Origin of the sequence: Sodalis ligni (assembly GCF_016865525.2) — a bacterium.
Classification (GTDB): Bacteria; Pseudomonadota; Gammaproteobacteria; order Enterobacterales; family Enterobacteriaceae; genus Acerihabitans; species Acerihabitans ligni.
In genome coordinates, this window is record NZ_CP075169.1 from 3,920,942 (window position 1) to 4,036,284 (window position 115,343).

The window sequence follows — 115,343 nt, forward strand, 5'->3', positions numbered from 1 at the left end:
AGGTAATGCTTACGCCAAAGAGCTTGGGCAATTTATTCTGATCTGCGTAAATAAGAGGTTCAATTTCTCCCGTTTCTTTGTTCTGCTGAAAACAACTCCATGTCAAACCAAACATCCCCTGCTCCTGATTTTGATGAATTACATAAGTCTTGTTGCCAACAGTTTACGCAAATATTATGCTGAACTCAAAATAAGGCCTGGATTAGGGAGAAAATAATATGTTAAAAAAAACGACTAGCGAATTTTATATATTTTATAGACGAAAAAAAACCGGTCAGTTTCCCGATCGGTTTTCTCAAAAAAAACATTAATACCCGCATTCACACTCTGAGTTTAGGGCATTGGATAATATATTATTCTAACCATTCAGTATGGAATACACCTTCTTTATCGGTGCGCTTATAAGTATGCGCGCCGAAATAGTCACGCTGTGCCTGGATCAAATTGGCCGGCAAGACGGCGGAACGGTAGCTGTCGTAATAAGCAATGGCTGCAGACAGTGTCGGCGTCGGAATACCGTGCTGAACGGCAAACGCCACCACATCGCGCAGTGCCTGCTGATATTCATCGGCAATTTTCTTAAAGTACGGCGCGAGCAGCAGGTTGGCGATATCGGCATTCTCAGTATAGGCATCAGTGATTTTTTGCAGGAACTGCGCGCGAATAATGCAGCCGGCGCGGAAAATTTTCGCTATTTCGCCATAATGCAGGTTCCAGTTGTTCTCTTCCGAGGCGGCCTTTAACTGAGAAAACCTTGCGCGTAGGAAACGATTTTTCCCAGATAAAGCGCACGGCGCACCTTCTCGGTAAATTCCGCTTTATCACCGGTAAAGGCTTCGTCCTTCGGGCCGGTGAGTATCTTCGCCGCGGCGACACGCTGTGATTTCAGCGAAGAGAGGTAACGGGCAAACACTGATTCGGTAATAAGACTGAGCGGTTCTCCCAAGTCCAACGAACTCTGGCTAGTCCATTTACCGGTGCCTTTATTGGCGGCTTCGTCCAGAATCACATCCACCAGATACTTACCCTCTTCATCCTTCTTGGTAAAAATATCTTTAGTGATATCGATCAGGTAGCTATTGAGCTCGCCTTTGTTCCAGTCGCTAAACGTCGCGGCCAGCTGCTCATTAGTCAGATGCAGGGCATTCTTCAATAACGCATAGGCTTCTGAAATCAGCTGCATATCGCCATATTCGATACCGTTATGCACCATTTTGACGTAATGGCCGGCGCCATCAGGACCGATATAGGCCACGCAGGCTTCGCCTTCGGCCCGCGCGGCGATTTTTTCCAGAATCGGCGCCACCAGATCATAAGCGGCTTTTTGCCCGCCCGGCATAATCGATGGACCTTTCAGCGCACCCTCTTCGCCGCCGGAAACACCGGTACCGATAAAGTTGAACCCTTCGGCGGACAATTCCTTGTTGCGGCGAATGGTATCGCGGTAGAACGTATTGCCGCCATCAATCAGGATGTCCCCTTTGTCCAGATACGGTTTCAGCGATTCGATGGTTTTATCGGTGCCTTCGCCGGCTTTGACCATTAGCAGTATGCGGCGGGGTTTTCCAGGAATTGACAAACTCCTCCAGGGTGTAATAGGGCACCAGCTTCTTGCCTGGATTTTCCGCAACCACTTCTTCAGTCTTCTCACGGGAACGGTTGAAGATTGAAACACTATAACCACGGCTCTCGATGTTCAGCGCCAGATTGCGCCCCATTACCGCCATACCGACTACGCCGATCTGTTGTGTGGACATTAAGCAACTCCTGTCTGATAGATACGAGCCCTGCCAGGACATGCACAGGCTGGGCTTTATTGTGGCAAATATGTTAACTCAGGATAGCGCACGGGGTAGTAATTGATGTAAGAGATAGCATCCCCGTCAATGTCACTCTTTAGTTATTGTAACCAGGTCACAGTCGATATTGAGGCCCTTATCTAACGTCATCCGGATAGCATCACGTTTAAAATTTTTAATTTCAAAGGCATGGCTTCCTCCGTTAGAATTTTGCGGTCTGTGCCTGCCCAGCCGCATCATCGAGTGTCACCACAACGCCATCCGCATCAGGGCAAGTCTTACTCACCGAACGAATCACCAAATGGTCTGGCCGCCAATGAAATTTTATGACTGTGGGACGATTAGCCCCAGGATGTCCAGTCAATGTTTGGGCATCAATAAAGTCAAATCGCCCCCATGTATCGCCTAGACTCGCCTCGGCGGTAAGATATTCATATCCTAAACCGGCATAAAGCTCATCCCTCCAATCCGGATAAATGGCAATAAATTGATTAAAAGTCCATCAATTTCTTCAGGCGTAAATGCTCGCATTTTTCATAAATATAGGCATGAACATTATTAGCCAATATAAAATCATACGGCAATTTTTATAGGCATTCCCAATACCTTGGTGGTTAAGTAGTGCCAGGGCGGGTAGTTGAACTACTTTTGCCCTTTATCATAGCGAAGGAGTTGCACCGGATCGGCCACCACGAGATATTTCACCGTAAATGGTTTAATTCGCAATTTATCGCGCAGGTCCATTTCTGAAATATAAAAATAGTTTTGAAAGGACACCTTGTGAGAGGGAATCGAGCTGATCGCCTGACAATGTGAAACTCGAACTCAAGACTGCGAATTGATCGCCATTACGCGTCAATGAAGTTAGCACATCGACCAATTCTTGGTAATGATCAATATTATCAAGCTTAAGACTATAATTTTGTCCGGTAATATTGCATTAATAGCAGTTGGTATTTTAGGCCCAGTACGATAGAGATTATTTATTAAGATAAAACACTTAATACCACTATAACTCCGGCTATAATAGGTCCTTTTTGTTCAAAAACAATTAAATCATTTAAGCCAATCATGGTGATTATAAAATCCACATGGCAAAAGGAAGCATATGTTGTATGCCCGGAGATTGAGTGCGGGTAAATAAGAAAAACTAATCACGAGATTAGCCAAAGCAAACAAGCTAATCAAACTTTTTTCCGATAAGGAAAGATTAAAGCGTACAAAATACTTAGCAATACCACAGGCAATATATAATAACCAATACCAGTTAGTGTGTTTTCAGTGAAACCAAAATGGCGCTTGATAAGCAGAATAAGCAACGCTGTAATCTGTGCGTATTATGCGCTTAATCAAACCGGACTGGAAAGCATAAGAAAATAAAACGGTAGTAATAGCGCTCGTGGTAAATGTTAAAGCAATATTACGCACTTGCGTTAAAACTTTAATTCCGGCAACGTTCTTAGTTTTCAGGCGATCATAAAAAACCAATACCGGTAAGGTTATATAAAGCGATACTATTGTATATGCATACCAACGTCTAAATAAAAAGCTGCCCATAACAAGAATCCAAGCCATAATGATTTTCTGACTGAAAAATTCACTGAAAAGATGCATTTATCACCAGTAAAACGGAACCTAGCAACGGTAGCAGGCCGATAATATCGGGATATCCACGTAAAGTCGGTCGCCAAAATGGTACAAATAGTGTCGCTAGGATCAAAGTAAAAATAAAAACTCTTTGGCTATTATCATAGAGTTGTTTCAAAAATAGAGATATTAAAAGCCAAGCAGACTAAGATAAACCATTGTCAGGCCAGAAATATAGGCAAACCGGCCCGGACCTAGAATCAGATAAAATGGAAATAAAAAGATATGGATGAAGGGTTATAGTCAGCGTTTCTAATCTCGTGCTCGTTATTGACAAACCACCTGAAAAAGTTTTTGTAATCAAATTTCCATAATTTTGCCATTGATTCCAATAATTTCTAAAATCCCACACATATATAGTTTTTCACCAGAAATATAAACCCAAGTATTAAGGGCAATAAAAAACAACCAAAATAAAAATCAGTACGTTCATTTTAAGTCATATTTCTTCATAATAAAACCTATTTAAGGATTTTTCGATAAAATATTTTGGCCTATGTTTTACTTCTAAATAAACTTTTCCGATATATTCACCAATGACACCAATAGACAGCATTTGAATTCCCCTAAAAAGATCGCTATCATCATTGATGACCAACCTTCTACCGTGCTGCCTAGCAATTTTTCAACTATAGCATAAACTGCAGCTACGCAGGAGAGTAAAGAGATTATAAATCCTGTTAATGCAATCACTCGTAATGGCGTAATCGATAGTGACGTGATTCCCTCAAGTGCCAAAGCCAGCATCTTTGAAAGCGGATATTTCGAGTCACCGGCATTACGGCTCTTACGCGTATAATATACTTTTACCGATTTAAAACCTACAAGTGGTATCAAACCTCGAATATAAAGATTTTCCTCTTTGTAGCTCAATAGTGATTTCAATGCTAGTGCACTTAGCAAACGAAAATCGGCATGATTTTCAATCTGATTGACACCTAGAATGCGCATGAGCTTATAAAATAAGTAGCGGTAACCCGTTTAAATACGGTATCTGTAGCGCGATTTTCTCGGACACCATAAACGATGTCATTTCCTGCTAAATAGGTATCAACCATTTTATCGATAACCGTAATATCATCTTGTAGATCGGCATCGATGCTAACAACTATATCCGTTTCTGCATGTTCAAGCCCCGCCCATAAGGCACGTTGATGCCCACGATTTTGCGACAACTTCAGACCGCGTATATTGTCATAATCTCTGTTTGCATCGCAGATCATCTGCCAGGTTTTATCACGGCTGCCATCGTCGACAAAAAGCAAGCAACTCGTGTCAGAAATTTTCTTAGCTTGCCTTAAGCGTTCCAATGTTTCTGATAACTGTCTTAAACACATAGGAAACATTTCCTGCTCGTTGTAGCAGGGTACAACGATCGTTAAAGCAGGCCGGAGGGCATGCAACGAAGCTTCAGCCATAGTTTCACTATTTTTTCCCATTTTTTAAAACCCATTTTTTATTAACGAAGAACCCGGCTACCCTATTAACCACCAGACATTTGCTAGGTTATATCCCATATAGAGTACCCAATTGACAGTCTAGAGCAACGAAAAAATTAACTTTATTGTTAGTAGACAATGGCAAAATTATTAAAAGAATTATCTCAAAATATTAATGCCGGTAAGCGTATTAGCATTCGCTTATCTATTAATATTATAGCCGAAACAGTGGGTTAATGGTAATCTCCCCGTTTTCAACGGAAATTTTAAGTAGAATTATGCCACCAATGCGAGCTTCCGCATGGGCGTTATGCCACCTAGCCCCTATGGGGACGTTCATGGTTATAGGTCCAAAGCCACCGCGTTGCGAAATCCTGTACTTCGGCAATATAACTAAACACATTTTGATTTAGCCAGTCATAACGCATCGTGTGGTTAAATCGCTCTATATAGGCATTTTGCTGGGGCTTGCCCGGCTGGATATAGAGCAAGGTTATTAGATGTTTTATCGTCCGTTTTTGCAGTTGGATACTCAGGTATTCTGGACCGTTGTCGCATCGTATACAGGCTAGTTTACCGCACTATTCGATGAGCTGTTCAAGTGAACGAACAACGCGTTCTGACGTCAGGGAAAAATCAACATCCAGGACCAGTCCTTCTCGATTAAAATCGTCTATCACATTGAAAGTGCGAAAGCTTCTGACACCACTTAATTGATCATGCATAAAATCCATTGACCAAGTAAGGTTGGCCTTGTCAGGCATAACTAACGGGGCTGGATGAGGCTGAATAATCCTTTGTTTTGGCTTGATACGCAAATTCAATTTGAGTTCGCAATAAATCCGATAAATGCGTTTATGATTCCAATGAAAGCCTTTGACGTTACGCAGAAATAAAAAACATAGGCCAAATCCCCAACTACGGTGCCGCGCCGTTAAATCGGTTAGCCAATTGGCTATTTACATATTTTCATCACGCAATTTAGCGCAATAACGGTAGCCACTTTCGCTGAGGCCAAAAATGGAACAGGCCAGGCGGATTGAGATACCTTTCACGCTGACTGCGTGCCGCGCCCTCTCGCGTCGCCGGGATGGCGTTACCACTTTTTTTTGCATGGCCTCCTGGATGATCTCGGATTTTAAACGCTCTTCGGCATACATCTTTTTGAGCCGTCGATTTTCATCTTCCAGTACTTTCAGGCGGGCCATCATCGAGGCATCCATACCGCCAAAGCGTGCGCGCCACTTATAAAAACCGGCATTGCTCATGCCATGTTCGCGGCAAAGCTCTGAAACCGGTGTGCCTGCCTCGGCTTGCTTCAAAATGGCCATGATCTGGCTGTCGCTAGAACGTGATTTTTTTCATCCGAATCTCCTCGATTCATGTTACGAGAAAATTCTACTTATGAGTACTGTGGATTCAGACGGTCACTGCAACATAGCGTCCAGCGCTTCGGCCGGGGTTTTGAATCCCAACGTTTTCCTTGGACGTCCGTTCAGTTTGGCAGCGACATCGTTCAGCTCATGCTGCGAGTAGCCTGCCAAGCTTGTTCCCTTTGGAAAGTATTGCCGTAGCAGGCCATTCGTGTTTTCGTTGGTACCGCGCTGCCATGGACAACCTGGGTCACAGAAATATACGGACATGTGCGTATCCATACTAAAGCGCTTGTGTGCAGATAGCTCTTGACCACGGTCCCATGTCAGGCTCTTGTGCAATTGCGAGGGAAGTTGACGCATTTGTTCGGTGAGTGATTGGACTACACTTTCAGCCCGTTTATTTTTTACCTTGCAAAGGACTGTAAATCGCGTACTCCTGTCGACGACAGTGGCAATTGCGCTGTTATTTGCGCCAGCAATGAGATCGCCTTCCCAGTGCCCTGGAAGAGCCCGATCTTCGATTTCTGCGGGTCGGGCGCGAATCGAAATGGCATCGGGAATGCCTCCTGCAACGGCCGCATGATGAGACCTGGCATGGCGAAACATCCGTTTGGTTCGTAGATGCTTTTTCAATTCTTCGCTTAGTACGCCACGGGCTTGAATAAACAGCGACCGGTAAATTGTTTCGTGCGAAACACACATGATTTTTCCATCAGGAGATTGCCGTTTGAGCCATCCCGCTATTTGCTCCGGTGACCAGTCGGCCTCTAGCCGCTCGATCACTACGCTCCTGAGCCCGGGCTGAATGGTCAACAAAAAGGGCTTTGGCCGACGACTGCGTTTCAGGAAGGTTTTCTCTGCCTCGCAAGCCCGATATTTGTCCGGCTCACCATTGCGGTTTACTTCTCTCAAAACCGTCGACGCCGAACGACCCAATTGGCGGCCCAGGGCCCGATAGCTCATCCCGCATGCAAGCCCACGTGAAATCGACTCGCGCTCAAGCATCGACAGGGTCCCGGGACGGCGAGTCCTTCGCCGAGGTACCATGCCACCATGGTATAGAAGATATGAGTAAACCGTCGCGGGTGGTTTGGCAATATCTCGGGCAATGACGCTCATCGAAGTCCCCTTTCGCCATAGTTGCCAGATCCGGGACTTTCTTTCCGCAGTCATGGCACCGTGAATACTTACCATTTCACACCTCCATCAATCGAATATCAATAGGGTGTTGCAGTGACCGTCTGAATCCACAACCCCAGTTTTGTGGGGGATTACCTAATGACAAGCCAGTATGGTGAAAATATTTTGTTAAGGAAAATTAAAGTTTTAATAACGCTTTAATAAATAATTCTATTCTTAATGATTTCATTGATTTTTTTGATATAGCCCAACCTATCACGTCCGATAGAAACGAGGATAAATCAATCTCTTCGAGTCAAAGTGTTATCGGCCAAGACATAAAGCCCATACGAAGCCGGAAGATCGCATCCAGGAAGCATATCTGAATGTCTTTGGAGTACTTCATTTTAGAAAATGCCTAATAGGCCAGGATAACTGTTCCGCAGTAACGCCGACTCAAAATTTAAACGCAAATCGTTAACCCAATAGCACAAAATTTAACCGGCCTCAACCACTGTGGTTTGCACTTTGGCTGCATGCCAAAATGAGACGAACCACCAAGGCGTCCTGTTGCTGGCCGGGGGATTTATATGAAATCGTTTTTTGTTCGGATTTCGATCTGAGTGCTCAAAAGCAGCCCCCGCCGCAACACCCACATTACGACCCTAATTTAGGCCTTCTCCTAGTGTTTTTTTCTTGTCTCCCAATCCATTTAAGAAGACTATAACCGATAAGCATTTACCGCCGAACTCGGTTTGATGGGTGCTCGTCAGTTAATTGATGGCTCAATCGTTGATTGTTAACTAGTTTACTGGTAGCTGTAGAGCCAGGGGCGGTAGCGTATCTGTGAATCAGGACGTTACAGTGTTCCTGAAGTATCGCTGAAAAAATGATTGAAGTTCAAGCTGAGCAACGTTAAGACGGATGGAAAAATTAACGTGAAAATTCTGGTCACAGGTGGCGCAGGTTTTATTGGATCTGCCGTCATTCGCCATATCATCAACAATACGCAAGACACAGTGGTTAATGTCGATAAATTAACCTACGCCGGTAACCTTGAGTCACTGTCTGAGATCGAAAACAGTGACCGCTACGCGTTTGAACATGCAGATATCTGCGACGCACGGGCTATGGCGCATATTTTCACCAAGCATCAACCTCACGCAGTCATGCATCTGGCCGCTGAAAGTCATGTGGACCGTTCAATCACCGGCCCCTCTGCCTTTATCGAAACCAATATCATGGGGACATATGTTCTGCTGGAAGCGGCGCGGGAATACTGGTCAAAACTGAATGAAACGCGTAAAAGCGCTTTCCGCTTTCATCATGTTTCCACCGATGAGGTATACGGAGACTTACCGCACCCCGGCGAAGTACCTCCCGGCGCGGAACTACCGCTGTTCACCGAACTGACTCCCTATGCACCCAGCAGTCCCTATTCTTCTTCGAAAGCGTCCAGCGACCTTTTGGTGCGCGCATGGCGTCGCACCTATGGTTTGCCTTGCGTTGTGACTAACTGTTCCAACAATTATGGTCCTTATCACTTCCCGGAAAAACTGATCCCATTGATGATTTTGAATGCCCTCGCCGGTAAACCGTTACCGGTTTACGGCAATGGGGAGCAGATCCGGGATTGGTTATATGTAGAAGATCATGCCCGTGCCCTTTATAAAGTAGTGACGGAGGGTAAGAACGGCGAGACCTATAATATAGGTGGCCACAATGAGCGAAAGAATATCGATGTTGTGAAAACCATTTGCACCATTCTGGATGACGTAATCGTAAACAAACCTGAGGGTATCGAAAGCTTCTCACAGTTAATCACTTACGTGGTCGACCGCCCTGGACACGATCTACGTTATGCTATCGATGCGACAAAAATCAAAAATGATCTGGGCTGGGTTCCACAGGAAACGTTCGAATCAGGTATAGCGAAGACAGTGCATTGGTATTTGAATAATAAAGAATGGTGGCAGCGTGTTATGGATGGCTCATATGCAGGCGAGCGTCTGGGTTTGAGCAAATAAATTAAGGAAAAATGATGAAAGGCATTGTATTAGCGGGTGGTTCCGGTACGCGTCTTTACCCACTCACTCAGGGCGTCTCAAAACAGCTGTTGCCTGTTTATGACAAGCCGATGATTTTCTATCCGATTTCCGTGCTGATGCTGGCAGGTATCCGTGACATTCTGGTTATCACCACCCCACAGGATATGCCAGGTTTCAAGCGTCTGCTTGGCGACGGCTCGCAGTTCGGCATCCGTCTTTCATATGAAGTGCAGCCGTCACCTGATGGCCTTGCCCAGGCATTTATTATTGGTGAAAAATTCATCAATGGTGAACCTTGTGCTCTCGTTCTGGGCGATAATATCTATTTCGGGCAAAGCTTTGGCGATAAACTCAAGACGGCATCGCTACTTACCCACGGCGCCATGGTATTCGGCTATCAGGTCCAAGATCCGGAACGTTTCGGCGTAGTGGAGTTTGATAAAAATAACACAGCTATTTCCATTGAAGAAAAACCCCTTAAACCAAAATCCAGCTGGGCGGTTACCGGCCTCTATTTCTACGATAACCGCGTAGTGGAAATGGCAAAGCAGGTAAAACCCTCTCCACGCGGTGAACTCGAAATTACTACGTTGAACCAGATGTACCTTGACCGAGGTGAATTGCAGGTTGAACTACTTGGTCGCGGCTTTGCATGGTTAGATACAGGAACCCATGAAAGTCTGATAGAAGCGTCACAATTTATCCATACCATTGAAAAACGCCAGGGTATGAAGGTGGCTTGCCTTGAAGAAATTGCCTTCCGCAGAGGCTGGATGAGCAAAGAGCAGGTCGGAGAGCAGGCGAAAAAATTGTCAAAGACAGATTACGGTCGTTATTTACGCATTATGATCAACGAATAAATTTACATCCATTTCAAGTTATTCAATAATTATGCCGAACATGCTTATATAAGCTGATTCAAGAGCCCGGCCTTTGTTCTTTAACGCCGGGTATTAAGCATAACACGTGTAACCAAACCCGAACCTTATTGTTATAGCTTTATGGCGATAGCCATTATTGTTTAAATAGGTCTACATTATACAGTATTGTTTAAGAGATAACTTTTAATGTCTTTTGCAAATGATGAGCCAGTTGCAATCCTGATGGGAACATATCAAGGTGAGCGTTATATTGACGAGCAGCTTAATTCATTCAAATCACAAAGTTACGGGAATTGGACACTATATGTATCTGATGATGGTTCAATTGATGAAACACTTTGTAAGATACAAGAGTTCTCCACAACATCGAAATCCTCGGTAAAATTTTTGATGGCCCCACAAAGGTTTTGTCTGCAACTTTCTTTCTTTACTGATGCGACCTGATATTGACGCTCAGTACTACTGCTTCTCCGACCAAGATGATGTGTGGTATAACAACAAAATTGAACGTGCAATTCAATGGATGCATACTCAGCCTTCAGAGAAACCCGCTTTATATTGTACCAGGACACACCTCATTGATAGTGCATGCCAAAGTTTAGGTTTTTCTCCGCTTTTAAACGTAGTCCTGGCTTTAGTAATGCTCTTGTACAAAGTATTGGTGGAGGCAATACAATATTTATCAATAGGGCTGCTAGAGAAATAGCAGTAAGAGCTGGACTTGTAGATGTTGTTAGTCACGACTGGTGGCTTTATATCTTAATTTCAGGCGTGGGGGTACTATTTTTACGATCCACAACCAACTTTATATTATCGGCAGCACCAAGAAAATCTCATTGGAACAAATTATGGATTTCAAGCAAGACTAAGCAGATTGACGCAAATATTTGAGGGTCGTTACCGGGAATGGAACGCCTCTCATCTTATTGCTTTGAAAAGAATTTCGATTTTTAACGCCTGAGAACCAAAAAATTAGAATGGTTTGAAAAATCCATAATTCATCAATAATCGCAAGAGTTTATTATTTTTCAAGCTTAAATTATATAGGCAAAGCAGAATCGATACTTTTGCAATATTTCTGTCAGTTCTCTTTAAAAAGTTTGAATATACTTTTCTATTACAATGAGTAGATAATTGTCAAAAGATTTTAACAAGGTGTTTTTAATGCAACGTTTTCCAATTAGTCCAATTAGCATGCTTGCAAGTATATGGCGCAATAGGTATTTAATAAAACGACAACCGTACGCGAAATTCAAGGGCGATATCGGGGTTCGTTAATGGGGATTGTCTGGTCTCTTTTAAATCCCTTTTATGCTGACGGTGTATACATTTGTATTCAGTGAAATATTCAAAGCAAGATGGCATGGCGGCAGCGCCTCAAAAGGCGAATTTGCGCTAGTTCTTTTGCGGGCTTGATTGTATTTAACCTTTTGCAGAATGCCTAAATAAAGCGCCAGAAATTATCATCGGCAATGCAAATTATGTTAAGAAGGTTGTTTATCCGCTGGAGATTTTACCCGTCGTCTTATTAGGATCCGCATTTTTAATGCAGTAATAAGTTTATGCGTGTGGCTTGCGGCTTATTTTATTTTCTTTGGAATACCTCATCTAACCGTATTTTATTTTCCATTAATACTTGTTCCATTAATGATCATTAGCCTTGGAATTAGTTGGTTCCTTGCCTCTTTGGGAGTCTTCCTTCGTGATATCAGTCAATTCATCGGATTATTCACGACGGCGTTGATGTTCTTAAGCCCTGTTTTTTATTCTGCAGAAATTCTACCCGAAAACTTTAGAAATTTGATGTATTTTAACCCATTGACAGCAGTTATCGAGCAAACGCGAAATACACTTTATTGGGGTAAACATCCCGATTTTGAAGTCTTAGGATTTTACTGGTTAGCCGCTTTTATTATAGCGTGGTTAGGCTTCATCTGGTTCCAAAAGACGCGCAAGGGGTTCGCAGATGTGCTCTAATTATGCGATTCAGGTGCAAGGCCTGAGCAAGTGTTATCAAATTTACGATCGTCCGTCTGATCGCTTAAAACAGTCGATATATACTGGCATTAGAAAACTTGTTGGTAAAAAGGGAAAGGCATTATTTCGTGAATTTTGGGCTTTAAAAGACATTAACTTCAATGTTGAAAAAGGCGAATCAATAGGCATCATCGGTCAAAATGGTTCAGGCAAATCAACGCTGCTGCAATTGATTTGTGGAACATTAAGCCCCACTACCGGAACGGTGGAAACGAACGGTAGAATCGCGGCTTTACTTGAGCTAGGTTCTGGCTTTAATCCGGAATTTACCGGCCGTGAAAATGTTTATATGAATGGTGCGGTCTTGGGATTATCCGAGGCGGAAATCAATGAAAAATTTGATGAAATCCTTATCTTTGCAGATATTGGCGACTTTATCGATCAGCCCACGAAAACATATTCAAGCGGGATGCTGGTGAGATTAGCATTTGCGGTTCAGGTCTGTATTGAACCGGATATACTTATCGTTGACGAGGCACTGGCCGTTGGTGATGCCCTGTTTCAAAAGCGTTGTTTCGAAAGAATGGACAGGCTTCGTACCAATGGTACGACGTTATTGTTTGTTTCACATGATCAAGAATCCGTGCGCACAATGACTAATAAAGCCATCTTTCTTGAGCATGGTGTCACTAAATTTATAGGGTCTTCCGCTGATGCTTTACTTGAATATCGTAAATCATTACATGAGGTAGAATCGAAAAGATTAAATGAGGCCGCTCAGCACCTGAAGAATAAAGCGCAGCAAGCACGTAATATTCTCCAAGCCGAAGCTGCAACAGTACTTTCATTAGAAAGGTCGGTTGAGAACTCAGTTGAAAAACTGAATTTTCAGAACGCCTCAAATCATTTTCATTCGGCGATCTTGACGCTGAAGTCTTGGATGTATTTATTTTAGATGCTCATGGTGAACCTTGTTCTCATTTCGATCCCCGTGATAAAATTACGGTTGTTGTTCGCTGCCACTCCCATGCCGACTTAACGAGGCTGAATGTTGGGTTGAGAATTCGAAATAAAGAAGGTGTAAAGTTTACTCTTGGGGCACACTCAATCAAGACATGGCTATTCTTAATCAAATCAAAAATGATGGTGAGATTTTCTGGAAACGCCACTTTGAAACAGATGAGATATTCCAAGTTAAATTTGATTTTATTTGCGGCTTAGGCCCTAACCTTTATGAAATCCAAGTGTCGATTTCCGAGGAAGGTAAACCTTACTATGCGGAGCAACGCATGATCCATTGGATTGATGAAGCAGCCTTTTTACCGTCACGAGTGATCCCCAAACCTATCACTTCGGCGGCATAGTTGATTTGCGGATGGTCAGCCAGTTACAGGAAATTAATCCATGAATGTTAAGTTCAAAGAAATTTTTACCTTAATGGGATAATCAAAATTTTCTGTATAAGTAATAGCGATAAATTAGAAAAAATGGTTTGGGTATTATGCCGTTAAACGTTGAGCTTAAGAGCCAGTAAGTCCAAAAATGATGCGTTTATGGACCGAATTCTGCGGAAAACGGAAATAAAATTTCAATCAGCAAAATTTCACTCGGCTACCAGTCTCTCGACTTACTTTAACAAGTTCCGTATAAAATGAAATTAATATGAAAAACATTGAAAATGCTTACGAAACGGCAGAAGAAATATTGAATTGTTGCGGCGGCACAAAGTTTCTCGATATTGGCTGCGGTAATGGCCAATTAGTCCAGGAACTGTTAATCCGCGGGATGGATGCTCAAGGTATTGATATCTCGGCCTCTAGGCTGGATGAATGCAATAAAACGATGCCAGGCCGTTTTCATCTATCCTCGGCAACAACTTTACCTTTGCCGATAAATCATTCGATACCACTATTGCCACTTATAGCTTAGAACTTCTGGCGGCAAATGATTTGCTACCGGCAATTCAAGAGATTCTTCGTGTTACGCTACGGTCAGTTTACCTGAAAATTGCCACTACCCGTTACGAAGATGACGTCAGCGTCGCAGGAGAGGCTCTGGATAGAAATGGTTGGGAAAAATCTTTTTGCCGCCGGATTTCGCAAACACCCTTCCTATTATCTAATAAATAATTATGAGGCATTGGCCCGGGAAGGCGAAGAAGTCACTATTCTCCTTGAATGCATATCTCCAGAAGCGTTGGTTCACTATCCGCTGGACGCATTGAAGGAAGAGCGTGATTTGCATATGGATATGACCCGCGAAGCAGGAGAGCGCTCAGATGCGCATATTGCACGTTACCAATGGGCTGCAAGCTTCGTGCGGCCTGGGGATACTGTGCTAGACGCAGCTTGTGGCCTGGGCTACGGTAGTTATTTAATCCAATGCGGTACCATGGCGGTGAAAACATTAGGCATTGACGGTAGCGATTACGCGATCGACTATAGTAAGCGTAATTTTTCCACAATGGTCAATGGACTCGATTTCACTGCCGGTATGCTTCCTGATGCATTAGGAAATATTTCTGATCATTCTGTCGATGTGGTTATTTCCTTTGAAACCCTTGAACATGTTCCGGACCCTGAAGCGGTATTGGCAGAATTTTATCGGATCCTTACGCCGGCGGGTCGGATTATTGTCAGTGTTCCTAATGATTGGAGTGATGAAAGCGAGAAGACCCAAACCCATTTCATTTGCATGTGTATACATTGGATAAATTGCGCGACCAAATCAAAACCCAGTATGATCTTGAGGCGTTAGTTGTACAATCAGCCACGCACCACAAAATGGCCCGGGCAGCAAGGAATGGATTCCTGCCAAACGAAGACTGTACAATATTGCAACGGATGTTTCTGCTCTCGAAGCACCTAATGCCGAGTGGTGGCTCGCGGTTGGGATGAAATCAGCGTTGAACGCTGCTGTAGTTCCTTATCGCGAAACTCAGTTTAAAACGTTCCCTCAGCCAGAATGGAATGTAACGGCATTTGCAAGAGACTATAAAACCCTGGCTAATACGTGCAATGGTCGATATTGGTTATCGCCAGAAAAATCAAGCAGGACTCATTTCGTTTTGTGAAAAGGTTTATATTCAAAATCAGGATAATAGCGCTGACACCGGTGCCGCTCTTTGCGTATTGGGCTATCAGCTACTGAACATAAGGAACAGCGCGCCTTTTGAAGATATTGAACGTTTAGCTCAACGAGTCAGTGCATATGTTGGCGCCAACCCGACTACCCCTCATGCCGTCCGCTGGGTTGTCTCATTGCATTTCATCGTGGGCAAATTATGGCTAAAAGCAGGTGCGCATGACAGAGCCAAAAGTGCATTTGATCAGTGTGTTTTGATTGATCCCATCATTTTAGCCCTCTACTGGCAAATCGTATAGTTGAAGCATATTTACTATTGGGGTTCTAGCATTAAATGCTGATAACAAACCGCAGGCTAAGCGATATTGGAATGACGGTGTTCTTACAGCATATAAAGCGCTCTCTGCTGATTGGGCATTAAGCCTTGGCGATCTCAATGACCCAGTTGAATTTGGATTGCCTGAATTATCCTCAATACTCGATTACGCTAGCAATTGTGCGTATGCATTGGTAAATATTGATAGTTTTTCAGATAAGCCATGGTGGTGGTTGCAATTACGCAGGAGTCCACATGAGCAGGCGATAACTCTCGCGAGAAAAATGCGCGATCTTCATACATTGGGAGAAGAAGTTAATCGGCTGAATCAAGTAGCAGTTAATAAAGATCTGATTATCGCAGAGCTTAACGAATCACTAAAACTCAAAGAGCAGGTTTTCTCGGAAGAACCACTTAAGCATAAATATGAAATTATTTCCAAACTTAATGAGTCTTTTAAATTTAAAGAACGTGCACTATTAAAGCAAGCCGAATTAGACAAGAATCAAGCTTTAGAGCAGCTAAATAAGGAATTCAAGAATAAAGAGCAAGCTTTATTGGAACAAGCAACTTTAAAAGAGAAAGAAACTGTGACAAGGCTACAAGCATCGCTCAAAATTAAAGAACAATCTATTCTAAAGCAAGCGGCAGTAAATAAAAAAGAAGCGATAATTCAACTCAGTGAATCCTTAGAAATTAAAGAGCAAGCTATTGCCGAGCAAGCAGTAATGATCGCCAATCTTAACGCACAACTCAATTCCAGAGTAATGCGTTTGAGAAATATTATTGTACAGCAGCCATGGAGTATAAAAAAGATTCTGCATATCACGTACCTTACACTTTTTCTTATGACGCCGATACGTTTGAGGCGTCATCTTTCACCCTTGAAAGCACGTTTGTACGGATTTCTTTCAAATCGGAAACAAGGGACTGATAGTATTTCAGACATTGCCGTATCGAATGCTTACCAAGTTAGCGTCCCAGAGGCGAAAACTAACGCACCGAAAGTTGTCCATGTTATTGCAAATTTCATGACAGGCGGGGCTTTTCCCCTGGCGGGGGATTTAATTGAGTACTTGGGGGAGGAATATAAAAAATCCATTATTACCAGTTTTATTTCAGAATACCCAGCATATGTAGGTATGGATATAGAAGAACAATCTTGTTTATATGATAAGGCACCATTTATTGAATACTTTAAACGCATTAAGCCTGATTTTATTCATGTCCATTATTGGGGAAGTGTCGATGAACCGTGGTATGCTAAAGCTATTGAGTCGGCTAGAATTCTTAATATTCCGATTATTGAAAATATCAATACCCCGGTAGCCCCGCATATATCAGCTGTAGTTAAAAAATATGTTTACGTCAGTAATTATGTACGTCATGTTTTCGGCCATGACGGCCCTGCACACGTTACGGTTTATCCGGGATCGGATTTTACCCGATTTACGCGTAACGAAAAGGAAGAGGTCCCTACAGATTGTGTCGGTATGGTATACCGACTGGAAAAGGATAAGTTGAATGAAGACGCAATCAAACCGTTTATCCTTATAGCTCAAAACGGCCAGAAACCAAAATCCTGATTGTTGGGGAGGATCACTACTTGCCTCATTCCAGCAGGCCGTAAAAGAGGCTGGCGTTGAAAAGAATTTCGAATTTACCGGCTATGTTGATTATGACACTCTCCTGATTATTACCGCCGGATGTCTTTATTTATTGCACCCGTTTGGCAAGAAAGCTTTGGTCAAGTCAGTCCTTTTGCCATGAACATGCGAGTGCCGGTCATAGGCTATGACGTTGGAGCAATTAGTGAAATTGTTAATTCAAAGGAAATGTTGGCGCCCGCGGGTGATGCTGAAAAACTGGCGGATATAGCAATAGAGCTATTGAATAACAATGATTTGCGCTCTGAAATGGGGAGAGATCACCAGCTTCGCGCTGTGGGTAATTTCTCTGTACAGGCGATGATAAGCGCTTACGATCTTTTATATGCCGAAATGGCTAAAAAACAATACAACAACATATGAAAATTGTATTCTTTGTGCATTGTTTCTTTCCTGAGCATTTCTACGGAACTGAGACTTATACCCTGGGTTTAGCAAATCACTATCGTTCTTGGGGCCACGATGTCGCGGTTGTGTCCGCTGTTTTTCAGGGAGAAGAGAAGCAGCCCTCGCTGATTAATCGTTATACTTACCAGGATATTCCTGTTATCGCGATTGATAAAAATGCTATTCCGCATTCACGAATCAAGGAAACCTATTATCAACAGGAGATGCTTGAAGTTCTCGAGGAGATTCTGCACGAGCTCAAGCCGGACGTTGTGCATGTCACCCATTTAATTAACCACACTTCAGCATTGCTGGAAGTAGTGGGAAAACTAAATATTCCGACCTATGCAACATTTACTGATTTTTTTGGTTTTTGTTTTAATAATAAGCTGGAAGCTGCAAACGGCGGCTTATGCGCCGGTCCCTCTGCAAGTCGTGCAAATTGTGTAGCATGTTATCTCAAGGAATCTGCCCTGGGTGGCCATGCTAGCGGCTGGATGAATAGGGCCGCTACCCCTGCTGTAGCGAATATTTTGGCGAAGGGCTTGGTATCGTTGCATAAAGTCGGGTTGCTCAAAAATGGACATATTAAAGGGCTTGTTGAAGATCTTGTTCGCCGTCCTGATACCCTGTCTTATTTATACAATTCTTTTTATAAGGGGGCTGTTGCGCCCACAGCCTTTCTTAAGAAAGCATATGAAGGCAATGAAATACACGTCCCAATGCGAAAAATTTGGTTTGGCATCGATATCGATCGTAGCCCAAAACCCGAACGTGAAAGCACACATATTCCAATTATCGGTTATATTGGTCAAATAGCCCCTCATAAGGGGACGGATCTTTTAATTGAAGCGTTTAAACGGCTGCCTGTAAATTCGGCTAAATTGAAGATATATGGACCGACGGATCAATCTATAAGCTATATGGATACGCTGCGAAAAATGAGCGAGGGCGTAGCCAATATAGAGTTTATGGGAACGTTCAAACAGTCGCTGACGGCAGATAAATTCCGCGATATGGATTTATTTGTTATACCTTCGAGGTGGTATGAGAACAGCCCTCTTGTATTATTAAATTCTCTTGCGACCCATACACCTGTGGTGGTTTCTGATGTAGAGGGATGACAGAGTTTTTAACAGAGGGTGTGAATGGCTATAGCTTTAAACGTGGCAATGCCAGTGATTTGGCGATAAAACTTGCCCATATTCTGAAGACGCCTGGTTTACTGCATCAGTTGTCTATTTCAACAGAGTATCTCAGAACAACGGAAGTCATGGCTAAAGAAACCTTTGAGCTTTACCAAAATAATTAATTTATATGTCTTTTACATAGCATTAATTTTTCATCCGATAAACATGTTTCGGTTGGTTCAACATCAGAGATTTTACCGGAGTAAAATGAAACTTGTGGTTTTGGCGGTGGTGGATTTATTGGTTCCGCCATATGCGATCGCTTATTAAAAGATGGCCATCAACTTCGAATATTTGAACGACCAAGAGTACCTCCCTATCGTGAGTTTAATAATGATGAGAGCGTTCATTGGGTGACCGGTGATTTTGAAGCACTCATGACCTTAATGATGCCATTAAAGGTATGGACGGTGTATTGCATCTGGTTTCAACAACGTTGCCAAAAGCTCAAATGACGATCCAATTTATGATGTGCAAACAAATCTCGTATCAAGTCTGCATATGCTGAATGCAATGGTTAGCCAGAATGTCCCCCGAATTATTTTTATTTCATCGGGCGGTACGGTATATGGGAATCCACAATATATTCCTATCGATGAACAGCATCCGACCGATCCGGTGGTCTCTTATGGTATCACTAAACTTGCAATCGAAAAATATTTGCACATGTACAGCAATTTACATGGTTTGAAAGTCATTACCCTGCGTGTGGCAAATCCATATGGCGAACGCCAACGTGTAGAAACAGCCCAAGGAGCGATTGGTGTATTTCTGCATAATGCTCTTAAAGGACTTCCTATTGAAATCTGGGGAGACGGCACCGTACAGCGTGATTATATCCATGTCAGCGATGTTGCCGAGGCCTTTGCCAAAGCCGTAACCTATGACGGTGATAAGGAGTGCTTTAACATCAGTTCAGGTATTGGTACAAGTCTCAATGACTTAATTGACATGCTGAGAGGTTTTTTGCCGGAACCTATTCAGGTAAACTATCAACCAGGACGGCCTTTTGACATTGCTGTTAGTGTGCTTAGCAATGATCTCGCACGCAAGGAGTTAGGCTGGCAACCTAAAGTCAGCATGCAGGCAGGAATGACTCGAGCTGCTAACTGGATGAGACAGTCCCTGGAAAATCAAGCCACTTAAGTCGCTGAGTAATCTAAATGCGTGTTCTACTAACCGCTCATCAGTTTTTTCCGGCTTACAAAGCGGGTACAGAAATCCTGACACTGTCTGTAGCGAAAGAATTAAGCAGGCATGGACATGAAGTGCGAGTTTTCACCGGACATCTTGGCGATGAATCACTGGAAGAAAGCGACCGTTACGATGAATATGAATATGAGGGCATTCATGTTTATCGCTTCCACCATGCTTATACTCCTATGGCTGGGCAAACCTCATTGATTGAGGTCGGTTACAAGAATGAACTAGCCTTGCGGTTTTTTCGCGAGATTGTAGAAGAGTTTAAACCCGACCTTGTGCATTATTTCCATTTGAACCGCTTGGGGATTGGGTTAATAAATTATCTCGCTGATCAGGCTGTTCCTCAATACTTTACTCCCACAGATTTTTGGATGATTTGCCCGACGGCGCAATTGATGCTTGGTGAAGGGGAGTTTTGTGAAGGTCCTGATGCTGAGGCCGGCAATTGTATCAAGCATTTCGCCGATAACTCTATCGGAGGATTTGCCGGTGGGCTGGTTAATCATATACCTACCTGGATAGTTAAGCAATTGGCTCGCATCACCAAGAATAACCCCATTATTCAATATCCCATGAGCCAGGAAGTCAGAGCATTATCTACTCGTGTCAGTCAGACTGTATTGGCAATGAACAAACTGGATGGTATTATTGCACCCAATGCATTCATGAAACAGTTATTTATTCGATATGGAGTAAATCTAGACCTTATCTCTGAGAGTCCTTTTGGCATCGATTTAAACTTTGATGACAAAACTGCTAGAGTGATAAATTACCAATCGCCCCTTAACGTAGGGTATATTGGGACGCTCGCACCGCATAAAGGTTGTCATGTAGTCATCGAAGCCTTTAATAAATTACCTGCTGGTCTGGCCATTCTATATATTTATGGCGACTCCACCGAATTTCCGGATTATTACCATAAATTGATTTCTTTGGCCGATAATAATAAAGACATTCATTTTTGTGGAACTTTCCCAAACGCTCAAATAAACAGCGTAATGTCAGCGTTGGACGTTTTAGTTGTACCCTCTATTTGGTATGAAAATACACCTTTAGTGCTTTATTCAGCTCAAGCTGCTAAATGTCCGGTAATTGCCTCTGACTTGCCCGGTATATCGATCGTGATCAAAAATGGTATAAATGGATTTTTATTTGAGCCAGGAAATATCAACGCCTTATCAGAACATCTTAAGTCAATATCTTCAAATAGAGAGTTGATTAAAACTTTAGGAGATTCATGTAAAGACCCTCTTTCAATTAAAGAATATGTCAATTACCTGCTTGATCGCTGGGGCCAATCGAAATGAACACAATTGAAGAGATTCTTTGATAGTCCAGCGGTCACAAATTGCATTATACTATCACAGTTATTGGAACAGTCATTCTAATGAATAACTTCTAGAATGGCCACTATTTGCTACATATTTCCGGGGAAAGAATTGGATGAAAGTGCTCAATACAAAATTAATGGCGTTAAGATCATTGAACCACAAGTGTTTGGTGATGCGCGCGGTTTCTTTCTGGAAACCTTTGAAAACGCCGTTACCAATCAATGTTGGGTATCGATTTGGAATTTGTTCAAGATAACCACTCACGTTCAACAAAAATGTTCTGCGTGGCCTGCATTTCCAAAAGGTCAATCCTCAAGGAAAGTTGTTAAGAGTCGTCCGTGGCGAAGTGTTTGATGTAGCTGTCGATATCCGCCGCGATTCCCCCACCTTCGGCCAGTGGGAAGGCGTGTTACTTTCTGAAGAAAATAAAAAACAGTTCTGGATTCCGCCAGGACTGGCCCATGGTTTCGTCGTAATTTCCGACATTGCTGATTTCGAATATAAATGTACTGATTATTATAACCCGCAGCACGAAGAATGCCTGCTGTGGAATGATGCTACGATAGCCATTAACTGGCCGGTAACTCAGCCCTTGTTATCCGACAAAGACAAGTTGGGCAAATCATTCAAGGACCTCTATTGATGAAAGTGCTACTGACCGGTGCTAACGGGCAGCTAGGCCGCTGTTTTCAGGACCGTATTCCAGCAGGCTGGCAGGTTATGGCCACTGACGCAGATACTCTGGATATTACCGATGCGCATCAAGTTGACCAGGCGGTGGCGAATTGCCGTCCTGAACTTATTATCAATGCTGCAGCCTATACCGCTGTAGATAAAGCAGAGTCTGATGGGGCTAGAGCTGCGCTGATCAATGCCCAAGGGCCGGAAAATCTAGCTTATGCCGCTAGTAGGGCTCATGCGCGCTTCATTCATGTATCAACGGATTACGTCTTTGACGGAACGTCGCCAATACCCTATGTGGAAACCGATGCTCCGCATCCGCTCGGCGTCTATGGTTCTACCAAGCTCGAAGGTGAAATTGCCGTAATGAGGGCCTATCCAAAATCTATTATTATCCGCACTGCCTGGGTTTTCAGCGAGTATGGCAATAACTTCGTCAAGACAATGTTACGGTTGGCAAAGGAGCGGGATACGCTAAATATTGTTGAAGATCAGCGCGGCTGCCCAACGTACGCAGGTGATTTGGCCCAAGCAATTATAGCCATTGCGGCAGTAAAAGATGCCCGCGGAATTTACCATTTTGTGGAAACCGTGAGGTCTCATGGAAAGAGTTTACCGAAGAAATTATCTCTACCGCAGCACGTTTGGATTTGCTTGACTCATTACCGGTGGTGAAGGGTATCAGCACAGATCAATATCCAACAGCAGCTCAGCGCCCCAAATATTCGACGTTGTCATGCGCAAAGATAGCGCAATATGGTATCAGTCCATCAGATTGGGCTAAGGCGTTAAATCACTGTATGACAGAAATTATCTGACTATATATGTGCAAAGGACTTACCCCTTCCCCATCATCCTGCCAATTTCTACTATCAACACAAAACACCATACCTTATAGCGTAAGGGGTCGGGCATCTCGCCTTGTTGATTGATAACCGTTATGAAATGCTCTTTTCACCCATTTCCCGACGTGAATTTGATCATGATAAAGCGGCACACCCGAGCGGAACAGCAACAGCATATTGATGCATGGAAACTCAGCGGATTAACTAAACAGGATTATTGTGAACAGCAGGGTATTACTCTCAGTAATTTTTATTATTGGATGAAAAATCATAATAATAATACCGATACTGCGCCTGCCGCATCGGCATTTATTCCGGCCCGACGTATTTCCGTTGACGTTAATCGTCCCGAGGCGGTGACGCTGAATCTGCCTAACGGCTGCTCTGTCAGCTGTTTGCCCGCTCAGTTGAGGAGCGTGATGCAGGCACTGTCACTGTGTTAACCCCCCAACATATCTGGCTGGCGCGCGAGCCGGTGGATATGCGCCGTGGTATTGATACGCTGACGCAATATATCACCGATAATTTGCACCAGCCCTGGCAGGCGGGCGCCGCCTTTGTGTTTTGCAATAAGGCCCACTCGCGCATGAAGGTCTTGCGTTGGGACAAGCACGGTGTCTGGCTTTGTCTCAGACGTCTTCACCAGGGCCATTTTATCTGGCCGAAACAGGGTGATGTCGCCTGGATGCTGTCGCCGGAACAGTTCGACTGGCTGATGAAAGGGGTGGACTGGCAGCGCGTCGACGGCCTGGATTTAACTCAATGGAGATAAAGATAAAATTGAATTAATGCATTGATTTTAAATGACAATAATACCGTGTTTTGATAAAATACGTGCATGGATATCGACGCTCTGCTGGCCTCACAAAACCCCGATGAACTGCGCGCCCTGGCGTTAAAACTGCTGTCTGAAAATCAGGCACAGCAAGAAGTTACGGTAAAACTGCGTGCAGAACTGCAGCAGCGGACGACCTATATCCAGCAACTGGAAGAGGCGCTGAAAAATGCCCGCCAGTGGCGCTTCGGGCGTAAAAGCGAAGCCTTCCAGGGCGAACAGCGCGGGCTGTTCGATGAAGATATCGAGGCCGATGCCGCCGATATCGAACAGCAGTTGGCCACCCTGTTGCCCGAACCGAAAGCACAAAAACCGGCGCAGCCCAAACGCCGGCCGCTGCCGCCCGAACTGCCGCGCCAGGATATCCACCTGGCACCGACATCCGATAGCTGCCCGGACTGCGGCCATGCTCTGCGCTTCATCCGTGATGAAATCAGCGAACGGCTGGAATATGTGCCGGCGCGTTTTATCGTGCACCGCCATATCCGCCCGCAGTTCAGCTGTGAGCACTGCGACACCGTGGTCAGCGCGGCGCTCCCACCACAGCTGATAGAAAAAGGCCAGCCGGGTCCCGGTCTGCTGGCGCAGGTGGTGTGCGCCAAAAGCCTTGATCATCTGCCGCTCTACCGCCAGCAGGTCATCTATCAACGCAGCGGCGTCGATATCCCGCGCAGCACGCTGGCGGGCTGGTTCGGCGCGGTGGGCGCGGCGCTCAAACCGCTGGCCGACCGGCTCCATCACGACCTGTTGCAACAACCGGTACTGCAGGCCGACGAAACCCCGCTGTCTATCCTCGACCCCGGCAAGGGTAAAACCCAGCGGGGTTACCTCTGGGCCTATATCACCGCGCACAGCGCCGACCGGGCCATCGTACTCTATGACTGCCAGCCGGGGCGCAGCGGCCAATACGCCCGCGACGTGCTTAAAGGCTGGTCCGGCACCCTGGTGGTGGACGGTTATGCCGGTTACCAGGCGTTGTTCGACAGCGGTCAGGCCCTTGACGCGGGCTGTTGGGCGCACGCCCGGCGTAAGTTCTTCGAGCTCTATACCGCCAATAAAAGCCCGGTGGCCAAACGGGCCCTCGACAGCATCCGTGAGTTGTACAAACTCGAGCGTAAAATCAAACCGCGACCGCCGGATAAAAAGCGCCAATGGCGACGGCGCTATGCCCGACCCCGGCTGGAGGTCTTCCACCGGTGGCTCGTGTTGCAACAGCCACAGGCGGCGCCCAACTCAGCGCTGCGCAAAGCGCTGGACTACACCCTGAAACGCTGGCCGGCCTTACTGCGCTATCTGGATGACGGCCGGGTCCCCATCGATAATAACCGCACGGAAAATGTGATACGTCCGGTGGCCGTGGGCAGAAAAAATTGGCTTTTTGCCGGGTCGCTGCGCGCCGGGCAACGCATGGCGGCTATCCTGAGCCTGCTGGAAACCGCGAAACTGAACGGTCTTGACCCGTATATCTGGCTGCGGGATGTATTAACCCGCTTGCCTTCCTGGCCCAACAGTCAGATAAACGAACTGTTGCCCTACGCCGAAAATAGCTTCACGTAATCCGGGCGGGTTATCCGCGGCATCCTGCCGGCCCGCCACTCGTTGATGAAAGAGCACCACAAACGGGATCTGTCTGGGTGATGAAAAAGGGCCGGGCCCGACAGCCCGGCCAACAATATTAGCCTGCAAAAACAACCCGCTAATAATGCGTAACAGAGAAACAAAGTGAGGCTGTATCATGGCAGAGCATGCCTCAATGGTTCCATAACGGTTCCCTACATTGCCAAATCAATATTGTGGGGCACGGGAAACAGTATCGTCAGGACAATATCGAACGGCAAGGTGAGTTCGCCACTCGCTTACCTTATAGCGACAAAAAAGGACTGGATTTTTATCCGGTCCCTTTTGGATCACCATGCCGAAGCGAGACAAGGCTATACTAAATAATCAGTCTTTATAACCGTTCGGATTACTCTTCTGCCAATTCCAGGTATCGCGCATCATACAATCCAGATCCCGGGTCACCGCCCAGCCCAGCTCCCGTTTCGCCAATCCCGGATCGGCCCAAAACGCCGGCATATCGCCCTCGCGCCTTGGTGCGATAACGTAAGGGATGGTTTTGCCGGAGGCCTGCTCGAAGGCTTTTACCATCTGCAGCACAGACGTCCCCACCCCGCCGCCGAGATTATAGGCTTTAAAGCCTTTAAGGTTGGCAAGATGATCCATGGCTTTAAGATGGCCGTCAGCCAGATCCATCACGTGGATATAGTCCCGCAGGCAGGTGCCGTCCTCGGTGGGATAATCGCCGCCGAAAATTTGCAGCTGGTCCCTGCGCCCCACCGCCACCTGGGCGATAAACGGCAGCAGGTTATTGGGGATCCCATTAGGGTCTTCGCCGATACGGCCGGACTCATGGGCGCCCACCGGGTTAAAATAGCGCAACGCGATGATGGAGAATTGCGGCTCGGCTTTGGCGAAATCCGCCAGCACCTGCTCCACCATCACCTTGGAGGTACCATAAGGACTGGTGGTCCCCCCGATGGGCGAGGTTTCCACATAGGGTACCTTCGCATTGACGCCATACACGGTGGCGGAAGAGCTGAAAATAAAACGATGCACGCCGGCGCGGCGCATCTCTTCCAGCAGCACCAGGGTGCCGCTGACGTTATTTTGATAATATTCCAGCGGCTTATGGGCGGATTCCCCCACCGCCTTCAGGCCGGCAAAATGAATCACCGCCGTAATATCATGATCATCGAAAATACGCTGCAGACAATCCGGATCCCGCACATCGCCCTGATAAAAATAATATCTTTGTCCGTTAATTCGGACACCCGATCAAGGGAGACATCAGACGCGTTGCACAGATTATCCAGCACCACTACCTCATCGCCGCGCTCCAGCAGCGATAAAACCGTATGCGAACCGATATACCCGGCCCCGCCGGTGACAAGAATCGCCATAAGAACTCCTGAAGTTATTTAGCGCAACCCTATTTTCTTCAACAGAAGGCTATGCTACAGAAGGCTTTTGATCTTCTCACGGAAATCTTTGCCAAATTTTTCATTTCTCAGGCCATAGGTCACAAATGCCTGCATATAGCCCAGTTTACGACCGCAGTTAAAGCTTTTACCGGTGAGATACAGCGCATCCACCGGCTGGTGGTTCACCAGCGACGCGATGGCATCCGTGAGCTGGATACGGCCCCAGGCGCCCGGCTCGGTTTTTTCCAGCAACGGCCAGATATCCGCCGACAGAACATAACGCCCCACCGCCGCCAGATCGGAATCGATATTGGTCAGATCCTGGGGTTTTTCAATAAACGACTGAATCAACGCGCTGTCGCCGGGCTTGGAGACATCCTCATCACAGCTTATTACCGAATACTCCGGCAGATGCTCCCGCGGCATAGACTGCACCAATACCTGGCTGTGGCCGGTTTCATGGTAACTCTTCACCATGGCCGCCAGGTTTTCGCTGCGATTGTTATAGGTGGAATCATCCAGCAGAATATCCGGCAGTACCACCACGAACGGCGAATTACCCAGCATCGGTTTGGCGCACAGAATGGCATGCCCCAGTCCCAGCGGTTCGCCCTGGCGCACGTTCATGATGGTCAGGCCCTTCGGACAAATCGACTGCACTTCTTTGAGCAGGGTATTTTTTACCCGCGCTTCCAACAGGGCTTCCAGTTCGTACGAGGTATCAAAATGGTTTTCAATGGCATTTTTAGAGGCATGGGTCACCAATACAATCTCTTTAATGCCGGCGGCCGCGCACTCTTCTACCAGGTATTGAATCATCGGCTTATCGACGATGGGCAGCATTTCCTTCGGTATGGCTTTGGTGGCCGGCAGAAGATGCATGCCCAGGCCGGCAACGGGGATCACAGCTTTTAAAATTTTCATTCAGTAAGCACCAAATTGGTTAAAAAAAGACATGTATTTATAATACCTAGTTACAATGATAGCACCGAGGCAGATGTTATGATTACTCACTTCTTAACAATGTCAGCAAGGCTGCTGTTTTTTCGTGCATAAGCGTGGGATTGGCCCTGCTTTCGACGTTTAAACGGGCTGCAGGCTCGGTGTTTGAGTTGTTCAGGCAGAAACGGCAGTGTTGAACCGCTAAATTAATAAGCCCCATCGCGCTTCAAAACAACGTTGATTGTTTTGAATAAAATGGCTATATCATTCCACAAAGACCAATTCTTGACATACCATGCATCAAAATAGACACGTACATCATAATCAACATCATTACGGCCGCTCACCTGCCATAAACCTGTCATACCAGGCTTCGCCATAAGATAGTAATCAGCATCGCCAGCATAACGTTCCAGCTCTTTCTCAATGACAGGTCTTGGCCCAACCAGACTCATCTCGCCCCTAAAAACATTCCAAAGCTGAGGCAATTCATCAAGGCTGGTTTTTCTTATAAATTGACCAACTTTTGTAATACGTGGATCATTTTAAGTTTAAAATCTTTGTCCCATTCTTTCCTAGCTTCTTCATCATTTTGTAAAAGATGAGCAAGCACTTCCTGTGAATTTAGAACCATTGAGCGGAATTTTAGGCATTTGAATTTTTCCCGTTTAACCCTACCCGCTCATGGCCATAAATAGGACTGCCACCGTCCTTTGATACCTGATAAAGAATAAATATTATTACAGGCGATAAAAACAGCATGATCATTCCGGACCCAAAATATCAAACGCACGTTTTAGAAACCGTGAAGAGCGTTTTGCAAGGTTATTACTGACCCTAAGTATCATGACTTCATGACTGAAAATGAATGACATATCGGTACCGTACAAGGGTACGCCCGTAACGTTGGGATGACGGACACTGATCGGCAATCATGCTTAGCCAGATTTTTAACCAAAATCACGATAAGCATGCTGTTCGAATTCCACCGCAACGATAAATTGAGTGTTATCTGTATCAACCAGTGACCATAATTCTGATTCATTATTGATAACCTGCTTGTCAAGCAGGGTAGATTTGTCATGATTTTCCACTGCATAAAAGGCGATGACATCAAACCCTAAAATCTCTTCACTCTGTAAAGCTGCATAAGCGTCACAGGCGTTTTACCGGAACCAATTATAATAGTCTGTTTCTTCCAAATTCCAGCCCGATTTAAGGTACGCTTGACAATGGCACGACCGAGCGGGACCAATATGCTCGCTAAAACCCAAGTTAAAACCAAACATAGCGAGACAATTCCCACTTCGAAAAAGCCACGATAGCAAGATCTATAACAGAAAATATGATAATTGTTCTCAGCACTTCTTTTAATTCGAACCAAAATGGTTTTCTATATGTATAATGCCTGAGACGCGTCCAAAACCATGACACACAGACTACCGAAAGTATAATATGTGAATAATACCTAGCATGCATTTCCGACTTGGGAACAAAGGCATAAAGATCATCTGTCGTTAACTCTAATATGGATAAGGCCAAAACTAAAGAAATGCAAAGGAAAAATAAGTCAGAAAAGGCCAACGTTATCTTTCCCAAAATGCATGAAAAGAACTGTTTTTTACTCATATGATGCTCTTTATCATAAATAAATTTAGGCGCAACTGTCATAATATGAACCCACCATATGTTTTAAGCCATCACAAAATGTAAATCCATTATGACATTGACTTATCGTTATCGCGTCAATTATTTGGTCATCAGCGCATTCTTTCGGAAAATTCTATATCGTAAAAGAAATTTTTAACCATAAGCGTTTCGAATGCGGACCATTAACATTAAACAATGTTTAGTGACTTAATAAACTTCCCTGTATCTTAGCCAATATGACATTTTTATGCTTTGTTTTTATTCAGCTCTTGTAAAACAGTTATGCTATTAAGATAAATTGCATTCCTGCCCTGATCCTAAAACTAGGCCAAGCCATCATCTTTGATTACCTCTCAATAATGCTAATATGTCTGACGTTTTTCCTGCATCAATAAAAGATTATTCTTACTTTCAACATTTAAGCGCACCACCGGTTCTGTATTAGAACTACGGAGATTAAAACGCCAATCCTGAAATTCAAGACTTATCCCATCAGTATGATCTATCACAAGGGCTTCGGCAGAATAACATTCTAAAACCCGCTTAATGGCAGATTTTGGATCGCTCAGCGAGCTATTAATTTCTCCGGATGCGGGATATGCAGCCATCCTATCGTTCACCAACTGCCCTAATTTTTATTTTTAACGCTTAATAATTCAGCTACCAGTAGCCAAGGTATCATGCCGCTATCACAATAAGCAAAATCGCGGAAATAATGATGGGCGCTCATTTCGCCACCATAGATGGCATCTTCTTTACGCATCCGTTCTTTTATAAAGGCATGGCCCGTTTTAGACATAACCGGGGTACCGCCCTCTGTAGTGACGATATCCACGGTGTTCCAACTCAAGCGAGGATCATGAATAATTTTAGAGCCGGGATTTTTTTCCAGGAACGCCTGAGCCAAGAGCCCAACAATGTAATAACCCTCAATAAAATTGCCGCTTTCATCAAATAAAAAGCAGCGGTCGAAATCACCGTCAAAAGCAATGCCGAAATCCGCGTTTTGCGCAATGACCGCATCGGTAGTATCTTGCCGACATTCAGGTAGTAGAGGATTCGGGATACCGTTGGGGAAATTACCGTCAGGCTGATGATGCACCTTGATAAATTCAACCGGTGCTCCGGCAGCTTTAAACCGTTGTTCGATTGCGTCTATGACATGCCCCGCCGCCCCATTGCCAGAATTGATCACTAGTCGCATAGGATGAGTAAAATTCTTAAAGTCAATGTAACCCAACAAATGATCTATATAGTGATCTAGTATAGAAATTGTTTTATAATCGCCTCGTTTGGCTGGATCTATTGATGGGAATTTATTCGCTTCTGCCAGCAGTTGGATATCCCGCAGGCCGGTATCACCACTAATGGGTCTCGAACCTTCACGAACCAATTTCATTCCGTTATAATTAAGCGGATTGTGACTGGCAGTGACTTCTATTCCACCATCGACTCCCAAATAAAAAGTCGCAAAATAAATCTCCTCGGTACCACTAACGCCGATATCCAAGACATCAGTGCCGGCATCACGTAACCCGTTGGCTAATGACATTTTTAACGCCTCACTGGTTAGGCGTACATCACCACCCACAACCATAGTTTTTGGCTTAAGAAATTCACCGTAGGCTCGGCCAATCCGATAGGCAATATCTTCGTTGAGTTCTTCACCCAGTTTCCCGCGTATATCATAAGCTTTGAAACAAGTAAGCGTTGTCATCGTCTCGTTTCCCTCTGATTTTAAAAAAGGCCGTAATGATCTTTTATTCGAATAATATCGTCCTCGCCAAGATAGGAACCGGACTGGACTTCCAGTAATTCCAGCGGAATTTTGCCCGGATTCTCTAACATATGTACCGAACCAATAGGGATGAACGTGGATTGATTTTCAGTAATCAGATAGGTCGTATCGTCAAGCGTAACTTTGGCAGTACCTGACAGAACCACCCAATGCTCCGCACGATGGTGATGCATCTGCAGCGAGAACATACCGCCTGGTTTTACCGTTATGCGATTGACGTTAAACCGCTCTTCATTAACGACGACATCACAACGTCCCCAGGGACGATACGATTCACGGTGGCGACGAAATTCGCTACGGGTATTTTTCTTGAGATATTCGACGACCTTTTTAACATCCTGCACCTGAGATTTATCAATCACCAGCACAGCATCTTTGGTATTTACAATCACCAGATTATCTACGCCTACCGCAGCCACCAGTTTTTCATCTGTATTGATATAACAATTGGTGGTGTTATGCAGAAAAATATCGCCGGTAAGAGCATTATGGTTCGTGTCTTTATCATTTACTTCCCATAAAGCTGACCAAGAACCAACGTCGTTCCAGCCGGCATCCAGTGGAACCACAATCGCTTCTGCAGTTTTTTCCATCACGGCATAATCAACAGACTCATCCGGGCAAATAATAAAGGCAGCTTTTTTAACACGAATAAAATCCTGCGCGACATCCGGTTCCGGCGTTTCAATAGCTTTCTCACATGCGGAGAGGATATCAGGCCGAAATTTTCCCAGCTCGCTGAGGTATTCCGAGGCCAGAAACATAAACATACCGCTATTCCAATAGTATTCCCCACTGGAAACATAACCCAATGCCGTTGGAGCATCTGGTTTTTCTACAAATCGATGGACTTTATATACATTTTCACCGCCGCCATTTAGCGTCTCGCCTCGTTGTATATAACCGTAGCCGGTTTCCGGTCCAGTGGGCACTATGCCGAAGGTCACCAGCTTTCCAGAGGAAGCAAAAGGCAACGCCTGTGTAATGGCCTGATGAAATGCAGGGGTGTCATCGATGACATGATCAGCAGCCAATACCAATAGAATTGGATCATCGCCATTGGCAATGGCACTTAATGCGGCAAGGGCAATAGCAGGCGCGGTATTGCGGCCTATGGGCTCTAAAATAATATTATGGGAAAGCTGATTGATTTGACGCAATTGTTCCGCTACAAGAAAACGATGTTCTTCATTACAAAGAACTAACGGTTCTCTTATATCTAGTCCCCCCAGGCGAGATACGGTTTCTTGCAACATTGAAAGTTTGCCATACAGGCGCAGGAATTGTTTTGGATAGAGTTCCCGGGACATCGGCCATAAACGACTGCCGGCACCCCCGGCCATGATTACGGGAAGAATCATCGAAATACCTTATGCAAAAGACAAGACGAAAATTTAGATAGTGGTAATGCTAAATTCAAATTAATTTTTAGAATAAAATTTCAATGTTTCATACTCCAAGTTATAACAAAATTATTTTTAAAAGTATTCACCTAAACAGACTTATTAAATAATAATATTGGCAGCAAAATTTTGAACCATAAACATCAAAATTATATTCTAAAAATGTAAGACTAAACAGAAAAATAAAAATAATTTGCAAATGCAATCAAAAAAAAGCTATGGACTTACAATAAAATTGATATTTTTAGAACACAAACAACAATATAATAAATAATTTTTTGAAATTTGAATAATGTTCATATGTCACAAATAAACCTACAAAGTGGTCTCAGTGAGATGGGAAACTAACTTTTTAATTGAGGTAAGAGTATTGTAAACAAAGATTTTTTGTTTACAATCATAGCAACAAAATGATCATTAAAAAAACCATATACATTTAAATAGCTATAATAAAGAACGAAATTAAATGTATAATAGTTGGAATAGGAATATAACATGCACCCAAGAAAAAAAATTAATAAAACAAAAAAATATTCAAATTATTTTTTTATAACTCCTCAATGAGTGAGCATTTATATGTACCAATGTAAATCTGATTTTGCCTCATCGCTTTTCGTATCATTTCAGGGTGGATCTAAATAACTGCGCCTAATAGTAGATCACCGAAGGGAACTCAATCCGGTTTGAGCGATCTGATCAATCGCCAAACATCACAAATCACCAACCGGACTGAGTTATGCCGATCATAGCACCCATACCCAGAAATGAACGACGCCAGATGCAAAAAATTGTCCAGAAAACGGCAGATAAGAATCATGCCAGACGCCTTATCGCCATGTTGATGTTGCACCGGGGTGAATCGCTGACTTGCGTTGCTAAAACCCTATGTGCCGCCCGTTCTTCCGTCGGACGCTGGATTAATTGGTTCACGTTATTTGGTATTGAAGGCCTGAAAAGTCTACCACCGGGCCGTCAAAAAAAATGGCCTGTCGACGACATGCTGCGAATGCTCAATTTGCTTGTTCAGCGCTCCCCGCAAGATTTTGGCTATCTGCGCTCACGCTGGAGTACCGAGATGTTAACGATTGAAATTAATAAGTTATTTAACTCTACGTTGCATCCTGGCTCACTTCGCCGTTGGTTGCCAGGAGCCGGCATTGTCTGGCGCAGAGCGGCTCCGACCTTGCATATTCGGGATCCTCACAGGGAAGAAAAGCTGGCTGCAATTGATGAGGCATTGGCAAAGAACAGTGCTGAACATCCCGTGTTTTACGAGGATGAAGTTGATATCGATCTCAACCCAAAAATCGGCGCGGACTGGCAGAAAAAAGGTCAGCAGAAACGCATCCCTACGCCGGGTAAAAATGAAAAACATTACCTTGCAGGTGCGCTGCATGCTGGAACGGGCAGAGTGGATTACGTGAGTGGAACACGTAAAAACTCAGGCTTGTTCATCGATATGCTATGCCAGCTGAGAAGCACGTATCGCAGCGCCAAAACGATCACCCTTATTGTCGATAATTACATCATTCACAAAAGTAAAAAGACATTGAAGTGGTTGAAGAAGAATCCAAAATTTATTCTTATTTATCAGCCGATTTACTCGCCATGGGTGAACAAAATAGAGCTCTTATGGTTAGCATTACACGAAACGGTGACCCGCAATCATCACTGTAAAACAATGTGGGAGTTACTAAAAAATGTCAGACAATTTATGAAAACCGCATCACCTTTCCCAGGCAACAAACCTGGACTAACAAAAGTGGAGCGGTAATAGGCGCAGTTATTTAGTAACTAAATTATTACTACCACGACGATGTACTTAGTTAGCCGCAGTGCCAAAGCGCCCAGTCAAATGTAGATTCTCTAGGGTGTGTCCCGTAACTATTTTTTGTACAATCGGACGCATGGTTTAACCACAAAAAGTCCTTTAATTTGGCTCGTTACGATTTCCCTGATGACGGCGGCTGTCAAGGATGTTGGCACCCTTAGTCATTTTTTATGCTGCATTTTCCAGCGCTGTTTCCGGTTTGTCCGGATTCAACATCACCACTTCGACGCGCTGCCATTGGCGACAGTGTTTTGACCACCGTTCCGGGTTGGCCCTTTGGGCTGATTCATACAAGGCTTTTCGGTTTGCCAACAGGGCAATGTCATGCCCCTGATGGCGTTGTTCCGGCGTCACATAACCGATAGCGCTATGCCGGTGCTCTTCGTTGTACCATCGGCTAAAATACTCAACCCATTGTCTTGCTTCATCCAGGTCCAGGAAGCCCGATGACGGCCACGCCGGAACATATTTCAGCGTCCTGAACAGCGATTCCACATACGGGTTGTCGTTACTGACCCGCGGCCGGCTGTGCGAACCGGTGATCTGCAGTTCTTCCAGTTTGGCTTTCAGCGTTTGGGATTTCATCGGCGCCCCATTATCGGCATGCAACACCAAGGGCTGCCGGTAGCACTGTTCACGCAGCACGGTACGCTGCAATAGTGCGGCGGCCTGGTCACCATTTTCTTCTTCGTGAACCTCGTAACCGACGATTTTCCGGCTAAAGATATCTTCTATCAGATACAGATAAAAATACCGGCCACGGACTCGGGAAGCCATCCAGGTGATGTCCCATGTCCACACCTGGCGGGGATGACGCATGGGCGCTGATCTCCCCCATGTTGCCAGCTGAAAGAGGTTCTTCCCGAGGTGGGCGCCCTTACTTTGCGCACAGACACGTTATGAATGGCATATTTTGGGTACTTTGTTCAGGTGCTCCTTGGAGAGATTTACCTGAACGTTATGGTCACTGGAAAACGATTTACAACCGATTTAACCGGTGGTCTAAAGCTGGGATAATGAACAGTATTTTCAATAAATTACTCCAGATTCTGGACGAAAAAGAGTTAGTTGACTGGGATGTCATCGCGCTTGATGGCAGCAACATTCGTGCCCTGAAAGCGGCTGCAGGAGCAAAAAAAAACATCCCGATGAACTCAACGATCATGGGCTGGGTCGCTCTCGCGGCGGCTTTGGCACCAAAATCCATCTGGCGACAGATGGCACAGGATTGCCATTAAGTTTCTGCCTGAGCGGCGGACAAGCCCACGAAAGTCAATATGCGAAAGCTTTACTCGACCGGGTCGGCGTTATTCATAAAAGTGGGTGCCTTAAATCTCGACCAAAAGCCGTACTGGCGGATAAGGGATACTCAAGTAACAATCTTCGTATTTATTTGAAAATAAAAGGAATAAAATCGGTTATTCCTTTTAAATCGAATGAAAAGGCCAATCAGGATGGACGTCGAAAACCCGACACACGACTGTACAAAAACGCAATGTCGTGGAACGTTGCTTTGCGATGCTAAAGAAAATCGTCGTATTGCAACACGCTCAGAAAAACAGCGAGAAACTACCTGAGCATGCTAAAACTGGGGCAATCAGGTTGTTCTTAAAGCGGTTGTTAAGTTAAGGGACACACCCTAGTTCGAAAAATTCCATCATTGTCAAGCACAATATTGTTTGTAATTGGCGCAGGATAGAATAATTTGCCTAATGACACTCCACCCCAATCTGCTCCCCTTGCTCTGCAGTTAACCAGATACCAAGAACTGACCGCTAGCTCCAAGTCGCTGTATTTATAGACGCTGATGCAACCGCAATAAGGTCCGTTCGTTGAGGTTGATTTTTTAGCGCCTTCTAAGTACTGGGACGGCATGGAGACATTCGCAATATATATCTATTGTGAAAAATGCAGTGGTTTCGGTCTCACTATGTGAGAAGATTTGGAGGTTAATTTGTACTGTCCCCAGCGCGCTATTTCCGTCCACAAAGAGCCAGTTGTTAGTACTCTCAATTTGCCTGATTACGCCATTGATAAAAGAAAACTCTGATATTTTTACACTAACGCTCTTCAGGTGACAGATATATGGTATAGAGGAGAACATTTAGCAAGTGCAAGAAATATACATGCCAGTTATCTGCGCCACATAACATCTTACCACTGTCAGCTTACAATATTTATAATAAAATATCACGTTATCCTTAAACTGAAAAATGTTAAAATTTTGCTTAACCGAAAGACAAGATTTCAGAAATTATTATTTAGAGAAAGCACTATTTTAGTGAATACCGATATTCGGTATAGTACTTATATTCTCTGTATAAAAATCAAATTGGTGTATGGATAAATATTTTATTAAAAAATTTTCGAAAAATTTGAACCATTTATTTTATCAATTGGACATAATATTAGCCTCCAATCACCCGCAATATTTTGTGGTAGAAAAGTAATTGAAAAATCTTTGAATCGTTAGTAACCGTAATTACCCTCTTTACTACAGTTAATTGTTTGCCATTTAGAACTCTAATAAGAGAACAAGCCAATTTCAGAGGATGGTTTATTATTGGCAAAACAGCAATATCGATATTAATTTTTCCTAATTTTCCTAGAGCAGGAGTCCGAATTTTTTTTATTATAAAAGAATTTTCATCTTCTACAATCAAAGAACTTATATTCGACTCTAGTGCAGCATTTCTAGATAAATTATCTCCACTTGACCATGTTGCTAGAATACTAGTGGATAGTCCATTGTCACTTGTGAAATTTCCTTCAATTGATTCAGCAAAAAATTGCAATGGGTCCGATATAAATCCAATTCCACGTAGATTAGATACAGATTGAACAATTTCATTGTTAATGGAATCATTGCCAGATGCATAAAAAATTATTGCAAAATTATCAAAACCAGGCAATTCAGTTATCCGTGAGTCAAATTCCAATACTAATGGATTGATCCCACCACCGATATGATTATTAGACCAAGTAAGACCACTTATTTTATTTGTTAATGAATAAATAATACCGTTACGCATACCAGATATTCCATTAAATAAATTACCTGAAATATCTGTACCAGAAACATAACCAAAATTTATTTTTCATAATCTGGTAATGACAAGCTTCTGGGTTTATCTTGGTCTTCTAATGGGCTACAAATTAATATTCTCAATAAATCTTTGCTAATTAACTCATTCCCAAATTTATTACTAGTAATCCTTAGCCCTTGACCAGAATTATTGAATTTTTCTGATGGTATAATCCAAATATCTGCGCAATTACTTTTGCCCCCACAAAAAAAATTCTGAAATATCCATGCGTTGTTTCCTCCCCTTCCTAATTTTATTTTATATTTAAAACCAAAAACTCATTGTTACTTATATTAAATGAATCCGTTAGGCCAACGAAGGCGATCGCAATCGCTTGGCAAGATTTATCAATAAATTTACAGTTTGTTATCTTTAGATTTGGCATATCTGATGAATTGGATGATATGCAGTTAGTAGATTGATTGGCAAATATACAATCGGTTACTACAAAATTTTGTCTGACATTGGGTGCATTATCTAAAATTTGAAATATGCCTTTGCCTCCAATAAATGAAATATTTGATAATAATAATTCACTACAATCAGTCATGCTTATAAAAAATATCACTTGTGACCTTTAAAACAGTTTTGTTTCCCTCGCCCTTCATAAAAGAGATTTGGAAAAATTACTCCCTTTGTTCCGAATAAAACCACTGCCGTTATATAAATATTCACCCAGACCCCATCTAATCTCAATACCATCAAGCTCAAGGTCGTTAACATTCTCATCTATCTTTTTATAAAATATGCCACGACTCATTGCAAATGATACACAATTATCTATTTGTTTGGTGCAATCTTTCTCAGGGATTATTCCAAACCAACCGACATCAACAAAATCCTCAATCCTACGCTTCCAACAAGAACCATCTTTTCCAATTATGATCATTCCTCCATCATCAGTAGATGACTGGTCTTCTCTATCATAGTAAAAAACCACTACCTATATCTTTTGTATATTCATTCTTGCTATCATAATTATAATAACGATTAACATAGACTTGCCGTAAATTACCTGTTGGTATGATTTCACGCAATTCATTGATGGTTTCACAAAAATTAAGAAATTTCGATAAATTTAACTCATGTATTGCTGAAAAAATTATCTGTTTTGTTTCCTCGGTGATATTATTTTTATCGACTAAGTTTACACTTGTACTAGTATTATTTGCGATGACTGGAAATTGAGTAGCGACACCTTTTCTAACATAAAACAATCCCATCAGTGTTGATGGTAACATCAATCTCAAAAGCATGCGGCGACATAAGATCAGTTTCATATTTTAGAGCCTAATGTTACATGCTAACACAAAAATTATGAGTGAACAGATAATAAAAATTTTATTACTTGATAGTATTAATAAAATTGTTTAATATTTCTTCTTTATCAAGATAATTTTTAGCGTAATTCTGAGCAATGGTGTTAAATTTTGGCATATATAGCGCTTTTCGTATAGCGATTATAAGATCAGAACAAGATTCGGGTTCCGATAAAATAGCTATACCAGGAAAATCAATACATAGTTGCCCCAATTCGGTATTTATATCCGCCGTTATAACTGCATTACCCCCAACCGCCAGAATATTAGTCAATTTTGATGGTAACACAGAATCTGCCGCACCTTTTTTCTGAATCACTAAATGACAATCGGCCATCTTTAATAATAGAGGGAGCTGCGAATATGGCAATAATGGGCTAAAAATAACATTTGATAAATTAAGTGTTCGAGAGTAGTTCTCTAAGGCGTCTTTGCCACCACCTTGACCTACAATTAAAAAATGACATTTTCCTTTGCCATCTCCTTAGCAGCATCAATCACAACCTCTAATCCTTGTTTAGCACTAATATTCCCTGAATAAAGAATGATTCTATTGTTAGCAGGGATTTTCATATCTTGTATTAACCTAGCAACTTCCTTTTCATCAACTTCTTTAAACCTATTAACTTCTGACCAGTTTGGAAAAAAATTAGTTTCGAGTCATTTATTCCTTTCTCAATCCCTTCTCAATCATTCTTTTGAAATGGTTGAGACATGGTCTACAGATTTTAGACACCAACGTTCAAAAGAAATGGCTAATTTTGCAAAGGCGCCTTGCTTAACCATGCCCAAACCAATCATGGCATCAATTTCATAATCCTGAATATGTATTAGTGTTCTTGATTTGCTTACCTTACTAACCAAAATCATACCTGGAACGCAAAATAACGTTGGAACAATTGTGATAATTATGTCTGGTTTCCATTTCACTTGAGCTAAAAGGGAAAAATGAGCTTAAAGCAAAACTAATGAGATGTAATAATCTTTTTTGTCGTTAGCTTTGTTGGCACAAAAGAGGACAACGTATTATTTTTGAATTATCTTTTGTTTCACATGAATATTTCCAAGCAGAGTATCCCTTATGAATTTCCCATTCTGGATAATATGGAGGCGCGGTTATAACTCTAACATCGCAGTTATTAATTTTCATCCATTCAAACATTTCTCCAGTATATTTTCCTGTTCCAGTAAGTTCTGGAGAAAATTGATACCATATAATAATATTTTCATTAGTTAAAACCGCCTTAAAATATGTATTATAAAAATAAGCTTTAGTATTAGAATGAACGGCTACTGTTTCAGTAAGCTCTTTTGGAGTGAACCATCTATAACTTGAATGCTGTATATTATTAAGATTAAGTGATTTTCTTGCAAGCTTTATCTGGTAAGCTAAAACAACGTAATGTGTTGTTTCTGTATCATCAAAATAATTATCTTTATAAAATGTTCGAATACTCCTTAAAAGTACTGCAAGAAACTGTCGCAGTTCTATCAATACATCCGGTTTCAGTACTTATTATGCGTTTGAAGGCTGTTTCCAAATTTTCATCTTTTAAAATTCGACCACCAGGAACAAACCAAGAACCAGATGCGGGTCTATTTGTTCTGTATCCTAACAAGTATTCCCCTACATCTTCAATAATTAAATCAATAGAGACCAATGGCGCATTTTTATAATAAATTTAAAAGAATTGGTATCAAGGAACATTTCAGCCTCTGAATCTTTCTTGATTAGCTAAAACCAATTATATGTGTCTCTTAGACCTTGCTCAAGAGGGATAGCAGCCTCCCAACCCAAATTTTTAGCCTAGTCACATCTAATAATTTTCTAGGCGTTCCGTCCGGTTTAGTGCTATCGAATATTATTTTCCCATCATATCCCATAACTTTTGAAATTGTCTCTGCAAGCTTTGCAATAGTGCAATCTTGACCTGTACCTATATTGATATGGGAAAGCATCTCTTGTGTATTTTCTTTGTATTTTTTTGTCAAGGTTCATAACATAAATACTTGCCGCAGCCATATCATCAACATGTAAAAATTCCTCATAGGTCTTCCACTACCCCAGACAATAACCTCAGGAGTTTCATTCAGTTTTGCTTCGTGGAATCTGCGTAAAAGTCCAGGTATCACATGCGAATTATTTGGGTGGAAATTATCATTTGGCCCATAAAGGTTTGTAGGCATTACTGAACGATAATCATGTTTAAATTGCCTATTATAAGATTCACATAATTTTATCCCTGCTATCTTAGCAATAGCATAGGGCTCATTAGTTTCCTCAAGCGTCCCCTGTAGCAATTCCGTTTCTCGAATTGGTTGGTGCGCCATTTTAGGATATATACAAGAAGATCCTAAAATAGTAGCTTATCAACCGAATATTGATGTGCGGCATTTATAACGTTACTTTCGATTACCAGATTTTCATAAATAAAATCCGCAGGATATGTGTTATTAGCTGCAATTCCGCCTACTTTAGCAGCAGCCATATAGACCTGATCAATATCATTTTAGAGAAAAATCCAGTACTGCATTTCTATCTAAAAGATTTAACGTGTTCCTGTCTGATACAATTATTTGGTTAGAATCAGATAGAGCTAGCTGTTTCACTATAGCTGCCCCGACCATTCCCTTATGACCAGCAACATAAATTCTATTTTTTCATAAATCACTCCAATGGTATTGAAACTTTATAACCATGTTTTTAAGCAGAGCATGTTTTTGGCAGTTTCGAGATCATTTTGAACCATTTCCTCGACCAATTCCTTCAAAGTAATAGTCGGAGTCCATCCCAATTTTTCTTGGCTTTAGCTGGATCTCCTAGCAAAGTTTCTACTTCAGCAGGACGGAAATAACGTGGATCGACAGCAACAATTATATCACCTGGACTGACATGAGGAGCATTGTTACCTTCTATTGAAACGACAATACCTTTTCGTCAACTCCTTTTCCTTCGAAACGCAATGTAATACCTAACTCATTAGCAGCAAATTCTATAAATTGACGTACAGAATACTGAATCCCCGTTGCAATAACAAAATCTTCCGGCTTTTCTTGTTGTAACATCATCCACTGCATCCTTACATAATCTTTAGCATGCCCCAATCTCTCAAGGAGTCTAAATTTCCCAAAAGAGACAATGTTCTAGTCCTTGCGCAATATTTGCTAAACCTCTTGTTATTTTACGGGTAACAAATGTCTCTCCCTACGAGGTGATTCATGATTAAATAGGATTCCATTGCAGGCATACATACCGTATGCTTCTCTGTAATTTACAGTTATCCAATAGGCATATAGTTTAGCAACAGCATAGGGTGAGCGCGGATAAAATGGTGTTGTTTCTTTCTGAGGTATTTCCTGTACTAACCCATATAGTTCGGAAGTGGAAGCTTGATAGAATCGAGTTTCCTTTTCTAGCCCCAAAAACGTAATGCTTCTAAAATACGTAGTGTACCCAATGCATCGACATCTGCAGTATATTCTGGCGATTCAAATGATACAGCCACATGACTCATAGCACCTAAATTATAGACCTCGTCTGGCTTGATCTCCGCGAGAAGTCTTGTCAAATTGGATGTATCGGACAAATCCCCATAGTGCAAGAAAAACGTGAATCCGATTCATGTGGATCATGATATATATGATCAACACGTTCAGTATTGAATAAAGAGGACCTTCGTTTAATACCATGAACAGTATATCCCTTATCAAGGAGTAATTCTGCCAAATACGAACCGTCCTGTCCTGTAACGCCAGTAATCAATGCAACTTTTGACATACAATTTTCCTCACCTATAAATTTCTTTTACGAATAACTGAACAAGGGTTACCATAGCATATTGTTTCTTCAGGTAAATTTTGAATACTGAACTTCGGGCTCCTATAATACAACCATTTCCAATACTAATTCCAGGAGCAACAAAAATATCTGTAGCAAGCCAACAACTATCCCTATAACGATTGGTAAAGAAAAATATCAAATGTCTTTTACCGTAATCATGACCGCCAGTACATAAGTATGACCTTTGCGATATAATAGTATTTGAACCTATTGTTATCTGGCCTAAAGTATATAGCTCTACATTATCTCCAATCCATGAGTAATCTCCAACTTTTAATTTCCATGGATAAGTTATTTTTACTGAAGGTCTAATAATTACATTTCGCCCAATTTTTGCACCAAAACTCTAAGAATATAAATTCTCCATTTATAGAAAACCTGTGGTGAACATGCAAACAATGTTGATTGAACAAACCACCATAATTGCACAGCAAATATATTGCGCCCTCTAAAATTTTTAGGCATTCTAAAATTTTTCAATTCAAACATTTTAAATTCCTTGAGCAAAAGATTTAAAAATTTCAAATTGATAATTTGATATCTTTTAAAATTATTAATTCTTTGCTGCTTAGAAATGGGCATAAGTCTATCTGATTTTGTTATAGCATGTATTTCGTCGACTACAAAATTCGCAAAATTACTAATGTTATCATTACTTAACGGGTATGAGATTCCATTAAGTGAGAATATCATTTCTTTCATACAACCGACTTCGCTGCCGACAATTATAACGCCCAATTGAGCAGCTTCGTAAACGACCAAAGGTTCAGCTTCATTTTATATTTTGATGGAAAAACTAAAAGTCCAATTTTTCAAGAAAATTGGTTTTGGCATCCCCATAAATAGGGCCTAGATATTGGATATTTGAGTGTTGAGTCATATCTAATACGATTTTTTAGAAAACTCGTCAGAAAATGGACCTGCAATGATGGCGCTGAACGGTATATTTCTATCTCGTATCGTTTGACACACTCTCGAAAATACATCTATACCTTTATCGATTGATATATTCGCTAAATATCCTATAGTAATAACATTACTGTTATGATCAGCAGATTTATCAGAGTATAATTCTATATTCTGCTCTTGAAAAAACAGAGTTAGAAAGTACTCCTACTTTCGCTGGAGAAATCGAGTATACCAGTAGAAGTAGATCTTTCATTTTTCGCCTAAAACTATGTGATAGGCTTTGTTCTCTGTTATAGCGCAAATATTGGCAAATAAGTTAGACTTTTATTTAGGTATGCAAAAGAATGATGATGAATGAAAATCGAACAATTAAATTTTGCGCATATAAAGAGATAAATAAAATCAAAAATTGCCCTTTCCCACCATTGATAGCTCGATAAATTTTTCTATCATTTGTTGAAATCAATACTGAAAATAATTGTAATATCACCTTTAAAGAATGTAATAATTTAATAAAAATCCAAAATTTTGAATTAAACAGTTTATGAAATTTTTGGGCTGGTATCTATAAGTTTAGATTTTGATCCATCCAAAGAATAAATATCATACATAGCTTTATTGATATTAGACATGCCGTGCACCGGTGGGGCATATCAACTAAGAAAATCATGAATTTTCCTCAAGTATTTTCAATATTTGACTACCCATAGAATCAGTAGTTAATTTTACAAAGGTAGTTAGTGCACCATTGGCTAAATTATTACGTAATCCACGGTCTAATGACAACTTTACTATTTTATCTGAAAGGTCCTGGGCGTCATTACGCGAAAACAACAATCCATTAACGCCATCCTCTACGTAGCTGGGTTCAGGTCCCATATGTTTATGAAAGTTTGAGTGGACAATAACTGGAAGTCCTAACGCCATATAGTGAACAACGGAAAGACCAGCGTCACCCCGTATGAACCTAACAAAGAATTTGAAAAATCCTTTTAATTAATTGATCTTCGTAAATAGTTCCATGGAAAATTGCGAAGGGTATTTTCTTTTCAAGTGTTCAATATAACTTTGATCACCTCCGCCAATTATATCTATTTTAAGATTTTTACTTTATTAGAAGCTAGATTTATAGCGTCTAATAGAATCTCTAGGCCATTTCCTGGCCGTAATCGTCCTATAAAGGCTATGCTATCATTAGGCGATTTATTTATATTTACTACTGGTTCCAAATATAAAAATTATCTATGTTTTTATTTTCTTATGTAGAAATTTAGGCATTTTATCTTTTAAAGACTCTGCGCAAAATTTATTATAACAAATATAACCATCGCAGATCATCAAGCTGCTGATGTAGATTATCTTTGCAGTAATCCTTTTTTTATACCCACCTTGCCCATGCAAATAAAGCTTAAATTTATAAAATATTTTTGACATCAGCAAAATTTGCAAAGATGAATATTTGAAGTCACCGAAATGAATCACAGTTATATTATTCTTTAATATATATTTCCAGTCTATGCCTTTAAAATGAATCATTCCCAAACGGTTTTCTTGATTGAATCTTTTGATGGCAAAATTCGTTTCACCTGACTCCTGAAAATTTTTGGTGTATATCCACAATAGACAGTGAAATTTTCTATTTTTTACTAATGTCTTCAAAAATGCTTCTCGGTATGATGTCATATACGGTTGAAAAAATCACTTTCATACATGGAGTCCTAATTAAATTGAAAACGTCTAATTTTTTTGTTTCCTTTTTCCAAGTACTTATCCATTAAACACATGAGTGCTAAAATATATATAAACCATTCGACCGATCGAAGATTGTATTGAAAAATCAATACACAACTCATGCTAAATATACAAATAGCTAGCAATCTTAATGTGTTATTTGTCATTAAATCTATTTTTAGCGATAAACCCAATAAAACAAAAGAATAAACAAAATGCAAAATTGAAACCCTCAACAATTCTGATGCAGCCCCATTGGTCTATAAACATCAACGCGCCACAAGGTATAATCAGGAATTGAAGGCCAAAAACGATGGTAAAGGAGTAATCGCATAAATCAGATCATATAAATGGTATATACCTGCCCCGGTCTGCACGACATAAGAAAATTGTAAAATAGAAAATGCCGTAAAATAAGATAACACAGACACTATAGCAGAATAAAATTATCTCCAACGGAGGACATAATCGAAAAAATACTTCAGTATCCAATCTATTATTGTAGGCTCGCGCTACCATTGCAATCACAAAATAAAATAATGTTAGGGACGTAAAAAAGCATTTGAAAATATTTTTATTCATCAAAGTTAAAAGTAGCATTCCTGCAAGACTAAGAATTCCAGCACGACTCGCGTCGACCCATGAAAATAAAAAGCCTATTACAATGCATATGATTATTGCAAAAGTTTTTAATAAATTTTACTTAAAAACTATTGGCATTATAGCTTGAAGAAGCAGCAATATACTTGTTATTTTATCACTTAATGGCCTGTAATGAAGATAACGAAAATCATCTGCATCATTTAGTGCATTTAGAAGTTTCAAAGAGATATATAGAACAATAATTATTTGTAATAACATAAATAACAATATTATTGTAGGGGTAATTTTAAATTTAAACCTTTTTAATTTAACGTTAGCACCTAAGTCATTTACAATTTGAGATTTTATTTTTTCCTTTTTCTACCATATCCAATTATAAAAGAAAGACCCGCTATCAATATATATAACAATGGTTCTGTTAGATCATGAGTGTCAAATTCATATTCATAGTTGTATGGTATTTCAATTAACTTTGTAGCAACAGCAAAGTATGCTATTACTGACGAAATTATAATATAAATTAGAAATATTTTTTTGACATATATATCCTTTATATGGATAAATATTCATATTTTATCCAATCGAAAAGTATCTTTGTGACATAATCACGAATATCTCTGGTAATTTTTCTTTTATCTGAGAGATAAAATTTTTCAATAATATCATCTAATTGAAAATCTTTATTATGTTTTATTTTTTATCAAAGAAATATTTAAAACCAGTAATCTTTTGTGCAGGCATATGAAGAATAAATATACTTGAATCTTTCTCTTTTGCGTTCCAGTATTTCGGTGTATTCCAAATTCTTTTAATATAGTCCTCTCGTACTAGAAAAATCAAATTTAATCTTTCATATATTATGCTTAAAAATGTGCTTCTTCGTTTAATTTAGTCTCTTTTTTTCATATAACTTAAAATTGCATTCCCATAAAATTTAAATTCCTTCAATATATTGCTTATCATATCTGCTCTTAACCCTATGAACTCACCGCCAAAATAATCAATTATTTTATTTTCATTATATATTTCATTATAAATATCACACATTTGTTTTTAGTAATCCCGTTAATAACATGATTATCGGGATATCTACAAGAATAAACTAAAACCCCTATTTTTAAATCTCTAAATATGGGATCTAAGTTTTTGTTATGATACAGTCTGAATCTAATATTAATATACAATCATCTTTATCAAATCCTTTTGTTTCTAGATCATATAAAATATCAAAAATATAAAACTGATTTCTCCATGATCCAAACCAATCAGGTGGCGTCTTAAAAGTAAGATTTTGCTTGATCACTTCTATTTTATTTTCTTTAAAGAAAATTGAAAAATCGAAACCATCAATAATTGGTAAACTTTGCAAATTTGTATAAAAACATATCTTCTATTTTTGTTTTCTTTTATGCAACTATAATAAAACACGCAATACATCGCCAGTATGTATTCTGGAATTTGCTGCTTTTAGAATCAGCCCCACCTGAGGATATTTACTATATACTTCATCATTTTCCACATAGAACCAGCTTATAATATAATCCATTATTTGCCCCTAATTGTTTTGAATGCCTTTTAAATTTTCATGATCATGTTTTAATAATTTGAACGCATTTAGTGGCAATAACCAAAAGGATGTTAACAAATTGACCATGATTAGCCCTAGCAGTAAATAGGATAATGGAAAAGCATGGTTAAAATTTAAAAGTATAAATGCATATAAGAATCCAATAAATGCCTCTAACATTAATATTTTAGCTAATTGATAGAAAGCACCTAATCCCATCATAATCACAGTTGTCGCTTGAACAAGACAAATCAATAAAAACTGTACACCGATTAAAAACAGCTTGATAAACCTAGCTTATAAACACCTGAAGTCCAAAGAGAAAATATCTTGGTGCCAAATAAGCTAATGAAAAATAAAACACTTAGTCCATATAATAAGTAAAATAAATAAAGTTTCTTATATATTTGCTTAACCCAAAATGTTTGTTTTCAGTCAACGCAGTTTTAATATAGGCCACATTGGCTGACTAATCATAGTTAGCACACTGCCTAATAATGCGTAAGCACGAAATATTAGGCTAACCTCTCCCGATACGGTGCTTCCAACCTTTTCAAGGCATAGTATAACGATCGCCTGCTGTGAAATTAATACTGACATTTGCATAAATAAAACGATCCACTATTTCTGATAAATTCCTTTATAAACTGACTACCTAAGATGGCGAATTTCATCCCCACTCTTTTAATTACTAATCCAGAGTTAAAAGCTTACTAAGCACAATCCCGCTCTGGCTCACTAAAAATACAACTGCTACAACTTTATGATCAAAATATAACCAAGCTAAGTATATTGCGAGCATATTTATACAATTCGCAAATGCAAAATTAATATTATTAATATGCTGACGTTGTTGCCCTTGATTGATGGCATCACCAATCGAAAGGATTATACTTAAGGAAAACACGACATATGCGCACCAAAATAATGCTGAATTATCTTCTGAAAAATGATTGAATGTGGAGCTAAAAAGGTTGTAAAACAATAAATACAAGGCTCATCGCCAGAAATATAACCGCCAAAATTAGTGATGCCATAAAGTAGGCATTTGGTAACTCCGAACTACGCCGATTATCAGCTGCTAAGCTAATGATCGTTGGTGCAATTCCCAAAGACAACAATGATAGCCATGTTGAAAACCCAGTATAAGCTAGGAATAAGCCGAAATCTGATTTTCCTAACATATGGACTATGATTGGGATTGATACGACCTGAAATGTCACTCCTGAAATCTTTGAAAAAGAGAGCTTATAATTGCAAGTCCGAGAACTTTTCTAGTATTTACCATTTTTTACACTTACAGTAATATTACTTAAAAGAAAAGTGCTACACCAACCTTTGACCTTATTACGATTTATATGAATATGGTTCATATGTATAACCGTAGCTATAATATGCAGCAGCACGTCTGACAATTGCATTAAGAATCACTCCTTTTACTTCAATACCACTTTGCATAAATCTATTTGCACTTATCTCAACTTCTTTAACCGTATTTTTTCAAACCTAGCAACCAACAATACAGAACCACTTTGTTGACCAATTATTGCAGCATCAGTAACGGCTAAAATTGGTGGAGTGTCAATCAGGACAATATCGTATTTTCCCCAGCCCATATTAATAATTCTGATAATTTTTTGCAATAAAAGTTCTGCAGGATTTGGTGGTATTTGCCCCTTGGAATAAAATCTAGGTTTTCAACACCTGTCTGCTTCAATGAGTTTTCGAAATCAATTTTTCCTACAAGTATGTCAGAAAGTCCATTTTCCCATGTTGTCCCCATAATAGCATGACTGTAGCCCTTTCGCATATCCGCATCAATTACTAATACTTTTGTCCACCTTGGGCAAGAACTGCCGCCAGATTCATACTCACAAATGTCTTACCTGTTTCAGGACTTGCCCCAGAAATTACCAAAACATTATTTTTGCTTCTAGCATGGCAAAGTGAAGACTTGTGCGTAGACTGCGAATAGCTTCTATGGCAAGATCTGCTGGATTACCTGTTGCTAATAATACATCTGAATCAATATTTTTGATCTTCCTCTACTTTTTCATGCAATAATCTATTTTATTTAGTTGCCACTCTGATAATGGAATACTTGCATAAACACTGAGACCTACTCTTTCAAGATCTTCAGGTCGTTCGATAGCCTGCCTGAACATAGTTTTCACGATGACATATATAGATGACAATAAAAACCAAATATGAAACTTCCAACAGTTATTAAAAGCTTTTGTGGCTTAATTGGCTTATCGAATGTGATAGCATGATCTACTATTCTTACATTACCCACTGTACTTGCTTTATTAATGCTCAATTCTTGTTGTTTATTGAGCAATTGCATATATACTTGCTGACCAGCTTGAACATCTCTTGTTAAGCGCAATATTTCTTGTTGTGTCTCTGGCATTGCGTTTACTTTTTGTTTAGACTCGCTTTCTCATCTTCAAGAGTTTTCTCTTTTCTAATAAAGCTCTATAAGCTGGATGTTCTTTTGTATATAGTTTCGAAATTTCAGCTTCACGGAATGTTAACTCATTAAGTTGTGCATCAACGGCAACCATAGTATCTAGTACTGATTTTGCCTCAAGTGTTAAATCAACAGAGTCTCTTTGTTGGCGATAAGTATTGAGCTTACTCTCAGCCTGATCGAGATTACTTTTAATATTAGGTAATTGTTGCTCTAAGAATGCTAGACTCTTCGCAGCTTCTTCTGATTTACGTTCTACATTCTGTTCTAGATAATTATTACTGATGCTATCAAGAATTTTTGAGTCAGCATTCTATTCTGACCAGTTAAAGTAAGCGATAGTATACCTGTGTCTTTTCCTTTATCGACAATATCTAAATCATCATATAAATCGTTATACGTATCAATCACTGCATTCTTTCTGATGACAAAAGAGTCACCTTGTTTTCCTTTAATATCACTAATTAATATACTGACATTTTTTGCACTACTCTCTCACCAACGCTCCCGACCAAGATCTCATCGCCGTTATAACTTAACCTAAATTTTTATTAGTTAATATATCCAGAGTGAGATCTTTTCCTAAAAGTTCTGGAGGTACGAAAATACTTGAAAGAGCAATCTCTTGATCATTGCTGTGCCCTCTTAGGGCAGCTATTCCCTTTCAATAATAGGAAAATATTTAGGTTCGGCATAATCATCTAATTGAAGATCATCAATTGTTTTACCTAGAACCATTCTAGAGCGTATAAGCTCTATTTCTGTAGCTGATATGGGTTGGGATGAAGGAAGAAAACGAGTAATATCATTTATCAGCGCATTACCTGTATTTTGTTCAACTTGAATAAGTGCAGTAGCGCGATAAACTGGTGTTGCCAGTAATGCATAAACAACACCTAACACAGTAATAAAACTTGTGCACGCTATAATAAGCCATCGATTATCAACAAGAGCACCTAATAAGCGTTTAAAATCGACATCATCTTGTTTGTCTTGTTCTGACGAAATTCTATTATTTCCAGTCATTATCATACCTAATTATTGGCTTAGAATCTTGGCCCATTTCAAAGCATTTATATCCAGAGCCTTATGAACATACTCAAAAGCTTCTATGCTTTTCTTATAAGGATCGGAAATTTCGAGTTTTTCAGACCAATGCCCAAACAACATAATTTTCCCTCTAACTTCGGGAACCATATCACAGATAATAACAATTTGTTTTTTCCATTACCAAGATAAGGTCGTTAGATAAACATAAATCTTTATTTATCTGTTTAGCTTTATGCCCATCGAGAGAAAGTCCATTTCGTTTTGCGACGCTAACTGAATTAACATCCGCCGGGTGATCAATTAATGCATTAACGCCAGCAGATATGATCTCCTTTGAAGGTAAGTATCTTCTGAGTAGACGCTCTCCTACAGGCGAACGACATATATTTCCTACACAAACAACTAATATTGAATCAAACATTGTCAATTCAAATCCTGTATATTCTTTCCGGCCTGGGAAATATCATAAATTCCTGCGATGGTTGGGATTAGCTGACTAATAACACGATTCCATCTTGCAATTGGTGCCGCCGTGACATAAACAACATCATATGGCTGTAGCTGGAATTCCGTCCCCATGACTAAGGCAGTAGCATCAGAAGCATCCAATTGATAAATATTAGCTATTTTCCCACCTTTAGGCCCGTGTATTGGTCGAATGACGAAGATACCTTTCGCGTTAGAAACTGACTGATCCACACCTCTGCATTTCCCAATGCCTCTGTCAATGTCATACCGGAACGATCCATCTTAAGTGTGGCTTGCTTTGTGACTTCCCCATAACAAAACCTTGAGTTCATCATTGCGCGGTATGAAAAGAATATCTCCAGGGTATAATAGATGGTTCTGAGTTAAATCGCCATTCTGCATTAACGCCTGTAAAGACAATCGCTGGTCTTTACCATTGTGCGTTAGTACGATATTTCTCCAGTCCGCAAATTCTGTAATGCCCCTGCATTATTTATTGCATCAAGTACTGTTAATGGGACATTAGTTATAGCTTGCTGACCCGATTTTGTCACCTCACCTGTAACATAAGCCTTTTGCGATCTAAATGCTGCGATACTTACATCGACTTGGGGACTTTCGATATACTGAGCTATACGATTAGTGATTTCATCACGAATTTCTGCAACAGTGCGTCCAACTACTTTTACTTTACCGATATAAGGATAAAAATAGTACCATCTGCATTAACCCAGTTCCCTGCATCACTGGCGCTGCGATAGGTCCCAGCAGGCGTAGTCAGTTCCGGGTGATCATATACTGTTATGGTCAATATATCACCCACACCAACGCGGTATTCATATCGTTGTAGATCTTGATCAAGAGTTAAATTTGTTTGTGAAATTAGCGGCTTAGGCCGCATTTCCTCAACTAATTTTGGCGTTAATGGATACACATTCACAAATTGACTGATATCAATATTGGAATCATCCTGTTTTATTACCGTTTTATCATTTGTAGACAAATGCATACCGGGTACAACCGTACAACCACTGATCAAAGAAATAGACACCAAAAGCGGCATCAACTTAAGTTTTGTTGTCATCATTGAGTTATCGTCACTCTCGTTGTTGCTCGGCTAAAAAGCGTATCCATGTCTTTGATACCGCCTTCCGAAAGGGGGTTAATGCCAAAAGGTCCCAAAACATCGCGCTATGTGTCCAGGTACGTCGGTTGCAAGGGTTGTTCCGTGTCATCGCCTCACATCTCTTAAGAAGGTCATCCACTGTAAAGATACAACTACTTGAGCAAATATAGCTGAAAAATACAACTATAGAACTTATCATTATGATCCTGTTTGATCTGGCGCTCAAGCACGTCAGCGCTTGGCGGAAGTATTATCGGTAGGAAGGAAAGAAGCTTTAGTTATGGATTGACTTTGTCCGGCCTTCACTGCGATTGCGACATAACTTAATGAGGACGGTTCAGCGCAATCACTCAAACACCGATTATAATTTTATAAGCCACTGAAGCGGCTTTGCTGTGATGTGCAACACATCATGCAGGCGTGCCAAAAATGAGTAAACATGTTCTGATTTTGCAGCAAACCGTAACGGCTTTGTTGATTTCAGTGCGCGTCAATGATGCCGAGACACGCTACCGCCCTTGGCTTGCAGCTACCAATGCGCACTCATCATTTCTCAAAAACTGCCTATCGTTGTTGCTTTGCTTCAGGCGCTATCGCCCGAACAGTGTTAGCTTTGTCACAAATCCATTCGGCCTTAGCATTTTTTATTCAAAAAACACTATTGGCACAACATATGCCTCATCATTGTTATACTAATTATTAATTATCTCTTTACAAGGTTTCCATGTCCACTGCCCTGAGTTTTAGGAATAAGACTACCCGTTTCGGTAGAAGCGACCGATGCAGAAGGGTGTTTTACTTACTAAAAATGGACATTTATTGCTGGATCTCCTTGAGAAATAACAAAAACTTATTACATAGCCTCTTTTGGCCTGTTAAAGCTGCATGGCATAAGGTTTTTTTTAAATCAAGTTCAGAATAATTAATATACAAACCATTCATTAAGATTTACTTGTAGCCAGTTACAAATCAACAAATGAACTTAATTATTTTGTCATTTGTCTTTCATGGTGTTCGAAATCGATTAAAAATTGCTCATTTTTTGATTAAGCAATTATTGAGTTTTCTTAGGTTAACTCCCATCATTCCCTTCTGAACTGCTAATACATAAGGTAAAACGCCGATTATGGAATGGATCGCCGATCCGACAATCTGGGCCGGTCTGGCAACGCTGATAGTGCTGGAGCTGGTGTTGGGCATCGACAATCTGGTGTTTATAGCCATTCTGGCGGAGAAGCTGCCGGCGGGTCAGCGCGATCGCGCCAGGCTAGTGGGATTGGCCCTGGCGCTGGTGATGCGTTTATTGCTGTTGGCGTCCATGTCGTGGCTGGTCTCCCTGACATCCCCCCTGTTTACCGCCCTGGGGCACCCCTTTAGCCCGCGTGACCTGATCATGCTGGCCGGAGGTATCTTTCTGATCTTCAAAGCCACCATGGAGCTCAATGACCGGCTTGAGGGCAGTGACGATGAATCGGAATCGGAACGCAAAGGAGCGCGGTTCTGGCCGGTGGTGGTGCAGATCGTTATTCTGGATGCGGTGTTTTCCCTGGATTCGGTGATTACCGCCGTGGGCATGGTGGATCATCTGGCGGTAATGATGGTGGCGGTGGTGGTGGCCATCGGCGTGATGATGCTGGCCAGCAAGGCCCTGACCCGCTTTATCAATGCTCATCCCACCATTGTTATCCTCTGTTTGAGCTTTTTGCTGATGATTGGCTTTAGCCTGGTGGCGGACGGCTTCGGTTACTCTATTCCGAAGGGTTATCTGTATGCCGCCATCGGATTCTCCATCGGGATTGAATGTCTTAATCAGCTGGCGCAGTTCAACCGGCGGCGCTTTTTATCTTCCTCGGTGCCGTTGCGCAAGCGCACCGCCGAGGCGGTGTTGCGTATGCTGAACGGTAAGCACGAGGAGGCGGAGCTGGATGCCCAGTCCTCGTCGTTAATCGCCGACAACGAGGGAGAAGGCCAGGAGGTCTTCAACGAGCAGGAGCGGCGCATGATTGAGCGGGTGCTGGGCATGGCCCAGCGCGCCGTCAGCAGCGTAATGACTTCTCGACATGATATCGAGCATATCGATTTACGCGATCCGTCGGATAAAATCGTTTCCTTGCTGGAAAACAACCAGCACACCCGGCTGGTGATTACCGAGGATTCAGCCTCCAATGAGCCGCTGGGGGTGGTGCATGTGATTGATTTGTTGACCCAGCAGCTGCGTCAAGAGCCGTTGGATATCCGCTCGCTTATTCGCCAGCCGCTGGTGTTTCATGAGCAGTTGTCGCTGTTGCTGGCCCTTGAGCAGTTCCGCGAGGCCCATACCCATTTTGCGTTTATCGTCGACGAATTCGGTTCGGTGGAGGGGATTATTACCCTGAGCGATATCATGGAGACCATTGCCGGTAATTTGCCGCTGGAGAATGAAGAGATGGATCCGCGCCATGATATACAGCAGCACGACGACGGTACGCTGATTGTCAACGGTTACCTGCCGCTGGAGGATTTGGCGGGGTATATCGATATTTCACTGGCCGAACGGCGGGAGTATCACACTCTGGCAGGATTATTGATGGAGCATAGCCAAACCATCCCCAGGTGGGGACCGGATTGCTATCGATAATTACCTGTTCGACATTCTGGAGGTAGAGAGTCACCGGATTCTGAAAGTGCTGATTTCCCAGGTCTCCCTACGGCAGGATAGTTGACACCCCATACTGAAAATCTTAATCAAGGCAACGTAACCTGTTATGAAATGTTATTCGCCGGAGTGTAAGGCCGCTGAATTCCGGCGCACATAGCAGATCAATCGTAATCCCCGACAATTCCGCCCTTAAATTTTATTAATAATATTAGAAACGATAATCTCAGCATGGTTTTAAATATCATTGAAATAAGAGTCGGAATATGATATCAATGATTTTATCAAGAAATCAAATACAAAGATTGATTATAAAATGCGTGATTACATTTCTATAACATGGGCACTTTTATCTGCATCATTTACCATAATATCAATGGCCGGCATTGGAGTATTTTTATCTCAAAACTTTCAATTAAAAAATGTCAGATTTAGAATTATTTATATCGGCAATTTTAATTGGAATGGCTTTTCATTTTATATAATGTTTTGGCATCATTAAAAATTTTTAAGTATGATTTGGTGTTTTATTTAAAAATTTTAGGCTTGATAATTTTTTCAGATTCTTTATCAAAAATGTTTATGAGATAAAAATTAAGGCGCGTGATAATCATTTTTGATTTTATCATTTTTGTTTTATTTTTATTTTTACTTTAAGTACAATTAGCAATGTGCTTATACATAGTGATGCATACAAGTATAATTTGGCTTTTCCTTGGTTAATGTCTGTAACAGGTCATTTAGTCGATAATGATACTTTCTTCCACAATGGTACATATATTCCATTTGATATATTATATCTTAGCGTAGCAGACTTAAGAGTTCTGCTTTATCGACCTGATTTAATCGATAAATTAAAACTCTTTGACTCCAATGCCGCTTTTTACTTCCATTATCAATCTATATGTTATCAAGACGACTTGAAATTTCGAAAAACGCTTCTCTTTTGGCTGCTTTTTCAATCCTAACAATAGGAAGTATTACCAATTGGGGAAATATAAAAATGATATTTTCTCATCGGCAATTGGAGTTTCATCTATATGTTTCATACTAATCGCCAGTAAAACAAAAGATTATAAAATTCTTTTTAGCTTCATTTATTTCTGGCTGGGCTGTAAGCGTAAAATTGACTAATGCCGTAATTTTAACTCTACCGTTTATTTACTTATATTTAAGTGGCGTTTTTAGTAAAAGGCATGTATTGATCAGTATATCCATAGGTCTTTTACCATTGATTCCTTGGATGTTATATTCATATCATGGAACAGGGAGTCTGATTGCACCTGAGTTTATAAAACTTTCTCCAGAAATGACCTACTGGTGGGGTGTCCGTGATGCTAATGGCCTGCCACATGGCATTATTACAGCTATAAAATATTTCGTGCCAATATTGATTGGTTCTTATAAAATATCGGGAAACGATAGCATTGGTATTTTTGTTTAATATCCATATTTGTATCTTTTATATACATCCTGCGGATTTTATATTTAAAAGAATTCAATATAAACTCGATTATTTTAATGTCAGTGATGTTATGGTTTTTATATTTTATATGATGAGATACGATAACAGATTTCTTTCTCGATATATGATAGCATCATTTGTGATATTTATAATATATGCAATCTATTTTCTAGAGTATTTATCAGGAGAATATAGCAAGTTGTTAGCGCTTTTTTATGGGTATCCGTCGCTTATTTCTCTTCCAACCAAGATAATATTGGGCGATTAAATGATATTGCTAAAATTCTAAATATCAGCAGAATGCAAGAACAAAAATCTCTGCACTTGACAAATATGAAGAACCCTATAAATATCTAAATACAATAAGAAAAAGGAGAAGCAGTTGCTATCAATGATCATACGGTATTATTTGTTACTCCCCATTTTATAACCTAAACCCGCTCCATGCCTTCAAATTGAATCTATATCGCATGAGTCATGCATGAAATCAAAGAATATATTGAACAGCAAAACATAAAATATTTAATTTTCAAAAAATACATTCTTGGGGCTATGAAAATATAAATGATTACATTATGAAATGTACTGAGTTGGTAAAACCCTTTGATAATGGCAATTTAAATTTACTAAGCGTAAAAGAAAACTGTAACGTTTAAACGGTACGACGCTGAGATATGCATTTAGCACTGCGGAGTACAGAAATAAAATCTATCGCTGGCCTAAAAGAGATTTTCAGCGTAAATGGGCGGCTCCGCTAATCAGCCTCTAATGGATAGATGACACCCCATCGAATGCTCTAATTGAGCGAGCGCGGGGTCACGGTATGAATCCATTTCACCAGACCGAAAAGCCTATGTACTGTAACCGGCTTGCAATGCCACGTTGCCAATCGAGATAGAGCGGGTAATAGCCCATGGACCGGCACGTTAGAACGGTTAGACGGTCCGATCCGGTCTTGTATTCAATCCATGGGTTCCCCGTTGCACATGCAGCTGTTATAACTTCTCCAGCAGCTTTTGGACATTTTTGTTTTGCGGGTGGTTCTGGTTTTTCTGCGCCCAGTCGTTGAGGCGGCGCTTCACTTCATCCTCAAGCTGTTTGCGGATCAGCTGATCCACATGCAGCTGATAGCTAAGAGCATCCCAGGGGCCGTAGACGCGCAGCGGGATTGGGGTGGCCACCAGGGCCGCTACCGTTTGCGGATCGCCCTGCCAGCCTTGCAGCACCCTGATATTCAGGTTCACGTCGCACTGCCGTCCCGGCAGATTGAGCGTCCCGTTGCCGCTGAGGGCCACTAAGTCGGATTCACCCGCCAGGTTGTCCAATTGCAGGCTGCCGTGGTTTAAGGTGGCCTGAGCAGTCAGCTGTTTCACTTCAGAGTAGTTTTCCGTGCGTTGCTCCGCGCTGACGCTGCTGTTGCTGCGCGCTACCGCCCGCTGAATCAGCTGCTGGATATTCAATCCTTCCAGTCGGGCATTATCCAGGGCCATCCGGCCGGAGCCCTGCCAGTTCTGCGCAAAATCATCGGCGGTGAGCGATCGGCCGGTGATTTGCCCCTCCACCGACAGCAGGCCGGTAAGGGTTTGCGGCAATGCGAAGGCCTGCATCAACGGTCCGAGGGCCACCCGTTTGATATCGGGATGTAACTCGAATGTGGGCTGCGGTCCGGTGACATCGACGGTACCCGGCAGGCTGAACTCCCCTTCCCCCAGCTTGCCGCTCAGGGTGTTGAGCGCCAAGTGGCCGTGGCGATTGTCCGCCTGGGTTTTGAAGCCGGTGATATTCAAACCGTGATAGATGACCTGATCCGCCGTCAGGTTTAGCTGGCCGTTGAAGGCGTTGAGGAATGACGGATTATGGACCTCCATGGCGGAGACGATGATCGGCCTGCCGTTGCTTTGGTGGGCCGCGGACTGGCCGTTATTATCGGCGGGGTTGTCCGGGGTAAAGCCCATCAGATTGTCCAGATTGAGATGCTGCGCGTTTAAATCCAGCTGATAGACCGGCACCGCATCCATCTTGGCGCTGGCCTGGCCCGAGAGGTGGCTGTCATTGGCGCTGAGGGTCAGATTGCTGATTTCCAGCGTCTGGTTGGTGCGGGAATAGTCAGCGCTGAGTTTGCCTTCGCCCTTGATGCCGTCCGCCGGCAGTCCGGAACCGTGCAGTTGGTAGTTAACGCTGTCGAGGCGGGCAGTCATCTGGCGCGGATAATGGTTTAAATCCACATTGCCTTTCAGGGACACCGTCAAATCCCGCTGGTCGCGGTTGATGCGGCTGGAAAAGGTGATGTCGGCCTGCCGGGTGGCGTTTTGCTCTACATCCAGGTTTAAATCCCGCAGGTTGATCTGCTCGTTGGGCTGCCGCTGCCAGATCATCAGGCTGTCGGTGAGTTTCAGGCTGGCGATGTCATAAGACCAGCCCGGCTGAGTCACCGGGTTCGGGGTGTCGGCCGGCTCGATAGGGGCGTTTTCCGGCCGGCGGGCGGCGCTGTCGGGAGTGAGGGTAATTACTGCCCCTTTCAGCATGACCTGCTTGATGGCGAGCTGATGGGACAACAGCGGCCAAAGCTCGACGTCGAGGCGCATATTCTCCGCGCTCACCACCGCTACGCCGGCGCCGGGCGCGGTCAGCGTCATATGTCCGGCCAGGATGCTGAGCTGCGGCCAGACATGCCAGCGCAGATCGCCGTCCAGGGCCAAGGTATAGCCGCTGCGCTGTTTAACCTTGCTGACCATATAGTGACGGAAATCGTTGGGGTTGATCAGCATCACCAGCGCGGTGATACCGACAACCAGAACCGCCAGCAGTATGACCAGCGTAGTCAGTAATCTTTTCATGAAATCCCCATCAGTTGTCTTTGCCCTAACCCTGCGTCCGGCGGGGTTAATCCTTATCGATACGGCTGGCAACGGCTCCCTGTTGATTGCGGTATTTGGCGTCTTCGCGGCGATTGTACGGACGCGCCGCCGGACCGCTTAAGGGCTCGAAGCTCAGCGCCCCAATCAACATCCCGGGGCGCAAAGCCAGTGGTAGCTTTCCTGAATTATAGAACTCCAGCACGATTCTACCCTGCCAGCCGGGATCGATGCGATGGGCGGTGACATGCACCATCAAACCGAGCCGGGCCAGGGACGAGCGGCCGTCCAGCCAGCCCACCAGGTTATCCGGCAGCGTGACGGATTCCAGGGTGACCGCCAGGGCCAGTTCGGCGGGGTGCAGATAAAACGCGCCCCCTTCGGGCAGGACGATTTCATCGCTCATCACCAGATCCAGCGCCGCGGTCACTTCATCCTTGGGGCCGCTCAGGTCGATAAAAGCCGCATTGTGTCCCTGAAATACCCTGAACTGATTGCCGAGCCGAACATCCACCGTAGCGCCGCTAATGCGCTCCAGGGGAGGACGGGGGCTGATTACCAGCCGGCCGTCGTCCAGCCAGGCTTCTATGTCACGATCGCACAGTCTCATCGCGGGTTTCTCCGTAAGACGCTAAAAGGGGCCGTCATCCTCGCGGGCATCCGTTGCGCGGGTGGGGCGTTTTATTCAAAAAACTGACTGATCTTGGCCTTCAGTATATCGATGGCAATACGGTTTTTACCGCCGCGTGGGACAATAATGTCCGCATATTGCTTGGAAGGCTCGATAAATTGCAAGAACATGGGGCGCACGGTCTTCTGATATTGCTCCATCACCGTATCCATGGAACGGCCGCGTTCATTGACATCGCGTTTCATGCGCCGCAGCAGGCAGATATCCAGCGGGGTATCGACAAAAATGGAAAAATTCATCTCTTCTCGTAGGCGAACATCGGTGAGCAGCAGTATCCCTTCCAGAATAATCACTTTTTTCGGCGCCAAGTGCAGGGTTTCCGGACGGCGCGTATGCTCCAGGTAGCTGTATACCGGCATTTCGATGGCCTTGCCGGCCTTGAGCATCTGCAGATGCTGGAACAGCAGATTATGATCCATGGAGCTGGGATGATCGTAGTTGGTTTTTACCCGTTCGCTCATGATCATATGGCTTTGATCTTGATAATAGCTGTCTTCGGGGATGATACCGATATGTTCGTCGCCCACCTGTTCACACAATTCGCGGTACAACGTGCTGGCAATGAGACTTTTTCCAGAGGCAGATGCGCCGGCAATGCCGATAATAACGCACTGGTGGGACTTGTCAGTCATACAATAAGTGGCCTGGTAAAAAGAGAAGGGATACGCGTTTGCGGCGCGTTTGACGCGGCAATTATATACTCTAAATAATTCGAGTTGCAGGAAGGCGGCGACACAGCGAATCTCCAGGAGCTTACTCAGGTAAGTGACTGGGGTGAGCGAGGACAAATCTGCTTTGCAGATTTGAACGCTGCTGCAGCGGCCCCAAAGGGCGAGGCTCATGATTGAGCCGAGTATTGCCAACGCACCTGCAACTTGAAGTATGACGATTATAGAGTGATGGAGAAAACGATGCCAGTGTTAGCGGCGGGTTCCCTTTATCTGGAACATCTATTTTGTGCTTTGCAGCGAGTTAAGTCACAGAATTAAGATAATTCATGCTGGAGCAAACACGCGCGCTTGCGTAAAGTATAACCATAGTTTTATTTATCCCCATACAATCAGATTGAGCGTTATTGAATGAATTGGCATTGGCTGACTTTTTTTGGCGACACCATGCTGTTGCTGCCCTGCGCGGTCATTATCGTCGCTTTGCTGCTTTGGAAGGCGGAAACCCGGCGCACCAGCCTGCAATGGCTGCTGCTGATAGGCGCGGCGGGGGCTGTCGTTATCGTGTCGAAGCTGGCCTTTTGGGGCGGGGGCATCGGCAGCCGCGCCTATGATTTTACCGGGTTCAGCGGCCATTCGGCATTATCCGCCAGCATCTGGCCGGTGCTGATCTGGATTCTGGCCAGCCGGGCGTCCCGGCGCTTTCGGTTGGCGGCGGTGGCCTGTGGTTATCTGCTGGCGCTGGCCATCGGCGTGTCGCGGGTCATTTTGCATGCCCATTCGGTGTCGGAAGTGATTGCCGGGCTGGCGCTGGGCTTTGCCATCAGCACGTCGTTTTTGCTGATGCAGTATTCCCGCGGTACCCGTATCCGTCATCTGTCGGCGGGACAACTGACGGCGGTGCTGTTATTGCCGCTGCTGCTGGTGATGCAGGGCAAAAAGGCGCCGACCCAGGATCTGCTGGAACGCATCGCATTGACCATTGCGCCGATTCATCATGTGTACACCCGGTCGGACCTGCTTAAAGGCCGGCTTGATGCGGATACGTCTCTTATTACCCCGCAATAAACCCGGCTGGCGATAGCTGAGCCCGCCGGGCTGGGTGGTTCACTAAAGTCAATCCAAAAAACTCGACTTAATCCTGCGGTTTAGGGACGGTTTTTGTATTATCGTCGGCACACGGCGACTCCTTCACCGGCGCAGGACAAATTTCGTCGAATCCGCGCAATGTTGCCTTGTCAATCGCGCCAACTTTATACATAAGGGCCATATCTTCACGTAGGGATTCAATTATCTTGCTGGTCACAATTCACCTCCTGTCGGGACAGAATGCTCGATCGAAGCTAAATGGCAAACCTGCCGAGAACCCTTCCCTGGGCGCTCGATCCACGCGATTACGGCTACCATCCATGGTAGTCTCTGACGGCATTGTTCCAAAACGCTCCGGGCGTTTTGGTCCCTGGCGCGGACGGTTTACTCTTCTATCATCCTGTCCCGCCTTGTTAATTTCAGTACGTTTGTCAGCAATCTGACGCACACAAAGGCGGGTTGTTGTTATCAGGGGACCCAAGGTTCCCTCGACACCTCCACTTCTTCTATGATTTTTACCCCATCGGCGGTACGTATCCAGCGCGGCGCCCGCAGTTCATCCGCGAAATAGCTCACCAGTTCAAACAGCAGTCCGATAATGGTTGGTTCCATATCCTGCGATACCGTCCGCTCCGTCAACAGCCGCACCAACACTTGGCAATATTCACACAGCAGATCGGATTCCGGCTCAAAGCGGGGCGACATCGACGGCGGTTCATCCACCGTGAGCCTTTCAACCAGGTGCGGCGGAATAGGATCTTCCATCGTGGACTGCAACAGGGCCAGACAGTGGGCCAGCTTGGCGCAAAGTAATTGCCGCTGCGCGGGATTGCTGCTTTCCAGCAAGATTTCGGCAAACTGCTCGCAGTGATCTGCCAGAACGGTGAAATCCGTGGTTGAACTGAGGGGGCTGGAAAATAACGCGCGATTTTGGGTGGGGATAGTAGCCATAAAGCGGCCTCCAGGGGATAATTGAAAAAATCACAGCCCTCTGTTGAGGTAAGGAAGCGATTATAAATCGCAGACAGGGCCGGATGCTGACGAAAAGACGCCGATGCGCCTTCTTGTCTTCAACGAGTAGTTTTCAGGAGACCAATCCCGACGCCTGGATTTCAGGCGCGATCAAACAATATCGTCAACGTTACTGAATCACAAGGGTTTTATTGGTGTGAAGTCCGGTTATAAGTAAAGTGCGATCCTTCTTCCATTTGGCAATAGAACGTCAATCGCCAGTTCGCCGCCCAAGGCTTTACGTAACGTTTCAGTGTGGACAGTTTAGGGTCGTTATCAACCTTTTCCATTTTCGCTATGGCAGGCTGTTTCACACCGAGAGGTGGCTAACTGGGTTTGTGACATGTTCAGTTCTTCACGAATCTTGGCGAGAGTGATTTCGCGCCGGATTTCTTCGGCCCGGGCGGCGATTCTCTCACGGCTTTCCGGGTACGCTTCGCTAACAGTTCGTCAAAGGTTGACATTGTTCATCCTCCAAAGTAGCTAGATGCGCTTTGTATTCGGCATCCGCAGCTTTAATCAGTTTCTTATAGAAACGCTTTTCATCCCGTCCCTTTTATCGCCCGCGCACAGGATAATCGCTTGTCGCCTTGTATCGAATGCGAAACACGCTCTAATGGGATGGCCGCTTACTTGTACCCTTAACTCTTTCATGTTGGCATATGAAGAGCCTTTTAATGTGTCAACCTGCGGTCGACCGAGGTTCGGACCATCCTCCTTAGGATAGAAAGAACAGCAAAAATTTCCTCTTGCACTTCATCGGGCTGTTCGTAAAACCAAGCGTCAAAACAGTCCTTGTAATGATAGTCCACACCGTATGTCCCTATACGTAGAAGTTATACGCCCATAATATAACCTACAGGTTATAAATTCAATAGGGTTGCGGTAGGAATAGCCGTTACCGGCTACCCCCCACACAGATCCGGACGTGCGCTGCTAACGCATCCGGCCGGTATTAAACGGCAAGGTGAGTTCAACAGCCGCTTACAAACAAAATATAATTTATTTGCGTTTAGATGATGAAAATTATACAAAAGTTATACATCAACAAAGGGAAGATTATGCGAATAGCCATCAAAAAATGGGGAAATAGTGCAGGTATGATCATTCCTGCTCAGGTACTTGAACAACTTCATTTACAGGTAGGACAGGAACTTTTTGCAGAAATTCGCGGCGATGAGCTGATTTTAAAATCTGGCAAACGCAAATACACGCTGGCTGAACTTATCGCAGAGTGCGACCCAGAGGCCTCTCCCGCATCGGATATGGCTATTTGGCAAGGAAGCGATCAGAAAGGTAATGAAGTATGGTAAAGCGTCCTGGGTTTCAGCGCGGAGATATTGTGATTGAGGCATTTAATCCAGTAGTAGGGCGGGAAGAACAGGGCATAGAGCGGCCCGCTCTGGTACTAAGTACAAGGGATTTTAACCGATTAGGAATGGTGCTGGTTGCGCCTATTACACAGGGCGGAAATTTCGCCCGCGAAGCAGGGTTTGCCGTGTCATTAACCGGGGCGGGGACACGAACGCAGGGCGTGGCGTTGATCAATCAAGTACGCATGTTAGATTTATCCAGCCGCGCGGCGAAAATTATCGAGAAAGCGCCGGAAGAAGTGACTGACGAAGCGTTGGCAATTTTAGATGCCATTATCAGCTGAAACATAAAATTTCGAGTTCTTGCAAATATTGGTACATTCGGCTAATTAGTAGGTCGTTGACCGAATAGGAATTGCATCTGCACTTTCATCAGCCCCCGGGCTAGAGCCAGGGATTGTGTAAAACGGTACCCGTTTGGGCAAAATCCGCTGTGTTGCGCGTCACCAGCGTCAGGGCATTCACCATGGCGGTCGCGGCGATAAGCGAGTCCGTCATGGATTTACGGTCCGGCACGTGCATTTTTGCGCAACATAACGCGACGGGCACATTAATTTCCAAGATCCGTCCGTCAAAATTCTTCATCACCGATTCTGTAAACCAAGTGCGCAATAATTTAGCGTGTTCAGGGTCTTTTCGTTCTTTTAACAGAATGCCCTTTTCAATCTCCATGATGACCAGCACTGACGTAAACATCTCATGATGTTCGATTCTTTCAGCCCATTGCCGGACTTTGCTGTCTGCCCTGGCTCCCTTGCCGATTTCCGATATCACATTGGTGTCCAAAAGATACATATTAAAATTCAGCCTTCCTTAACTGTATGTCCACTCGCTCCGTTTCGAGATCGAAAGATAGCCCTTCCGGGGGCTGGAGCGCATCCAGAATACTCTTACGATCCCCGGTTATTTTGCGGTAGTCTTCTACGGTAAGCAATACATGGGTAGTCTTGTTGCGAGATGTGATGAATACCGGGCCATGCTGCGCATCCCGCTTTGCTTTCGTAATATTTTGATTTAATTCCCGGCTTGAAATACAGGTCATTGTCATCGCAAACCCCCTCAATCAGCTTATGTTACTACGTTACTACATTTAATAATAACAGACAATATACGCGTTGCTGAGAGATCATCCGGGCAGGCGATGCGGGGACGGGACACTCGCCCATCCCCGTAAAGTTGGGTGTTAAACCGCCTTAAACGCAATCTCAGTAGGGATCACTTCCCCCTGCCAGTAGAGTTGAGCCGCCACCTGGCCCGCCAGCTGGCGGTACAGGTCGGTGAATTCGCTGTCCGGGCGGCTGACCACCGTGGGTTCGCCCCGGTCGAGATCTTCCCGCAGGCTGATATGCAGCGGCAACTGGCCCAGCAAGGCGCAGTTAAACTGTTCCGCCAGCTTTTCCGCTCCGCCGGTGCCGAAGATGGCCTCCAGATGGCCGCAGTTGCTGCAAATATGCATGCTCATGTTTTCCACGATCCCCAGCACCGGCACGCCGACTTTCTCAAACATGATGATGCCCTTGCGGGCATCGGTGAGGGCGATGTCCTGGGGGGTGGTGACCACCAGCGCGCCGGTGACCGGGATATTCTGCGCCAGGGTAAGCTGTATATCGCCGGTGCCGGGGGGCATGTCCAGCACCAGGTAATCCAGCTCCGGCCACAGGGTATCCTGCAAGAGTTGCAGCAGCGCCTTGCTGGCCATGGGGCCGCGCCAGACCATGGCGTTGTCGTCGGTGACCATATAGCCGATGGAGTTGGTGGCCAGGCCGTGGGCCATGATCGGCGCCATATGCTGGCCGTCCGGGGAGGTGGGACGTTCATGGGCGGTGCCGAGCATGGCGGGAATGGAAGGACCGTAGATATCCGCGTCCAGCAGCCCGACGCGCCCCCCTTCCGCCGCCAGCGCCAGCGCCAGGTTGACCGCGGTGCTGGATTTGCCGACGCCGCCTTTGCCGGAACTCACGGCAATCAGGTTGCGCACGCCGCTGACCCCCGGCTGATCTTTGACCCGCCGCAGGGTGGCGATATTGTGCGACAGCGTCCAGTGGATGGCGCCGGCGCCGGTGACCCGCAGCAGCTCGGCGCTGAGGCTCTCTTTCATTTCTTCAAAGGCGCTCTGCCAGGCAAAGGGCATGGTGAGTTCAATGTGCAGCGCGCCGTCCAGCAGGGCGCAGTGGTTCAGCGCCTTAAGCACGATTAGGTCGCGCTTGAGGGTCGGATGCCGATAGGCGGCGAGGACCTGGGCAACCTGGGCGCGCAGCGCGTCGGGGGTTGATTGTTCGGGTGATGGGGTGTTCATCCCGGCTCCTTTCAATTTATAAAGGGTTGGTAACCGATGGCCATAGCATAACAGAACTGGCCGAGCTTGTTTACGCGGGGTATCGCTATCGGTTACCATCGGAATTCATTATGACATCCAACAAAAGCACATTCCCAACATGACTCAAGTCGCGAAAAAAATATTGGTAACCTGTGCGTTACCATACGCTAACGGTTCAGTCCACCTAGGCCATATGCTGGAGCATATCCAGGCAGATATTTGGGTCCGTTTTCAGCGAATGCGCGGCAATCAGGTTTATTTCATTTGCGCCGACGACGCGCACGGCACGCCGATCATGCTGAAGGCACAGCAGTTGGGCATCGCGCCGGAAAAAATGATCGATGAAATGAACCATGAGCATCTGACGGATTTCAACGGCTTCGGCGTCAGCTATGATAACTACCACTCCACGCACAGCGAGGAGAACCGCGAGCTATCAAACCTGATCTACCGGCGGTTGAAAGCAAAAGGCTATATTAAAACCCGGACTATTTCGCAGCTGTACGATCCGGAAAAAGAGATGTTTTTGCCGGACCGGTTCGTCAAGGGCACCTGCCCGGTGTGCAAGTCGCCGGATCAGTACGGCGATAACTGCGAAGTCTGCGGCGCCACCTACAGCCCCACCGATTTGATCGATCCGAAATCGGCGGTGTCCGGCGCGACCCCGGTGATGCGGGAGTCGGAGCATTTCTTCTTCGACCTGCCGGCGTTCAGCGACATGCTCAAGGCCTGGACCCGCTCCGGCGCGCTGCAGGAGCAGGTGGCCAACAAGATGCAGGAGTGGTTTGAATCCGGCCTGCAGCAGTGGGATATCTCCCGCGACGCCCCCTACTTCGGCTTTGAAGTGCCGGATGCGCCGGGGAAATATTTTTACGTCTGGCTGGATGCGCCCATCGGCTACATGGGGTCGTTTAAAAACCTGTGCGACAAACGGGGCGATATCGATTTTAACGATTACTGGCGGGTGGGTTCCGATGCGGATCTGTACCACTTTATCGGTAAGGATATCGTCTACTTCCACAGCCTGTTCTGGCCGGCGATGCTGGAAGGCAGCGATTTTCGCAAGCCCACCAATCTGTTCGTGCACGGCTATGTGACGGTGAACGGCGCCAAGATGTCGAAATCCCGCGGCACCTTTATCAAGGCCAGCACCTATCTCAAGCACCTGGACCCGGATTGCCTGCGGTATTATTACGCCGCCAAGCTCTCGTCCCATATCGATGATATCGATCTGAACCTGGAAGATTTTGTCCAGCGGGTCAATGCGGATATCGTCAATAAAGTGGTGAACCTGGCTTCCCGCAACGCCGGCTTTATCGCCAAGCGTTTTGCCGGCCGGTTGTCCGATACCCTGGCGGACCCGGCGCTCTACCGCACGTTTACCGATGCGGCGGCGAGCATTGCCGAGGCGTTCAACAGCCGTGAATCCGGCCGGGCGATCCGGGAAATCATGGCGCTGGCGGATGTGGCCAACCGCTATGTGGATGAACAGGCGCCGTGGGTGGTGGCGAAGCAGGAAGGGGGCGATCAGCGGCTGCAGGATGTCTGCTCCATGGGCATCAACCTGTTCCGCGTGCTGATGACTTACCTTAAGCCAGTGCTGCCGTCATTGGCGCAGCGGACGGAAGCCTTCCTGAACGTCACCCTTGAATGGGATGCCATGCAAACGCCGCTGACGGGCCATACCATCAGCACCTTCAAGGCGCTGTTCAACCGTATCGATCCGGTTAATGTGGAAGCCATGATCGCGGAGTCGAAAGAAGAGGCCGCCGCGTCCCTGCCCGCATCCGGCGGCAAACCGGCCGCCGGTCCCCTGGCGGACGAGCCGCTGCTGGACACCATCAGCTTTGATGATTTCGCCAAGGTGGATATGCGCATTGCCTTGATTAAACGGGCGGAGCTGGTGGACGGTTCGGATAAGCTGCTGAAGCTGACGCTGGATTTGGGCGGCGAGACCCGCCAGGTATTTTCCGGCATCCGGGCCGCGTATCCCGATCCGGAACTGCTGGAAGGCCGCCTGACGGTCATGGTGGCCAACCTGGCGCCGCGCAAGATGCGGTTCGGCGTTTCCCAGGGCATGGTCATGGCGGCCGGCCCGGGGGGGGGGGATATTTTCCTGCTCAGCCCGGATGCCGGCGCGCTGCCGGGCATGGCGGTGAAATAAAGGAACCCCTCGCCGGAATGACTCTCCGGATTAGCCTGTAGACATACCTGTCCGGCCTTCGTCAGGCCGGGCATTTTAAGGTTTTACCATGGAAGCCCTGTTAGCCAAAAAAGGATTCCCGCCGGTTATCAACGCCCTGGTCTTGACGTCCGTCGTAATGACCATCGGGCGCGGCCTGACCCTGCCCTTTCTTGCACTCTATCTCTCCCGGCAACAGGGCATGATGCCCGGTGAAATCGGCCTGGTGCTGGGGGCGGGCCTGACCCTAGGCATTGTTTTCAGCCTGTACGGCGGTTATCTGGTGGACCGGTTCAATCAGCATCTGCTGATACTGGGTTCACTGGTCCTGTTCGCCCTGTCGTTTTTCCTGCTGCCGCAGTGCCGAGCCGTTCCGGGACTGGTGGTGCTGATCGCGCTGATTAACAGCGCATATGGGCAGTTCAGCATTACCCTGAAAGCCACCATCGCCCAGTGGCTGCCGGTGGCGGCGCGCATCAAGGCGTTTTCCGTCAACTATACCCTGGTGAATGTCGGCTGGGCAGTGGGCCCGCCGCTGGGTGTGGTGGTGGCCGAAACCAACCCGACCCTGCCCTTTTATCTGTCCGGCGCCTTAAGCGCGGCGGCGGCGCTTATCATGGCCTGGTTCCTGCCCCGCTGCGGCCGGCCGCCGGTGGATATCGACGGCCAGGAAGGGATGGCAGATGAAGCACCGGCCCATGAAAAACCGGCGGTAAACCCGATCAATTTCCGCCAGGTGTTTTATGTGCTGAGCCATGATAAACGGCTTATCTATTTCACCCTCGGCGGCGCCCTGGGCAGCCTGGTGTGCAGCCAGTTCGCCAGCTGTCTTTCCCAGTTTCTCATGGTGGCGTTCAACGGTGAGTTCGCCTACCGGGTGGTGGGCTGGACACTGCCCACCAACGCCGCCATCGTGATTACGCTGCAATACCTGGTGAGCCGGAACATCAGGCGCGAGACCCTGATGCCCTGGCTGGTGGCCGGCAGCCTGTTTTTTATCATCGGACTGGTGGTGTTTATGTTTGCCCGCCACTCGCTGCCGCTGTGGATAATCGGCGTCGCCATCTTCTCCCTGGGGGAAATCATTATCATCCCGGTGGAATATCTGTTTATCGATTTTATCGCCCCGCCGCACCTGAAGGGCAGTTATTACGGCATGCAGAACCTGAGCAGCCTGGGCGGCGCGGTCAACCCGATGCTGACCGGTTTTGTGCTCACCTATGCGCCGCCGGTGACGCTGTTTTGGGTCTTGATCCTGGCGACGCTGGTAAGCCTTGGGCTGTTTTACCGCGGTTTTCGCTATTCGCGGCGGACTGCCGCCGAGCTGGGCTGAACGCTTCAGGCCGCCCCATGCTTTGCCCGCCGCCATAAACGCCCTGTTCACAGACGTGAAAGCACAAACCAGGTTCTCTTTCCTGTGTGACTGGGGAATGGGGGTCGGACTTAAATCACCTCGCTGCGCTGTAGCGCCGCCTTGATCTTGGCTTTCAGTTCATCGGTCAGGGGCGAGGCGGGCCACAGTGCGTTCACCGATACATCCACGCCCACCAGCTGAATGGCGTATTTCACCACGTTATAGAAAGGCAAATCGTAGTTATACAGCTCGGGAATAAAGGAGAGCCGCTGCTGCAATCTCACCGCTTCGGCGTAATCCTGCCGCTGCCAGGCCTGATAGATGCCGCAGGTCAGCTGGGGCGCGAAGTTGGCGCTGGCGGGGATGCAGCCGTCGCCGCCGAGGATCAGCGTGCCGAACAGATACTCGTCGTAGCCGGAGAATACCGCGAAATCGGGCCGTACCGGTTTGACGGCATGAATGGTTTCGCGGATATGGCTCAGGGTATCCACCGTATCCTTCAGGCCGACGATATTTTCACAGCTTTCCGCCAGGCGGCGGATGATCGGCACCGGAATGGACTGGCCGGTCAAGCCAGGAAAGTTATAGATGAGGATCGGCAGTTCGAGCGCGTCGGCGAGGTGTTTATAGTGCAAATACAGATTTTCCTCACTGAGGGGATTGTAGTAAGGATTAACCGCCACTACGCCGTCGGCGCCGATTTTTTGCGCATGCAGGCCGAAACGGATGGCCTCACGGGTGCCGGAATGGGCAATGCCCACCAGCACCGGCTTGCGCTTGTTGACATAGTTAACGCAAAACTCAGCGGTCTGAAAACGCAATGCTTCCGACATATGGGCGAATTCGCCGGCGCTGCCCAGGAAGAACAGCCCGTTGACGTCCGACACAATCAGGCTGTCCAGCAGGTTGGCCATGCTGGCTTCGTCTAATTGCTCGTCTGCGGTAAACAGGGTGGGTACCGGCGGAATAACACCATAAAAGCGTGGGTTCGGCATAATAAAACACTCTCCTGACAGCTGAAATAAATCCGACCCGCAACAGCGGTCGCATAAAAAATCTTATAGCCTAAATAATTCCCGCTGCCGAAAGACGGCAACGTGAAGTATGACAGGTATAGTTGGTAACAGATTAGCCGGCTCTGTTTCGTGCGCCAGTTCAAAAAAATTGCCCCTCATTACCCGTGCAGCAGCCCCTTCAGCCAGGTGCTTAAATTGCTGTTCAGACACTGGATCATGAGCTGCCACAAAGGTCCGCAGGGCTCGGTGCTGTCCAGGCCGCGCACCCCGCGCAGGTGATCGAGGGCATCTTTCAGCGTCGGGTAGCGATCGGTGAGGGCCAGATGTAAAAACAGCGCCAGCACCGCCACCCCGCGGCTGCGTCCGCCCCGGCAGTGCACCAGGATATTGCCCGGCCGGTGGGCGGGATAACCGGCCTTGCCGGGACTGGCCTGGGTAAGCAGGCCGGCCAGCGCCAGCATCGCCGCCAGCAGATGGGGAGCGGTGTTGCCCCGGCCGTCGATCAGGCCCACATGGCTGCGGCGCAACAGCATGCCGTCCGGCAGAATCAACGGCGCCAGCGGCAAATTCACCGCCACGTTCAAGGCGCTGGTGATGCCCCGCCCGGCCAGCAACTCCCCGTCGCAGGCCGCCTGGCCGTTACCGAGAAACAGCGTGGCATCATAAGGCCCGACATGCTGTTCCACCAGCCAGAGCAAAGGCCGGCTGTCTTCATATTGCTTTGTCGATAGGGGGGGTTCCGACGTGATAAGATTCTCCTGAAGCGGAGCCGGTTTCACCTTCATAGAGACCTCATGCGGTTGGTTACGACGGACAAGCCGTCAATGAAATGCACAGGTTATTAATGATAGGACAGCAATAATCATGCCGAGCGGCAAATTACCGGATTACCTTAGCCATGATCTATGACAATGTCATTAAAACCTTTCACCGGGATAAGCAGCCCACGGTAGCACGTCCTGCAGTTTAATTGTATGATGAAAGCATTCAGCAATAAGGTTAAAACAATGGGCAATTTAATTTTAAATGGCTGGGCCTTAATCCGCGCTTTTGCCTTGATCTACCTGTGTTTATTTATCGGTAATTTCCTGTCCTCGCTGCTGCCCATTACCATTCCCGGTAGTATCCTCGGCATGCTTATCCTGTTTTTGCTGCTTTCGTTTCAACTGTTGCCGCCGACGTGGCTCAAGCCGGGCTGCCATTTGCTGATTCGCTATATGGCGCTGTTATTTGTGCCCATCGGGGTCGGCGTGATGAATTACTATCAGCAGCTCTCCTCGCAGTTCGGTCCCATTGTGGTGTCGTGCATGGTCAGCACGCTTATTGTCATGCTGGTGGTGGGCTACAGTTCCCATTATATTCACCGCGATCGCCCGGTGGCCGGTGAGCCGCCCAGGCCCGGCGAGGATAAATGATGTTAGCCAATATCTGGTGGTCGTTGCCGTTGACCCTGCTGGTATTTTTCGCCGCGCGCCGTTTGGCGGTAAAATACCCTATGCCGCTGTTAAATCCGTTATTGGTCTCGATGGTGGTGATTATTCCCTTGCTGTTGATGACCGGCATTCCCTATGAGCGTTATTTTGCCGGCAGCCGGGTGCTTAACGATTTATTACAACCGGCGGTGGTGGCCCTGGCCTTTCCTCTTTATGAGCAATTGCACCAAATCCGCGCACGCTGGAAATCCATTATCAGCATTTGTTTTGTCGGCAGCCTCACCGCCATGATAACCGGTACCGTCATCGCGCTGTGGATGGGGGCTACGCCGGAGATCGCCGCATCGATACTGCCCAAATCGGTCACCACCCCCATCGCCATGGCGGTATCGCAGTCCATTAAGGGCATACCGGCCATCAGCGCGGTCTGCGTGATTTTTGTCGGTATCCTCGGCGCGGTTTTCGGCCACACGCTGCTGAATCTGCTCAAGATCACCACCAGGGCCTCGCGCGGCTTGGCGATGGGCACCGCCTCCCACGCCCTCGGCACTGCCCGCTGCGCCGAGATGGATTTCCAGGAAGGCGCGTTCAGTTCGCTGGCGCTGGTGATCTGCGGCATTATTACCTCATTGATCGCCCCCTTCCTGTTCCCGGTATTACTGGCGGTGTTCGGCTGAATGAGGGAGGGATGTTACCGATCTTGCCTACGGTTTGGACTAGCATGGTAGTGGGATAAGATATTGATCATATTATTTTTGCCTTAAGCGTTTAAAATGACTCTCCCTAGGCATTCCGGGAGAATCCCCACCATGCACGCACGCTTTGAAACACCGCTGGCAACCCTCGAACCTGGGCTGCGGGCGGCACTCGCGCCCATACTCGCCGAACCGTCATTCAACGGAATGCTGAGCGCCCGGCAGGTTATGGCGCTGATGAAGGCCGGCGGCCTGGACGAAGACGGTCTGTGCCTGGCGTTATTACCCTTGTCGGCCGTCTGCGCCCTGGCGCCGGTTTCTCACTTTAACGTAGGCGCCATTGCCCGGGGCATCGGCGGCAATCTTTATTTCGGCGCCAATATGGAATTTCCCGGCGTTCCCCTGTCGCAAACCGTCCATGCCGAACAGAGCGCCATCAACCATGCCTGGCTGCGCGGCGAACAGCGGCTGCGGGGCATCACGGTCAACTACACCCCCTGCGGCCACTGCCGGCAGTTTATGAACGAATTGAACAGCGGCGTGGATATCGTGATTTACCTGCCCGGCCGCGCGCCGGCCACCCTCGCCCACTATCTGCCCGATGCGTTCGGCCCCCGCGATCTGTCTATCCAAAGCCTGCTGATGGATCGGGTCAATCATGGCTACTCGTTGGCAAAAGAAGTGATCCCTGAGGACTTCGAACCCGAAGACAGCGTTTTATCCTCTCCAACAACACAAACAGTCGACATGGCGAACGGGCTCATCGCCAGCGATTCATTATTGCTACAAGCATTGCACGCGGCCAACCAGAGCCATGCACCCTACAGCCGAGCGCACAGCGGTGTGGCATTGCAACTGGCGGACGGCCGGATTTTCGCCGGCCGCTATGCGGAAAACGCCGCCTTCAACCCCAGCCTGCCGCCGCTGCAATCGGCGCTGATTTTATTGAATATCACCGGCGGAGATTGCCGGGATATCCGTCGAGCGGTATTGGTAGAACGAGACGCCGTGGCGTTATCGCAATGGGACGCCACCTGCGCCACCCTGCGCGCCTTAGGCTGCGGAGAAATACATCGCCGGCTGCTGGAGGGATAGGCCCGCCATCACCAAACGTGCAACGAACCTGTTAAAGGGAGACCGTGCTGATGGGGTCGAAGCGGGCGTGGTTTTCCCGCCCGCCAGAGCGCCCCACAGCGCGGTAGGCCCGCGATCACCGATCGTGCAACGAACCGGTTAAAGGGAGACCGTGCTGATGGGGTCGAAGCGGGCGTGGTTTTTCCGCCCGCCAGAGCGCCCCACAGCACGGTAGGCCCGCGATCACCGATCGTGCAACGAACCGGTTAAAGGGAGATCGCGCCGCCCCTTACTCCTTCGGCATCGGCCCGAGCTTCACGCCGTCCGGATAGTATTTCCAACCGTCGCGGATACGCACATTCTTATCCCACGGCAATTTATATTCCCCGTTGGCCAAATCCTTCACCCAGGTCAAATAATTCTCCCGCTCGCCCCCAGGCTTGCCCACATAGCCCCGGCAGCCCAAGTTGAAAATATTATTCTCCAGCGCCCAGTTTTCCCGCGCCTTATCCACCAGCCGCGGGAAAAGCTCGGCGGTAACTATTTCCCAAGGATTGCGCTGCCCCTGCTGAATAACATTGCCGTCGTAATTACAGACGGTGCCTTCGCCAAAATAATAGAAAACCTCATCGTAGCCCGCCAGGTTCACCGAAATGGTGTACATGAGGTTTTGCCAGGCATTGGTGCGGTTGGTCCATATCCACTGATCGTTCACCTGGGTGGAATAACCGGAAATGCGGATATACACGTTACAGCCTTTATAGGCCGCCTCCCTTGCCAGTTCCGGGAACATACCGTCATGGCAGATGCACACCGCCAGCTTCGAGCCTTTCGGCCCGTCGCATACCGGCATGCCGAAGTTACCCGGCATCCAGGGTTCGATGGGCACCCAAGGCTGCAGCTTACGATAGTGAAGCGCAATCTCACCCAGGTTATTGATAATGATGGCCGTATTATAAGGAGGCAGCGCCGGATCCTCATTGCGCTCCATTAACGAAAATACCCCCCAGACATCGCTTTTACGGCAGGCCTGGCGGAAACAATCGATTTCCGGACTGTCGATGGTGAGCAGCATTTCATCATAGGTCCAGATACCGGTATTCAATCCCTGCGTGGAATATTCAGGGAAGACAATCAAATCCAGATCGGGATAGCCGGCTTTGGTATTGGCCAGGGCTTTACATATCTGCTGTACCTGAACCTGGATATCCTCAGGTCCTTTTATCACGGGAACGGGATATTGAATCATGGCGACCAATAACGCTTCTTCCCAGGCACTGACACTTCCGGTACTTCCCATAAATCACCCCTTTTAGCTTTCGATTGACAATACTAACGGTGGCCGAAACAGCGTTGTTTCAGCGTTAAATACGACGATGTGTACTGATTAATAGATCCTGTTACCCGCTAACCTGCCCATGCCCGGCAATAGATTGGCGAAATCATTTACCGGCGCTCCCTAAACGGATAAATAGCCCGCAATGGTTTTTTCGTCGATGGTTTGCCTTTCCTCTTGATGTACAACCGCGCCCTTTTCCATCACCAGCACGCGATCCGCCACATCAAGAACAAAACTCAATACCTGTTCGGATACCACAATGGTTAATCCCCGCTGGTCGCGAATCTTGCGCAGCGTCTGGGCCATTTCTTTAATAATGGAAGGCTGAATTCCCTCGGTGGGCTCATCCAACAGCAATAAGCGCGGATTGCCCGCCAAGGCCCGGGCAATCACCAGCTGCTGCTGCTGACCGCCGGAAAGATTGCCCGCCAGCCGGGTTTTCATTTCTTCGAGCACCGGGAAAATGGCATACAGCGCGGCGGGAATTTTGCCCTTTTCTTTGGCGGACAAACCGGTTTTGATATTGTCTTCCACCGTCATGGTGGCAAACACCATTCTGCCCTGGGGCACAAAACCCATGCCCCTGCGCACGCGCTGATAGCTTTTTTCGGCGAACACATCGCTGCCCCGGAACAGCACCTGGCCGGACTGTGCGGGTATCATGCCGATCAGGGATTTCATCAGGGTGGTTTTGCCCATGCCGTTGCGGCCAATCAAGGCTACGATTTCATTTTCTTTTACCTCGATATTGAGGTTTTCGATAATACGGCTTTGCCCGTAGGCAACGTGGTAATCCTGTATTTTCAGCACGGTTCCCCCCTTAATGCCCCAAATAGACATCGATAACCCGCGGATCTTGCTTCACCTTTTGCATGCTGCCCTCGGACAGCGACTTGCCCTGGTGCATCACCTGGACGTGATCGGCGATGTTTTCCACAAACTGCATATCGTGTTCAATCACCAACACCGACCGTCCGGTGGCGATGCGCCGCAGCAGCTCGGCGGTCTGCCGCCGCTCCGCCACCGACATGCCGGCCACCGGTTCGTCCAGCATGAGCAGGCTGGGGTTCTGGATCAGCAGCATGCCGATTTCCAGCCACTGTTTCTGGCCGTGGCTGAGGAAATCCGCCTGCACATCCAGGAAGTCGGTCAGGAAGATTTGTTGTGCAACGTCGAGAATGCTGTCGGTCATGGCCTGATCGCGCCGGGCGAACAGGGCGCTGAGGGCCGTTCTCGCCTGGGGATAGGAGAGCTCCAGATTCTCGAAAACCGTCAGGTTTTCATAAATCGACGGGTTCTGGAATTTGCGCCCCACCCCGGCGTGGACAATCTGGTTCTCGCTTAATTTGCTAAGCTCGCGGCCTTTGAATTTAATACTGCCCGCCGTGGCGGCGGTTTTACCGCAAATCAGATCCAGTACCGTGGTTTTACCGGCGCCGTTAGGTCCGATAATCACGTATATCTGTTCTTCGTCCACATACATGGAAAAATCGTTTACCGCTTTAAACCCGTTAAAAGAGACGGTGAGTCCTTCAACGGCCAATATGATGTCTTTGTTGGTTTTCATCAGCATTCACCGTGGAGAAACTTTATCGTCTACCGCATCGGTAGCCAGACTAGTGATGACCGGGGGGAGGGCTTCCACCCGCCGGGGAAAGAGCAATTGTTTTACCTTGGGTAGTAAAATATCGCTGTAAATGCCCGCCAATCCTTTTGGAAAGCCCAATACCACCAGGATAAATAACGCCCCCATGGCAAAAGGCCAGACTTCTGGGAAGGTTTCCGATATTTGGCTTTTGGCGCTGTTCACCAATAAGGTGCCGTATATCGCCCCCAGGATGGATAAACGTCCGCCCACCGCGCAGAAAATCACCATTTCGATGGAGGCCACGGTGCCGATAAAACCGGGGGACATAAAGCCCACCTGCAGGGTGAACAGCGCGCCGCCGATGGAGGAGAATATGGCGCTGACGCAAAATATCATGGTCTTGATATTCGCCACGTCATAACCGGAAAAGCGGACGCGGTCCTCTTTATCGCGAATGGCCACCAATAACCGGCCTAATTTGCTTTTCAGGATAAAATAGGCCATCAGCACCACCGCCAGTAAGCAGCCGGTATTGATATAGTACAAAACGTATTTGGCGTAATCGGTTCTGATATCCCAGCCCAGCAGGGTCCGCAAATCGGTAATGCCGTTGATTCCGCCGGTGTAGCCCTGCTGGCCGATAATCAGGATGGTCATGATGGCGGAAATCGCCTGGGTGATAATGGCGAAATAGACGCCGCCCACCCGGCGTTTAAACATCGCGATGCCGAGAAGGTAGGAAAATATCAGCGGCACCACCACGATGGCCAGCAGGGTGAAGCCCAAAGAGTGAAACGGTTGCCAGAACGCCGGCAGCTGCGTCAGCTGGTTCCAGTCCATAAAATCGGGAATGCCCGGCGTGGTTTGAATTTTAGTGGCGGCGGGGGTGGATGCCTCCAACTTCAGGAACATTGCCATGCAATAGCCCCCCAGGCCGAAAAATATGCCCTGGCCGAGGCTTAATATGCCGCTATAGCCCCAGCACAATACCAGCCCCACCGCCACGAAAGCGTAAGTGAGGTATTTACCCACCAGGTTTAGGCGGAAAATATCCATGGTCAGGGGGAACACGACGGCAATCAGGATAAACAGCAGCAGGATGCCCGATATTTGCCGCTGCGCCGCCAATCGTTTGATAGATGCAAACATGATAATTCTCCTAACGACGTATCCGGCTGGCAAACAGGCCTTGGGGACGCAGCATTAAAATCACGACGACAATCAGCAGGGTCATGACCTTGGCCATGGAACCGCTGAGGAAAAATTCCAGCGTCGACTGCGATTGCGAGATGGCGAACGCCGAGGCGATGGTGCCTATCAGGCTTTGCGCGCCGCCGAACACCACCACCAGGAAGGTGTCGACGATATATTGCTGTCCGGCGGTGGGCCCGGTGGAGCCGATCATGGTAAAGGCGCTGCCGGCGATGCCCGCGATACCGCAGCCCAGGGCGAAGCTGTGGTTATCCACCCGGGCGGTATTGATGCCCACCGCGCCGGCCATGGCCCGGTTGGCCACCACCGCGCGCACGTGAATGCCCCAGGGGGAGCGGTACATCAGCCAGCCCAGCAACAGGGTAATGACCAGGGTCAACAGCATGACAAAAACGCCGTTGATGGGAATTTCGATATTGTCGCCGAAGTGATAGGACCCCATCAGCCAGTCCGGCAAATCCACCCCGACTTCCCGCGGTCCGAACAGGGTACGGTAGGCTTGCTGGAGTATCAGGCTCAGGCCCCAGGTGGCCAACAGGGTATCCAGCGGCCGGTGATAGAGATGGCGGATTAATATCCGCTCGATAAACATGCCCAAGAGGGCGGCGCAGATAAACGCCAGCACCACCGCCACAAAAAAGTAGCCGCCGAATAAGCCCGGCAGGAAGTTTTTGAAGAAGAGCTCCGTCAGCCAGGTGACATAGGCGCCCAGAATCATGAATTCCCCATGGGCCATATTAATAACGCCCATTTGGCCGAAGATAATCGCCAGCCCCAGCGACATCAGAACAAAAACCGAAAACAGGCTCAATCCGGCGAAACCCTGCATGACAAAAATAGAGGTCAGGTCGGCAAAGCTGTAGCCACTAAACATGCTGTATCCCCCTCATTTACCCGCCATATTTCGAGTTGCAGGTGCGCTGTCTTTCCTGCAACACGAATGATTCAGGGTAAAACGTCGATAATTCCCCCGTCATGAACGGGGGAGCCTGTGGTTAATCTTTCGGAAACGGATTGGGTTCGATAAGGTTGGGGGTCTGGTAGATGACGTCATATTGTCCATCCGCCCGGGCCCGGCCAATCACCGTTTTTGACCACAGATGATGATTTTCGTGAATTCGCACATAGCCTTCGGGGGCATCTTTCATTTCAATACCCGGCGAGGCGGCGCGGACTTTATCGATATCAAAAGAGCCGGCTTTTTCCACCGCGGCTTTCCATAGCCAGGGACCGAGATAGGCCGCCTGCGTCACGTCGCCGATGACGATATCGTTGCCCCAGCGCTGCTTGAATGCCGCCACGAAGGCTTTATTGGCCGGGTTATCCATGCTCTGGAAATATTTCATCGAGGCGTAGGCGCCGACGATATTTTCGCCGCCGATACCGCGGATTTCATCCTCGGTCACCGAAATGGTCAGCAGCAGCGGTTTTTCCTTGGTCATGTCGATGCCCGCCGCCTTGAGCTGTTTGTAAAACGCCACGTTGGAGCCGCCCACCACGATGGCGTAAATCACATCCGGTTTTTTCAATTTGATCTTGTTGATGACCGAATTGAACTGGGTATTGCCCAGCGGATAATAATCTTCGCCGATTACCTTCAAGCCCAGCTTTTCAATATGATGGCGGGCAATTTTGTTGGCGGTGCGGGGCCAGATATAGTCCGAACCCAGCAGATAGAAGGTTTTGGCATGTTTGTTTTTAACCACCCAATCAATACCGGCGATAATTTGCTGGGTGGCCTCTTGGCCGGTGTAAATCACATTAGGCGATTGTTCCAGTCCTTCGTAAAAGGTGGGGTAGTAGAGCATGCCGTTATACTGCTCCAGCACCGGCAGCATCGCCTTGCGCGAGGCGGAGGTCCAGCCGCCGAAAATAGCCGCCACCTTATCGCTCACCAGCAGCTTCTTGGCCTTCTCGGCAAAGGTCGGCCAATCGCTGGCGCCGTCTTCCTGAATAAAGTCGATTTTCCTGCCCAGAACGCCCCCGGCCTGGTTAATCTGGTCGATTGCCAGCTTCTCCGCCTGAATGGAACCGGTTTCGCTGATGGCCATGGTGCCGGTGGAAGAGTGCAGTATGCCGACTTTCACCGTACTGTCGGTGACGGCAAGGCCGGTGGTATTGACGGCGGCGGTAGCCGGCGGCGCGGCGAAGACCGGCGTGAAATGACCGGCGGCCAGAAGTGCCGCGGCCAGCAAGGGGGTGCGCCAAAAGCGCCCCGCCCTGCTTTTACCGCCCCGGTATGCGGCGCGAATGGCGTCTTGGCCCGCCGCCTGCTGTTGGTTGAGCATAATTTGGTATCCCCTGATAAATGGCTGTCTGTTTTGTAAGGTCTCCATACTGTGTTCAGGAGGGAAAAGCGGCAATGGGCCAATCTACGCAGTCTCTACGTCATTTGACGTATAGGCCGGCTGCGGCAGGGCGCGCACAATAACGTCATCGCGGGCGCGCAGGAATAATGCGATGCAGAGTGGCACGGGCATTGCTTATGTATTTGATCGGTGGTGCCCGCATCCGGGCGCTCAACCGATTACGCGGAAATGGCGTACACAGCGGGATATTTCATGACAGCGCAGCAAAAAGCCTTTAAGGCCAGACGCCAGTACAACCAGTGGGTCACCAACCAGACGCTGGAAGATTACGCACTGCGTTTTACGCCCCACTCGGCGCGCCGCTGGAGCTCGGGCCGGGTGGTGCTCACCGCTATCAGCGCCATTACCTTCCTGGCCCTTGAGGCCATCGGCGGCGCGCTGACCCTGACTTACGGTTTTCATTACGTCGCCATGGCGGTGCTGCTGGTGAGCATCATCATTTTTTTACTGGCGCTGCCCATCAGCTGGTATGCCGCCCGCTACGGGCTGGATATCGACCTGCTGACCCGCGGGGCGGGTTTTGGTTACATCGGTTCCACGGTCACCTCGCTGATTTATGCCTCTTTCACCTTTATCTTTTTCGCCCTTGAAGCGGCCATCATGGCCATGGCGCTGAATATGCTGTTCGGCATGCCCCTGCATTTTGGTTATCTGGCGGGATCGCTGGTGGTCATCCCCCTGGTGACCTATGGTTTTACGTTTATCTCCCGCTTTCAGCAGTGGACCCAGTTCGTCTGGCTCATTATGCAGCTCATGCCCTTTGTCCTGATCCTGATGCGGGACGGCGGGACCTTTCATTCCTGGACGGCCTTTACCGGCCTGATGCCCCCCGATAACGGTGGCTTCGATATGCTGCGGTTCGGCGCGGTGTGTTCGGTGCTGCTTTCCCTGGTGGCGCAGGTGGGGGAACAGGTGGATCAGATCCGTTTCCTGCCGCAAAAACAAGCCGGCCACGGCTTACGCTGGTGGTGCGGCGTCATCGCCGCCGGTCCCGGCTGGGTAGTGGTAGGGGCATTAAAAATCATGCTGGGCTCTTTTCTGGCGGTATTGGCGTTCCGTTACGGACTGGACGTGGATTCCGCCAGCGAGCCGACCCATATGTACCTGGTAGCCTTCAGCTATGTGACCCACTCCTCCACCTGGCTGTTTGCCCTCACCGGGATTTTTGTCGTACTGTCGCAGCTCAAGATCAACGTCACCAACGCCTATGCCGGCTCCATTGCCTGGTCCAATTTTTCCTGCGCCTGACCCATCGCCATCCCGGCCGGGTGGTGTGGCTGTTTTAACGTCGGCATCGCGTTGTTGCTGATGGAGCTGGGCGTATACCACGTGTTCGAGGATATCCTGGGCATCTACGCGGTGGCGGCCACCGCCTGGCTGGGCACGGTGGTGGCGGATCTGGCGGTGAATAAGCGCCTGGGATTAAGCCCGCCGGGCATCGAATTCCGCCGGGCCTATCTGTATGATATCAATCCGGTGGGCATGGGGTCGATGCTGCTGTCCATGGCCCTGGGGCTGGCGGCGTATTTCGGCTGGCTGGGGGCCGGTTTGCAGGGATTCGCCTCGCTGCTCACCCTGGGAATGACCTTTGTCTTTTCGCCGTTGATCGCCTGGTATACCGGGGGAAAATATTATCTCGCCAGGGTGGAAACCCACGGGGTGGCAGGCGTCTGCTGCGTCTGCGGCAATCATTTCGAACCGCCGGAAATGAGCTTTTGTCCCCTTTATGAAGGGGCGATTTGTTCATTGTGCTGCTCGCTGGATGTCCGCTGCAATGACGCCTGTAAGCCCCATTCCCATTATTCCGATCAGATCCGGCATCTGGCCTTCAGCTTTCTGCCCTTCTCGTTCCTGAAAAGATTCGACCCGAAAATCTGGAGTTTCCTCAGCATATTGTCCTTGTTCAGCAGCATTATCGGCATTTTGCTGATGCTGGTCTATGTGCAGATGCGCAGCGAATTCGGCGAGGACTATCCTATCCTGGCCGCCACCCTGTGGAAGGTATTCTTTATCCTGCTGATTATTACCGGCATCACCACCTGGCTGTTTATCCTGACCCATAAAAGCCGCCAGGTGGCGCAGGAGGAGCTGCGGCTGCAGAGCGAACGCCTGCTGGAAGAGATCATCGCCCACGAAGCCACCGACAAACAGCTGCAAAAGGCCAAGGAGTCCGCCGACGAAGCCAATCTGGCCAAAAGCCGCTACCTCACCGGCATTACCCACGAGCTGCGCACGCCCCTCAACGCCATGCTCGGCTATGCACAGCTGCTGGAACAGGCACAGGACATCCCGCTGCCGCGGCGGCATGGGCTGAGCGTCATCCGGCGCAGCGGGGAGCATCTGGCCAATCTCATCGAAGGATTACTGGACATCTCCAAAATCGAAGCCGGTAAAATCGATATCCAACGGGAAGAAGTACGTATCGGCGAACTGATGCAGCAGTTGGTGGAGATGTTCCATCACCAGGCGCTGGACAAGGGATTGCGTTTTATCTACAACCCGCCGCCCACCTTCCCCGAGGTGGTGCTGACCGATGAAAACCGGCTGCGGCAAATCCTGATCAACCTGTTGTCCAATGCCATCAAGTTCACCGACAGCGGCACGGTCACGCTGGATTTCAAGTATCGCAGCGAAGTGGCGTTTTTTGCCATCCATGACACCGGCGTCGGTATCGACAGCGTCAACCTGGAACGCATTTTCCGCCCCTTCGAACGGGTCGCGCAGCGCGGAGGCCGTGCCGGTACAGGGCTGGGTTTGACCATCACCCGGCTGTTGACCTATGTGATGGGGGGCGATTTGCAGGTGGAAAGCATTCCCGGCGCCGGCACGACTTTTACCTTGAGCCTGATGCTGTCGAGCCAGAATGCCGGCGGTTATCTCCCCTCGGTACCCCGGCGCATCGTCAAATACCGCGGACCGACCAAACGGCTGATGGTGGGGGATGACGACGATGCCCATCGCCGGCTCATGGCCGATATGCTGACGCCGCTGGGTTTCGAGGTCTTGGTGGCCGAGAGCGCGTCTGTGTGCCTGGCGCAGCTGGACCACACCGCCGTGGATCTGTTTTTGCTGGATGTGGCGATGCCGGAAATGAACGGTTGGGAACTGCTCAATCACCTGCGGGCCGAAGGAAAGGAACAGCCGGTGCTGATGATTTCCGCCGAGGCGGACGAAGGTAAATGGCGGCAGATCAAAAAGCGGGGGGAAATCCGTTTTCAAACCAAACCCCTGCGAATGTCATTACTGCTGGATAACATCGGCTCGCTGCTGTGTATCGAATGGATCAGGGAAACCGATAAACCGGTGTCGCAATCTCTTTCGGCGGGCAATAGCCGTTTGGATGAAAAGGCGCCGCAGCCCCTTCCCGCGGGCAATAACCTCCTGGATGAAAATGAGTACCAAGAGCTTATCGGACTGGCGCGGCTCGGTTATGCCAAAGGGTTTCGCGAGCGGCTGCGGCAACTGACGGCCCAAGGCAAGGTGAACACCCCCAGCGCCGAAAACCTGGATCTGCTGGCCAGCCGTTTCCGTTTTGAATCGGTGGTAACGGAATTAGCCTTACTGGAGAAAGAAGATGTCCCCCGCTGACAAGCCGACGGTACTGATTGTCGATGACGATATCAATACCGTCAGCATGCTTAACGACAACCTGGATAATGCCGGCTTTACCGTATTGGTGGCCCTCGAAGGCAGCCAGGCGCTGTCCATTACCCAGCAAATCGTGCCTAATATCATTTTGATGGATGCCATGATGCCCCACCTGGACGGATTTGAAACCAGCCGTCGCCTGCGCCTTAATCCCACCCTGCGCCATACGCCGATTATCTTTATGACCGGCCTGAGCGAAACCCGCAACGTGGTGGATGCCTTTGATATCGGCGTGGTGGATTACGTGATCAAACCCATCCGCATTGAGGAGCTGCTGGCGCGGATGCGCACCCATCTGCATAATTCGCAGCTCACTTCCAGCGCCTACAACGCCCTTGAATCGGTGGGACAGCTCACCTGCGCCTTCAGCCCACAGGGCCGGCTGCTGTGGGCGACGCCGCACTCCTATCGCCTGCTGGAACAGTGTTGCGATAAGGAGTTCACCCTCAGCCGGCCCTTTGTCAACCGGCTACTGGCCTGGCTGCGGTCGGCTCCCTCCCAGCCGCTGGTATTGTCCGGCCTGGCGCTCCCGCTGCGCCTTCATCTTATGCGCACCACCGACAACGGCGAGCTTTTATTGCGTCTTGAGGAAACGGCAAAAAAGGACGACGAATGCGCCATTCTGCGCCGGCATTTTGCTCTTACCCAGCGGGAATCGGAGGTGATGTCCTGGATTGCCAAAGGCAAAACCAACCGGGAAATCGGGCAGATACTCTCACTGAGCCCGCGCACGGTAAACAAGCATTTGGAACAGATTTTCCGCAAGCTGGCGGTAGACAACCGCACCTCCGCGGCGGCCCTGGCGTTACGGATACTGGAGTCCTCCCCCGCCCACTCCTGACGGCCGCGTCGGCGGCAGGATATTGCTCCGCATTTTTTGCGGCCAGCAGCGCAATTTGCCGACTTTAAGGCTTTCAACCGGTTACGCTCCTTGCTTCAGCTTCACAGGTAAAGTAGCCTGAGGGCATGACATTGCAGCAGGATCCGGTTAAGGCTTACGGCATGTGGAAGCGCCTGATATATTTCCTGATTGGTATTGCGGGCGTGTTGCTGTTTACGGCGTTCGGCTTGGATCGCTGGATCAGCTGGAAAACCGCCCCCTATATTTACGAAGACTTAAGGCTTTTGCCTCACCGCCAGGTCGGTGTGGTGCTTGGCACGGCTAAATATATCCGCACCGGGGTTATCAACGAATACTACCTCTACCGAATCCAGGGGGCGATTAACGTCTACAACAGCGGCAAGGCCGATTACCTGCTGTTAAGCGGCGACAATGCGCTGCAAAGCTACAACGAACCGGTGACCATGCGGCGGGATTTGCTTTCCCACGGCATGCCCGCCGGGGATATCGTGCTGGACTATGCCGGGTTTCGTACCCTGGACTCGATTATCCGCACCCGCAAGGTATTCGATACCAACGATTTCACGATTATCACCCAGCGTTTTCACTGTGAGCGGGCGCTGTTCATCGCCCAGCATATGGGCATCCAGGCGCAGTGCTACGCGGTCCCCTCCCCGAAAAACATGTTCTCGGTGCGGATGCGCGAGATTGGCGCGCGGCTGGGCACATTGGCGGATCTTTATATCATGAAGCGCGAGCCCCGTTTCCTTGGCCCGCAGATTCCCATTCCCGCCCGGCAGGAAGAAATTCCCCAGGGCGCGCAGGACTACCCCGCCGTCTCTCCCGAACAGCTGCTGGAAATCCAGCCAAAACCGGACGGCGCCTCCGCGGACGTATTACAGGATATGCGATAACGTAGGCAGGCCAAACTCACCATCACCTGTCTCGCAACAAACAAATCTCAGGAAATACCCGTCAAAGCGAGAACGTGTTAAAGGGAGCGACTGAACGATTGGTAACGAGTGGCAAGGAGGGCGCGTGTTAAAGGAAGAGCGGCACGCTAGGCCCGCCAGCACCAAGTCTTAAAGTGAGAACGCGTTAAAGGGAGAGCGTCCCAAGGCACGCTAGGCCCGCCATCACCGATCTTGACAGCGAGCCCGCCAACGTGAGACCGCGCCACTAGGCGCGGACTTCAGGCTTATTTCTTCTTGGCGTACTTCAATGAATCCAGCGCCACCGCGAAGATAATGATCGCCCCCTTGATAATATACTGCCAGTAAGGGTTAACCCCGATATAAGTCAGCCCATAGTTGATAACCGTAAAGATAATCACCCCGGTAATCACCCCGGCGATAGTCCCCACCCCGCCCGAAAATGACACGCCGCCCACCACGCAAGCCGCGATGGCATCCAACTCATACATAAAGCCCAGATTATTGGTGGCGCTGCCGATACGGCCCGCCTCCAGAAAACCGCCGAAAGCATAAAACGCCCCGGACAAAGCATAAATCAAAATCAGGTTAAGCGGCACATTCACGCCCGACACCTTCGCCGCCTCAGGATTACCGCCGATGGCGAAAATATTCTTGCCAAAGCGGGTCTTATTCCACAATATCCAGACACAAACCGTGGCAATGGCCGCGTAAAAGGTAATATACGACAGCTTGAACTCGCCAAATTGCAGAAATCCCTGCGTAAATTTCGAGAAATGAGTATCAAAGCCGGCGATAGGCGATGCGCCGACAAAGTTGTAATACAGCGAGTTGATACCATACACAATGGTCATGGTACCCAAGGTGGTAATAAACGGCGTCACGTGCAGGTAAGCAATAACCAGACCGTTCACCAGCCCGATTATCGCACCGATAATGCAGACGGTCAGGATAACCAGTGGAATCGGCACGGTATGCAGATCGGGGAACACCTTATTGACGTTATCCATGGCCTGAAGCAACGTGGCCGACACCACCGCCGCCAGACCCACTTGGCGCCCGGCCGACAGGTCGGTCCCCTGGTCGCCCTCTTTTAAGTAAGTGAGCAGGCTTTTCTTATTTAACGCATTCATAATAAGAACCCTTAAAATTAAAGATGCACGGAAGCAAGACGTAAAATTTCGTTCTGGGAGGTCTCTTTGGTATTGACAATCCCCGCCATCAGACCATTACTCATTACCAAAATACGGTCGGTAATTCCCAACAATTCCGGCATCTCCGACGAAATAATAATAATGCCTTTACCCCGCTTTGCCAGTTCAGTAATCAATTGATAAATTTCAAATTTTGCGCCAACGTCAATACCGCGGGTCGGTTCATCCATCAGCAGGATTTCCGGCTGGGTCAATAGCCAGCGGCCGATAATCACCTTTTGCTGGTTGCCGCCGGACAACGAACCGATATTGGTTTTATGACCGGGGGTTTTAACCCGCATTGAGTCTATTACCCACTGTATATCGCTTTTCATGCGGGTATTGCTTAATAACCCGATTTTGTTTTTATAATTACGGATATTGGAAATCAATGAATTAAAACCCACGTCCAGGAACGCGTAGATGCCGGTGGCCCGCCGCTCTTCGGTCACCAGGGCAAAACCATTATTAATGGCCTCGTTGGCGCTCTTGTTTTTAATGGGCTTGCCGTGCAGGGTTATGGTGCCGGAGGATCTTTCTCGGATACCGAACAGCGCCTCGACGATATCGGTGCGTTTAGCCCCCACCAGTCCGGCGATGCCGAGGATTTCCCCTTTATGCAGATCGAAGCTGATATCGCGTATGGACGGCTGGCGTAGCGAGGTCAAATCCTTGACTTCAAGAATCACTTCCCCCTGCTCTCCTTCAACACGATCCGGGAAACGCTGGCTGAGTTCGCGTCCCACCATCATCGCGATAATCTGATCCATCGTCAGGCCTTCCACCTGCCGGGTAGCAATCCACTGCCCGTCGCGCAGTATGGTTATTTCATCGCACAGCTGAAATATCTCCTCCAGCTTGTGGGAGATGTAAACGATGCCGCAACCCCGCGCCTTCAGTTTACGAATGATGCTGAAAAGATGGCTGACTTCACGTTCGGTCAACGATGACGTGGGTTCGTCCATAATGACGATTTTGGCATCGTAGGAAAAGGCTTTGGCGATTTCCACCATTTGCATTTGTGAAATAGACAAGTTGGCGACTTTTTCGTAGGGATCGATATCGATGTCCAGCTCTTCGAAAATAGTCTTGGTATCGCGGTACATTTTTTTCTGATCGACGAACATGCCCTTGAGGGGATAACGGCCTAGCCACATATTGTCCATTACGGTGCGTTGCAATACCAGGTTCAGTTCCTGGTGCACCATGGAAACGCCATGCTCCAGCGCCTCCTTGGAATTCTTGAAATTGACTTCCTGCCCTTGAAAGACAATTGTTCCGGAATCTTTGCTGTAAATACCAAATAGGCACTTTAATAAAGTGGATTTTCCCGCACCGTTTTCTCCCATTAATGCATGAACGGAATGCGAGTGAACTTTCAGGTTCACATTATCCAATGCTTTGACGCCAGGGAATGACTTACTGATATTGGTCATTTCCAGCAGCCACTCACGGGGCTGTTCGGTCGTAATGTCGGCCACGATAATACCCGGCTAAATTTGATACAGATAAAATCCCCGGCGCGGAATGACGCCGGGGAGTCAGACTATTTCTTGGTGAATTGCGTTAAGTTATCTTTGTCGACGCCTACATAAGGGATACGGACGATTTTATCTTCCAGTTTCCATTTGGTGCCGTCGGCGGCCGGTTTGCCCGCCGCCAGGTTCTTCGCCAAATCGAAGGTGGCTCTTGCCTGGTTGTTGGCGTCGTTCAGCACAGTACCCGCCATGGCGCCGGATTTAACCAATGCCAGAGCTTCAGGGAGGGCGTCCACGCCAAAGACCGGGATAGCCGTTTTGCTATGGGCTTTTAATGCTTCAACCGCACCCATGGCCATGGCATCGTTATTAGCGATAATCACTTCAATCTTGTCGGCATTGGGGCCGGACAGCCAGGCATCGGTTTTATCCTTGGCCTGCGCGGTATCCCACATGGCGGTATCCAGCTGCAACTGCTGGGTTTTCAGCTTTTCCTGCTCATTAAGGGTTTTGACCACATAGGTGGTGCGGGCTTCAGCATCGGGATGTCCCGGTTCGCCTTTTAGCAGAACGTACTGGATGGTGCCGTCTTTATTCAAGTCCCATTGCGGGTTGGCGCGCCAATGCTTGGCGATCAGTTCGCCCTGGATAATACCGGACTCTTTGGAGTCGGTGCCGACATAATACGCTTTGTCATAGCTGTCGAGATCTTTGCGGCTCGGTTCCTTATTATAAAATACCACCGGAATACCGGCGCCGCGGGCTTTGGAAATAATCACCGGCGCAGCGGCCGGGTCAACCAGGTTTATTGCCAGCGCTTTAACGCCTTTGGCAATCAGCACGTCTACCTGGTCGTTTTGTTTGGACTGGTCGTTTTGGGAGTCATTCATCAACAGCTGAACGCCGGTGCTCTCTTTGGCGTCTTTCTCCAGGGCTTTACGAACCTCCGACATAAAGTTGTCATCGTATTTATAAATAGTTACCCCGATACGGGTGTCGGCAGCCCGCGCCACGACTGAAAATAACAGTCCGGCGGCCACGGCGGTAAGAACAAAAGCCTTTTTATTCATTAGATTCTCCGGAAATTTGTAAGGTTACGTTTTGGGTAGAACAATTTCCAAATACTCATACACCGGTAATGCCAGCAAAGAGAGCAAAGGCCGGGGTAAAATTTTCAGGGTCCGGCTGGACAAGTGTTTTGTCCATGTCAGGCGTAAAACATGGCTAGCATAAAGGGATAAATGTTAATAAACTGTGAATATTCTCACACTTTGAAAACGGTTACATCTCATCTTGTGATGAGGAAGTGATCGCCGCCACATTTCGCAGCGGAGCCACCGAATGGCGGCGAACCACCGTCGGCATAAACAGATGGGTCTGCTTGGGATCCAGCAGCCCGGCGGTACCTTGCAGCGCCAATTCGGTGGCCGCCACCGCCATGGCGAAAATCGGGTACCGTATGGTGGGGAGGTGCGGGCTGGAATAACGGGAAATGGGGGTATCGCCGAATCCCACCACCGAGAATTGATTCGGCACCGCAATGCCGTTTTCCCGCAGGGTGGCCAGCGCCCCCACCGCCATGGCGTCGTTATAGACAAACACCGCCGTCAATTGTTGATTACGGCCGAGCAGCTCCACCATGGCCGCTTCTCCTCCCTGCAAATCCGGCGAGGCCAGCACCTGCCAGCTTTGCGGCGGCGTAATGCCCTCTTCCTGCATCACTTGCAAATAGCCCTGGTGCCGCTGCGCCTCATCTTCTATGGGATGATTGGAGCCGATATAGCCAATCTGCCGATGCCCCTGTTTTATCAATGTCCGGCTGGCCATCAGGGCGCCGCTGACGTTATCCAGCCCGACACAGCGGTGTTCATAGCCCGGAATGATCCGGTTTATCAGCACCATGCCCGGCTCCCGCTCCATGAAAGGAATCAATTCCTCGTCGGAGAGGATTTTGGCATGCACCACCAGCGCGCTGCAGCGCTGGCGAATCAGAACCTCAATGGCGTGCCGCTCTTTTTCCGCCTGGTGATAGCTGTTGCTGATCAGCACATTCTTTTTATGGCGCTGCGCCACCGTATCCACCGCCTTTACCAGCGCGCCGAAAAAGGGATCGGACACATCCATCACCACCACGCCGATGGTGTCGCTGCTTTGCGTGGCCAGCGCCTGCGCGTTGGCATTGGGACGATAGCCCAACTCATTCACCGCCTTCATCACCCGGTCACGGGCTTCCTTGCTGGCGATGGCGCTGTCATTTAATACTCGTGAAACGGTCGCCACCGAGACTCCGGCCAACCGCGCCACATCACGTATGGTGATCATGTCATCCCCTGTTATTTATGACGTCCGCCCAGGATAATATTTGACCAAACGGGTGAAGCACGTTTTGTTCAGGCACCGGTGGTGTTACCCATTGCCGTCACAGGTCTGAAACATAAGGCGCTATCCTAACCGTTTTCTTGCCGCCGCAGCGTGAAACAGCTCACAGGACCGAAAGCGCTTACATAAGAAAAACGGAATCGCTTTTATCGGGGAAAAAAGAGGCGTCGCCGCGAGCGTTTATGAGCAAACGGGAAGATATCCGGAAGGAAACAGTTGCTGTGCCAAGTCAGCCAAGGCGGCTAAAAGGGGATGAAGAAGCGAGAGGTCAGAGGGACTCCGGCAGCAGCAGGCGGGCGATGGTGCCCGGGATATCCTGCCGATTGACCAGTTCAAATTTGCCGTTGTGCAGTTGGGCAATGCGCGTCACGATGCTTAAGCCCAGACCGATACCGTTAAAGCGCTGATCCATGCGGACGAATTTTTTCGTCAGCTCCACGGCCTTGGCAGGATCAATCCCCTGTCCCTGATCAATCACTTCCAGCAGAATGCTGCCATCTTCGTTGCGCGCCAGCCGGATATCGATTTGGCTCTCTTGCGGGCCGTAACGGTGGGCATTTTCCACCAGATTGCGCAGCAGCAGGCGTATAAGTATCGCATTGCCCTGCAGCAGGATTTCTTCTTCCGGCAGGATCCAGCACAGGGTTTGCCGGTGCAGCCGCGCCATTTCCTCCAGTTCCTCCCGCTGCGGCGCGATTACATCCGCCATCAGTTTCACCGTCTGGTAATGGCCGGAAGTAAAATCATGCCGGATACGGGCCAGCATCAACAACTGCTCCACGGTATAGGACATATTGTCTACCCGCTCAATCAGCGGCTGGTTATCGACGGCGGCCTGTTTTTCCTGCAATTCCAGGTGCAGCCGGATACCGGCCAGGGGCGTTCGCAGCTCATGGGCCACATCGGAGGTGAATTGGCGGTCCTGCTGCAGCGTGTCGTTGAGCCTCGCGAGCAGCTGATTAAGACTGCGGGTGACGGCAATGACTTCTTTGATGTTGCTTTGTTCCGGCAGCGGTTCGAAATTCTCGGCGCCGCGCTTTTGCAACGCATTCTGCAAGCGGGAAAGGGGCAATGTTATCCAGCTCACCGCCTGAAAACAAAACAGCAGGGTGACGATGATCATCATCAGCGCCGGCACGCTTAATGCGGCAATAGCCTCGCGGATCTCCTGGTTGACGTGATCGTTGCGCACACTTTCCGCCAGCGTGCGGTTCACCAGCAGATCAATCTGTTCTTTGCTTTCGTGCCACAGCCAGATGACGGTAATAAACTGGCAGCATAATAAAATAATGCCCAGTACCACAATTAACCGCCAGCGCATGCTGATAAGCGGGGGCGCGGAGGAAGGCGTCACGTGTTTTCACCGTTTTCCTTGATAAGCAGATAACCGAAACCGCGCAGAGTGCGGATCCTGTCTTTGCCAATCTTTTGCCGCAGGTTGTGGATATGGACTTCCAGGGAATTGGATGAGGGATCGTCGTCCCAGTTATACAGGTCCTGATGAAGTATTTCCCGGTGGATGCGGTGCCCGGCGCGCAGCATCAGGCGGGAGAGGATGGCGAACTCCTTCGGCGTGATATCGATGGGGCTGCCGTTGACGGTAACCTCATGACTGTTTAAATCCAGCGAAATATTATCCACGCAAATATAATTGTTGCTTACGCCCTGGTGACGCCGGATAACCGCCCGCGCCCGCGCCAATAATTCGGCCAGGGCAAAGGGTTTGATAAGATAATCGTCCGCGCCGAAATTCAGCCCGCTGACCCGCTGATCCAGACCGTCCCGGGCGGTAAGAATCAATACCGGTACGTCGTTGCCTTTTTTTCGCCATTTCACCAACAGCGACATGCCATCCCCGTCCGGCAAGCCTAAATCAAGGATTACCAGGCTATAGGGGGCGGTTTCCATCAGGTTTTCCGCTTCGCGCATGCTGCCCGCGCAATCGCTGGCATAGCCTTCCTGTTGCAGCGCCAGCTGCAGACCCTCCTGCAGAAACCTGTCGTCTTCGATGATCAGAATTTTCATGATTGCGTCATCCTGCAGGGTTGCACGATATCCAGGGCCGGCTGATAGAGTTTGGTACCCACATTCATGAGTCCGAGCAGGGTGGCAAAAAGATTGTCCTGGGAGTACGCCTGCTGTTTAGCCCGGCTTCTCAAGCAATCATCCTCGATACCCTGCGCCTGGACAAAAGAGGGCGACATCCATAACAGCATCGGGATGTGGGTCTGCTGCGCCGGCGCCACGGCATAAGGCATACCGTGCAAAAACAGCCCGTTTTCACCCAGAGATTCTCCGTGATCGGATAAATACACCAGGGCGGTATTGAATTTGTCCTGATGGGCCTGTAACAGCTTTATGCTCTTGTCCAACAGGTAATCAATATAGACGATTGTATTGTCATAAGTGTTCACCAGCGCCTGATTTGAACATTTTTGTATCTCATTTGTATCGCAGGTAGGTGAAAAAGCCGCCTGGGCGGCCTGATAACGCTGATAATAGGAGGGGCCGTGGCTGCCCATGGTATGCAGGACGATGACGGTATCATTATTTTGCTCATTGATATAAGCATCAAGATTATGGAGCAGCGCCTCGTCCAGGCATACCCCATCGCTGCAAAACTGCGGCAGATCCTTCCACTTCGACAAATCTTCGGTGGCGACGCGGTTGCAGACATATTTACAGCCGCCGTCGTTTTCACGCCATAAAATATTGACGTGCGCGCGCTGCAGAATATCCAGCACATTATCTTCATGGGCCGCGGTATCGTCGTCAAAATGCGCCCGCGTCATGTTGGAGAACATGCAGGGAACCGAGACCGCCGTGGCGGTGCCGCAAGAACTGGTATTGGGGAAATAAACCACGTTATCCCGGGCCAGTCGGGGATTGGTGAGCTTGTCATATCCTCCCAGGGAGAAATCCTGCCCCCGGGAGGTCTCCCCCACCACCACAATCAGCAGGTTTTTTTTCTGATTGTCATTAACGGGCACCGTTTTATGCGCGTCCAAACCGATTTGCACGAACGGCATATTTTTAATGTAGTCATGTTTATAATAAGAATAACCGCCAACCGCCATGTCGCTGGGCACCAGATTTTTAATTAGCTGCGGATTATTCCGCATCAATGATGCGTAGTCTTTATAAAAGAACGTGGCCACCAGTGCGATAACGCACAAAGAGAGCAGTATGTTCAGAAAATAAAAACCCGCGGTGTGCCAGGAAAACAAGACGGGCTTGACTTTGATCCAAAGAATAACCAAGGACGGTAACACGCCGAGCACCAAAAATGATAAATCAGCTGCGGCGATAATAGCGAAAAACTTTCCATCGGCGTGGTATCGAGGACATTCTGCACCATGCCGCGATCGATTAAAACGCCATAGCTAAGCATAAAGTACTGCGCCAGCGCGTCGCTGATAAAAATTAATATAATGATTGGCTTACGAATATAGGGCAGCAGCAGAAAGCTGAAAATAAAATTCAGCGCAAACAGCAGGGTAACCGGCATACTGAGGAAAAACAGCAGGTTGTTCAGCTGCGATATATCCACCAGCCCTAAGATTTTTTTAAAGAAAATAATATTTTGAAAAAAAGTAATTATTATTGCAATAATTATATTGAAGATCCAAGGATGAACAACCGGTCGTGGAAAGGCCTTAGCTGAGTGTAGCGACATGTGCTTTTCTATCTTCTGCCATACTGAAAAAAATTAGTCAAAGAGTAGCATTGCTACATTAATTGAACCTTAAGCCCGCCGCCGGTCAAACGCGTGAGCTTACGCCATAACCACTCCATTGGTCCTTGCCTGAATATCCGCAGCCACAGGGTGGAGAAAATAATATTCACCAACCAGACGGCCGGTACAAATAACAGCAAATCGGCCCGGCCAAAGGTCATAAACAGACCGAACCGGTTAAATAGCAAGGTACACAACAAGGTTTGCAACAGATAATTGCTCAGCGCCATGCGTCCGACATTACTCAGCCAACGGCCGATGCCCAGGCGGGAGAGGGCCGGCCACCAGCCGTAGCATAGCGCCACATATCCCAGCGCTTGAAAAGGCGCGCTCAATTCCCGCGGGATCTGCAGCGCAAACGCGCTCCAGCGAAAGGCCCAGTGCACATGCCATTGCAGCAGTACGCCCGGCAGGTTGATGATGATGCCCGCAACAATCAACAACCCGGCCGCTTTGCGGTAATGGGCAAGAGGCATCTCGCCGGACAACCAGCCGCAGCGCATCAGCGCGGCCCCCATCAGCATCGACCCGGCCAGCAGCCAGCCGTACTGCATGCCCAGCGAACTCAGGCTGTCATGCAGCAGTCCCAGGCGCACCCGCCAGGCCTCGGGACCGCCGGTGGTCTGCCAGTAATATTCATAAATCCGATCGGCGATATCGGGCTGCCAAAAGCGTCCCGGCGGCGCATCCGCCACCAGCCACTGAAGCAGCAGCAGAATAATGAGTCCGAACAGATAGAGCGCCGCGCCGGTTATAAACAGCATTCTCGGATTGGGCATGCGGCGTATCACCCCCAGGCAAAGCAGGCCCACCAGTCCGTAATCCAATAAAATATCGCCGTCCCAGAAAAAAACCCCGTGGATAAAACCAAAACCCATCAGCCAGAGCAACCGCGAGGTTATCCAGCGGTTGCCGCGCGGCAGCAGCATATGCAGCCCGGCGCCGAACAGCAGGGCGAACAGGGTAAGAAATTTCACCTGCGCCACCATATCCATTACGGCCCAGGCCCAGGCGTCGGGGAGCGACGGTTCTCCGGCAAAGGCGGGGTTGAGATACGCCGCCTTGGGTAGGCCAAAAGAGGTGATATTCATCAGCAGGATGCCGAGAATCGCCATTCCCCGCGCGCAATCCAGCATGACTATGCGCTCGCGCATGTACGGTCCTTATTCAAATAAGAACGTTCAGTTAAGAACGTTCAGATAAAGAACGGCGCCGAGCGCCGTAACGCAGGCACGGGATCGGTTCGTTAGTCGTCATGGTGCCGGACGGCACGCAAAAACTCCTGCCGGGTATTCTGGCTGGATTTGAACAGTCCCCCCAGCGAGGTGGTGGTGGTGGCGCTGGTGGCATCGCGGATGCCGCGGGCTTTGACGCAATAATGCACCGCGTCGATGGATACCGCTACGTTATTGGTCCCCAGCAGGGTTTGCAATGCAATAAGGATTTGCTGGGTAAGACGCTCCTGGACCTGGGGCCGCTGGGCGAAAAACTGTACTATGCGGTTGATTTTCGACAGTCCGATGACGCTTTCCTTGGGGATATAGGCCACGGTGGCCTTGCCATCGATGATCACAAAATGGTGTTCGCAGGTGCTGGTGAGGGTGATATTGCGAACCGCCACCATTTCATCCACTTTCATTTTATTTTGAATCAGGGTTATCTTGGGGAAATTGGCGTAATCCAGGCCGGAAAAAATTTCATCCACATACATTTTGGCTATGCGGTGGGGCGTTTCCGCCAGGCTATCGTCGCTCAGATCGAGATTCAGTAACTGCATGATCCCGGTCATATGCTCGGCGATGCGGCGTTTACGGATTTCCCCATCCAGGGCTTCTCCCCGCAACGGCGTTTCCAGACCGCGGGCCAGCAGGGTCTCATGCACCAGTGATGCTTCTTTTGTCAGCGATACCATTTCTTTCTCCGGCAGGAAAATCAGCTCTTGATCTCAATGCGTCAAGAGGCGTTTCCACTCTAGAGGAGCCCGCGACGATTATCCAGTGATTGTATCGCATGAGTGGTGAAATTATTGCAAATTGACGTCAAGGCTGGCGCCACACCAGTCCCCCCGCCAGTAACAACGCCGCCAGGGCCACCGTCAGCGCAGGTTCCAGCCGGCCCGTCGCCGCGCTGGACAGCGCCGACAATACCGGCCCGATCAATTGCCCGACGGCATAACCGCAGGTGAGCAAACCGGCCATATAGCGCATATGTTCCGGCGCCTGGCGACGGCTGCATTCCAGGGTCAGCTGCACTACGCTGAGAAAACCGCCGCCGGTGAGCAGCGCGCCCACCACCAGGCTGCTTACGCCGGGGAGTTCCAGCATCATCGCGACGCCCAGTCCCTGCGCCCATAGCGTCAACGCCAGCCGCTTGCCGGGGGTCAGAAAGCCGCGGGTCAGAATACCCACGGCAATACCCGCCACGCCGGCGGCGCCAAACACCGGCCAGACCCATTGCCCGAAAGCGCTGCCGGGAAAACGCTGCGCCGCCAGTTGGGATAAAAACGTCGCCGGCAGGATATAACCGAAGCCCGCCAGGGAATAGCTCCACAGCAGTTTTTTCAGCGCCGGGTTGAGACCGGGCATCGCCTCCAGGGGCGTACGGCGCATAAAATCCCCGCGGCGGGGAAGATACCCGCTGATAAGGGCGATGGGCAGCAGCGCGGTGATACCGTAGACCCACCAGGCATGACCGGCGCTGGCGTGGTAATGATGCATGATGAGGGCCAGCACCCCGCTGACCATGATGCCGGTGCCCGGTCCGGCGAAGACCGCCGCGCTCAGCGCCGGCCGGCGCAGGAGCAGCAGTTGATCGTTGGTCCAGGCGGAGACCAGCACCATGGCCCAGCCGCTGGCGATACCGATGACCAGCCTCAGCGCGCCGTGCATCAGGGCGTTGTGGATAACCGCCGACAGCAGCGTCAGCGCCACCGCCCCCCAAACGCCCAGCCAGATCCGGCGCTCAAGCCCTGTGGACGCCCGCATGGCATCATAGGCGCCGATAAGATAGCCAAGATAATTCGCCGCCGCCACCAGGCCGGCGCTGGTGAGAGTCAGCTGACCGGCGTGAATCATCAGCGGTACCTGGGGGTAAAGGCAAAACGTCCGATTCCCATCGCCACCAATAATGCCAGAAAGCCGCTAAGGGCCACTTTACCGCCATACCTTCTCCGAAAGACCATTTTTCTGTTGCTAACAGCATGCACGATCAATAAACTCACGGAAAATGAATAATACAGACGAAGTTGCTGACAAAACGAGAAGACATGGATCTGACCCAGCTCAAGATGTTTTGCACCGTCGCAGATACCGGCTCGCTGGCCCGCGCCGCCGAACTGCTGCATCGCGTACCATCCAATCTCACTACCCGCCTGCGCCAGCTGGAAAACGAGGTGGGCAGCGATCTGTTTATCCGCGAGAAACAGCGGATCCGGCTCTCTCCGTTGGGCCATAATTTTCTCTGTTATGCCGCCAAGATCCTGGCCCTGAGCGAAGAAGCGCTGCAAATGGTCCGCGCCGGCGAGCCGGTGGGAAATTTTGCCCTCGGCGCCATGGAAAGCACCGCCGCCATACGCCTGCCGGCGCTGCTGGCGAACTATCACCAGCGTTTCCCCCAGGTTGCCCTGTCGCTGATTACCGGTTCCTCGGGGGAAATGGTGGATAGCGTACGCGCCGGCACGCTGGCCGCCGCCCTGGTGGACGGTCCGGTGACCTATCCGGAAATCCATGGCTGCATCAGTTTCCGTGAAACCCTGGTGCTGATAGCCGGCCTGGATCAGCCCCCCGTGCATGACGCGAGGGACGTTGCCGGTAAAACCGTGTTCGCTTTCCGGCCCAGCTGCTCCTACCGGCGCCGGCTGGAGGCCTGGTTCAACGGTCAAGGCGTGGTCCACGGGCCGATGATGGAGATCCAGTCTTATCACACCATGCAGGCCTGCGTGGCCAGCGGCGCAGGGGTGGCCATGCTGCCCCTGTCGGTACTGCGCCAATTGCCCGGCCAGGAAAAGGTGACCTTGCACGCCCTGCCGCCGGAAACCGCCGACGTCGCCACCTGGCTGATTTGGCGCCGGGACGCGTTCAGTCCCAATGTACAAGCCCTAAAGCAGCTGATTATCGAACAAGAGGACCCGGCGCCGGAGCGCCTCCCCGCCGCGGTCGGAAATAAACCCCTTCACCCAGCACTTAATATATTTACCTTATAGCTTTCACGTTGCAGGAAAGCGGCAAACGCGCCTGCAACGTGAAAGATCACGGGTATAAAAGGAGTTATTCTATGCAAATGATCAAAACCCGCGCCGCCATCGCCTGGGGCCCTAATCTTCCCCTGTCAGTGGAAGAAGTGGATTTAATGCCGCCGCAAAAAGGAGAAGTGCTGGTGCGTATTGTCGCCAGCGGCGTCTGCCATACCGATGCCTATACCCTGTCGGGCAAGGATCCGGAGGGGGTTTTTCCGGTGATTCTCGGCCATGAGGGCGGCGGCGTGGTGGAAGCGGTGGGCGAAGGCGTTACCAGCGTGGCGGCCGGCGACCATGTGATCCCCCTTTATACTCCCGAATGCGGCGAATGCGAATATTGCCGCTCAGGCAAGACCAATCTTTGCCAGGCCATCCGCGCCACCCAGGGTAAAGGGCTGATGCCGGACGGTACCACCCGGTTCTTCAAGGACGGTAAACCTATTTTTCATTATATGGGTACTTCCACCTTCTCTGAATACACCGTAGTGCCGGAGATTTCCCTGGCCAAAATCAGCAAGGAAGCGCCGCTGGAAGAAGTCTGCCTGCTGGGATGCGGCGTGACCACCGGCATGGGCGCGGTGATCAATACCGCTAAAGTGCAGCCAGGGGACAGCGTGGCGATTTTCGGCCTCGGGGGCATCGGACTGTCGGCGATTATCGGCGCCAAAATGGCCGGCGCCGGACGCATTATCGGCATTGATGTCAACACCGGTAAATTCGATTTGGCGCTGAAACTGGGGGCTACCGATCTTATCAACCCGAAGGACTATGATAAACCCATCCAGGAGGTGATTGTCGAACTTACCCAAGGCGGCGTGGATTTTTCCTTTGAGTGTATCGGCAATGTCAATGTGATGCGTTCGGCGCTGGAGTGCTGCCATAAAGGCTGGGGCGAATCGGTGATTATCGGCGTGGCCGGCGCCGGCGAAGAGATTTCCACCCGGCCGTTCCAACTGGTGACCGGGCGGGTATGGCGCGGTTCGGCCTTTGGCGGCGTTAAGGGACGCTCGCAGCTGCCCGGACTGGTACAGCGCTATCTGGACGGCGAGTTCCAGCTCAATGATTTTATCACCCATACCATGGGCCTGGAGAAGATCAACGACGCCTTTGAACTCCTGCATGCCGGCAAATCCATTCGTTCGGTGATCCATTTCCGTCCTTGAACAGCCATCTCCCCGGCAGCAAGGCTGGGGTTTTACGGTATATACCCTAAATAATTCGAGTTGCAGGAAGGCGGCGACGCAGCGAATCCCCAGGAGCTTACTCAGGTAAGTGACTGGGGTGAGCGAGGACAAATCTGCCGGGAGCAGATTTGAACGCTGCTTGCAGCGGCCCCGAGGGGGCGAGGCCCATGGAGGGGCCGAGTATTGCCAACACACCTGCAACTTGAAGTATGACGGGTATAGTGGATAAGCAACAGGAGCGCCCGATGGAAATGAACCCCGAATGTATCGATGAACACCGGCTGTTCGGCGGCCGGCAGTATCGCTATCGCCACCACTCCGCCAGTACCGGCGGACCGATGACCTATAGCGTTTTCCTGCCGCCGGCGGATAAGCAGCAGCCGCCCCATGCCATTTACTGGCTCTCCGGCCTGACCTGCAACGACGAGAACTTTACCCTGAAGGCCGGCGCGCAGCGCGTGGCCGCCGAACTCAATCTGGCGCTTATCATGCCCGACACCAGCCCCCGCGGCCAGGATGTGCCGGATGACGAAGCCTATGATCTGGGCCAGGGAGCCGGGTTTTATCTTAATGCCGCCCAGGCGCCCTGGGCCGGGCATTACCGGATGTTTGATTATATGGCCGACGAACTGCCGGCCCTGGTGCATTCGCAATTTGCCTTGAGCGACCGGCAGGCGGTGATGGGTCACTCCATGGGAGGCCACGGCGCGTTAATGCTCGCGTTGCGCCTGCCGGGGCGATTCCGGTCCGTCTCGGCCTTTGCCCCCATCGTCAATCCCTGCGACGTGCCCTGGGGGCGCAAGGCCTTCGGCGCCTATCTGGGGGACGATGAAAATGCATGGCACGCCTACGACAGCAGCCGCCTGTTGGCGGCCGAGGACGCAAGACCCCTGCCGATATTAATCGATCAGGGGGATGCGGACCCGTTCCTGGGGCTGCAGCTGCAGCCGGAAAAACTGGAGGAACCGGCGCGGCGGAAGAACTGGCCGCTGACGCTGCGCATGCAGCCGGGTTACGATCACAGCTATTTCTTTATCGCCAGTTTTATCGAGGATCACCTGCGCTTCCATGCGGGGTATCTGAACGCCTGATCAGGGGGAGCCCTATTTCCCTTCTGTTTGGCTGCGCAGCGGGACGCGTTCGTCGGCTGAGTAGTCATCGCTGCGGCCGGGGAACGTCATGTCCTGGTAGCGAATCAGATGCGTTCCGTGCCGCCATTTGTAACCCAGCCAGATCACCAGAAACAGGGGAATGCCGATATAGGTGGCGGTGACGCCGTACCAATCGATGCGGTCCTGAAGAAAAGCCTGATAATTCTGGCCCAGGGTAATCAACAGGCATAACACAAAGGCGAAAATCGGTCCCAGGGGAAAAAAGCCCGCGCGATACGGCAATTCCGCCAGATCACGGCCCTGGATCATATAACCCCGGCGGAAACGGTAGTGACTGATGGCAATGCCCAGCCAGGCGATAAACCCGGTCATGCCGGAGGCGTTCAGCAGCCAGAGATACACTGTCTGGTTACCGTACATGGAGGTGAGGAAACACAGGCCGGCCATGACGGTGGTGAGATACAGCGCGTTGCGCGGCACGCCGCCCTTGGACAATTTGGCGAATATTTTCGGCGCGTTGCCCTGGCAGGCCAGGGTATACAGCATCCTGGTGGAGGCGTACATGCCGGAGTTGCCCGCCGACAGCACCGCCGTCAGAATGACTGCATTCATTACCGCCGCGGCGGAAAGCAGTCCGGCATTGCGGAACACCAGGGTAAAGGGGCTGACGGTGATGTCTTTAACATCGTTGCGCAGCAGATTGGGGTCGGTGTAAGGGATAATGAGGCTTATCACCAGAATAGCCAGCACATAAAACAGCAGGATCCGCCAGAATACCTGGCGTACCGCCCGGGGAATATTTTTCGCCGGGTCGGCGGATTCGCCGGCGGCGATGCCGATAAGCTCGGTGCCCTGGAAAGAGAAGCCGACAATCATCGCTACCCCGATCATGGCCGGGAAACCGCCGGCAAACGGCGCGTTGCCTACCTGCCAGTTATGCCAGCCGGCGCTTTCGCCGCCGCGCAGGATACCCACTATCATCAGTACGCCCACGGCGATAAAAATGATGACCGTCACAACCTTGATCAGCGAAAACCAGTACTCGGCTTCGCCGAAACCTTTTACCGAGATGGCGTTGAGGCTGAACATGATGGCCATGAACAGCGCGCTCCAGATCCAGCCAGGCACGGCCGGGAACCAGTAGCTCATTACCAGTTGCGAGGCCACCAGATCGACGGCGATGGTTACCGCCCAGTTGTACCAGTAGTTCCAGCCGAGGGCGAAACCGAAGCCTTCTTCCACGTAGCGGGCGCCGTAGGTGGAGAAGGATCCGGATACGGGCATATAGGCCGCCAGTTCGCCGAGGCTGGTCATGAGGAAATAGACCATCAGGCCGATGAGGATATATGACAATAACGCCCCACCCGGACCGGCCTGGGAGATGGTGGCGCCCGAGGCGACGAACAGGCCGGTGCCGATGGAGCCGCCGATGGCGATCATTGTCAGGTGACGTGCTTTGAGTTCACGACGCAGCCCCGGAACAGGCCGGGTGTCACTGTGGGTTTCTCGCATGATGATGTTGTCTGTCCATGAAAAATTCGACGGCGGATTGTACCAAAAAGAACAGCGGTGGGGAGTTTAGCTGCCCTGTTATTAGAGAGCTTCATAATGGAGGGGGTATTATTAGCGATACTCCCTTTGGCACGCGCTCCCTTTAACATGTTCGCTGCGCGATCGGTGAACGCGGGCCTACCGCGCTGTGGGGCGCTCCGGCGGGCGGTAAAACCACGCCCGCTTCGACCCCATCAGCACGGTCTCCCTTTAACGCGCTCGCTGCGCGATCGGTGAACGCGGGCCTACCGCGCTGTGGGGCGCTCCGGCGGGCGGTAAAACCACGCCCGCTTCGACCCCATCAGCACGGTCTCCCTTTAACACGCTCGCTGCGCGATCGGTGAACGCGGGCCTACCGCGCTGTGGGGCGCTCCGGCGGGCGGTAAAACCACGCCCGCTTCGACCCCAACAGCACGGTCTCCCTTTAACACGCCCGTCTCAGGCCTCGGTGATGGCGGGCCGGCCCTGGCAGTATTGCTGGAACCGTGTCAGCGCTTGGGAGAGGTGTTTTTGCCGGTGGTGTACCAGATACAGGGTGCGCATCAGCGGCGGCAGAGGCAGGGTAAGCGTTACCAGCGTGCCTAGGGCCAGGGCTTCCGCCACTACCCGGCGGGACAGGCAGCTAATGCCCAGGCCGTGGCGCACCGCGTGTTTGATGGCTTCGGAGTTGCCGAGTTCCATGACCGACTGGAAACGGGGCAGTTGCGCCAGTAAAAGATAATCGACGATTTCGCGGGTGCCCGATCCCTGTTCCCGCAGTATCCAGGGCGCGTCCGCCAGCTGTTCCAGCGTCAGGGGCCGCCCCGCCAGCGGATTGTCCGGGGCGGCGAACACCACCAATTCATCTCGCAGCCAAGGCTGCGTTACCAGCGCCGGGTTGTGGCTGGGGCCTTCAATCAGTCCCAGATCGACGCGAAAATCCATCACCGCGTTGATTACATCCATGCTGTTCCCCACCTGTAGCGCCAGCGGGGCATCGGGAAAATCCCGCCGGTAGGCGGCGATGATCTCCGGCAGGATGTAATTGCCGATGGTGCTGCTGGCAAACAGCCGCAATGCGCCATTCCCCTGGTGAAACAGCCGGCCTATTTCTCCGGCCTGCTCAAGCAGCGCCACCGCGCGGGGGTAGAGCAGCCGGCCGTGTTCGTTTAGCACCAGCCGTTTGCCGACGCGATCGAACAGTTTCACCGCCAGCTGATTTTCCAAATCGGTGAGCGCCGCGCTCACCGCCGACTGCGAAAGCGCCATGACGGCGGAGGCCTGGGTGGTGGAGCCGCTTTTCAGCACTTCGGTAAAAATTTCCAACTGGCGCAAGGTGATATGCATGAGACGCTGGGATCCTGCCATTAGGGGGTAACTCCCCTATGATGTAGTATTGCTCTTTAGAATCATGTTAACCCATCGAAATTCGGGGAGAAAGTCATGAAATATGTTGGTGCCCATGTCAGCGCCGCGGGCGGAGCGGATCAGGCGGTGATCCGTGCCCATGAACTCGATGCGACGGCGTTTGCGTTATTTACCAAGAACCAGCGGCAATGGAAAGCGGCGGATCTGGCCCAAGAGGATATTGAAAATTCCAGGCCGCCTGCGAAAAATACCGTTTCCCGGCCGCGCATATCCTGCCTCACGACAGTTATCTGATTAATCTCGGCCACCCGGTAGAGGAAGCGCTGCAAAAGTCCCGCGACGCCTTTATTGACGAAATGACCCGCTGTCAGCAACTGGGGTTGACCTTGCTGAATTTCCATCCCGGCAGCCATTTACAGCAAATCGAAGAAGAAAAATGCCTGGCGCGCATCGCCGAATCCATTAATATCGCGCTGGATAAAACCGAGGGTGTGACGGCGGTGATTGAAAATACCGGCGGCCAGGGCAGTAACCTGGGGGTTCGTTTTGAAAATCTGGCGGCGATTATTCATCATGTGGAAGACAAGAACCGGGTGGGAGTCTGTATCGATACCTGCCACGCCTTTGCCGCCGGTTATGATTTACGCACCGAGGAGGCCTGTGCGCAGACCTTCGGGGATTTTGCCCGTATCGTCGGATTTAAGTACCTGCGCGGCATGCACCTTAACGACGCCAAAACCGCATTGAACAGCCGGGTCGATCGCCATCACAGCCTGGGGGAAGGCAATATCGGCAAAACCGCTTTTGCCTGGATTATGGGGGATAAGCGTTTTGATGACATCCCGCTTATCCTGGAGACGGTGAATCCCGCTATCTGGCCCGAGGAAATCGCCTGGCTGAAATCCATGGACGGCAGGCATAATAAGGATTAGGCCCTTTGGTATCCGGCGACCCGGTATGGGCCGGGCCGCCGGGTCTGTCAGGCCAGCGCTTTGGCGAGCTCCTGATCCGAACGTTTGAGCATGGAATACAGCACGCCCAGCAGCAGGGTGCCGGCGGCAATGGCCACCAGATACAGCAGCACCGGCGTAATGGCTCCCGGTATCAGCAAGACGAACATCCCGCCGTGGGGCGCCATCAGTTTCACGCCGAAGAACATGGACAACGCTCCGGTTACCGCGCCGGAAATCATGCAGCTGGGTATAACCCGAAACGGATCTCGCGCGGCGAAAGGAATGGCGCCTTCGGTGATGAAACACAGGCCGAGGACAAATGCGGCCTTGCCGGCCTCGCGTTCGGTTTTCTCAAATTTGTTGCGCGCCAGCAGCGTCGCGACGGCGATGCCCAGCGGCGGCACCATGCCCGCACCCATCACCGCCGCCATCGGCGCATAGGTCTGGGTGCTGAGCAGCGCGACGCCGAAGGCATAAGCGGCTTTATTGATCGGACCGCCCATATCGCTGCACATCATGGCGCCCAAAATCGCCCCCAGCAGCACGGCGTTGGCGGTGCCCATGGATTGCAGCCAGCCGGTCAAGGCGGCTAGAATTTTAGCCACCGGCGTACCCACCACGTAAATCATTACCAGCCCGGTTATCAAACTGGCGATGAGCGGGATGATCAAGATGGGTTTCAGCGCCGCCATGCTTTGCGGCAGCGGCAGCTTGGTACTGATGGCCTTTGCCACATAGCCCGCCAGGAAACCGGCGATGATGCCGCCGATAAAACCGGCGCCGGTGCTGACCGCCAGCATGCCGCCCCCCAGCCCCGGCGTCAGCCCCGGACGATCGGCGATGGAGAAGGCGATAAAGCCCGCCAGTACCGGAACCATCAGCGCAAAGGCCGACTTGCCGCCGATTTGCATCAATGCCGCGGCCAGGGTGCCCGGCTGTTCAAACGCATGGATACCGAAAATAAAGGACAAAGCAATGCAAAGCCCCCCCGCCACCACCATCGGCAGCATATAAGAGACGCCGGTGAGCAAATGGCGATAGGGTCCGGTGGTTGTCTTCTTCTCCTGACCCGCCGCGGCCCCGCTTTTCTGGCTGTCCGGCTGGTACACCACCGCTTCCTGCACCGCTTTATCCAGCTCCTGCGCGGTCTTTTTCAGCGCCAGGCCGGTGCTGGTACGGTACATGGGTTTACCGGCGAATTTACTCAAATCCACTTCGATGTCCACGGCCACGATAACCAGATCCGCCTGCCGGATCTCTTCATCGGTAATGGCGTTGCCCGTTCCCACCGAGCCGCGCGTCTCGACCTTGACCCACCAGCCGCGTTTTTTCGCTTCCCCTTCTATGGCTTCCGCCGCCATATAGGTATGCGCCACCCCGGTGGGGCAGGCGGTCACGCCGACAATGCGCTTCGGACCGTTAGACGATGACAGCGGCGTCGCGCCGCTTTGGGCCGGCGCCTGGTAGATTTCGGCGGCATTTTTGCCTGCGCCAGAAAGGCCGCGGGCCGGCTTGCGGCCTGGGCGGCCTCGCCGAAAAAGACCTTTTTCCCGTTCAGCCCGGCGTCAGCAACGGCGGGCGTGTCTACCACCACGACCAATTCCGCATCATCCGCGGAATCCACCAGGGGCAGCCCGGCATCGGCAGCAGCGGCCGCCAGTAATTTTTTTACCAGATGGCCCCCGTGCCTTCCCCCGTGCGCTCTCTATTTTTCAGCAGCGTTTTCATTTTGTCTCCTGCCGGTCATTAAAAGGTTTTAATTCGACCCGGGCCATCATGGCGGCCAACTGTGGACGATCGGTGATGCCGACATTACTTTGGCTTACCGCCAGCGCCGCTACGGCGGTGGCCAGGCGCAGCGTATGCTCGCTGGATTCGCGCATCAGCAAACCGTAAATCAGGCCGCCTACCATGGAATCCCCCGCGCCCACCGTGCTGACGACTTCGCAGGCCGGCGGTTTTGCCAGCCAGGCGCCGGAGGCGTTAACCCCAACGCCCCCTCCCCCCCCAGAGGGATAACCACGTGGGCGGTGCCCTGTTCCCGCGGTGCGTGAGCGGCGGGGACCACATCCGCCAGGGTGGGCAGTTTATGCCCGGCCCAGATTTCCAGTTCGCGGCGATTGGGTTTTACCAGCCAGGGCGCCGCTTTCAAACCGGCCACCAGCGCTTCGCGGCTGCTGTCGAAAATGATGCACGGACAATGGCTGCGCAGTTTTATCATCCAGTCGGTAAAGGCTTCCGGCGCAACGCCCGTGGGCAGGCTGCCGCTCACCGCCACCATATCGAACTGGCCGAGCCAGGTCAGGGAATCATTGACGAAACGTTCCCAATCCTGCGGCGTCACGTTAAAACCGGAAAAATTGAAATCGGTTACATCGCCCTGCTTTTCCGTCAGCTTGACGTTGATGCGGGTGCGCCCCTGCACCACCTGAAAGCGGTTGGCGATACCCAAATCACTGAACAATAATTGAAAACCGTCCTGGTTTTCCTTGCCCAAAAAGCCCCCTACCGTGACATCGATACCCAGGTCTTTAAGCACCTTGGCTACGTTTATCCCTTTTCCCGCCGCGTGCAGTCCGGTCGTTTGCACCAGGTTCACTTCTCCCCGCTCAATGGCGGGGCAGAATCCAACCAGATCATAGGCCGGATTCAACGTAATCGTTGCGACTCGCCTGCTCATGCCACACCCTCTCCAAGTCCGGAGGCAATTGCCTCGCCAATGGCTTTCAGCGCCTGTTCAGCATCGGCGCCGTCGGCGGTAAAACGTAATCTGTGGCCGTTTTGAACGCCAAGGGCCACGACCTTCATCAGGCTGCGGCCGTTGGCCGGCTTGCCGCTGCCGTCAAGATTGGTGACGGTGACGGCGCTGTTGAATTGTTTGATGACATTCACCAGGGCGGTGCCGGGCCGGGCATGTAACCCATGCTCGTTGCGAATAACGAATTCCGCGCTCAGCAACGACCCCTGCTGCGTCGCTTCGCCGCTGAGCAAGGCCAGCAGCGCGGGCGCATCGGCGGTGAGCAGGCGTTCCGACTGCCCCGCCAGCACCAGATCGCCAAGGGTATTCAATACGCTTAGCGGCTGGTCGTCCGCCATGGCCACCGTTACCAGCAGGGCAACCGACTCTCCGTCCAGGTTAAACGCCGCCAGCGGACGACTCACCGCCACCGCGCTGGCCAGATTGCCGCGGGTGGCGTCGTTCAGCCAGATGCCCTGGCCGAGGTTCAGCGGAACGCCGCTCACCACGTCGCTGACGAAATCAGCATCCACCGCCCCGGCCTGCTGCAGGCGGCCGGCGTTCAGCGCCTTGAGGGTCATCATATCTTCAGCGGCGATATCCAGCGCCATAAGCGAAATATCGAACAGGAAGGGGGCCGGCAGCCGTTCACCGGTCAGCACGCTGCGCAACTCTTCCGCATCGGTGGTGGTGGCCAGACGGTCCGCCATCTTTTCATCGCTTAATACGTGCGTCAGCTGACGCAGCAGCGCCAGATGTTCGTCGGAACGGGCGGCGATACCGATAACCACATGGGCAATTTGTCCATCGCCCCAGTCGATACCCTGGGGGAACTGAAATACCTGGACGCCGGTTTTCAGCACCAGGTCGCGGGTATCGGTGGTTCCGTGGGGAATGGCGATGCCGCTGCCCAAAAAAGTCGAGGTTTGTTGTTCGCGCTGCAGCATGCCGTTGAGGTAGCCCTCCCGCGCGTAGCCTGCCTGCGTCAGCGCCGCGGCCACCCGCGTAATAGCCTCTTGCTTGTTCGGGGCCTGGGCACCGAGGTGAATATCGTTCAGTGACAACTCAAACATACTTCTCCTCGCTTGCTGAAATTGAATCGATTCAGCTTTAATGGGAAATAATCGCGCCATCTTCTGGAACCGATCCCGGAAATGACGCTGAAACGTTTCAATAAAGTTTCCGACGTTGCGGAATCGAATGCAAGCATCGGCGAATTATTCCTATTGAATCTTTGAAGCCACGCACATTTTGCTGACATGATATCAATAAATACCGGTTTTTACCGCTAAAGCTGAAGTGCAGCTGAAGCGCCCTGCTACGAACCGGGAGACCAATTCTCCGTTTATGCCATTAAGACCGGTAATACCTGGGATTGAATGACGGCCAAGGGGATTTTTAGCAAAAAATGTCAGGAACGGGCCTTGATTGTATTATTTTTCGCCGGAGACTTTCGTTTTGGCATAACCGGCGTATGATGCCCGCGTCCTCCTCCGTTTTTGATTCAGACCTCATTATCATGCATACGCCTATCGCCCTTTCGCGGCGTCTACCGGATATGACCGCTTCGGCATTTCTGGTTATCGCTTTTCTTTCCGGTATTGCCGGCGCGCTGCAACTCCCGACGTTGAGCCTTTTTCTTTCCACCGATGTGCAGGCACGCCCGTTTATGGTGGGATTGTTTTACACCGGCAGCGCCGTGATAGGCATTGCGGTCAGCCAGTTCCTGGCCGGCCGTTCCGATAAAAAGGGCGACCGCAAAATGCTGATTTTCCAATGCTGCGCCCTTGGGGCGGCGGGTTGCGTGCTTTTTGCCTTCAACCGCAACTATTTTGTCCTGCTTATCTTCGGCGTACTGCTCACCAGCTTCGGTTCCACCGCCAACCCGCAATTGTTTGCCCTGGCGCGGGAGCATGCGGATCACAGCGGCCGCGAGTCGGTGATGTTCAGCTCGGTGATGCGCGCGCAGGTCTCCCTGGCCTGGGTGATTGGTCCGCCGCTGGCCTTTGCCCTGGCGCTGGGTTTTGGTTTCAAGGCCATGTATATGATGGCGGCGGCCACCTTTGTGGTATGCGGCGGCCTGGTGTGGATGCTGCTGCCCACCATGCGCAAGTCGCTGCTTACAACCGAGGCGGTGATGGAAGCCCCTCGGCGCAACCGCCGGGATACGCTGCTGCTGTTTTCCGCCTGTACCCTGATGTGGACCTGCAACTGCATGTACCTTATCAACATGCCTTTATACCTGATCCATGAACTGGGGCTGCCGGAAAAAATGGCCGGGATCATGATGGGTACCGCCGCCGGCCTGGAAATCCCCACCATGCTTATTGCCGGCTATATTTCCAAGCAATATGGCAATCGTTTATTGATGCGCATCGCCGTGGCAGCCGGCCTGCTGTTCTACCTGGGGCTTATCCTGTTTACCGATGCCACGGCGCTGCTGCTGCTGCAGCTGCTCAATGCGGTTTTCATCGGTATACTGGCGGGTATCGGCATGATCTATTTTCAGGATCTGATGCCCGGCCAGGCCGGCGCGGCCACGACGCTGTTTACCAATACCGGCCGGGTCGGCTGGATTTTCGCCGGATCGCTGGCCGGGCTGATATCTGAAATCTGGCAATTGCACGGGGTTTTTTATGTGGCATTGCTTATGATTGCCGGCGCCGGTTATTGCATGTGGCGCATCCGTGATGTAGATTCGCCGCTGCCCCGCGACACACACACTTCCCCCTTGCCTGGAACGCCCGGCAACGGTAACGTGTCGCCATAGATTCCGACACAATTATACAGGTCCACGTTAATGGCTAGAGCAAACGAAATTAAGCGCGGTATGGCGGTGAACTACAACGGCAAACTGTTGCTGGTAAAAGATATTGATATTCAAAGCCCGAGCGCACGCGGGGCCAGTACGCTTTACAAGATGCGTTTTTCCGATGTCCGCACCGGGCTGAAAGTGGAAGAGCGTTTCAAGGGCGACGATATCCTCAACACCATTGATCTGGTCCGCCGGTCGGTGACCTTTTCTTACATCGACGGTGATGAATATATCTTTATGGACGACGAGGATTACACGCCTTATCCGTTTAAAAAAGATCAAATCGAAGACGAGCTGCTGTTTATTCCCGAAGGCGGCATCCCCGGCATGCAGGTGCTGACCATGGACGGACAGGTGCTGGCGCTGGAGCTGCCGCAGACGGTTGATCTTGATATTGTCGAGACCACGCCGGGCATCAAGGGAGCCTCCGCCAGCGCCCGCACCAAACCGGCGCTGATGAGCACCGGCCTGACGGTATCGGTACCGGAATATCTTAACAGTGGCGAAAAAATCCGTATTCACGTGGCCGAACGCCGCTATATGAGCCGCGCCGATTGATGTATCGACCCCGCCACCGGCGCAGCGCAACGCTATGACCGCCAAAACGACCCTGGTAACCGGTTTTCTCGGCAGCGGGAAAACCACCACCCTGCTGCACCTGCTGGCGCACAAGCCGGCTGATGAACGCTGGGCCGTGCTGGTGAACGAGTTCGGCGAAATAGGTATCGACGGCGCCCTGCTGGCCGATAGCGGCGCTTTTCTCAAAGAGATCCCCGGCGGCTGCATGTGCTGTGTCAACGGCCTGCCGATGCAGGTAGGGCTTAATAGCCTGCTGCTGCGCGGCCGCCCTGACCGATTGCTTATTGAACCCACCGGCCTTGGCCACCCGAAAGAAATCCTCCGCCTGCTCGCCTCGCCGTTTTATGAAAGCTGGATAAACCTGCAGGCGACCCTCTGCCTGCTTGACGCGCGCCAGCTCAGCGACGCGCGTTATACCGACAACGAGAATTTTCGCGATCAGCTGGCGGCGGCGGATATCATTATCGCCAATAAGCAGGATAGCTACGCCCCGCGCGATCGGGAACTCCTCGCGGCCTGGGCCCGTGACCATGGCGGAGAAAGGCCGATTATCGGCGCCACCCGCGGCGATATTTCCTCGTGCTGCTGGACAGTCCGCGGCGCAACCTGCGGGAACTGCCCGAGGAACGCACCACCACGCCGTCCCCGCCGCCAAAACCGGTCTGGCCGCCCTCAGCCTGCCCGCCAATGCCGGCTGGCGCCGTGCGTTGAACCGCGGCCAGGGGTATGAATCTTGCGGCTGGATTTTTGACGGCGAAACGGTTTTTGATACCGTCCGCCTGCTGGAATGGGCGCGGTTGGCGCCGGTAGAACGGGTCAAAGGGGTTATGCGCATTGCTGAAGGGGCATTGATGGTCAATCGCCAGGGGGATTCCCTCTTTATCGAGACCCGCCCGGCGCCGCCTCCCGACAGCCGAATCGAACTGATCAACCCTGCGCCAGCCGAATGGAATATTTTACAATCGAATTTGTTGAGGGCGCGTTTAAATTAGCATTATTATTATTACATTAATGTTAATTTCTGAATGGGTCCCGAGTCATGCAACGCTTACCGGCTATCATAGCCCTCAACCTAGCGGGAGTTGTGCTCTTCTTTTCCTGGTATCTCCCGCCGGATCACGGTTTCTGGTTCACCATCGATTCATCCATTTTCCTGCATTTCAACCGTCTGATGACCCAGAACCATGCCTTTGCCCTGTTCCTGGCCGTCACCAATTACCGGGCCTTTGATGCCATTGCCCTGCTGTTCATGGGTGCAATGTATTTTTATTACTATCGCCGGTCCGGCCAGGAAGAGCGCTACCGCATGTTAAGTATCGGTATCGTGATGCTGCTTTCCGCGGTGGTGCTCAATCAGCTGGGCCATTTGCTGCCCGTCAGCCACCCCAGTCCGACGCTGTTTTTCGAAAATGACCCTCGCGTGGCGCGCGTATCGCAGTTTGTGGATATCCCCACCAAAGACGCCTCCGCGGACAGCTTTCCCGGCGACCACGGCATGATGCTGATGATTTTCGCCGTTTATATGTGGCGCTATTTCGGCCGGCGCGCGTTTATCGGCGGCCTGGCGATCCTGGTGGTTTTCTCGCTGCCCCGGCTGATGATCGGCGCCCACTGGTTTACCGATATCGCGGTGGGTTCGCTGTCGGTGCTCTTGGTGGGGCTGAGCTGGTGGCTGCTTACCGACGCCTGCGATAAGCTGGTGAACCGCATTAATCATCTTCTGCCGGGCGCGCGGATCAACAGGTTTCAATAGGATTTCATTATGTCGGCGTTAATGCTTTGCACGGTCTACCTTAAAAAGCGTTAACGCCGGGCGACCCCCTTTACCCTCTCCTCCAGGGCAACATTCCCCGTCCGCCGCCCTTCTCTGTTGAGATGTTATTGTTCAGATCCATTTTTTAACTTTATTTTCATCAAACTTTCACATCATGAAAAGTTATAAATTAGTCGATAAAAATTCTCGCTTTCCCTTATTCATTACGGTAACCTCGAATTCGCTGTACTCATGGACTGATATTTATACCAATTAAAATGTGTGAGAGAAACCACACAATGCAGGAATAATAGTTGGTCGATTGGTATTTGCGCTTTATTCTCGATTCGTTTGGCATTTTATAGCGGCACCGTCGCTAAGGACTTTAAGGGATAACACTTATAATGGTCAAATCTCAACCTATTTTGAGATATGTTCTGCGGCTCATCCCCGCAGTGGCGGTAGCGGTAGTACTTTCCGCCTGTAGTTCTCAGAGTTCCAGGCAAACCGCTGAGATGCATGCAGTTAATGATAATGATCAGTCTTCACTGCAAGCCTCTCAGGATCAATTTGAAGAAATGGTCCGTAATGTCGACATTAAAACGAAAATTATGGATCAATATGCCGTCTGGAAAGGCGTGCGTTATCGGCTAGGCGGCAGTACCAAACGCGGTATTGATTGTTCAGCATTTGTCCAAATGACCTTCAAAGAGCAGTTCGGCCTTGAATTACCCCGTTCCACCACGGAACAGCAGGGAATGGGCTCTAAAATCCAGCGCACCAAGCTGCGTCCGGGTGATTTAGTGTTGTTCCATGCCGGTTCCACCGGTCGCCACGTGGGAATTTATCTGGGTAATGATCAATTCGTTCATGCTTCAACCACCAGTGGTGTGATGATTTCCAGCATGAATGAAGATTATTGGAAAAACGCTATCGCGAAGCACGAAGGGTACTGGTCCACGGTACACAAAGCTAAATAATGGTTATTATTTAAACGCCCTGCATGCCGAACGAGAAAAAGCCGTCTTAATAAGGCGGCTTTTTATGTTCATTCTTAAAGTTTTGTAAATCTCATAATTAGATTACTTAATTAATAATTTGCTTTAAGTTAATGGAATTAACGGCCATAGACTTTAGTTAATGAACGTTCATTAATAAATGAGCCGCCTTTCCTGACGGCTGCATAAGGCAAAATAAGAACAATTCAGGAAACATTTTCCTTAAATATTTACCCTATTATTCGTTGCACTCGCCGATAAATTATGATAGAGCCGGCGCGGCGCACCGCTGGATTCTCACTGCCACTCCCCTCGATTTGCCTAACGCGATAAACAAAAAAAATCGCTAATAATTTTGACATTAAAATTATTTATATCGTTATTACCGCTATTATAATAAACGCAGTCATACTGCACATTGCCGGCATGATGGCCTTGTTATTCAGCTTGAGTCAGTCAGTATCTGCGCAGGAGCGTAACCTGATGTTTTTACGTTTTTGGATAGCGCTGGTTTTCAGTATCGTTAGCTACGGTCCGCACGCCGAGGCCATTAACGAAGGTTATGCGTTTGCGCTGTTGGGAGAGCCAAAGTACAGCAGTGATTTCAATCATTTCGATTACGTCAATCCCGCCGCCCCCAAAGGCGGAGCCGTGACGTTGGCCGCCATCGGCACCTTTGACAATTTCAACCGTTACGCTTTGCGTGGCTCCGCCGCCATGCGGACCGATCAGCTCTATGACTCGCTGTTCACCACCTCCGACGATGAAATGGGCAGTTATTACCCGCTGGTGGCGGAGTCCGCTCGCTACCCGGCGGATTTCAAATGGATTGAAATCACCATCAATCCCCGGGCCCGCTATCATAATCACCAGCCTATCACCGCGCGGGATGTCGCCTTTACCT

The 115,343-nt window shown here is 48.7% G+C and carries 81 protein-coding genes and 28 pseudogenes (1 of these 109 cut by a window edge); 50 read left to right on the forward strand and 59 right to left on the reverse strand.

What is annotated here, in order from left to right; genetic code table 11:
• Positions 1 to 353 precede the first annotated feature (353 nt).
• From gndA to GTU79_RS18290, 5 genes and pseudogenes are all read right to left on the reverse strand, one after another.
• Positions 354 to 1,757: pseudogene (gene gndA, locus GTU79_RS18270) on the reverse strand (NADP-dependent phosphogluconate dehydrogenase).
• A gap of 1,320 nt (positions 1,758 to 3,077) precedes the next feature.
• Positions 3,078 to 3,374, reverse strand: coding sequence for a hypothetical protein (locus tag GTU79_RS18275; protein WP_214513229.1), 297 nt, complete (start codon positions 3,372 to 3,374; stop codon positions 3,078 to 3,080).
• 511 nt (positions 3,375 to 3,885) lie between these two features.
• Positions 3,886 to 4,864: pseudogene (locus GTU79_RS18280) on the reverse strand (glycosyltransferase family 2 protein).
• Between the two features lie 297 nt (positions 4,865 to 5,161).
• Positions 5,162 to 6,216 (reverse strand): annotated as a pseudogene (locus GTU79_RS18285) (IS3 family transposase).
• 96 nt (positions 6,217 to 6,312) lie between these two features.
• Complete coding sequence (locus GTU79_RS18290; RefSeq protein ID WP_214513230.1) at positions 6,313 to 7,455, reverse strand: IS30 family transposase; 1,143 nt, start codon at positions 7,453 to 7,455, stop codon at positions 6,313 to 6,315.
• A gap of 863 nt (positions 7,456 to 8,318) precedes the next feature.
• On the opposite strand from GTU79_RS18290, the gene rfbB reads away from it, so the two are divergent.
• The 23 genes and pseudogenes from rfbB to tnpC all read left to right on the forward strand — a co-directional run bounded on the left by rfbB (position 8,319) and on the right by tnpC (position 25,382).
• Positions 8,319 to 9,407 carry a dTDP-glucose 4,6-dehydratase gene (rfbB, locus tag GTU79_RS18295; RefSeq protein ID WP_203523382.1) on the forward strand — a complete coding sequence of 363 codons (1,089 nt, stop codon included), beginning with the start codon at positions 8,319 to 8,321 and terminating at the stop codon, positions 9,405 to 9,407.
• 14 nt (positions 9,408 to 9,421) lie between these two features.
• A complete protein-coding gene (gene rfbA / locus GTU79_RS18300) occupies positions 9,422 to 10,288 on the forward strand; it encodes a glucose-1-phosphate thymidylyltransferase RfbA (protein WP_214514170.1) in 867 nt (288 codons plus the stop codon).
• A 207-nt stretch (positions 10,289 to 10,495) separates the two neighbouring features.
• Positions 10,496 to 10,753 (forward strand): glycosyltransferase, encoded by a 258-nt coding sequence (locus tag GTU79_RS18305; protein ID WP_214513231.1) that lies wholly within the window; start codon positions 10,496 to 10,498, stop codon positions 10,751 to 10,753.
• Positions 10,754 to 10,897: 144 nt separating this feature from the next.
• Positions 10,898 to 11,200 carry a glycosyltransferase family protein gene (locus tag GTU79_RS18310; protein WP_214513232.1) on the forward strand — a complete coding sequence of 101 codons (303 nt, stop codon included), beginning with the start codon at positions 10,898 to 10,900 and terminating at the stop codon, positions 11,198 to 11,200.
• A 675-nt stretch (positions 11,201 to 11,875) separates the two neighbouring features.
• Positions 11,876 to 12,286, forward strand: a complete 411-nt coding sequence (locus GTU79_RS30665) for an ABC transporter permease (protein ID WP_253073366.1) — start codon at positions 11,876 to 11,878, stop codon at positions 12,284 to 12,286.
• On the forward strand, positions 12,276 to 13,241 hold the full coding sequence (locus GTU79_RS18320; RefSeq protein ID WP_214513233.1) for an ABC transporter ATP-binding protein: 966 nt from the start codon (positions 12,276 to 12,278) through the stop codon (positions 13,239 to 13,241). The genes GTU79_RS30665 and GTU79_RS18320 overlap by 11 nt, the downstream gene beginning before the upstream one ends.
• Positions 13,223 to 13,507 (forward strand): Wzt carbohydrate-binding domain-containing protein, encoded by a 285-nt coding sequence (locus GTU79_RS31480; RefSeq protein WP_214513234.1) that lies wholly within the window; start codon positions 13,223 to 13,225, stop codon positions 13,505 to 13,507. Before GTU79_RS18320 ends, GTU79_RS31480 begins: the two co-directional genes overlap by 19 nt.
• On the forward strand, positions 13,402 to 13,650 hold the full coding sequence (locus GTU79_RS18330) for a hypothetical protein (RefSeq protein WP_214514202.1): 249 nt from the start codon (positions 13,402 to 13,404) through the stop codon (positions 13,648 to 13,650). The genes GTU79_RS31480 and GTU79_RS18330 overlap by 106 nt, the downstream gene beginning before the upstream one ends.
• 298 nt (positions 13,651 to 13,948) lie before the next feature.
• On the forward strand, positions 13,949 to 14,215 hold the full coding sequence (locus GTU79_RS18335; protein WP_203523385.1) for a class I SAM-dependent methyltransferase: 267 nt from the start codon (positions 13,949 to 13,951) through the stop codon (positions 14,213 to 14,215).
• Between the two features lie 135 nt (positions 14,216 to 14,350).
• Entirely contained in the window at positions 14,351 to 15,043 is a 693-nt protein-coding gene (locus tag GTU79_RS18340; protein ID WP_214513235.1) for a class I SAM-dependent methyltransferase, read from the forward strand.
• 260 nt (positions 15,044 to 15,303) lie between these two features.
• The gene (locus GTU79_RS18345) at positions 15,304 to 15,669 is read left to right on the forward strand and encodes a hypothetical protein (protein WP_214513236.1); all 366 of its coding nucleotides are present in this window, start codon (positions 15,304 to 15,306) and stop codon (positions 15,667 to 15,669) included.
• Positions 15,670 to 15,970: 301 nt separating this feature from the next.
• On the forward strand, positions 15,971 to 17,272 hold the full coding sequence (locus GTU79_RS18350; protein WP_214513237.1) for a glycosyltransferase family protein: 1,302 nt from the start codon (positions 15,971 to 15,973) through the stop codon (positions 17,270 to 17,272).
• 120 nt (positions 17,273 to 17,392) lie between these two features.
• Positions 17,393 to 17,716 (forward strand): glycosyltransferase, encoded by a 324-nt coding sequence (locus GTU79_RS18355; protein WP_214513238.1) that lies wholly within the window; start codon positions 17,393 to 17,395, stop codon positions 17,714 to 17,716.
• Positions 17,713 to 18,864, forward strand: a complete 1,152-nt coding sequence (locus GTU79_RS18360) for a glycosyltransferase (RefSeq protein WP_214513239.1) — start codon at positions 17,713 to 17,715, stop codon at positions 18,862 to 18,864. The genes GTU79_RS18355 and GTU79_RS18360 overlap by 4 nt, the downstream gene beginning before the upstream one ends.
• Positions 18,861 to 19,052, forward strand: a complete 192-nt coding sequence (locus tag GTU79_RS18365; RefSeq protein ID WP_214513240.1) for a hypothetical protein — start codon at positions 18,861 to 18,863, stop codon at positions 19,050 to 19,052. Before GTU79_RS18360 ends, GTU79_RS18365 begins: the two co-directional genes overlap by 4 nt.
• A gap of 129 nt (positions 19,053 to 19,181) precedes the next feature.
• Positions 19,182 to 19,385 carry a hypothetical protein gene (locus GTU79_RS31485; protein WP_420854191.1) on the forward strand — a complete coding sequence of 68 codons (204 nt, stop codon included), beginning with the start codon at positions 19,182 to 19,184 and terminating at the stop codon, positions 19,383 to 19,385.
• 46 nt (positions 19,386 to 19,431) lie between these two features.
• A complete protein-coding gene (locus GTU79_RS18370) occupies positions 19,432 to 20,076 on the forward strand; it encodes an NAD-dependent epimerase/dehydratase family protein (RefSeq protein ID WP_253073367.1) in 645 nt (214 codons plus the stop codon).
• A gap of 17 nt (positions 20,077 to 20,093) precedes the next feature.
• Positions 20,094 to 21,440, forward strand: a complete 1,347-nt coding sequence (locus tag GTU79_RS18375; protein ID WP_214513242.1) for a glycosyltransferase — start codon at positions 20,094 to 20,096, stop codon at positions 21,438 to 21,440.
• A gap of 96 nt (positions 21,441 to 21,536) precedes the next feature.
• A pseudogene (gene rfbC / locus GTU79_RS18380) lies at positions 21,537 to 22,107 on the forward strand (dTDP-4-dehydrorhamnose 3,5-epimerase).
• Positions 22,107 to 22,963, forward strand: a pseudogene (rfbD, locus tag GTU79_RS18385) (dTDP-4-dehydrorhamnose reductase). The pseudogenes rfbC and rfbD overlap by 1 nt, the downstream one beginning before the upstream one ends.
• A 164-nt stretch (positions 22,964 to 23,127) precedes the next feature.
• A complete protein-coding gene (tnpA, locus tag GTU79_RS31490; RefSeq protein ID WP_420854113.1) occupies positions 23,128 to 23,433 on the forward strand; it encodes an IS66 family insertion sequence element accessory protein TnpA in 306 nt (101 codons plus the stop codon).
• On the forward strand, positions 23,427 to 23,762 hold the full coding sequence (tnpB, locus tag GTU79_RS18390) for an IS66 family insertion sequence element accessory protein TnpB (RefSeq protein WP_203523398.1): 336 nt from the start codon (positions 23,427 to 23,429) through the stop codon (positions 23,760 to 23,762). The genes tnpA and tnpB overlap by 7 nt, the downstream gene beginning before the upstream one ends.
• Before the next feature lie 66 nt (positions 23,763 to 23,828).
• A complete protein-coding gene (gene tnpC / locus GTU79_RS18395; RefSeq protein ID WP_203523399.1) occupies positions 23,829 to 25,382 on the forward strand; it encodes an IS66 family transposase in 1,554 nt (517 codons plus the stop codon).
• 387 nt (positions 25,383 to 25,769) lie between these two features.
• Here tnpC and galE read toward each other — a convergent pair.
• The 6 genes and pseudogenes from galE to GTU79_RS18420 all read right to left on the reverse strand — a co-directional run bounded on the left by galE (position 25,770) and on the right by GTU79_RS18420 (position 32,557).
• Positions 25,770 to 26,785: pseudogene (gene galE, locus GTU79_RS18400) on the reverse strand (UDP-glucose 4-epimerase GalE).
• A 54-nt stretch (positions 26,786 to 26,839) separates the two neighbouring features.
• Positions 26,840 to 27,730 (reverse strand): sugar phosphate nucleotidyltransferase, encoded by an 891-nt coding sequence (locus GTU79_RS18405; RefSeq protein ID WP_203523401.1) that lies wholly within the window; start codon positions 27,728 to 27,730, stop codon positions 26,840 to 26,842.
• 82 nt (positions 27,731 to 27,812) lie between these two features.
• Positions 27,813 to 27,935, reverse strand: a pseudogene (locus tag GTU79_RS30670) (phosphomannomutase); the annotation flags it as partial.
• Between the two features lie 19 nt (positions 27,936 to 27,954).
• A pseudogene (gene wbaP / locus GTU79_RS18410) lies at positions 27,955 to 29,419 on the reverse strand (undecaprenyl-phosphate galactose phosphotransferase WbaP).
• A 341-nt stretch (positions 29,420 to 29,760) separates the two neighbouring features.
• Positions 29,761 to 31,115, reverse strand: a pseudogene (gene cpsG, locus GTU79_RS18415) (phosphomannomutase CpsG).
• Positions 31,116 to 31,135: 20 nt separating this feature from the next.
• The gene (locus GTU79_RS18420; RefSeq protein ID WP_214513243.1) at positions 31,136 to 32,557 is read right to left on the reverse strand and encodes a mannose-1-phosphate guanylyltransferase/mannose-6-phosphate isomerase; all 1,422 of its coding nucleotides are present in this window, start codon (positions 32,555 to 32,557) and stop codon (positions 31,136 to 31,138) included.
• Positions 32,558 to 33,335: 778 nt separating this feature from the next.
• On the opposite strand from GTU79_RS18420, the gene GTU79_RS18425 reads away from it, so the two are divergent.
• Positions 33,336 to 34,373: an IS630 family transposase gene (locus tag GTU79_RS18425; protein ID WP_214513244.1), complete on the forward strand. Its 1,038-nt coding sequence runs from the start codon at positions 33,336 to 33,338 to the stop codon at positions 34,371 to 34,373.
• 225 nt (positions 34,374 to 34,598) lie between these two features.
• On the opposite strand, the pseudogene GTU79_RS18430 reads toward GTU79_RS18425, so the two are convergent.
• Positions 34,599 to 35,261: pseudogene (locus tag GTU79_RS18430) on the reverse strand (transposase); the annotation flags it as partial.
• Here GTU79_RS18430 and GTU79_RS18435 point away from each other — a divergent pair.
• Positions 35,222 to 36,059 (forward strand): annotated as a pseudogene (locus GTU79_RS18435) (IS5 family transposase). The pseudogenes GTU79_RS18430 and GTU79_RS18435 sit on opposite strands and share 40 nt — an antisense overlap.
• Positions 36,060 to 36,838: 779 nt before the next feature.
• Here the strand turns inward: GTU79_RS18435 and GTU79_RS18440 are convergent.
• The 14 genes and pseudogenes from GTU79_RS18440 to GTU79_RS18505 all read right to left on the reverse strand — a co-directional run bounded on the left by GTU79_RS18440 (position 36,839) and on the right by GTU79_RS18505 (position 52,564).
• Positions 36,839 to 37,462 (reverse strand): hypothetical protein, encoded by a 624-nt coding sequence (locus GTU79_RS18440; protein ID WP_214513245.1) that lies wholly within the window; start codon positions 37,460 to 37,462, stop codon positions 36,839 to 36,841.
• Positions 37,463 to 38,120: 658 nt separating this feature from the next.
• Positions 38,121 to 38,456 (reverse strand): hypothetical protein, encoded by a 336-nt coding sequence (locus GTU79_RS18445; RefSeq protein WP_214513246.1) that lies wholly within the window; start codon positions 38,454 to 38,456, stop codon positions 38,121 to 38,123.
• Positions 38,440 to 38,796: a hypothetical protein gene (locus GTU79_RS18450; RefSeq protein ID WP_214513247.1), complete on the reverse strand. Its 357-nt coding sequence runs from the start codon at positions 38,794 to 38,796 to the stop codon at positions 38,440 to 38,442. The genes GTU79_RS18445 and GTU79_RS18450 overlap by 17 nt, the downstream gene beginning before the upstream one ends.
• A gap of 64 nt (positions 38,797 to 38,860) precedes the next feature.
• Positions 38,861 to 40,065: pseudogene (locus GTU79_RS18455) on the reverse strand (WcaI family glycosyltransferase).
• A 206-nt stretch (positions 40,066 to 40,271) separates the two neighbouring features.
• On the reverse strand, positions 40,272 to 40,496 hold the full coding sequence (locus GTU79_RS31170) for an NUDIX domain-containing protein (RefSeq protein ID WP_338091415.1): 225 nt from the start codon (positions 40,494 to 40,496) through the stop codon (positions 40,272 to 40,274).
• 48 nt (positions 40,497 to 40,544) lie between these two features.
• A pseudogene (locus GTU79_RS18465) lies at positions 40,545 to 41,463 on the reverse strand (GDP-L-fucose synthase family protein).
• 285 nt (positions 41,464 to 41,748) lie between these two features.
• A pseudogene (gene gmd, locus GTU79_RS31495) lies at positions 41,749 to 42,613 on the reverse strand (GDP-mannose 4,6-dehydratase).
• Between the two features lie 14 nt (positions 42,614 to 42,627).
• Positions 42,628 to 43,165, reverse strand: a pseudogene (locus GTU79_RS18475) (WcaF family extracellular polysaccharide biosynthesis acetyltransferase).
• Between the two features lie 1,086 nt (positions 43,166 to 44,251).
• Entirely contained in the window at positions 44,252 to 44,512 is a 261-nt protein-coding gene (locus GTU79_RS31500; protein WP_214513248.1) for a glycosyltransferase, read from the reverse strand.
• A 315-nt stretch (positions 44,513 to 44,827) separates the two neighbouring features.
• On the reverse strand, positions 44,828 to 45,244 hold the full coding sequence (locus GTU79_RS18485) for a hypothetical protein (protein ID WP_214513249.1): 417 nt from the start codon (positions 45,242 to 45,244) through the stop codon (positions 44,828 to 44,830).
• Between the two features lie 3,207 nt (positions 45,245 to 48,451).
• Positions 48,452 to 48,670: a hypothetical protein gene (locus GTU79_RS31505; RefSeq protein ID WP_420854192.1), complete on the reverse strand. Its 219-nt coding sequence runs from the start codon at positions 48,668 to 48,670 to the stop codon at positions 48,452 to 48,454.
• Positions 48,671 to 48,833: 163 nt separating this feature from the next.
• Positions 48,834 to 50,985, reverse strand: a pseudogene (locus GTU79_RS31510) (polysaccharide biosynthesis tyrosine autokinase).
• A 12-nt stretch (positions 50,986 to 50,997) separates the two neighbouring features.
• Positions 50,998 to 51,430, reverse strand: a pseudogene (locus tag GTU79_RS18500) (arsenate reductase/protein-tyrosine-phosphatase family protein).
• A 2-nt stretch (positions 51,431 to 51,432) separates the two neighbouring features.
• Positions 51,433 to 52,564, reverse strand: a pseudogene (locus GTU79_RS18505) (polysaccharide export protein).
• A gap of 468 nt (positions 52,565 to 53,032) precedes the next feature.
• On the opposite strand from GTU79_RS18505, the gene GTU79_RS18510 reads away from it, so the two are divergent.
• The 3 genes and pseudogenes from GTU79_RS18510 (at position 53,033) to GTU79_RS18520 (ending at position 56,682) form a co-directional block, all read left to right on the forward strand.
• Entirely contained in the window at positions 53,033 to 53,299 is a 267-nt protein-coding gene (locus tag GTU79_RS18510) for a hypothetical protein (protein WP_214513251.1), read from the forward strand.
• Positions 53,300 to 53,729: 430 nt separating this feature from the next.
• Positions 53,730 to 55,305 (forward strand): annotated as a pseudogene (locus GTU79_RS18515) (TerC family protein).
• 1,059 nt (positions 55,306 to 56,364) lie between these two features.
• Complete coding sequence (locus GTU79_RS18520; protein WP_214513252.1) at positions 56,365 to 56,682, forward strand: hypothetical protein; 318 nt, start codon at positions 56,365 to 56,367, stop codon at positions 56,680 to 56,682.
• Between the two features lie 1,016 nt (positions 56,683 to 57,698).
• Here GTU79_RS18520 and asmA read toward each other — a convergent pair.
• The 3 genes from asmA to udk all read right to left on the reverse strand — a co-directional run bounded on the left by asmA (position 57,699) and on the right by udk (position 60,881).
• Positions 57,699 to 59,540 (reverse strand): outer membrane assembly protein AsmA, encoded by a 1,842-nt coding sequence (gene asmA / locus GTU79_RS18525; protein ID WP_203523414.1) that lies wholly within the window; start codon positions 59,538 to 59,540, stop codon positions 57,699 to 57,701.
• A gap of 46 nt (positions 59,541 to 59,586) precedes the next feature.
• Positions 59,587 to 60,168: a dCTP deaminase gene (gene dcd / locus GTU79_RS18530; protein WP_203523415.1), complete on the reverse strand. Its 582-nt coding sequence runs from the start codon at positions 60,166 to 60,168 to the stop codon at positions 59,587 to 59,589.
• A gap of 71 nt (positions 60,169 to 60,239) precedes the next feature.
• Positions 60,240 to 60,881, reverse strand: a complete 642-nt coding sequence (udk, locus tag GTU79_RS18535) for a uridine kinase (RefSeq protein WP_203523416.1) — start codon at positions 60,879 to 60,881, stop codon at positions 60,240 to 60,242.
• Positions 60,882 to 61,328: 447 nt separating this feature from the next.
• Between udk and GTU79_RS18540 the strand changes: the two genes are divergently transcribed.
• On the forward strand, positions 61,329 to 61,985 hold the full coding sequence (locus GTU79_RS18540) for a phosphatase PAP2 family protein (RefSeq protein WP_214513253.1): 657 nt from the start codon (positions 61,329 to 61,331) through the stop codon (positions 61,983 to 61,985).
• Between the two features lie 67 nt (positions 61,986 to 62,052).
• On the opposite strand, the gene GTU79_RS18545 is transcribed toward GTU79_RS18540, so the two are convergent.
• The 4 genes and pseudogenes from GTU79_RS18545 to GTU79_RS18555 all read right to left on the reverse strand — a co-directional run bounded on the left by GTU79_RS18545 (position 62,053) and on the right by GTU79_RS18555 (position 63,831).
• On the reverse strand, positions 62,053 to 62,223 hold the full coding sequence (locus GTU79_RS18545; protein ID WP_203523418.1) for a hypothetical protein: 171 nt from the start codon (positions 62,221 to 62,223) through the stop codon (positions 62,053 to 62,055).
• A gap of 251 nt (positions 62,224 to 62,474) precedes the next feature.
• The gene (locus GTU79_RS18550; RefSeq protein ID WP_203523419.1) at positions 62,475 to 62,957 is read right to left on the reverse strand and encodes a hypothetical protein; all 483 of its coding nucleotides are present in this window, start codon (positions 62,955 to 62,957) and stop codon (positions 62,475 to 62,477) included.
• Positions 62,958 to 63,185: 228 nt separating this feature from the next.
• Positions 63,186 to 63,481, reverse strand: a pseudogene (locus GTU79_RS30690) (helix-turn-helix domain-containing protein).
• Positions 63,457 to 63,831, reverse strand: a pseudogene (locus tag GTU79_RS18555) (type II toxin-antitoxin system RelE/ParE family toxin). The pseudogenes GTU79_RS30690 and GTU79_RS18555 overlap by 25 nt, the downstream one beginning before the upstream one ends.
• Positions 63,832 to 64,078: 247 nt before the next feature.
• On the opposite strand from GTU79_RS18555, the gene GTU79_RS18560 reads away from it, so the two are divergent.
• Together GTU79_RS18560 and GTU79_RS18565 are read left to right on the forward strand one after the other, a co-directional pair.
• Positions 64,079 to 64,330 (forward strand): AbrB/MazE/SpoVT family DNA-binding domain-containing protein, encoded by a 252-nt coding sequence (locus tag GTU79_RS18560; RefSeq protein WP_203523422.1) that lies wholly within the window; start codon positions 64,079 to 64,081, stop codon positions 64,328 to 64,330.
• Positions 64,324 to 64,674, forward strand: a complete 351-nt coding sequence (locus GTU79_RS18565; RefSeq protein WP_203523423.1) for a type II toxin-antitoxin system ChpB family toxin — start codon at positions 64,324 to 64,326, stop codon at positions 64,672 to 64,674. The genes GTU79_RS18560 and GTU79_RS18565 overlap by 7 nt, the downstream gene beginning before the upstream one ends.
• 100 nt (positions 64,675 to 64,774) lie before the next feature.
• Here the strand turns inward: GTU79_RS18565 and GTU79_RS18570 are convergent, their stop codons facing one another.
• The 3 genes from GTU79_RS18570 to apbC all read right to left on the reverse strand — a co-directional run bounded on the left by GTU79_RS18570 (position 64,775) and on the right by apbC (position 66,686).
• On the reverse strand, positions 64,775 to 65,185 hold the full coding sequence (locus tag GTU79_RS18570) for a type II toxin-antitoxin system VapC family toxin (protein ID WP_203523424.1): 411 nt from the start codon (positions 65,183 to 65,185) through the stop codon (positions 64,775 to 64,777).
• A 1-nt stretch (position 65,186) separates the two neighbouring features.
• Entirely contained in the window at positions 65,187 to 65,438 is a 252-nt protein-coding gene (locus tag GTU79_RS18575) for a type II toxin-antitoxin system Phd/YefM family antitoxin (protein WP_203523425.1), read from the reverse strand.
• Positions 65,439 to 65,573: 135 nt separating this feature from the next.
• Complete coding sequence (gene apbC / locus GTU79_RS18580) at positions 65,574 to 66,686, reverse strand: iron-sulfur cluster carrier protein ApbC (RefSeq protein ID WP_203523426.1); 1,113 nt, start codon at positions 66,684 to 66,686, stop codon at positions 65,574 to 65,576.
• Between the two features lie 139 nt (positions 66,687 to 66,825).
• On the opposite strand from apbC, the gene metG reads away from it, so the two are divergent.
• Together metG and GTU79_RS18590 are read left to right on the forward strand one after the other, a co-directional pair.
• On the forward strand, positions 66,826 to 68,871 hold the full coding sequence (gene metG / locus GTU79_RS18585; RefSeq protein WP_203523427.1) for a methionine--tRNA ligase: 2,046 nt from the start codon (positions 66,826 to 66,828) through the stop codon (positions 68,869 to 68,871).
• An 88-nt stretch (positions 68,872 to 68,959) separates the two neighbouring features.
• A complete protein-coding gene (locus GTU79_RS18590) occupies positions 68,960 to 70,222 on the forward strand; it encodes an MFS transporter (protein WP_203523428.1) in 1,263 nt (420 codons plus the stop codon).
• A 110-nt stretch (positions 70,223 to 70,332) separates the two neighbouring features.
• On the opposite strand, the gene GTU79_RS18595 is transcribed toward GTU79_RS18590, so the two are convergent.
• Together GTU79_RS18595 and GTU79_RS18600 are read right to left on the reverse strand one after the other, a co-directional pair.
• A complete protein-coding gene (locus GTU79_RS18595) occupies positions 70,333 to 71,238 on the reverse strand; it encodes a dihydrodipicolinate synthase family protein (protein ID WP_203523429.1) in 906 nt (301 codons plus the stop codon).
• Positions 71,239 to 71,417: 179 nt separating this feature from the next.
• Positions 71,418 to 72,044: a protein-tyrosine phosphatase family protein gene (locus tag GTU79_RS18600; RefSeq protein WP_203523430.1), complete on the reverse strand. Its 627-nt coding sequence runs from the start codon at positions 72,042 to 72,044 to the stop codon at positions 71,418 to 71,420.
• A 222-nt stretch (positions 72,045 to 72,266) separates the two neighbouring features.
• Here GTU79_RS18600 and GTU79_RS18605 point away from each other — a divergent pair, with 222 nt between their 5' ends.
• From GTU79_RS18605 to cdd, 3 genes are all read left to right on the forward strand, one after another.
• Positions 72,267 to 72,674 carry a CidA/LrgA family protein gene (locus tag GTU79_RS18605; RefSeq protein ID WP_203523431.1) on the forward strand — a complete coding sequence of 136 codons (408 nt, stop codon included), beginning with the start codon at positions 72,267 to 72,269 and terminating at the stop codon, positions 72,672 to 72,674.
• Positions 72,674 to 73,369: a CidB/LrgB family autolysis modulator gene (locus GTU79_RS18610; protein WP_132928076.1), complete on the forward strand. Its 696-nt coding sequence runs from the start codon at positions 72,674 to 72,676 to the stop codon at positions 73,367 to 73,369. The genes GTU79_RS18605 and GTU79_RS18610 overlap by 1 nt, the downstream gene beginning before the upstream one ends.
• A 132-nt stretch (positions 73,370 to 73,501) precedes the next feature.
• The gene (gene cdd / locus GTU79_RS18615) at positions 73,502 to 74,482 is read left to right on the forward strand and encodes a cytidine deaminase (RefSeq protein WP_214513254.1); all 981 of its coding nucleotides are present in this window, start codon (positions 73,502 to 73,504) and stop codon (positions 74,480 to 74,482) included.
• Positions 74,483 to 74,750: 268 nt separating this feature from the next.
• On the opposite strand, the gene GTU79_RS18620 is transcribed toward cdd, so the two are convergent.
• From GTU79_RS18620 to urtA, 6 genes are all read right to left on the reverse strand, one after another.
• A complete protein-coding gene (locus GTU79_RS18620; RefSeq protein ID WP_203523433.1) occupies positions 74,751 to 75,761 on the reverse strand; it encodes a formamidase in 1,011 nt (336 codons plus the stop codon).
• Positions 75,762 to 75,920: 159 nt separating this feature from the next.
• A complete protein-coding gene (gene urtE / locus GTU79_RS18625; RefSeq protein WP_203523434.1) occupies positions 75,921 to 76,610 on the reverse strand; it encodes an urea ABC transporter ATP-binding subunit UrtE in 690 nt (229 codons plus the stop codon).
• Positions 76,611 to 76,620: 10 nt separating this feature from the next.
• Positions 76,621 to 77,367 carry an urea ABC transporter ATP-binding protein UrtD gene (urtD, locus tag GTU79_RS18630; RefSeq protein ID WP_203523435.1) on the reverse strand — a complete coding sequence of 249 codons (747 nt, stop codon included), beginning with the start codon at positions 77,365 to 77,367 and terminating at the stop codon, positions 76,621 to 76,623.
• Between the two features lie 6 nt (positions 77,368 to 77,373).
• The gene (gene urtC, locus GTU79_RS18635) at positions 77,374 to 78,537 is read right to left on the reverse strand and encodes an urea ABC transporter permease subunit UrtC (protein ID WP_203523436.1); all 1,164 of its coding nucleotides are present in this window, start codon (positions 78,535 to 78,537) and stop codon (positions 77,374 to 77,376) included.
• A 10-nt stretch (positions 78,538 to 78,547) separates the two neighbouring features.
• Complete coding sequence (urtB, locus tag GTU79_RS18640; RefSeq protein ID WP_203523437.1) at positions 78,548 to 79,474, reverse strand: urea ABC transporter permease subunit UrtB; 927 nt, start codon at positions 79,472 to 79,474, stop codon at positions 78,548 to 78,550.
• A 121-nt stretch (positions 79,475 to 79,595) separates the two neighbouring features.
• The gene (gene urtA, locus GTU79_RS18645) at positions 79,596 to 80,888 is read right to left on the reverse strand and encodes an urea ABC transporter substrate-binding protein (protein WP_253073370.1); all 1,293 of its coding nucleotides are present in this window, start codon (positions 80,886 to 80,888) and stop codon (positions 79,596 to 79,598) included.
• A gap of 273 nt (positions 80,889 to 81,161) precedes the next feature.
• Here urtA and GTU79_RS30695 point away from each other — a divergent pair, with 273 nt between their 5' ends.
• The 4 genes from GTU79_RS30695 (at position 81,162) to sanA (ending at position 86,372) form a co-directional block, all read left to right on the forward strand.
• Entirely contained in the window at positions 81,162 to 82,217 is a 1,056-nt protein-coding gene (locus GTU79_RS30695) for a purine-cytosine permease family protein (protein WP_253073371.1), read from the forward strand.
• A 60-nt stretch (positions 82,218 to 82,277) separates the two neighbouring features.
• Positions 82,278 to 84,557: an ATP-binding protein gene (locus GTU79_RS18650; RefSeq protein ID WP_253073677.1), complete on the forward strand. Its 2,280-nt coding sequence runs from the start codon at positions 82,278 to 82,280 to the stop codon at positions 84,555 to 84,557.
• On the forward strand, positions 84,544 to 85,458 hold the full coding sequence (locus GTU79_RS18655) for a response regulator transcription factor (protein ID WP_203523439.1): 915 nt from the start codon (positions 84,544 to 84,546) through the stop codon (positions 85,456 to 85,458). Before GTU79_RS18650 ends, GTU79_RS18655 begins: the two co-directional genes overlap by 14 nt.
• 161 nt (positions 85,459 to 85,619) lie before the next feature.
• Positions 85,620 to 86,372, forward strand: coding sequence for an outer membrane permeability protein SanA (sanA, locus tag GTU79_RS18660; protein WP_132928074.1), 753 nt, complete (start codon positions 85,620 to 85,622; stop codon positions 86,370 to 86,372).
• 284 nt (positions 86,373 to 86,656) lie between these two features.
• On the opposite strand, the gene mglC is transcribed toward sanA, so the two are convergent.
• From mglC to GTU79_RS18710, 10 genes and pseudogenes are all read right to left on the reverse strand, one after another.
• Positions 86,657 to 87,523 (reverse strand): galactose/methyl galactoside ABC transporter permease MglC, encoded by an 867-nt coding sequence (mglC, locus tag GTU79_RS18665; protein ID WP_214513255.1) that lies wholly within the window; start codon positions 87,521 to 87,523, stop codon positions 86,657 to 86,659.
• 17 nt (positions 87,524 to 87,540) lie between these two features.
• Positions 87,541 to 89,019, reverse strand: coding sequence for a galactose/methyl galactoside ABC transporter ATP-binding protein MglA (gene mglA / locus GTU79_RS18670; protein ID WP_253073678.1), 1,479 nt, complete (start codon positions 89,017 to 89,019; stop codon positions 87,541 to 87,543).
• Positions 89,020 to 89,129: 110 nt separating this feature from the next.
• Positions 89,130 to 90,131 carry a galactose/glucose ABC transporter substrate-binding protein MglB gene (gene mglB, locus GTU79_RS18675; RefSeq protein WP_132927397.1) on the reverse strand — a complete coding sequence of 334 codons (1,002 nt, stop codon included), beginning with the start codon at positions 90,129 to 90,131 and terminating at the stop codon, positions 89,130 to 89,132.
• A gap of 211 nt (positions 90,132 to 90,342) precedes the next feature.
• On the reverse strand, positions 90,343 to 91,383 hold the full coding sequence (galS, locus tag GTU79_RS18680) for an HTH-type transcriptional regulator GalS (RefSeq protein ID WP_214513256.1): 1,041 nt from the start codon (positions 91,381 to 91,383) through the stop codon (positions 90,343 to 90,345).
• Between the two features lie 325 nt (positions 91,384 to 91,708).
• A complete protein-coding gene (pmrB, locus tag GTU79_RS18685; RefSeq protein WP_203523788.1) occupies positions 91,709 to 92,761 on the reverse strand; it encodes a two-component system sensor histidine kinase PmrB in 1,053 nt (350 codons plus the stop codon).
• Between the two features lie 29 nt (positions 92,762 to 92,790).
• Positions 92,791 to 93,465 carry a two-component system response regulator PmrA gene (gene pmrA, locus GTU79_RS18690; protein WP_132927393.1) on the reverse strand — a complete coding sequence of 225 codons (675 nt, stop codon included), beginning with the start codon at positions 93,463 to 93,465 and terminating at the stop codon, positions 92,791 to 92,793.
• A pseudogene (eptA, locus tag GTU79_RS18695) lies at positions 93,462 to 95,116 on the reverse strand (phosphoethanolamine transferase EptA). The gene pmrA and the pseudogene eptA overlap by 4 nt, the downstream one beginning before the upstream one ends.
• A gap of 53 nt (positions 95,117 to 95,169) precedes the next feature.
• Positions 95,170 to 96,330: a DUF418 domain-containing protein YeiB gene (gene yeiB / locus GTU79_RS18700; RefSeq protein WP_203523442.1), complete on the reverse strand. Its 1,161-nt coding sequence runs from the start codon at positions 96,328 to 96,330 to the stop codon at positions 95,170 to 95,172.
• 92 nt (positions 96,331 to 96,422) lie between these two features.
• A complete protein-coding gene (gene folE / locus GTU79_RS18705) occupies positions 96,423 to 97,088 on the reverse strand; it encodes a GTP cyclohydrolase I FolE (protein WP_132927387.1) in 666 nt (221 codons plus the stop codon).
• A 127-nt stretch (positions 97,089 to 97,215) separates the two neighbouring features.
• Positions 97,216 to 98,357 (reverse strand): annotated as a pseudogene (locus GTU79_RS18710) (YbfB/YjiJ family MFS transporter).
• An 84-nt stretch (positions 98,358 to 98,441) separates the two neighbouring features.
• On the opposite strand from GTU79_RS18710, the gene ptrR reads away from it, so the two are divergent.
• The 3 genes from ptrR to fghA all read left to right on the forward strand — a co-directional run bounded on the left by ptrR (position 98,442) and on the right by fghA (position 101,685).
• The gene (gene ptrR / locus GTU79_RS18715; protein ID WP_203523444.1) at positions 98,442 to 99,377 is read left to right on the forward strand and encodes a putrescine utilization regulator PtrR; all 936 of its coding nucleotides are present in this window, start codon (positions 98,442 to 98,444) and stop codon (positions 99,375 to 99,377) included.
• A 71-nt stretch (positions 99,378 to 99,448) separates the two neighbouring features.
• Entirely contained in the window at positions 99,449 to 100,573 is a 1,125-nt protein-coding gene (locus GTU79_RS18720; RefSeq protein ID WP_132927381.1) for an S-(hydroxymethyl)glutathione dehydrogenase/class III alcohol dehydrogenase, read from the forward strand.
• 266 nt (positions 100,574 to 100,839) lie between these two features.
• Entirely contained in the window at positions 100,840 to 101,685 is an 846-nt protein-coding gene (gene fghA / locus GTU79_RS18725; RefSeq protein WP_203523445.1) for an S-formylglutathione hydrolase, read from the forward strand.
• A 12-nt stretch (positions 101,686 to 101,697) separates the two neighbouring features.
• Here fghA and GTU79_RS18730 read toward each other — a convergent pair whose 3' ends face one another.
• Entirely contained in the window at positions 101,698 to 103,218 is a 1,521-nt protein-coding gene (locus tag GTU79_RS18730) for an amino acid permease (RefSeq protein ID WP_203523446.1), read from the reverse strand.
• Between the two features lie 477 nt (positions 103,219 to 103,695).
• Entirely contained in the window at positions 103,696 to 104,583 is an 888-nt protein-coding gene (yieE, locus tag GTU79_RS18735) for a DNA-binding transcriptional regulator YeiE (RefSeq protein WP_132927375.1), read from the reverse strand.
• 96 nt (positions 104,584 to 104,679) lie between these two features.
• On the opposite strand from yieE, the pseudogene nfo reads away from it, so the two are divergent.
• Positions 104,680 to 105,536, forward strand: a pseudogene (gene nfo, locus GTU79_RS18740) (deoxyribonuclease IV).
• A gap of 47 nt (positions 105,537 to 105,583) precedes the next feature.
• Here the strand turns inward: nfo and fruA are convergent.
• From fruA to fruB, 3 genes and pseudogenes are all read right to left on the reverse strand, one after another.
• Positions 105,584 to 107,232: pseudogene (gene fruA, locus GTU79_RS18745) on the reverse strand (PTS fructose transporter subunit IIBC).
• Positions 107,233 to 107,281: 49 nt separating this feature from the next.
• A pseudogene (gene fruK / locus GTU79_RS18750) lies at positions 107,282 to 108,237 on the reverse strand (1-phosphofructokinase).
• Complete coding sequence (gene fruB / locus GTU79_RS18755; protein ID WP_203523449.1) at positions 108,234 to 109,367, reverse strand: fused PTS fructose transporter subunit IIA/HPr protein; 1,134 nt, start codon at positions 109,365 to 109,367, stop codon at positions 108,234 to 108,236. Before fruB ends, fruK begins: the two are co-directional and overlap by 4 nt.
• Positions 109,368 to 109,813: 446 nt before the next feature.
• Here fruB and GTU79_RS18760 point away from each other — a divergent pair, with 446 nt between their 5' ends.
• From GTU79_RS18760 to GTU79_RS18785, 6 genes and pseudogenes are all read left to right on the forward strand, one after another.
• The gene (locus GTU79_RS18760) at positions 109,814 to 111,064 is read left to right on the forward strand and encodes a sugar efflux transporter (RefSeq protein ID WP_132927365.1); all 1,251 of its coding nucleotides are present in this window, start codon (positions 109,814 to 109,816) and stop codon (positions 111,062 to 111,064) included.
• A gap of 30 nt (positions 111,065 to 111,094) precedes the next feature.
• Positions 111,095 to 111,667: an elongation factor P-like protein YeiP gene (yeiP, locus tag GTU79_RS18765; RefSeq protein WP_132927363.1), complete on the forward strand. Its 573-nt coding sequence runs from the start codon at positions 111,095 to 111,097 to the stop codon at positions 111,665 to 111,667.
• 34 nt (positions 111,668 to 111,701) lie between these two features.
• A pseudogene (locus GTU79_RS18770) lies at positions 111,702 to 112,680 on the forward strand (CobW family GTP-binding protein).
• A 47-nt stretch (positions 112,681 to 112,727) separates the two neighbouring features.
• Positions 112,728 to 113,441, forward strand: coding sequence for a phosphatase PAP2 family protein (locus GTU79_RS18775; RefSeq protein WP_203523451.1), 714 nt, complete (start codon positions 112,728 to 112,730; stop codon positions 113,439 to 113,441).
• A 404-nt stretch (positions 113,442 to 113,845) separates the two neighbouring features.
• Positions 113,846 to 114,417 (forward strand): annotated as a pseudogene (gene mepS / locus GTU79_RS18780) (bifunctional murein DD-endopeptidase/murein LD-carboxypeptidase).
• A gap of 505 nt (positions 114,418 to 114,922) precedes the next feature.
• A protein-coding gene (locus GTU79_RS18785; protein ID WP_214513257.1) for an extracellular solute-binding protein crosses the window boundary here: on the forward strand, positions 114,923 to 115,343 show its 5' end (the start). 1,388 nt of this gene lie beyond the right edge of the window; 421 of the gene's 1,809 nt are visible here — the first part of the coding sequence; its start codon is at positions 114,923 to 114,925; the stop codon falls past the right edge of the window.

Coding starts and splice junctions, on each gene's coding strand:
- GTU79_RS18450 (WP_214513247.1), bottom strand. CDS start 38,796: ATGAAACTGATCTTATGTCGCCGCATGCTTTTGAGATTGATGTTACCA.
- GTU79_RS18320 (WP_214513233.1), top strand. CDS start 12,276: ATGTGCTCTAATTATGCGATTCAGGTGCAAGGCCTGAGCAAGTGTTAT.
- GTU79_RS18560 (WP_203523422.1), top strand. CDS start 64,079: ATGCGAATAGCCATCAAAAAATGGGGAAATAGTGCAGGTATGATCATT.
- yieE (WP_132927375.1), bottom strand. CDS start 104,583: ATGCATATCACCTTGCGCCAGTTGGAAATTTTTACCGAAGTGCTGAAA.
- fghA (WP_203523445.1), top strand. CDS start 100,840: ATGGAAATGAACCCCGAATGTATCGATGAACACCGGCTGTTCGGCGGC.
- GTU79_RS18775 (WP_203523451.1), top strand. CDS start 112,728: ATGCAACGCTTACCGGCTATCATAGCCCTCAACCTAGCGGGAGTTGTG.
- galS (WP_214513256.1), bottom strand. CDS start 91,383: ATGATCACCATACGTGATGTGGCGCGGTTGGCCGGAGTCTCGGTGGCG.
- GTU79_RS18365 (WP_214513240.1), top strand. CDS start 18,861: ATGACAGAGTTTTTAACAGAGGGTGTGAATGGCTATAGCTTTAAACGT.
- GTU79_RS31500 (WP_214513248.1), bottom strand. CDS start 44,512: ATGGCGTTAGGACTTCCAGTTATTGTCCACTCAAACTTTCATAAACAT.
- GTU79_RS18605 (WP_203523431.1), top strand. CDS start 72,267: ATGGGCAATTTAATTTTAAATGGCTGGGCCTTAATCCGCGCTTTTGCC.
- udk (WP_203523416.1), bottom strand. CDS start 60,881: ATGACTGACAAGTCCCACCAGTGCGTTATTATCGGCATTGCCGGCGCA.
- GTU79_RS30695 (WP_253073371.1), top strand. CDS start 81,162: ATGACAGCGCAGCAAAAAGCCTTTAAGGCCAGACGCCAGTACAACCAG.
- GTU79_RS18540 (WP_214513253.1), top strand. CDS start 61,329: ATGAATTGGCATTGGCTGACTTTTTTTGGCGACACCATGCTGTTGCTG.
- GTU79_RS18590 (WP_203523428.1), top strand. CDS start 68,960: ATGGAAGCCCTGTTAGCCAAAAAAGGATTCCCGCCGGTTATCAACGCC.
- GTU79_RS18340 (WP_214513235.1), top strand. CDS start 14,351: ATGGTTGGGAAAAATCTTTTTGCCGCCGGATTTCGCAAACACCCTTCC.
- GTU79_RS18350 (WP_214513237.1), top strand. CDS start 15,971: ATGCGCGATCTTCATACATTGGGAGAAGAAGTTAATCGGCTGAATCAA.
- urtD (WP_203523435.1), bottom strand. CDS start 77,367: ATGAAAACCAACAAAGACATCATATTGGCCGTTGAAGGACTCACCGTC.
- GTU79_RS18595 (WP_203523429.1), bottom strand. CDS start 71,238: ATGCCGAACCCACGCTTTTATGGTGTTATTCCGCCGGTACCCACCCTG.
- urtA (WP_253073370.1), bottom strand. CDS start 80,888: ATGCTCAACCAACAGCAGGCGGCGGGCCAAGACGCCATTCGCGCCGCA.
- fruB (WP_203523449.1), bottom strand. CDS start 109,367: ATGTTTGAGTTGTCACTGAACGATATTCACCTCGGTGCCCAGGCCCCG.
- GTU79_RS18720 (WP_132927381.1), top strand. CDS start 99,449: ATGCAAATGATCAAAACCCGCGCCGCCATCGCCTGGGGCCCTAATCTT.
- GTU79_RS18305 (WP_214513231.1), top strand. CDS start 10,496: ATGTCTTTTGCAAATGATGAGCCAGTTGCAATCCTGATGGGAACATAT.
- GTU79_RS18375 (WP_214513242.1), top strand. CDS start 20,094: ATGCGTGTTCTACTAACCGCTCATCAGTTTTTTCCGGCTTACAAAGCG.
- GTU79_RS18360 (WP_214513239.1), top strand. CDS start 17,713: ATGAAAATTGTATTCTTTGTGCATTGTTTCTTTCCTGAGCATTTCTAC.
- GTU79_RS18355 (WP_214513238.1), top strand. CDS start 17,393: ATGTCTTTATTTATTGCACCCGTTTGGCAAGAAAGCTTTGGTCAAGTC.
- GTU79_RS18275 (WP_214513229.1), bottom strand. CDS start 3,374: ATGGCTTGGATTCTTGTTATGGGCAGCTTTTTATTTAGACGTTGGTAT.
- GTU79_RS18760 (WP_132927365.1), top strand. CDS start 109,814: ATGCATACGCCTATCGCCCTTTCGCGGCGTCTACCGGATATGACCGCT.
- GTU79_RS18730 (WP_203523446.1), bottom strand. CDS start 103,218: ATGCGAGAAACCCACAGTGACACCCGGCCTGTTCCGGGGCTGCGTCGT.
- GTU79_RS18345 (WP_214513236.1), top strand. CDS start 15,304: ATGGTCGATATTGGTTATCGCCAGAAAAATCAAGCAGGACTCATTTCG.
- GTU79_RS18655 (WP_203523439.1), top strand. CDS start 84,544: ATGTCCCCCGCTGACAAGCCGACGGTACTGATTGTCGATGACGATATC.
- pmrB (WP_203523788.1), bottom strand. CDS start 92,761: ATGCGCTGGCGGTTAATTGTGGTACTGGGCATTATTTTATTATGCTGC.
- cdd (WP_214513254.1), top strand. CDS start 73,502: ATGCACGCACGCTTTGAAACACCGCTGGCAACCCTCGAACCTGGGCTG.
- urtC (WP_203523436.1), bottom strand. CDS start 78,537: ATGTTTGCATCTATCAAACGATTGGCGGCGCAGCGGCAAATATCGGGC.
- rfbA (WP_214514170.1), top strand. CDS start 9,422: ATGAAAGGCATTGTATTAGCGGGTGGTTCCGGTACGCGTCTTTACCCA.
- GTU79_RS18650 (WP_253073677.1), top strand. CDS start 82,278: ATGGAGCTGGGCGTATACCACGTGTTCGAGGATATCCTGGGCATCTAC.
- GTU79_RS18620 (WP_203523433.1), bottom strand. CDS start 75,761: ATGGGAAGTACCGGAAGTGTCAGTGCCTGGGAAGAAGCGTTATTGGTC.
- GTU79_RS18420 (WP_214513243.1), bottom strand. CDS start 32,557: ATGATTCTTCCCGTAATCATGGCCGGGGGTGCCGGCAGTCGTTTATGG.
- pmrA (WP_132927393.1), bottom strand. CDS start 93,465: ATGAAAATTCTGATCATCGAAGACGACAGGTTTCTGCAGGAGGGTCTG.
- GTU79_RS18290 (WP_214513230.1), bottom strand. CDS start 7,455: ATGGTAAGTATTCACGGTGCCATGACTGCGGAAAGAAAGTCCCGGATC.
- urtB (WP_203523437.1), bottom strand. CDS start 79,474: ATGTTTAGTGGCTACAGCTTTGCCGACCTGACCTCTATTTTTGTCATG.
- sanA (WP_132928074.1), top strand. CDS start 85,620: ATGTGGAAGCGCCTGATATATTTCCTGATTGGTATTGCGGGCGTGTTG.
- GTU79_RS18330 (WP_214514202.1), top strand. CDS start 13,402: ATGGCTATTCTTAATCAAATCAAAAATGATGGTGAGATTTTCTGGAAA.
- GTU79_RS31505 (WP_420854192.1), bottom strand. CDS start 48,670: ATGTTAGGAAAATCAGATTTCGGCTTATTCCTAGCTTATACTGGGTTT.
- apbC (WP_203523426.1), bottom strand. CDS start 66,686: ATGAACACCCCATCACCCGAACAATCAACCCCCGACGCGCTGCGCGCC.
- tnpC (WP_203523399.1), top strand. CDS start 23,829: ATGGATATCGACGCTCTGCTGGCCTCACAAAACCCCGATGAACTGCGC.
- GTU79_RS18570 (WP_203523424.1), bottom strand. CDS start 65,185: ATGTATCTTTTGGACACCAATGTGATATCGGAAATCGGCAAGGGAGCC.
- asmA (WP_203523414.1), bottom strand. CDS start 59,540: ATGAAAAGATTACTGACTACGCTGGTCATACTGCTGGCGGTTCTGGTT.
- GTU79_RS18610 (WP_132928076.1), top strand. CDS start 72,674: ATGTTAGCCAATATCTGGTGGTCGTTGCCGTTGACCCTGCTGGTATTT.
- yeiB (WP_203523442.1), bottom strand. CDS start 96,330: ATGCGCGAGCGCATAGTCATGCTGGATTGCGCGCGGGGAATGGCGATT.
- GTU79_RS18440 (WP_214513245.1), bottom strand. CDS start 37,462: ATGCGTAACGGTATTATTTATTCATTAACAAATAAAATAAGTGGTCTT.
- GTU79_RS18550 (WP_203523419.1), bottom strand. CDS start 62,957: ATGGCTACTATCCCCACCCAAAATCGCGCGTTATTTTCCAGCCCCCTC.
- tnpA (WP_420854113.1), top strand. CDS start 23,128: ATGATAAAGCGGCACACCCGAGCGGAACAGCAACAGCATATTGATGCA.
- GTU79_RS18425 (WP_214513244.1), top strand. CDS start 33,336: ATGCCGATCATAGCACCCATACCCAGAAATGAACGACGCCAGATGCAA.
- GTU79_RS18405 (WP_203523401.1), bottom strand. CDS start 27,730: ATGAAAATTTTAAAAGCTGTGATCCCCGTTGCCGGCCTGGGCATGCAT.
- mglC (WP_214513255.1), bottom strand. CDS start 87,523: ATGAATGCGTTAAATAAGAAAAGCCTGCTCACTTACTTAAAAGAGGGC.
- GTU79_RS18335 (WP_203523385.1), top strand. CDS start 13,949: ATGAAAAACATTGAAAATGCTTACGAAACGGCAGAAGAAATATTGAAT.
- folE (WP_132927387.1), bottom strand. CDS start 97,088: ATGGTATCGCTGACAAAAGAAGCATCACTGGTGCATGAGACCCTGCTG.
- yeiP (WP_132927363.1), top strand. CDS start 111,095: ATGGCTAGAGCAAACGAAATTAAGCGCGGTATGGCGGTGAACTACAAC.
- ptrR (WP_203523444.1), top strand. CDS start 98,442: ATGGATCTGACCCAGCTCAAGATGTTTTGCACCGTCGCAGATACCGGC.
- GTU79_RS18370 (WP_253073367.1), top strand. CDS start 19,432: ATGCTGAATGCAATGGTTAGCCAGAATGTCCCCCGAATTATTTTTATT.
- mglA (WP_253073678.1), bottom strand. CDS start 89,019: ATGACCAATATCAGTAAGTCATTCCCTGGCGTCAAAGCATTGGATAAT.
- metG (WP_203523427.1), top strand. CDS start 66,826: ATGACTCAAGTCGCGAAAAAAATATTGGTAACCTGTGCGTTACCATAC.
- GTU79_RS18565 (WP_203523423.1), top strand. CDS start 64,324: ATGGTAAAGCGTCCTGGGTTTCAGCGCGGAGATATTGTGATTGAGGCA.
- dcd (WP_203523415.1), bottom strand. CDS start 60,168: ATGAGACTGTGCGATCGTGACATAGAAGCCTGGCTGGACGACGGCCGG.
- GTU79_RS18575 (WP_203523425.1), bottom strand. CDS start 65,438: ATGACAATGACCTGTATTTCAAGCCGGGAATTAAATCAAAATATTACG.
- GTU79_RS18310 (WP_214513232.1), top strand. CDS start 10,898: ATGCCAAAGTTTAGGTTTTTCTCCGCTTTTAAACGTAGTCCTGGCTTT.
- mglB (WP_132927397.1), bottom strand. CDS start 90,131: ATGAATAAAAAGGCTTTTGTTCTTACCGCCGTGGCCGCCGGACTGTTA.
- GTU79_RS18600 (WP_203523430.1), bottom strand. CDS start 72,044: ATGAAGGTGAAACCGGCTCCGCTTCAGGAGAATCTTATCACGTCGGAA.
- GTU79_RS18510 (WP_214513251.1), top strand. CDS start 53,033: ATGAGTAAACATGTTCTGATTTTGCAGCAAACCGTAACGGCTTTGTTG.